The organism is Paraburkholderia aspalathi, assembly GCF_900116445.1.
GTDB lineage: Bacteria > Pseudomonadota > Gammaproteobacteria > Burkholderiales > Burkholderiaceae > Paraburkholderia > Paraburkholderia aspalathi.
Genome location: NZ_FPBH01000030.1, coordinates 1 through 115343 on the forward strand (window position 1 = coordinate 1; position 115343 = coordinate 115343).

The following is a 115343-nucleotide window of genomic DNA, read 5'->3' on the forward strand; positions in this document are numbered from 1 at the left end:
GAATCGTCTTCTGCAAGCAGCGACAAACCCGTGTTCCACAGCGAGACCTGCGCGCCACCGAACAAACCATCGAGGCGATCGCCCTGGCCGTAACCCGCGGTCAACGTCACCGGTCCAAATGCTTGCGACACCACGCCGTATTTCGACCGGAAGAAATGCGTCTGGCCGCCAATGTCGCTAATGCCGAACGCAATGCTCGGCTGATACTTAAAGAACTTCGGTACTTCGAGCTTGACGTCACCCATCAGGTGACGAAACAGGAAGTGATCGGCGTTGCTGAATGGCGCCGGGACATTCGCCGGGTAATTGGCGAGTCCACCGGACAACTCCACATAAGGCAGCAACCCCACCGCGCCCCAATGCATTTGCGAGCCCGTCGCCTGCTTCCCATAGCGCGGATCGATGTAGTTGTTGTACTGCGCCTCCACCGTCCCCTCGGGCAGTGCAAACGCGTACGGAATCACCAAACCACCCGCCTGACCGAGCGTGTTCAACACTGGCTCTACCGCATGCGCGGGAATCGAAAACGCCAGAACAGCGGCTAACGCCAACGTCTTGCGGCCTCCTATCGGTTCCTGTCCAATCAAGTTTCCGCTCATGTCTATAGTTGTTGGTATTAAACGCCCGGCGGCAAATTGGACCGTTATCAATCGTCACCGCAACTCATCTTCGTAATGCGCCGCTCGATCCAATTAATCAATACATATGTAGTCCAAATTAATATTGATTGACAATCGCTATATATTTTTGTGGTTGTACGACCTACCGCGCTACCTACTAAGAGCAACCCGACGAGAGTCGTGCAGCGAAGTGTCCTCTGGTTTTGGTGCATCATACATAGTCAACATCATCGGAAATGGCGACTGACGGAAAACTCCAACATGTTGGCGGATTACTACATTCATTCAATGCAGATCGCATTGACTGGCGGGCCGTTGTCATTGCGAAAATCGAGTGGGGGCAACGTTGAACACTCGTGCAACGAATCGCCGACGAATTGCAAAAAAACCGATTGAGCCGTTTCCGCACGAGTAGTCGCAGCTGCGAAATCGCGACCGTGAAGGCGCCTCTCGTCGACACATCATTCGATCTTGCCGTAGATGCGCTCGCTGGATCGCCGGAACGTGCATCGGCTTCTCGACGTCAAGATGGTCGTGGTCGGCAATTTTCGATCGGGGGCCCCGAACTGCGCGGAATCTATGACAAGACACAAATCCGGCTGACGTTTTTCAATCAATGCATTGGTTCTAAATGCGGAACTTCAAAACAGTGAGGTCTGGGAGATAAGTTCCGATGCGGCTGCGCTGTCAGCCAGCCAGTTGTGAACGCACCGACGCCGCATCCGTCTGTGTACGGCGGAGCCTGTCGAGCGGACCGTCACAGCTTACGGCACCACCTACAGCGGTGCATCGCCGGTGACACCGCCATGCATCCACGGCGAGTTAGCCGACAAGAACCACGTTTGTCTTCCGCCGACCAGCGCGGCCTATATATCGAATTTCCTCTCACCCGCAAAAGCTTTCCACCACTTCTGCCTTCTCGATCGCGCGTCTCGCCAAGCTCCGAGCGCTTTGTCGAAAAGTGAAATTATCTGGTCGTCTTTCGCCATGTTTCCCTAAAGCTGCTTTCGTTCGGTAAAGATACATTCCAACGAGCAAGCAAGCCTCGATTTAATTAATTGTACTGCTTTCGCGAGTTGCCGGACTTTTACCTTGTCAAGTCGATGAAATTCTCTATTACTCGAGAAGGATGCGACATGTCCATTTCAAAATGGACTGTGCCTCAATCAGGATTGACGCTTCTAATCTCAGGAGAGGAATTCCAGTAGTCGTTTATTTTGTATGACTCACTGCATTTTTTTAATCAATCGAATCATACAAAAATCGCAGGCCACATCGGAAGACACAGACCGTCGCCGAAGCTCGCGAGGCGACCGGCTTTCCGCCCGCATTTATTGAGTGGATAGCGCGCAATTTCTTCACTAGCGAATCTTTTCAATTCGTACACTTTTGACATGGGAGGCGAGGTCGTGGATTCGATAAATGGCGCCGCGAAGGTTGCCTGTATTGTCCCAACATACAACGGGCGCGAAGATCTGATTCGATTGATGCAGTCTCTAAGGTCCCAGAGTCAGAAATTCGACTTCATCGTGGTCGACTCATCCTCACGGGATGGGACGGCTGAGGTTGCGGCGGCGCACGGCGCCACCGTATTTTCGATCCCAACGGACGAGTTCAATCACGGCGCCACCCGGCAACGGATGATAGACAATAATCCGGGCTACGACTTCTATGTTTTCCTGACTCAGGACGCCTATCTGGAGGATCAGTACGCGCTCGAGAATATCATCCGCCCCTTCGCGAATAAGGAAGTCGGCGCTGTGTGCGGGCGGCAGTTGCCTCATCTGGATGCGTCGGTGCTGTCGATGCACGCGCGCACGTTCAATTACCCCGACGCGTCGGAAGTAAAGTCCCTCAAGACAGCAGATAAATCGGGCATGAAAGCCGCGTTCATGTCGAATTCGTTCTCGGCCTATCGCGGTGAAGCTATCAAGGCAGTGGGCGGATTCCCGGCACATGTGATTTTGTCGGAAGACATGTATGTGGCGGCTAAGATGTTATTGAATGGCTGGAAGATCGCCTACGAGGGAAGCGCTCGTTGCCGACATTCACACAATTACACGCTGTTCCAAGAATTCAAGCGTTATTTCGACATTGGTGTGTTTCACGCCCGCGAGGAATGGATCAGCAAAGAGGTCGGCGGCGCGGGGAAGGAAGGTCTTCGCTACGTGATAAACGAACTCAAATTTCTCGGAATGAAGAAAATTCATCTGTGGCCGATTTCCATCGTGCGGAATGGACTGAAGCTTATTGCGTTCCGTATTAGTCGGTTTGAGAAATACATGTCACCCGCGATAAAGCGCCGATTGAGTATGCACCACCGCTATTGGGACGACCCGTTCGTCAGGTGAAACCAACTTACGATGAACGGCGGAATAGGCCAGTTGTTAGTTCTGCCGGACGTTTCCGCATGATTATTTTTGAGCCTTACCGTTACCGAGACGCACGGAATGAATAACCCTTTTTCGTCAGCGCACAAGATCACCCTGCTCGCCGTCGATTGCCGCATTGCGTCCAGCTAGGGCCAGTTGCATTTTGCACCGCGTCCTGGCGGACGCTCATCGCTGGAAGTGTCATCCGCTGCGGCCCGCGACCATCATAAAGGCGCGCGATATTGTGGCAGTGACATTTTGCTGGTCGCTATTGGTTTCCTGGCTGCCTCCGTCACTTATCGAAGTCTGCGACTCGAATTTCCTGTCTCCCGACCCACTAATCCGAAGCTCCCTTTCTCATGCAAGAACATTCCAGCAATCGAATTGGATACGGACCTATGCGTTCGAAGGAAACCTCATGATCCTGGTAACGGGCGGTGCCGGCTTTATCGGCGCCAATTTCGTGCTCGACTGGCTCGATGCGTCGGACGAAGCGGTGCTGAATGTGGACAAGCTGACCTACGCGGGCAATCTGGGTACGCTCAAGTCGCAACAGGCCAATCCGCGGCATGTGTTCGTGCGAGCCGATATCTGCGATCGCGCCGCGCTCGACGCGCTTTTCGCCGAGCACAAGCCGCGTGCCGTGCTGCACTTTGCCGCTGAAAGCCATGTAGACCGTTCGATCCATGGCCCGGCAGATTTTGTGCAGACCAACGTGGTCGGCACTTTCACGTTGCTCGAAGCCACTCGTCAGTACTGGAATGCGCTCGGCGAGGCCGACAAGGCCGCGTTCCGTTTTCTGCATGTCTCGACCGACGAAGTGTTTGGCTCGCTGTCCGCTACCGATCCGCAATTTTCCGAAACCACGCCGTACGCGCCGAATAGCCCTTATTCGGCCACCAAGGCGGGTTCCGACCATCTGGTGCGCGCCTACCATCACACGTATGGCCTGCCGGTGCTCACAACGAACTGCTCGAATAACTACGGTCCGTACCAGTTCCCCGAAAAGCTGATTCCGCTGATGATCGCCAACGCGCTCAGCGGCAAGGCGCTGCCGGTGTACGGCGACGGTCAGAATGTGCGCGACTGGTTGTATGTCGGCGACCATTGCAGCGCGATCCGCGAAGTACTCGCGCGCGGCACGCCGGGCGAGACGTACAACATTGGCGGCTGGAACGAAAAGAAGAACCTCGACGTCGTGCATACGCTGTGCGACCTGCTCGACCAGTTGCGTCCGAAGGCAGGCGCCTCGTACCGCGACCAGATCACTTATGTGAAGGACCGCCCCGGCCACGACCGCCGTTATGCGATCGACGCCCGCAAGCTCGAGCGCGAACTCGGCTGGAAGCCGGCCGAGACGTTCGAAACAGGCCTTGCCAAAACGGTCCAGTGGTATCTGGACAATCAGGTGTGGTCTGACGAAGTCGCTTCGGGTGAGTATCGGAAGTGGGTTGAGACCAACTACGCGCAGCGCGCGTAAGGGCACGGCAATGGCGCGTAAAGGCATTATTCTCGCGGGCGGATCGGGCACGCGCCTGTATCCGATCACGCATGTCGTCTCCAAGCAGTTGCTGCCGGTCTACGACAAACCGATGATCTACTACCCGCTGTCCACGCTGATGGTGGCGGGTATTCGCGACGTACTGATCATCTCCACGCCGGAGGACACGCCGCGTTTCGAGGCGATGCTCGGCGACGGCAGCCAGTGGGGTATGAACATTCAGTACGCGGTTCAGCCTTCGCCGGACGGTCTCGCGCAGGCGTTCATCATCGGCCGCGATTTTGTGGGCAACGATCCGTCGGCGCTGATTCTCGGCGACAACATTTTCTACGGCCACGATCTCGCAAAGCAGCTGGAACGCGCAAATGAGAAAGACGAAGGCGCTACCGTCTTCGCTTATCACGTGCACGATCCGGAACGGTACGGCGTCGTCGAATTCGACAAGCAGTTCCGCGCGCTGTCGATCGAAGAGAAGCCGGTTAAGCCGCGCTCGAACTACGCCGTTACCGGTTTGTACTTCTACGACAAGCAGGTCTGCGATATCGCAGCGGATATCAAGCCGTCGCCGCGTGGCGAGCTCGAAATCACCGACGTCAATTCGCGTTATCTGGCCAACGCCGCGCTCAATGTCGAGATCATGGGGCGTGGTTATGCGTGGCTCGATACAGGCACGCACGATTCGCTGATCGAAGCGGCGACGTTCATCGCGACGCTGCAAAAACGGCAGGGTCTGGTGGTCGCATGTCCGGAAGAGATTGCCTACCGCCAGGCGTGGATCGACGGTGAGCAACTGCTTGCGCTGGCCAAGCCGCTCGCGAAGAACGCGTACGGCAAGTATCTGCAAAACCTTCTTACGGACCAAGTTGCATGGCCATCCAAGTAACCGCTACAGCGCTGCCTGAAGTCAAGCTCATCGAGCCGAAAGTGTTCGGCGACGCACGGGGATTTTTCTTCGAAAGCTTCAATGCACTTGAGTTTGCTGAGCAGGTCGCGCCGGGCATCGAATTCGTGCAGGACAACCATTCGCGTTCCGCGAAAGGCGTGTTGCGCGGCTTGCATTACCAGATCCAGAACGCGCAGGGCAAGCTCGTGCGCGTGGTTGAGGGTGAGGTGTTCGACGTTGCTGTCGACATCCGCAAGAGTTCGCCGAATTTCGGCAAGTGGGTGGGTGCGACGCTGTCGGTCGAGAATCATCGGCAGATGTGGGTTCCGCCTGGTTTTGCACATGGCTTCGTGGTGCTGTCCGAATCGGCGCAATTCCTCTACAAAACCACCGACTACTGGTTTCCCGAACACGAGCGCAGTATTGTTTGGAACGATCCGTCGATCGGCATCGAGTGGCCGATCGACTTCGAGCCGTTGCTGGCTGCGAAGGATGCAGCAGGCAAGCGCCTTGCCGATGCTGAAGTCTACGCCTAAGGGGTTGCCGCATGAGCGCACATGATGCCAAGCGGACGATTCTCGTCACCGGTGTAAATGGCCAGGTTGGCTTCGAGCTTGCGCGTACGCTGCAAGGGCTCGGCAACGTGGTCGCGGTCGACCGCGCCACGCTGGATCTGTCCAATCTGGATCAGGTCCGTGCGGTTGTTCGCGACGTGCGGCCTGCGCTGATCGTCAACCCGGCGGCCTACACCGCGGTCGACAAGGCAGAAGAGGAATTCGATCTGGCCATGCGCATCAATGGCGAAGCGCCGGGCGTGCTGGCTGAAGAAGCGAAAAAGCTCGGTGCAGCGTTGATTCACTACTCGACCGACTACGTGTTCAACGGCGAGAAAGACGGCGCTTACGTCGAAGACGATCCTTCGGATCCTCAGAACGCGTATGGCCGCACGAAGCTCACGGGCGAGCAAGCCATCGCCGCAACCGGCGTGAATCACCTGGTGCTGCGCACGAGCTGGGTGTACGGCACCCGCGGCAAGAATTTTCTGCTCACCATGCTGCGCCTCGGCGCCGATCGGCCCGAGTTGAAGGTGGTTGCCGACCAGTTCGGCGCGCCGACCTGGAGCAATACGATCGCGACGCTCAGCGCGCATCTGAGCGCACAGGCTTTTGCCGCGGAAGACAGCGCGGCATGGTGGAGCGAGCGCTCGGGCATCTATCACCTGTGCGCCGGCGATGCGACTTCGTGGCACGGCTTCGCGTCGGCCATTTTCGAACTCGCGGACCTGCCGAACCGGCCGAAGGCGCTGTCGATTCCCACTTCCGACTATCCGACGCCGGCAAAGCGTCCGTCCAATTCACGCATGTCGAACGAGAAGCTCGCGCAGGTGTTCGGGCTTGCCGCGCCGCATTGGCGCGAAGCGTTGGCGCTCTGTTTAACCGACGCGTTCCGGTAACAAGCATAAGTTTCGCTACCGGCCTAGGTCTCGCGCGTAACCAGACCGCCCGCGCATCCACCCTTTAAATAGACGCGTGGCCGGTTCGAGCAATCGCTAATTCGAAGCAAACGGCACGACAGCCGCAATCCGTCTGTCTCCCGCGAACTCTGTCCATAACCGCAATGACGAAGCGGATCCACGAGACACCAAGTGTACCGGAAAGCTTCTCATGGATTTCGCCGCGAGCGTTACACTTTGCGGCAGCCCCTGTATAGCAACGTCGTTCGGCCCCGAATCAGCTGTAATTGCTCCCGTTTGCGGCTGATCTGCGAAGTTGTAGACGTCCAACATCGCCGAACCGTCACTGCCCACGACCCGAACTCGATCCTTCACCTGAAATCCGTTATCAACTTTGAGATTGACCACGATATTGGATGGCTTGGCCTTGTCGTAGACCGCCGCGAATGCGGTGGACTCGGCCACCAGACCGTTTAAACCCCGAAGGTAAATCGCTGCACCGTCCACCGTCTGGAGATCCGTGACCGGCGTCCCCATCAGGTCATAAGCTTTTACCCTGTCACCGAGAGCAAACTTAGCGGAAAGCACGTTTCTATCCGCGACAGGAATGATCAAAACTTGATCGCTCCCTCCACCAAAAAGATATCCCGTGACTGAATTGCCCAAGTCCACAGTACCGCTATACGATTTACCTTGTAGCTGATAGTTCAGATTTGCTAGCGCGACGTAAGCCGGCTTGACGCTATAGTCCCACCTCAAGAATCCCCACACTTTATTCTTCTCATTGAGCGGCGGAAAAATAAACGAAAAACTGCGCTGACTCCCCAAAGCCATCAGCATCAACTGTGATCGCACCAGCGCGTTGGCCTGCTCGATCTCCTGCGCCGCGTCATGCTCAGCGTGGACCTGACCATTCACTTCGGTCTTTGCCCGGCCGTCGCCTTCAAAGCCCAATCCCACTTCCGTCACCCAGAATGGCTTTCGAATTGAGTGCGCATTCAGAATAGCTTGGTTGGAGTCGACCATCTTATCGAGTAGAACACTCGGCTTCCGCGACGGCAAGTAGATGTGAAAGTTGAAGACATCGAAATAGTCCGACGCTCCGTTTGAGAAGATTACATCCAACAAACTACCTCTCTTCATAGGCTGGGCCACCGAACCAAGCAGGACGGTAGCGCCCGGATTTCCCTGTTTGAAGCCGAGATAACATGCCTTCTGACCCGCCGCGAAATTCCATGCAGGGTCCGTGTTGAACCCGATATCTTCTTCGTTCCAGAACTCCCAGGCGCTAACGCGGCCCTTGAAGTGGGCGCTGGCTGCACTGCAAAAACTATTCAGGGCAAGCAGGTTATCCGGCAATTTGTTAAATTTTCCGCGAGTCCACTTGGGGGCATCGTGAAATACCCCCAGCGTCTCTATTCCATTCGACTGCATGACAGAAGCGCTCTTGTCATAGTTACCCCAGGCGAACGGGCCTGGCGTCGGCTGGATCTGCGACCAGCTAAAGCGATCGCGCACGGTTTTCAGTCCGGCTAATCTCTCCAAATCCCCAACCAGCTTGAGGTGATCCGGCGGCACGATCCAGCTATGCGCGCTATCGGACGCCACCCGGTTATCCGGCGATGAGACAATTCTTGGCAGGACACCAAAATATACGGGATCCGGATCTCCGGCGATGGTCAGCTTGTAATACCCGGTTCGCATGCCCTTGAAACTGAGCTTCCCGGAACCATTCAGAACACCCGACGCAATGATCGACTGCTTCCAGTTTGTCAGAGTCCAGCCGGTCTGATTGCCTCCAACGGTATCGAATTCCGGATCTGTCGCGACGAACACATTGGACGGCGCGCCGCTCTTCACGGTTATCTGCGGCTGCGAAGCCAGGAGGTGGAGCGGGAGCGCCAAAACCGACAAAAAATATAGGGCTCTTAATACGTTGCGTTTCATGGTTCACCGTATTGAGTAAGACTCGGCGCGGATCGCCCATGAGGCAGCGAACGCGCCAACTTCGGAGCCTGTGGACAGTTATCGTCGCGTCCGCCACGCATTTGACACAGCTAGATCACGATACGCGTGACTTTGGATTTATCGAACGCCGAAATAAGTTCCTGCTGCGACGGGCGCAAATCCGGCACCGGAGGAAACGGCGTTTTTAATGCATCGTCAAGGCTATAACGTGGGTTAGGAATACGTCCCGTCCCCGCGTAGTAGTCCATGTATTTGATGAAGCCCTCGCCGCTCAGGGTTCTCAGCCATATTGCCGGCACTCCATATGCCTCCGCCACCACAATCCCATGTAGCGACGAAGAGATAATGCATTCACACTGAATGATCTGATCGACCACATTCTCCCACTTGTCATGGACGTTAATGACATGAATATCGTTACCGTCCAGTACATCTTTATCCCTGAAATGAGGAATCAAACCCCACTTCTTATTCGGATCTCTGCTCTTTGGATAGACAAGCGCAGTCAGAACGCCCGGATCGCCGAAGCGCTCTGGGCACTCCACACCGCGATAAAGCAGGGCGTCTCTCGAAAGCGGCCCGCGTATCGCCCACACCTCGATGTCCGTCTGTCTTTCCTGCGTTTTTCGATACCACTTACGGACCGGCTTCTGCCAAAACAGATCGTGCTGCGTCGGGTGGACACCGCTACCCCATATGATATCGCCGTTACGTGCCCGCTCAAGGATTGAGCCAACTGCAACCAGCTTGTTTGCGCAATCTGTCTCCACCAGCTTGGTGGGGTATCCCGAAACCCATTCGACAACGGCGCTGGAGAGCTCATCGCCGAAGTTTTGCTCGGCTGACCAGTAAAACATGGGAATCGTGCTTTTTTTGGCGATATCGTTCATGCTGGACTGTGCCTTCTCAATTTAAATACATTCAAAACTTCAAGATAATTTTTCTTAATAAATAAGATCAACAAAGCCAGATATACCCCCGCACCAACTCCCAGCAAAGCCGGGAATTTCACATAAATTGAAAGCTCATGGTGGCTCAGGAACGACCGGCACATGATCACTGCACCGGCCATTACCCCACAAGCGAGAAAGACGGGACAGACATTCTTGAACAATCGCCCAAGATCGATGCCCAGCTTTCTCCTCGCCAGATAAAAATTGAGTGGAGTTACGAGTGCCTGGGCGATAACAAACGCAACCACCATATGGTCAAGATCGCTTCCCAGCGTCATCCACAACGAAAAGGCCGTGAAGGCAATTTTCACAAGGTTTATCGCGAGGGTTACAACCGGCATACCCAGCGCATTAAAACTCGCCCCGTTATAAAACTGGATAACCTGAACCGCGCCTAGCAGCGCCATCGGCGTCAATACCTGCGCGCTATTTGCCCACTTTTGTCCAAAAAGGCTAATGCACAATTCTGGAGCGACCGTAGCCAGAAGCACAAAGCAAGGTACCGCCAACGTCGCGCTAATTGTTGTTGCCTTGTAGTACGCCAGGTTAAATTTTTCGCGATCTTTCGCCAGCCGGGAAAAGCCGCTATGGGCAACATCCAGGATCGCGGAACTCAGTAACTGCATGGATATCTGATAAATACGTACCCCGACGGCATAGATACCGAGCACGGTCGGGCCGAGCGTGGCAGCGATGAAAATCTCAATAAACCGGGTGTTGCCAAAATCGAGTATTCGCATACCCAATATGTTCGAACTGAAGCGCAGCAGCGACGCTCCCCCTCTGAAATCAAATCTCGCGGACAATTTCCACTGCGGCTTAGCCCACAGCAGTCCGACATTGATCAGCGAGGCGCAGATGACCTGAGCAACGAGGCTCCACGCGCCTCCCCCGGCGTAAGCGACAGCAACGCCGACGATTCCCGAAATGGCCGTGGCGATCAGAAACCTTAGCGCCAACCATCTATAAGCGAAATTCCTTCGGTACATCGCCTGCTGACAAAAACCGAATGCGTTGATCAGCGTGCTGATGCACGCCACCCGCAGGATGTTGGTCAGTTGCGGAACCTTCATCAGCGCCGCCACGAGCGGCGCGAACGCGACTAGCAACGAAACTAGCGCGATCGACAGCGTGAGATTGAGAAGGAACGTTGTATTCAGCAACTCCAGCGACACATGTTCCTTCTGAATCAGGGCGTCTCCCAATCCCTGCTCGACGAATATCTCAAGAATCGAGATGACCGCGACGGCGGCCGCGAACACGCCGAAATCTCGCGGCCCCAATAGACGTGCGAGAAGCGTAAATAGAATAAACGTTACGAGCCGGCCGCCCCAGTTTTGCAACAGGGACCAGAACAAACCGCTTAAGACGCTTTGCCGTAGTGATCCACTCATCAAAATACCATCATATAAAAGACGTTAGGTTGGATTAGCAGGCCTTTGCAAATATCAAATCTGAATCACAAGACGATGCTTGCTGCCCGAAAAGATCTTCGTCAGCCCACGTTCCACAAACCAATACAAGGTGGAACCAAAAAGCGTCGCGAACAGGCAGAGGGTGACCAACACCGCAGCGGCCGGTAGCTCATGAGCGACAGGAAGCCGCGCCAGCACTTTCCAAAAGATTGAGAACGCGACGACGTGCGATAGATAAATCGAGTACGACGCATCGCCCAGGAATGTCATGATTCGTGGGGCCCTGCTCGACCACCAAGATTCGCTTCGCAGCAGTCCGGCAACGAGAATGAACGAGAACACGCCCCAAACGGCGATCCGATGCCATTCGGATGAAAAGTACGCCTTGAATCCCTGATCACGTGTCAGGAGAAATGCTCCCAGTACGATCCCGCAGTTCAATAACCATTGGGGGGGCAATTGATGCCTCAGGTACAGCTTTGCTAGAACCACCCCAGCAACGAACTCGAGCATCATTGGGCTAGCGTAGAAACCCAACACGACAGATTTCCCAGAAGCACACCAGGCAGAAAACTGAAAGATGGCGAAGACGGCGGCGACCCTTACCAGCATATGGCGTGGCGATACCAGCAGAACACATCCAAGCGCCGCATAGAAGAAAATTTCGTAATTCAGAGTCCACCCTTGCCCGACCACTGGCTGCATTAGTCCACCGGTACTGACGTAAGGAATGAACAGAATCGATTTAACAAACCCGGTGAGCGTTACCGCTGCTGACGAAGCTGATGCCGGCTGCGCGAATGAAGCAATCACAATGAAAGCAGTGATCAGCCAATACAGCGGGACAATTCGAACTATTCTTTTCTTCCAAAAAGCAAGGGTTTCTTTAAGGGTGCCCCTGTGCCCCAACGTACTGCAGTACATGATGAAGCCGCTAATGATAAAAAATATGTCGACCCCAATCGCACCGATTTTGAAATCATACCCCCCCCCGAAAGAGTGCTCGACCAGGAAATTGCACGCGTGATGTACCACGACTAGCAGCGCGGCGGCGCCCCGCAACACCTGTATCGAGTAAATTTGCCGTTGCTGTTTCATTTTTCCATCAACTTAACGTACAGATATTTCAACAACGAATAGGGCACACCCCGCCAGTGATATCGCAAATGCATCTTCAGCTCGTTACGAGACGAGATTGAACGGGTCCACTTGGGCATCGCCCCCCGATTGGGGTCCCAGCCCCTGCAGTGGTAAGCGGCGAGGCTCGGATGCAAAAGTGTCCGCCAACCTTTCCGGCGAATCCTTAGTGAAACTTCGATATCCTCCTTGTACATAAAGTAGGATTCGTCGAAGAAAAAACCGTACTCAGAGACAAGCTCTTCGATTACCTTCTTCCGTACAACCATCAGTGCCCCGCATACGGCCGGCACCTCCTGAGGTTCAGTGACCACAGAATCGGGCGCTGTGGTCGGCTGGCCCTGCTGTTTATCGAACCATTTGCCATAACTGGTTCGCCAAATCCCGAGGCTGTCTATCAGGCCTGTAGGTTCGTCGCGAGCGAACGAATAGCCGAGTAGCGGGCCCGTGAAGACCCCAACATCCCGATACTCGGGCAAATCGCAAATCTTTGAAAACGAGTCCAACCACCCCTGCGGCATAGCCACGTCGGGATTGATGAAAATAATGAAGTCGTGCGCGCCGCCAGATAGCCCGACGACGCCAAGGTTATTTGCCGCGGCAAATCCGACGTTCCTTCGTGCCTCCAGACACTTGACGCCTGAAAGATCCCCCGCGTATTTCCCGGGCGTTGAATTAACGATCAGCACCGTTTCCCCTAACTCCTGCCGGTGCCTGCACAGAAAACAATCAATGTACTTTTCGCTATGGTAGGACACGTAGATCGAAGCGCAGCGATTGAAGATGGTCATGCGCCGTGTCCTTTCAGAATCGGTTGGGGAGCAAATCTCGGTGCAAAATTGATGACGGGCTTCGTCCGGCGCCGCGCAGCTGCGGCAAGCGCCATTCCGACAACGATGGTTGCCGGCAAACTTTCAATGAAATCCATACTGAGGCCGCTAATTAGCAGCGCGAGCAGACAAAGTCCGAGACCGCGATCAAAGGGGTCTGCGCGTTTGATCAACTTGACTGCGCAACCCGCCATGTAGACGAAGAGCGCAATACCGATTAAGCCGAAATGCCCGTACATATACAAGGCAAAGTTATCCATCACGGAGGCGGAGGCGAGCGGACCGCCAGAGTCCCCAAGATATCTCGCCGCAGTGCCTACCCCGCCCAAGCCCCTTCCCATAAATGGGATTCCATAACGCCACACAATATCGATACCGTTGGGCCACGTATTGGTAAGCCGTTCGTCAAAGCTGAGGGTCAGAAAGGCGATGAACGGGTTATCGAACCCCAATGTATATCTGACGAACACCGTACTGAGTGGAATCACCATGATCAGCACGACAAAGGAGCCGGTGGCGAGGCCATAAAGCTTTCTCGGCAGCGAAAATATGAGTAAGGCCAAGACGATTGCGGCCACCACGCCCTTGGTGGTACTGACAACAGCACATCCGACCCCGACAATCACTAGCACAATGGCAACGATCTTGCTCCTGTTCCATGCCACGGGATACAGCAGACACGTACTGATCATCAGAATGGTCGCCACTGCGACCGAGCTACGCGTGAATCCGGGTGGCCGGTTGAATCCTTCATACGACCAACTTCTTACCCCCTCAACAGCGACGTCGCCAACGTTATAGGCCAATTCCGACCATGGCACGGAGACGAAGTTGGTGAGCAAAACGCCGACGCAACTGAGTGCGTAGACAAGGAGTAGCCACTTGACAACTACGGAACGAGATCTGTCGAAGTTATCGAAACATTCCGCGCCGAAAATAAGCGGCATGAATAGCGTGAAGGCAGATGCGATCTGCTCGAATCGCAATCCGTTTGCGATGCCGATCACTGCGGCAAATGCCAGGATCGCAAACGAACCGAGTTGCACAAAGGATCTCGTCTTTCTGAAAATGGAAAAAATGCCAAAAGCCACTACCAGCCCCTTCGGTAAATAGCTGACCCACACGAGCCCAACACTAGCGAGCGCGAACCGCAATATGCCTGCAGTAGCGTCGGAAAAGACCGCAACGATCCAGACACCTAGCAGCAACCTCGTCAGAAACCGGCGCTCAGCCAACGGTGGCCTCCAGAAGGTTCATATAGATGTTCTCGTAGGTGTCGAGCCACGATTTGATGTCGACCATCGCCCTGCTTGACTCTTTCGCTGCTGCGCCCATCTTTTTTATCTGCTCCGTGGCGTCCACGAAATGCTTCATAGCCTTGAGCAACGCACCGTCTTCCGTAGGTTCAAAAATCAACCCTGTCACCTTCTCGGTGATGATTTCCGGAATCCCCCCCCTTGCCGAGCCGATCACCGGTACCCCGTAGATATGCGACTCAACGACCACACCGGGATAGGTGTCATTCCAAAGCGAAGGCACGACGAGAACGTCGATCGAGGCAAAAAAGTCGCTCGGCTTCACGTAGCCCAGAAAGCGGATCGATTCGCTCTCGTATTTTTTCTTGAGCGGATCAACATAAGCTGGATCGCCACGACCTGCGATGGACAGCGTTGCTCCTGGCAACTTCCCTGAAAACTCATTCAATAGGAACTCGAGCCCCTTCGCTTGCGAGAGCGTACCAATGAAGCCGAATCGCACGTCGGAAGACGTACAGGCCTCGGACGTGCTAATGACGTCTTCGCCCGTTAGGCTTCGGGCATTGAACACGACCTTTCTGATCGACGCGTTGGAGAAAAATCCCGCCGACAGATGCTTGTCCAGTACAAAGCGGCTAACGCCTACGACAGCAGAGACCACGCTGGAAGCACTGCGGCTGCGCACTCTGAGCAGACGGCAGCTAACGCACCGCTGTTCACATACCTCTCCGCCTTTGAACATCTGCGTGGTGGGGCAAAGGTGGTAAAGATCATGCAGGACCTGAACGATTGGGATGTTCTTGTTTGCAATCGCTTGCCACGCGGCCGCGGACCAGCCCGGAAGCGTATGAACCGCAACCAGATCCGGCGCCTCCGTGTCCAGCACGGTCTCGACAATGGCGGCCATCGAAGCGTTATAGCTATCCTTGATATGCCATGTCTTTCCCTGGACGAATGAACGCTGCTCTTTCTTGTAGTGCCAGTAGACGTTATTTGTACCGGCTCGAATGACCTTCACGCCGTTGACATGGTCGATCGCAATGCCGGGTGTCGGGCCTGTCGCGAGCACCGTAACCTCATGCCCGCGCGCCAGCATCCCTTGCGCTTCTTCCTGAAGACAAATCTCCGAGCCGCCCGCGACATGAGGCGAATACAATTGATTCAAATAGAATATCTTCATGGAAAGCTCAATTAGATCGTCAGGCAAACACCGGACAATTTCACTCTATTGAGAAAAACTCTTGTGTGTCTTTCTGGAGCACGGACCAGTCGTAGATCTTTTCCGCATGGTCTCGACCCGCAAAGCACAGAGACGAATACTCATCGACGGAAAGCGCCCTCAAACTATCAATCTCGCGCCAGAACTCGTCGACCGACGTGAAGAACCGCGTGCTGGAAGTCGCATAGTCACTCACGCCGTCAATGTCACTGCAAATGGCGGGTAGCGCGAATTTGTGCGCCTCGAGCAACGCGTTGTTGGCCGTCGCAAACGTGAGGGGCAACACCATCGCGAATGACTCAAGCAGCAGCTTCTCGTACTCGCTGGCGGTCAATCTGCCGTGAACGACCACGTTCTCAGACGATCCGTTGAAATCCGCACCGGATAGGCCGGTGCCAACCAGATGCAACTCCATATTGTGTTTCTTCAGGTCGGTCGCGATCTTCTTCAACGTGTCGAAATCTCGATAGTTTTTTCCGACCGCTAGCAATTTCGACGCGTTTCGACGCGATGCTACAACTTCGCTTGAGAGCGTTTCGTTCTTAAATTCGAGCCCGTGCTTCAGGAACTTCACCGTCTTTCCGGGAAAAATATCGTGCAAACGGTGCTCCTGATCCTGACTCAAGGTGATGACGAAGTCGGCACACCGAAGATTCAGTTGTTTCAACTTGTAAAACAGACTGCGAGGCTTACCGACCCAGAAGTCCTCGCCTAGGTGGATAGTAAAAACGATCCTCTTGCCGAGCGCCTTCAGTATGAAGGACGACACGTAAGCGGTATTCTCGGGATAGATGTAGTGAATCACAGGGAACCGAAGCCCCCTGAGGAACGTCAGGATATCCACAATCAGGAAGTTGAGGCTTCGCCCTTTCGTTCCTATCCGCCGCGTTCCAAATGGCAGGACATTACCGCAGACATACGCCGCTCCATCAGGAACGACCCGGTCATAACCGGCCCCGTCATTATGATGGTCGTGTCGAAAGCCGGAATAAAGAACGTTGCTCATTGATCAGAATACCTTGCGAATTAGGCTGGTAAGGCGTTGACTGGCCCAGCGGCGTTTGCGCCCCAAGTCTGGTTCACGAACGTCCCTTCACTGGTTCAACTTTTATCCGCCGGTGCGTAGTTGTACGCGGCGTAGCGATAGCTTCCGTACTTGGAACCGTATGAATAGCGGCCAATGCCAGAACGAATGCCGTTGAACAGCACACCATTGACCTGAACTCCCACTTGCGCCAACCGCTTGGCGGACTCCGCGATCTCACCGATCTTCGTTACACCCGATCGCGCAACAAGGAACGTCGCGCCTACGCTCAGGGCAATCGTCGGCGCATCCGCCGCGACGAGAACCGGAGGGGAATCGATGATCACAATGTCATACAGAGCAGAAGCTTCCTGGAAAAGCTTAGGTACGCGTTCGTTCAACAGCAACTCGGCAGGATTGGGCGGCAATACACCTGTGGACAAAAAGTCGAGGTTTTCGACGACGTTTCGGTGCGTTGCTTGCGCCAGCGTTATCGAGCCTGAAATGACTTCGGAAAATCCACCCGCGCGCTCCAAACCGAAATATTGCTGCAAGTAACCCTTACGCATATCACCGTCAATCAGCAGCACCCGCCTTCCGGCCGCCGCGAGAACGGTGGCGAAGTTGGTCGATACGAAAGACTTCCCAACGCCAGGAGCCGGACCGGTGAGCAATACGACATTATTCCGAGCCTCGAGCATTGCAAACTGTAACGCCGTACGGAAACTCCTCAAGCTTTCTACCGCTGCTTCCTTAGGATGGGTTGTACTGAGGATCGATGGCGAGTTGCCCTTTTCCCCGAGCTTTCTCGCCAGCATCAACTGATTTTGACTGAACGGAATCGTGGCATAGACGTTGAGCCCCGTGAAACGTTCGATCTGACTCGGATCTTCAATGCCGCGAAACAGCATGTCACGCAGAAATGCAACCCCTACTCCAACAAAAATTCCCAATACAGCGGCAATCGCAAGAACGACCAGTTTCTTCGGCTTGACCGGAATTTCAGGGATTGCCGCGTGATCAACCCACCGGACGTTCCCGACCTTACCGGCCTTGACCAACTCGAGCTGCTGCGCACTATTGAGGAGCGCGGTGTAAAGGTTCGTGTTGATCTGCACGTCGAGCATCAGTCGCACCACGTCCTGCTGAATGTCTGGGAGGCGTTTGACTTGCTGGTCATACGTGGAAGCTTGCGCGGCCAACGCTGCAATCTGCTCGTTCAATGCGATGATCGAAGGATGGGAAGGGTTGAATCGTGTCTCCAGTTCGTCGCGCTTCTGACGCAGTTCGAGCATTCTGGTTTGCGCATCCGCGGCCTGACCGAGCGACAGCTTAGCCTCTTCAGTTAGATCGACCGTGCCCTTGGCATTCCGCAGTGTCGTATAACGCTGCTCGGATTCCTCAAGTTCATGCTTAAGTGCCGGCAGACGGGAATTGAGGAAATCAAGCGATTGCGCCGCATCCGCCGACTTCCGTTCGATGTTTTGCTTAATATACTGACGGGCAATCTCATTCAACTCGCGCGAGACCAGATCGGGATCCGGGTTCCGCAGAGTAGCAATCACCACGCCAGACTGCTTCACCTTCTCCTGAATGTCGAGCGCATCCTGCAAGTCCGATATGGTTTGGAGTTTGGAACTCCTGCTCAGTACGAACCTGGTTCCAGGGCGGGCGTGAATCGATTCCACCAGTAGTGTGGCGGGCCCAGCCGATGTATTGAACAGCAACGGTTGCCCGATAGTCCCAGTTAGGTCCTCATCGAGGACGGAACTTGAGATTCTGTAGTGTCCGTTCTTAACAGAAATCAGATTGAATTCTTTGTCGTAAATTTCTGCGGGAACATCGAATTGCTTGATGGCAATCTTCTCGTTGCCCCAGGCAAAGCCGCCGAACCCGAACAGCCCCGGCTCCGAGAATTGCTTGTTTTTCTTGGCAATACGTTCGCCAATCAACGGGAAATAGCGCGGCTTGGCGTTGATGTACAGCAGAAGGTTCTCGACCGCATTCGTCACGACCATGCGCGAGCCCAGTATCTGAGCTTCCGCCGCAGCCGTCGACTTGACCTCAAATAGCGAAGACACGTCACCGATCAAGCTCTTCGCGGCGGACGTGTCCGGGCTGTCCTCAACCTGGACGCTGATGTCGGCGGAGTAGATGGGCTTGGTGAGCAACGCGTAGATTCCGCCGATCACCAGGAAGACCACGGCGGATCCAACGATCAGCCAGCGATTTTGAAGCAGGATGTCCAATAGGGTGATGAAATCAAACTCATCATCACGCTCGTTCTCGTTGAACTGCGGGTTTATTTCTTTCATCTTGCTCTATTCGATGTTTGAGGTGACGTTCGACGTCATGGCCGACGCGGGATCAGTTACGCTACTGCGTGAATCCGCTTGACCCAGGCGTCCACTCCTTGATCTATCAAGTTCAGGCACTTCACAAACTCTTCTCGTCCGAGGCGAAACGGATCAAAGATCTCAAACTTGCCGAACTCTCCCAACCGAAAAACCTTTCCTCTTGCTATCGGGTGCTCTCGCTCGATCGTCGACTTCTGCTCGAGGTCCATGACGAGGATGAGATCACTCCCCGCAATGCTCGGCGGAATGACGCGCGTGGCGCGATGCGAACTGATATTCATGCCGCGTTCCAGCATGAGCTCCTGCGCCATCGGGTCCGCGAACGCGCCTGAGGGAGCCGCCAGTCCCGCCGAGGCGATCTCCAGCTCCGGCAATTTCGCGCGTAACAGTGCTTCCGCCATCGGACTGCGGCAGATGTTGCCGACGCAAACGGTAAGAACAGATCGAATCATCAGTTAGGCGTTATAGTGTGCTGCAGGTAGTAAGCACCGGTCGTCCCGCCCACTAGTTGCGACACCAGGCGGTTCCACCTGACAACGCCAGCGGCTTCAACATAGACCAGATCGCCCGCTTGCAACTGGAAGTTCTGCGCGAGACCCAGTGCCGTTGGGGAACGGCTCTCGAGGCGATACACGAGAGGGACTGCGCCGGCAGCAATCGGACGAATGACGTAGATCCCGTTCGGATCGGCGCTGACCGGATTGACTCCGCCTGCATCGCCAAGCGCCTCGCTGAGACTCAGACGGCCGTCGGAACGGAACGGAACTGCCGATTGCCGCGTGACCTCACCCATTACATAGACGCGACTATCCAGCAGTTGGGGAATATGAAGGACGTCGTTATCAAGTAAGCCGATGTCGTTGGGATTGACGCCATTTGCAACGAGTTGCGGAATACTGATCGTGTACGTCTTGCCACTGCGGCTCAACGCTATCCGGGTGGGATCTCCCGTGCTCGCAATGCCCCCAGCTTCATTGAGTGCTAGCGGCAACGTCATCGGCATATCAGTGATCGATTGAAGGCCGGCGCCCCGAACCTCGCCGTCGATAAACACCTTCTGGCTACGATAACCAATCACACGAAGGGTGATCTGCGGGCTCTTCAGGTATTTGTCGAGTTGCGCAGTCAGAACGCGATTGGCTTCAACTTCCGTCAAACCCGCAACCTTCAAGGTCCCGATATAAGGGAACTGAATGTAACCGTCCTGGCTGACAATGTAGCCCGGCAAGCTTTGTGTACTCAGGCCTGCGGCAGTCGGCAGATTGCCGCTAGTCGAACCAATTGTGTAAGTGATATTCGGCATCACCAATTCGGGGTGATCCCACACAATGATGGACAGGACATCGGCCGGGCCGATTTTATAGATCGGCGGTTTGCGCAGAAGGTCGCTATAACCCGCGTCCTGCATCTCCGTCTTTCGACGTGCGACGCTGTTTTGCGCCACAAGGGTCGGCGTTATATCGATGACGCTTGGAACCGAAGCGGGTGTTGATGCATCGAGCGGTGTACCGGCATCGAATTTCATACCGGGCGCGAACACGCAACCGCTTAATGCGGTCATTGCGCATGCGGCAATGAACATTTTTAGGTTCTCAAGCTTAAAATACATAAATTTTGTCAAAGCGATGCTCAGCGTGTTTCGGGCGTCCATATTCATGACGAAGTATTCTGAAAAACAGACTATTTGTAGCGCGATCTATGAACAGCATGGACCCATGGTGAGCGCATTGAACAATGATTGCCGGGACGCAACGAGCCCGCGGGCCGCCTTCAGAGGAAGGTGAATCCAGCCCGCTCCACTCGCCACGTTTATTCCCAGGTTCTTCAATACGCGTTGCTATGAATGAAACCCTTCGCTATGGTGGCAGCAACAATTCGCATGTCGAGTCCAAATGACCAATTGCACAGGTAATACAGATCGTGTTCGACTCTGCCCTGCATCTTCTCGATCTGGTCGGTCTCCCCCCTGTATCCGTTAATCTGCGCCCAGCCGGTAATGCCAGGTTTTATCCGATAGCGATGGATATAACCGTCCACTACCTTCTGATACACCTCGTCATGCTCAATCGCGTGCGGACGCGGCCCAACTACCGACATTTCACCGCGAAGCACGTTAATAAACTGCGGCAATTCATCGAGACTCGTCCGGCGCAGGATCGCACCCACACGAGTAATGCGCGGATCGCCCTTAGTCGCCTGAGTCACGATGCCTTTCTTCTCAGCATGAGCGCGCATGGTCCGGAACTTATAGATCTTGAACACGTGACCATCGGCGCCTTTGCGATACTGCGTAAAAAATACTGGCCCGCGCGACGAGCACTTCACCGCAATCGCGACGACCGCCAACAGTGGTGTCAATGCGACCAACGCCAGCGCGGCAAACAGGCGGTCGAAGATCTCTTTCTGCACCATCGCTCGCGCCGGCAATGGCGACGCAACGAGGCTGATCGCCGGCGCGCCAATCAAATCGACCACCCCTGGGTCGAATAGCGCCATGCTGCGTACATCTGGAATGAAGCGAATGTTCACGAGATCGCCGCGGAATTCACTAACAAAACGCAGCATGATCTGGGCTTCGGACAGCGGCAACGCCAGCCAGATTTCCTGGATTCCATCCTTGCGCACGTATTCCGAGAACTTCTCGAAGTCGTCGAATACGGGCAGCCCCTTCGGCGCGAAAATTTCTTCCGCGCCGACTTCGAACAAGGCGGACGCGCGGAAGCCGCTCGCCGGAGACGCCTGCATCTTGCCAACGACTTGCCTGCAATGATCGCCACCGCCCACCACAGCGACATTGCGCAGATTCATACCGGCATAGCGCATGCTGCGTAGCACCCCATGCAGCATCAGTCGCGCGCCAATCAACGCGGCGGCGCTGGTTGCCGTCCAATAGGTGAACCATAGGCGCGAGATAACGTCCGTGCTATGCACCGAGAGCATCAATACCAGACCGCACCCTTGGACCATTAGCCACGCCATCGACACCTGCCCGGTCAGACGCAGCATTGAGCGGCCACGCCACGAGTCGTACAAGCCGAACACGGGAAACGAGACCAAAGCAAGCGCGACCGAAAACGTAACGAACGCACCATCCACCCGAGTCTGAGCGAGATCCTCAAAGCGAATGTGAGACGCCAGCAGCGCACCGGCCACGATGAGAATCACGTCGACAAGCCGCGCCAATAACCCTTGTATTCCGAGCATGTTGCGATTTCCCCGCCAGAAGGTGAACAGCGTGCTTCGCCGAAGCGTCACGCCCGTCCGTATGTATCGTCAAACCGAACTATGTCGTCTTCACCGAGATACGACCCGGATTGCACTTCGATCAATTCGAGCGGAAACCTTCCCGGGTTCTCGAGTCGATGCATCACGCCCAACGGAATGAACGTCGACTGGTTCTCGCTCAACAGGAATTCCTCATTGCCGCGTGTGACCAAGGCAGTGCCGCTCACCACGATCCAATGTTCGGCACGGTGGTGATGCAGTTGCAGCGACAGGCGACCGCCCGGGTTGACAACGATCCGCTTGACCTGGAAGCGTTCACCGTGGTCGACCGAATCGTAGTAACCCCACGGACGACGCACCTTGCGATGGACCTCCGCTTCAGGCGCCTGCAATGCCCGCATCCGGCTAACCAAACTCTTCACTTCCTGGACGCGGGAACGGTCGGCTACCAGCACGGCGTCGTCTGTTTCAACCACCACCACGTTGGTCACGCCAACGCATGCGATCAGACGCTTCTCGGAATGCCCAAAGCTGGACGTGGCGCCCTCGAAAACAACCCGTCCGCGGGAAGCGTTGCCGTCATCGTCTTTCTCGAGTGCATCCCAGACCGCGTCCCACGAACCGAGATCGGACCAGCCCGCGCTAAGCGGCACCACGACACCTTCCGCGATGCCATGTTGCGACCCGAGGTGTTCCATCACCGCATAGTCGATCGAGTCGGCCGGGGACGACTTGAACGCTTCCGTGCCCGGTCGGAAATACGAAGCGTCGTTGTGACCCTGTGCCTGCGCCTGCAAACATGCGTCATACATTGCCGGCTGGAGCCGCTTGAGCGTCGCGAGCCACACGCTCGCGCGCAAAACAAAGATGCCGCTGTTCCACCAGTACTGACCCGACGCCACGTATTGAGCAGCAATTTCTGCCGCAGGCTTCTCGACAAAGCGCTCAATGCGATGCGCTTCATCACTAATCTCATCACCAAGCTTTATATAGCCGAAGCCCGTATCAGCCCGCGTGGGCGGCACACCCAGTGCCACGATCGCGCCACGCTCAGCGTGCTGTGCGGCCAAAGCGATTGCTGCCTGGAAGGCGGCGACGTCGACGATCGCGTGGTCCGCCGGCATTACCAGCACGATCGGATCATCCCCATCCGCGCACGCTATCGCGGCCGCCAATGTGAGTGCCGGCGCAGTGTCTCGGCGAGCCGGCTCTACCACGATGCGAGCATCGACACCCTGTTCACGCAACTGTTCCGACGTCACAAACCGGTGCTCGTCTCCACAGACGACAATCGGAGTACCCACCAATCTCCCATGCACGTTGAAGCCTTTCATCCGCTGCACGGTAGCTTGCAGGAGCGATTCCGAACCGAGTACGTCAATGAACTGCTTCGGATATTGTTCACGCGACATGGGCCACAGCCGAGAGCCAGCCCCGCCTGCGAGCACCACCGGAACGAGTCGGACAGACCTGACGGAGAACCCCTGTTCCGTCGAAACCGCGTTGCTATCGTCAGCGTGCGTGACAGCTTCACCCGTGGAGGTGTTCGCCATATGCAGTCCTATTCGTAGTTCCAACTTGAGCAGCCTTCGCAAAGCAGTTGTTGCTCTACGCTATTTATTTCGTATAACGCAACCGTTGATTCCAACCTACTTCGATGGACCTGAGCGCACCGAAAGTTGCACAGCCGAAAAAAAAGCTATACCGCAACCCTTCCGTTGCGGGTCATCGTTATCCATCAACCGGGGTAGTTCGTGGTCCCCAAAAGGACTTGTCCATCTACACAACAGCATCTGGGGCGGACCGAACCGATGTGATATTCGTGGCGTCTCCAGCCACTTCCGACTTTCGCCCGTCTATCGCGCGAGCGAGTTCAAGGTGAAAGTCGCGTACTGCTTTAGAATCCCTGCGCGCTCTTTTGACTACAAACGTATTCCGATCCAAATCGGTCAATGCTCATTTCTCTCCTACTGGCAACGCCATTGGTACTCGTGTTGCCAGAAAAAATCGTGCTTTCCCTTTCGTATCTCGGACGTTGCGCTAACCGCTTACTCGCAAAAAGTGCACTCGACCTCAGTTGCAGTGCATCATACATAGCCCGCCTTCCGACGTTGTGTGACTGACGGAAAACGCCAACATGTTGGCGCTTTAGCCCATTCGCTTATTACGCGCCGGAACAGGGATTTTCCAGCACTGATGGGCGCATTCACGTAGCCGCGGAAAGCTGCGATAAGTCGCCGGAGTAATCGCGCCGGGAAGTCGCGAGCGCCTCCTCTTTTGCGAGTGGTCGAGGCGTCTATCGGTCCCCGATCTCGCTGATTTTTTTAGTTTTATCGTCGCTTTTCCCACGTACGTCGAGGCGAAATCCGCGGACATCAAGGCTATAGGGAGCCCGGCAAACTCGCCTCACTTGACTTGCATCGGAGATTCGTCAAGTAAGCCGAATTCCGCCTTCCGCGCGCTAGTTCGAATGCCGACAAGGCACCAATGAACGAAAGACAAGCATCGACTTTTCCGTCGCTCGAAAATACGCTCAGCTCCGTCCTCTGAATCACAAAAAATTCTTGGGCGTGGCGCGTTTTGGCAAATGCCCCTGGCAGGTTACGCCACCATTCTGGCCGCCTGAGCCCAATTTCATTGCTGATTGCAGACGAGATTGCGCGAGCGGTTCGCGCTCGGGGACGATTGCTCACCATGATGACCAAACAGACTGCTCAAATCCAACGTCAGTGCCGTTTCAGGTTGGGAGGGCCGGCAGAAGCCGCGTCGGGCAGCCTCTCGACGCGGTTGTTTTCCCCGAATGACAAGGACAGATCTGGCGGCCTTTACGAAAAAAACACATACCCAGTAAGAGACGCAATTCCAATCAACACACTTAGAATTGCCAATAGCCGCAGGCGCATCATCAGTTTCGCCCGTGATAGTTCCCAGGGCCCACGCGCCCGATGCGGCTGGAACTCGAGAAATATCAAAGGCTGGTAGTGCCGCCTCCCAACCTTCAACGCGGAGAACACGCTGCAAACCAGATAGACGATCGCCCATCCGAAGCAGAGATTTGCGACGATAGAAAAAAGAATTACCATATATTTCACCGACTTAGGAGCAACGATAGAGGTTTTCAAGACTACCGGGCGATGCTTCGTGTTTCATGACAAACGTTTGGCTGTATCCGTCTTATTCGTTCATAGTCCGAACAAGAATCGCGCTCTCCTGCGCAACACGATCTACCCTTCTTGCATGAACGCGATGCCGGCGTTTTTTTTCGCTAAAGGTATCCACCAAAGATGTGGGTCCATCCGCCACACGGAACTTGGCTGTTCACAGTGATGGGTGCAGTACGGTCAGCCGACGGGACCCTATGGGAGGAGAACGTGAGGGATGTTGAAAGCTATTTTTGATACTTTCGGTGCAACGTAACCGCCCGACCACGACCACTCTCGACAGCGTGTTGATACCGTACGGTTAATGGCGGCGTTGGGTTCAGGCGGCATCGGCGTGAAGGAGATTAGCAACGATCCATCGCAACAGTTTGTCGACGCGATTGACAGTATGCTCGGCGATAGGAGCGATGATGTGGCGCAGGTAAGCCCCGGGATCAAGGCCATTAAGTTTGGCGGTGCCGGCCAGTGTGCAGATAGCGGCGCCGCGTTCGCCGCCGCTATCTGACTCGAAGTGTGGGAGTTCTTTCGACCGAACCGACAGGGCTTCAGTTTATCTCATAAAAAAAAGACCGACACATCGTGTCGGTCTAAAGAAGCTTCCGGCTATTCCGAGGGCCACCACCGGAGGCTTGAGAGAATAGTATTGTTGTCGGTAATCGCTATATGATTCAGACATACGTTTGCACTAGAGCGCCAAAAAAACTGTTGCTACTTATCTCTTCCAGATTCGCGCGCACTTCATCGGAAGCAAAGTGCTTTACACCGACACCTTGTCCCGCAAAACGTCTCCGAACGGCGAACCTCAAGCCTCGGCACCAACGGACTCTTTCTCAGCGTGAACCGACAACAATGACGCGCCGCGCCCTATTGCATGTCACGCTTTTCTCGGTTTCCTGAAGAATTCACCCCGAACATTACGTGGACTGCGCAAGCGTGGTGGGATTCTGCTACCACTGGAGACTGGTAGTCGAGGTGAATGAAGTCGACAAATGCGCCTGTTAAAGTTTCGGCGTCGAATTGCACCTTCGACACTCGCAGCACATGTGCCGCGATATCCTGCGCCCGACTGGCTAGCGTTACACGCTGCAGCAAGTCGATTCTGCCGTTAACACACATCCAAAGATGCGTGGATTCGACCACTTGCCGCTCCGTAAGCCACCTGTCGGTCAGGCTATACCTCATTAGCTGTGACACGACGAGATAAGTCAGCAGACCGATGCACACGTCGGCATCGCGATAATTTAACCAGAGCATTTTCATTCAAGAGAGCAGGTGGCATTACGCATACGGCTCGAACATGTTGTCACTCTTTTCCAGAGGAGACACACAAGAATGTTCGGCCGCGCAGCAATGTGCGATCAGAAGTGGGTACAGTCCTGCATGGCACGAACGTAGAGAAACCATCGAGGCTCCGCTTGCGCTTGCGCCTCCAACACTGCAAGAAATCGGGACCCCGCGACGGATAATCCTATGTCCGATCTGCTCCGGTCCGCCAAAACATTGAAGGATTCCGCCGACTATCGACAACTACTCTATCGACACTGTTGCGAGCCAAATTAGGCTGGAATCACCCACCCGAACCGGTCAATAGGCTATTACCGGCCGGAGTTTAAAATGGCGTATTGCACCAATCTTTTGGCGCTAGTGACCAATACCGGTCTTGTACCATCCATGGACTTAGAAGCGCCAACACAATGAAGGTTGAAGTTGTCGCCACCAGATGGCATACCGAGGCGGCCAAGATTTTGGCGATGGCGCAACGACTGGATCGCTGTGCGCCATATTCACAACACCTCCACTCGTACTGACGAGACGCTGGCCAACGCGCTGTGCTCACCGTCATTCGTCGAGCGGCAAGCATTGCAAAGTTCAATTCAATCTCTCATCCTATCTTCCACAGATGCCAATTCGGGTTAAGCACACGGCAATTCGCGACGTAAAGCTGATCGAGCCATCTATTCTCTCCGATAAGCGAGGCGTCTCCTTTGTCAGCTTCGATCAGGAAGAATTCGAGGAGCACGTGGCGCGTGGTTACCAGTTCGTGCAGGAGCGCCACTCCGTATCTACCCATAATGTGCTATCTGGCCTGCACTATCAGATCCAGCGCCCGCAGGGGAAACTGGTGCGCGTGCTTAACGGTGAGGTGGTCGGTGTGGCAGTTGATTTGCGACGCTGGTCGCCCACATTCGGCCGCTGGATCAGTGCGCGGCTATCGGCATCAAACTGCTGTCAACTATGGATCCCGCCGGGATTCGCGCATGGCTCTCTGGTATTGTCGGATGTCGCGGAGATACTTTACAAGACAACTGAGCGTGGCTTTGTCGAGCATGAACGCACGTTGCAGTGGAACGATCCCGATATCGCGATCGCCTGGGAGCTTGACAAAGCGCCGATCACGTCTGCACGCGACGCGGCGGGTACAAGCTTCAGCATGGCTGAGGTGTATTGATAGTTATCCGTTCCACCGGTGCACCCCGAATGACTTTCAAATCGGCTCTCGTCGCGCCTCGCTAAAAGACCGTTTGCTAGCCCGGTACTCAGTCGGCGTCACACCAAGATATCTGCGGAAATTTTTGGAAAGTTGTCCGCCACTGCCCATTCCGCAACGCCGCGCGACCTTGTCGACCGGAAGGTCGGTTTCTGAAAGAAGATGGCAGCACTTATCAATTCTAACGTATAGAAGATAGTCGGATGGCGTCACGCCCATTTCCACCTTAAAGCGGCGCAGAAAATTCCGCTCACTCATCGCGACGAATTGCGCGGCTTCTTCGATCGTGATCGTTCTACCGCAGTTCATTTCCAACCACTGCGCGGATGCCCGAATTTTTTCACTCGGCGCTCCAAACACGTTTTGATTCGGAGCGGCGGCAAACTGCGCCTCGAAGCGCAACCTCACCACGCCAGTAATTTCGAGCGCCACTTCCGCACCGAAGTCTTTTTCAATCAATGCTAGTGCAGCTCGCAGTGGCGTGCTGAATCGTTGGGATGTAGACACGTTCAATCCATTCCACGCAATCGCATGCGCGCCCTCCCCGCGCCGCAGTTTGCGGGATGTATCCGGGGATTCAGCGGCATCGAGCAGCAAGCGCCCCTCCGCAATGGGAAAAATCTGCTCGTGGCGCAAGTCGAGCCGGCGCAGCCAGTCGACCATGCGCTCTTCGGTGAGCATACTGTGAACAGCGGCGCCGCCGGCAATGAAGAGCGCGTGGAGATCGCCCGCGTGACCGCGCGATTCGATGCTGTCAGTCCAAACGAACATCGATGACGAGCTCGCTATCCTGCCACCGCCGACAGACAGCAAGTGGACATCGTAACGTGGTCCATTGATACGCATTGACGTACCGAGCGCATTGGCTGACTGAAAAATCTCCACAACCGTGGCTGCCTCTGGTAGCGCGAAGCCGTTAAACAGTGCGATTCCGATGCGTTTTACTGCGCGCACATCGTGCACTACCTGACGCTGAGCCGCATCGCGACTAGCGCGGGCAAAAAAAACTGCCATCCAGCCATCCCCCGAAAATAAGTGGCCTCCTACAGCTACGTTTCGAGCCGTTTTAACTGCCTCGAGAATCGTACATAAGCAGCGCGCATAGCGTCGCTAGATGGCTGATTAGGATAATACGTTGGCGATCGAGGACAAATCGCAGCAGACGACTCGAATTGCGGCGTTACGGGCTACGTCCATTTCAACAACCAGTCTTACTTCGACAGACTTTTCGGTTTCCTATGCAATCTGCAATTGTTTGATCGAAGCAAAAAAAATTGGGGCACGACGTAGCGCAGCCCGAGACACGTAGCGACGAAGATTGGGTGGACCCACGACTCGAGCGACACACCCTGACAAGTCAACCATGCGATGGCAAAGAACCTCTCTTTAGTCGATCTCGATACGCTTGCTGTGGAGCGCGCTCGGCGCCGTCAGTCAAGCATCAGGGACAGGTGTTCCTCCAGATACGCTCTGAAGTCGACGCTTACCTCGGGGTGCCGCAATGCGAACTCCACTGTTGCTTTCAGATAACCCAGCTTGCTGCCGCAGTCGAAACGCGTGCCGTGATATTTGTGCGCCAGCACCTGTTCATCGGCGAGCAGCGATTGAATGGCGTCAGTCAGTTGCAGTTCGCCGCCTGCGCCCGCCTTGATCGAGCGAAGGTGTTTGAAGATGCGCGGCTTCAGCACATAGCGGCCCACCACGCCGAGATTCGACGGCGCCACGCTTGGCTCCGGCTTTTCGACAATGCCTGACATCTTGATGATCGAGTCTTCCCACGCCTTACCATCGATAATCCCGTACGACTTGGTGTCTTGCGGTTCGATCTCTTCGACCCCGATCACCGAACTGTGATAGTGATCGAACACCTCGATCATCTGCGTCATGACAGGGGGCGTACCGTATAGAAGGTCGTCTGCGAGAATGACTGCGAACGGGTGGTCACCCACCAACTTCTCAGCGCACAGCACGGCGTGCCCGAGGCCGAGCGCCTCCGCTTGACGCACGTAAAAGCAGTCGACATGGCTAGGCTTGATGCTGCGTACGAGCTCGAGTAGCTTGTCCTTACCGCGCGCCTCCAGTTCCGCTTCGACTTCATACGACTTATCGAAATGGTCCTCGATCGCACGCTTGCTGCGGCCCGTGACGAAGATCATTTCGGTGATGCCGGCCGCCATCGCCTCTTCCACCGCGTATTGAATTAGCGGCTTGTCAACGATCGGCAGCATCTCTTTCGGGCTAGCCTTCGTGGCAGGGAGAAACCGGGTGCCAAGACCTGCCACTGGAAATACTGCTTTAGTCACTTTTAGCATGTGAACTCCGAATGTCTTTTATATGGTCGATCTGCGAGTGCCCGCATCGACGCCTCGCCGGCAGCCGACGGCGCTTCGCTTGATCGACGACGGGCCGCCCGTCAAATTGTGCTTAGGTTGGTCCTCGGGATATCTATCGGCTGCAGCCCCCGCACGGACGAACTGCTTTTCGCGCTCTTCCGCCGAGCACGCCGCAGCATAGAGCCTCATTCAAATAGGTAATCACGCATGGCGGAGGCGATTCGGCTTTTGGCCGAACTAGACGTGATTGGCGCACGGTCAATCGATGGATCAGGCAGACCGAATGCATTCGAATTACTTCTGTCCTCCACGACGGCTGCTGACGAAAGCGGCTACGTTTCACGCTCGAAACAACATTAGGTGCTCAAAGTCGCATGCCGGCGCGGTATTCTCCCGGCGTTGTCGCGAGATGTTTGCGGAAGAGTTTCGCGAGCCGGCCACCACACCCAATGCCGCAACGACGCGCGACTTTGTCGACCGGCAGATCGCTTTCAAGAAGGAGGCGGCAGCTCATATCAAGCCGCACATAGAGCAAATAGTCAGAGGGCGTCATGCCCATTTCAACCTTGAAACGTCTCAGGAAATTGCGCCCGCTCATGACGGCGACCTGCGCTGCTTCGTTGATCGAGACAGGTCGATGACCGTTCGCTTCCAGCCATTTCGCCGACTTCTTGATTTCTTCGCTAATGCCGGCCGAAGTGTTCTTGCGCACAATAGCGGTGAAACGATTGTCCCCGGACGGTGCAACCCTATCAGCGATCTGACGCGCGACTTCGGCGCCGAGATCCTCCTCGACCACTGCAAGGGCGTGTCGCAATGAGTTGACCGAGGCGCTCGAAGGGTTGCTATCTGCAGCGGGCCATAGAGTGCCACCAGTGCGTTCACCGTAGCGTTTAACGCTGCTGGCCTGCCCAAAACCCGCAACGTCGAGCAGTAACTTTCCTTCCTCGATAGGGAATACTAGTGCGCTTCTCGGATGGGTCCGGCGCAACCAGGCGATCAGGCCATTATCCTGTAGTGCATTGTTCACGCCTGCCCCGCCAGTAATAAACAAAGCGTGAAAGCCCTCTGACTGGCGGTGTGCTTCGATGTCTTCAGTCCACACAAATACCGAGGAAGAACTGTCAATCCTGCCGCCCGCAGCCGACAACAAACTGACTCGGTAACGTATGCCGTGGCGCCGGTCGCTCTCGGTGAGCGCATTCGCTGAGTGAAATACCTCCGCGATTGCCGCGGCTTGGGAAAGGGCAAAGCCACTAAACAGCACGATGCCGACGCGCCTTACGCTGACCATATCTGGCAAAACGTGGAGCGACATTTCGCTGGCAGTGTGAACGGCTGAAGAACACCCCATCAGAATTTCCCCGGCGATTAGTTGGCCCCATGCGGCTTGCCTTGAGCCGGACGATCTTGTTGGATCGATCGTACATAGGGAGGGTCCGGGCCATAAATCATTGGCTGATTCGACCAACATGTTGGCTGCTACGATCAATTCGTGGCGTCAGTTCAAAACTGATAGCCATAAGCGAACTTCGACACGCGCTTACAATTATTTTTTATCTTTGAAATTCGAAAATATTCAATCTGTTGACACATCATGTCCGTCTTTGTAAATCGTTAATTTACGGCTCGTCGCCGTGAATGCGGTACATAGGCGTGCTGCTCGCGAGTCGTGCAGCCAGACATTTTTACAGGTCATTCCCTCTTGAGCCTTTGTATATAAGGCTTTTCATTCCTTCCACAGCTTCATCGAATCGCTCTGATGCGATCGCCATTAACCGGCGAAAGTCCCCGTTGATGAAAAACAGGTGCACCAGTAATTGTGCAAGAATTTCATTCAAAGAAACTTCCAATGGCAGACACGTGAACGAAGAACTCACCGTTGCGTACGAGTACACGGGTGGTTTTGACACATACCGCACGAGCCAGACTCGCGCGCCAAATCAGCTTCCTCTTGTCTACGACAACATAACAATGGTGGTTGATGAGATGGCATTCTGAAAGTGAAGTCACGCCTCTTCGACTACAACAAAGCAGGCTTATTCACAGTCACGTTGAAGCTGTCACACACGGTCCATTGAGGACATGCTGGGAATCCCAAACAGTGCGCTCATCTGGCGCAGACTGCACCTTGACGAACGGGATACTCGTGGGAGACATCCTTCAGATGCGGATGCGAACGAAGGCTAGTGCATTTGAAGGGGGGGCGCATTATCGGTTCATCCAATACGTGCGTATCGTCTGCCAATCCCATACCGTAGTCGCCGACCTGCATCCAGGATGCAGGCGCAGGTACGGTTCGTCCGAAACAGCCTGGCCAACCTATGGCCCTACGCGCTACGTCCCAAGATTGACAGCACGTCGGCGGCAGTGATGTCGGGCAATTGCTTGCCAATCATGTCCCAGAAGATCAAGTCGTGCATCGCGATGGCATCTTCGATCGTATCCCATTCGCGCGCACCGACGATGGAATCGGCGGTTTCGCAGGCAGCATTAACGATTGTCTGAATGTCTTGTCTGTGCATGAACGCGTTAACGGCGGCACTGCAGACTTATTTAGCCCTGTCGGGAAAAGCCCTACTTCGACAGCCCCAAAGGTCCGTAGCGAAAAACACCAGTCGCACAACGCACCGACGTCAATGTTTCAATGATTTATTTATATCATTCAGAATATAAAGCATTTCAAAATGCGCTCTATACACTCCGTCTCATTTTCTAAAAATATTACCGCGCCAGTATTTCCGAATTTTTCCGCATGATGCCGCAACTCATCCGGCATAAATGTGCATCGCGACCGTGCGCTTCCTAATGATCCCGTGTCTCAAACTGCCAATGTATTGCCTAATTCAGCCATGTAATAATAGCGCCGGGATCATTTGTATAGCATGCGTTAACAAGAATAAAGACAGAGTCGTGAGAAGAGGCTTTGCAGGCCAAACATTCCGGGGAATAAAATGCAACTGGTGCATACTCTGCCGCGCTGCTCGCAGCAAAGTGCGGTGGCAACGCAAGCGAACGACATCACTCGCGTCGACATAGCGTTGTTCGATGGTTTTGCGCTGCCAAAAGTCGCAGCGATTATCGAAATCTTCCAGAGGGCAAACGCACTGGTCGCGGCGCAGCGATCGGGCCGCACACGCTACGACGTTTCGTTGCTTTCGGCTTCCGGTGGTCGCATCGCGAGCTCGTCTTCAGTGTTCGTTTGGACGGACAGCGTCGACTCGCACCGCGGCACGAATGACACGCACCTGCTCTTCGTCGCAGGCGGTGCGGGCGTCCAGCACGCGTGCCGCGACGAACGCCTTGGCAATTGGCTGCGCCGCAGGCACCCGTTCAGCGAGATCGTTCATCCGATCGCGGAAGGACGGCTGCTTCTGGAAGCGGCCGGGCTTCCCAGCCGCTATTGCGCGCTCCTGTATGGCGGCAATGAAGCGCACGATCTTTATCAAACACGCCCGCTGACTGATGCGCCGGCCGCCGTGCACACAGTACTCCGCGTCGTCGAAGAGGATTTAGGATCGGAGTTGGCGCGGCTAGTTGCACAATCCGTCGCGCCGGAGCACAGGACGCCCTTCGACGCGTCAATGATCCACAACGCGACGTCGCAAGTCAGCGAAAAGATCATAGCCTCGGCGCGTTGGCTGGATGCCAATGTTGATCGCCCTATCTCTATCGAAGACGCAGCCCAGGTTGTAGCAATGAGCGAGCGCAACTTCCTGCGGCGCTTCAAGAGCGAGATCGGCATGACGCCTTCCGACTATCTGCTTCGAGCGCGCTTGAACATGAGTTGCCGGATGCTCCTCGAATCGCGTTTGCCGGTCGACAAGATCGCCCGGCGCTGCGGTATCGGCAGCGGCGGCCAATTGGCCAAGCTGTTCAGAAAGTATCTGGCGACGACACCGACCGACTACCGGACGCGCAAAACGGCACCTCCAGGTGGCTCATCCTGAGCCTGCGCTGTAAGCCGAACCTAGCGTGGCATGCGCGCGCATCGCGCGGAAGTCGTCAGTGTTAAATCTCAGGCAGGACAGTCGCAATTGCCCATTGCGGCGCTCACTGGCACTGCGCTCGAGAAGGAGTACGTCACGCATGCGCACGAAGTTCCCGCCGGAAAGTCGGTGCGTATTCGCCTCAGCCAAAACCGATACTGCTTCCGCCATCTCGCATCAAGCGCCGGCCTGGGCCTTTATGCGTGTGCCCGGTTATCCAAACGATGATCTGATTGGCCCGCGAAGCGCGGTCTGGTCAATCTCGGACTTCAGCCTGCCCCAATCAGCGCGAGCGTTAGTCGGGGTAATCGTTCGAATCGTGCAAATTCTGGCGGTTCGCACGAAAAACATCCAAAAATCAATGACTTGCATGGGGCGTGGCAGCGAGACATCCAAGAGTCGGCAAATCCTTATGGGACAAGCCTCTGTGCCCTGCAACCGCCAGATTCGGCATGGAAAGTACGAGATCACCCCAATTTGGCGGATGTATTCCACCCTCTCGGCAAGCGTGGCGCTTCGTGCGAGCGTGCCTCCGCTCACCTCCTCACCGTCCGGTCCGCACTGACCGGCGAGGGCTTTGTCAACTTGTCGAGGCTAAGAAGGAAAGACGGCAGGAAAGAGCATTCTCAGAAAGCATAGGACGGATTTCGGGTGACTTCGGTGACTTTGCCCCACGCAACGAATCGCGCGGCGAGGTGTTTGCGATAGAGTGAAGCGCGCAGCAGATGCCGCTTGAGCGCGAAATGTTCCCGGATCGGCCCGAAGCACGATAGAAATTTCTGTGTGCGTTTCGGGTCGCGGAAGCCGCGCATGCGACGCTCGCGTTCGCGCGTCGGTTGGTGGGCGTTCTCAGCCCGGTTGTTCAGCCGGGCTGCGGCTTTGACGAACACGTGCTTCACGTTCGCAAGTTCTTGGATTTCGGCTTTTGCCGCGGGATAGCTGCGTAACTGATCCGTGACGATCCTGCGCGGCACCGGGCTCGAACGCAGCACACGTTTGAAGAAACGTTTGGCAGCGGTTTTGTCGCGCCGCTTTTGCAGCAGGATGTCGAGTTCGGCGCCATACTCGTCGACCGCACGCCACAGCAGGTACGGTTCGCCACGCAGCGTGACGAACATCTCGTCGAGGTGCCACGTGCTACCTGGCTTGCGCCGTACCGCTTTCACTCGATGAGCAAAGCCCTCACCAAACTTGTCACACCAGCATCGGATCGTCTCGTATGTCACGATCACGCCGCGCTCGAAAAGCAGTTCCTCGATGTCGCGCAGGCTCAACTGGAAGCGGAAATACCATCGAACCGCGCAGCTGATAACTCCAGGCGGGAAACGGTGACCGTGATAGAGCGATTTCGATTTCTTCATCGCGCCATCTTATCCGACGGGTCACGCAACCTGACAACGCCCTGACGACGCCTAGCACCACCTGCGCACGCATGACCAAACTCTGATGCAGCGGACTGTAGTTGACGTAATTAAAGTGATCGACGTTTAATTCGCAATCCTATGTTTACCGGGGCCGAAGAGGCTTCAATTTGTGCAGGAGGCTGCTGCACAAATTCTGGATTCGCCCGTGCCTTCAGGTTGCTCGGTGACAATTTGTGCAGGGGGGAGGGCTGGCTTGCGCTGGATCACTGCGGCGACACGCTCTTCAAGTTTCTGATAATCGAAACGTCGAGGGGGAACGATTGCCTGTCTCACGAGGCCACGATGAAGCGTCTCGAATTGACGATTGGTGACCTGCCAAGGTGTTGGATGCCGTGGACATGGAGGCTGACTGGTCGCTGGAGGAGCCTGAGCAGGCGTCAACTCCGTTACCATCGCCTGGTATGTGAATCCGAAATCAGTAGCCCCGCCAGTTCTCTTTGGAGCCTGGCGGGTTTTTCTTTGCCTGCGGGCGCGAGCTACATACGGCGGTGGAGTCGCTCAACCGTTCAGTTGCGATTCGACGTTCAGGACGATCCGTGCGACCGGGTTGTTGTCTGCGGATTGCGGCGCGAACTTGATCTGGGCGACGGTGACGATACCGAGAGCGACGACCAGGAGTGCTCCAGACGCGGCGATGCGGGTAAGGTATTTCACAGGGACCTCATTTTGATGATGTAGACAGAAACTGGACCTAGCTGACAGAGGCGTCGACTCAACTTCAGCGCATCCTCGGTCCGCAACCCGGCAACGCCGGACGCGGTCGTCGGATCGCGCTTGCCGATCGGACGAAGTTTGTGCAGTGCACTATAACACAACCATCAGTCGTATCTACCGGTCACACGGGCTTGTGCAGTGCACTATAAATGGTTTATCCGTATGCGCAGTGCGACATCCCGTCGCGAGCGGATGCTTAATTGCTTGAGTATTTCGTGTATGAAAGATTTCTGTAGCCCGTACCGGGCCGTCATGCTATGTGGGTGATTCCCGCAGGCATGGACGATGTCGAGGAAGCCGTCTCGGCAGTCTCCCCGATGGAGCCTGCTAGTTGAAGATGGGTTTGCGGAAAGTATCAATTGCGCTATGATTGGGTATCAACTGATACCTCAGTCGGGGAGTCGCATGTCACTGATCACGCCTGAGGCAGTGGCCGCAGTCATGGAACTGCGGCAGGTCCCGCATACGCTCGCGGAACTCGAGGCACTTGTCCGCGACGGCCTGCCCAAGTCTGCGCTGCGCGCGGGCGTCGAACATGCGACGCAGGGCGCTGACGCCCGGCGTGCGCTACTTGCCCGCATCATCCCCGAAGCGACCTATAAGCGGCGTCGCGATCGGCTGACGCCAGACGAATCGGAAAAGACTGAGCGGCTGGCCAGGATCGTCGCGACGACGGCCTACGTCTGGAACGACGAAGAGGACGCGCGGGAATTCCTGTCGACGCCGCACCCGGAGCTCGAAGCGCGAGCTCCACTCGATGTTGCGCTGACCGAGCTCGGCGCGCGCCGGGTCGAAGAGCTGCTCTGGAAACTGTTTTATGGGTTGCCGGCGTGAAGTTGTTTCGAATCGCCGACACTCGACATACGGTCTGGAGCGGCACCGGTGCGATGCTGGTGGGCGGCCGCTTCAATAGTCCGGGGCGACCGGTCATCTACGCCGCGTCGACCTTCGCCGGTGCGATGCTCGAGGTCCTTGTTCATGCGCGCATCGGCAAGGTACCGAAGACGCACGGATGGGTTGAAGCAGCGGTTCCCGACGATATTCGCGTCGAACTCCATTCGGCCGGATCGTTGCCAGGGGGATGGGATGCGCCAGCACTGCAGGCGGCACGGGAGTTCGGCGACGCCTGGCTGACCGAGTCGCGTACCGCGCTCCTGATGGTACCTTCCGTCGTCGTCCGTGCAGAGTTCAACGTGCTGGTCAATCCCGTACACCCAGACGCGACGCGGATTGTTGTGACCGAGCCGCAACCCGTCGTGTGGGATGAACGCCTCTTTGTGATGCCGACGGTCGGACACTCATAGATTACGGTGGCCGGCTAGCCTCGCCTCGACCCTTTGCTCTTCAACGAAAATGACTGGGACGTTGCTTCTAGTTTGGTTCGCAACTGGTTGCCAAAGCCGACACGGCCGTTGGTTTGCATAGACTTGTTCCCGTCTTTTGCAGAAATTTGTTCTTGGCGTGTCTGCCAACGGCCTGCCCTGCCCGCGCATCGGCCTTGGTCACGGCTTCGTCGGCTGCGGGAACAATATTATGCAGCTGCGATTTGCATAGTATTGTTCCCAGCCGGCTCATGGCGCCGGACTGCCCGCTGGTGGACGCGAACAACTTTACGCAAACCAACGCCTGGCGAGCCGCGCTGGATGCGGCGAAGCGCCCGTATAAGTACATTGAGGGCATTAATGGCGAGGCTGCACCGGTGAATGAACCGCAGTGGTAGGTTCGTCCCGCGCCCAAAGCTAGGAAAACGACAATGACTCAAGAGCCAGAGACTCTCGTACCTGACTACGATGACCCCAAGGAGGTGTGGGCCTATTTCGGCCTCGCGTTCTATCGCGCAAACGTTCTGGAGCGTGGGCTCGTGAATCTTGCCGTTGGGCTATTGTCGAAAAATGTCGAAGGTGTGACCGGCGACGACGTGCATTCATTGTATGAGACTCACGACTCAAAAACGTTTGGGCAGGTGATAGCTATTGCCAAACGGATGTTCGTCTTTGACGATCAGACCGCGAATGAATTGCAGCGCGCGCTCGACGACAGGAACCATCTCGCCCACAGATTTTTCGAGAGCCATGATCTGGATCTACTCACTAAGTCCGGCAAAAAAAAGATGCTCGATGAGTTGGTTGAAATTGTGGTTCGACTGAAGGCTATCGACCGGAAGATGGACCCGATCTGGATGGCTGCCTGGAGTCACTTGGGCGTGACACCAGAGTGGATCGAGAAGCAAGCGAAGCTGTATGTTCGATCTGCGACTGACACGAGTTCTTGAAAAGAACGCTTTAGGAACGGGAAAGCCCTATGACAGTGCACCGAGATCAAATGCCTGAAGTGGTGGTGATTGCCCCGATAGCCGCGCTCGCACACCATCGCATAAAGACGGCTGGCCGTGAGTGACGGAAACTTCTTCAGCGTCATCGTGGATGAACGGCAGGTATGCGTCGATCTGTGAAGGTCGTTGCAGGCCACCGATCCTGGGAAGTCCAGCTTGCGCCAGCACCCGATGAACCGTTCCGTGGTGAACATGCAATTGGCGCGCGATGGTGCCGGCACGCCACTTCTCGACGTGGTAGTAGCGCAGGATTTGCGCCTCGAGTTCTGCTCCGATGGTCATGGGTCGTGTCCTGTGATGTCTATAGCAGTACGAACATGTTGGAAGACCCGAGTACGCAGTGGCCCGAGGCGCACCAACGCCGAGCAGGCGCGTTGACAGAATTGACAGTGGGCGGGCAAACGCCTGGCGATACCGGGAGTCGTTGCTTTAGCCGATGTTGTCGGGGGCGCTTGCAGTAAAGCATCGGCGGCAGCCGCTGCATAACCCTGATGTGTCACTTTATTTAAGCGAGTGCGATAGGCGCATTCGTTCGGCGTGCGCGAGGCGTCCATTGCGGCTGCGTTGGTATCGGCGCCCGGCCTCCCGAACGCTGCTCTGCCGAGCGGCCAACGAGCAGTCGCCGTCGCAGTAGATCTGGCCTATGCGCAAGTCAGGAACGATTTCCTGATACTCGCAGGCTGTGTTAAAGCGGACACCCGCACAAACACAGCAGAGGATCTGCACGATGACGGCAAGACGAACGACCATCCGGCAACTGCCGCTGACCGAGGTCGTTGAACGCGACACACCCGGCGCGACGCCGGTCAGCATCACCACGCCTGAGGGCGGCGCCATCTATCACACGGTCCCGCTCGCAGACCCCGACACCGGCAGGCGACGCGACGCCCGCGCGCGGTGGATCGCAGGCACCTTCCCTCTCTTTCCTGTTGTCCGGCTCGCTGACGGCGCGCCGTGGGCTGAGGCGAATCTCTGGCTCATCGACATGATGGAGTCGAAGTCGTCGCCCAACATGCTGACGTTCGCCAGCATCGCTGACGACCTGGTGGCGTTCCGGCGTTATCTGGATGACGAGGGTGCCGACTGGCTGACGTTCCCCGCGAACAGGCGGCAACGTCCGACCTACCGCTACAGCGCCTCGATCAGGCTGGCTGTGCAGACAGGTGAACTGTCTGCCAGCGTTGCCAGGCGTCGTATGGGAGCGGTGGTGCGTTTCTATCGCTGGCTCATGGCCGAAGCAGGCTTCAGCCCCACGAACGCGCCGTGGGTCGAATCTGGCCGCTTCATCGAGTTCAAGGACCTGAAGGGATTCAGCAGCGTGATCGAGGTCAAGACCACCGACCTGTCGATCAGTGGCCAGCGCGCAGAAGACCCGTGGGACGATCACATTCAGGACGGCGGCCGCCTGCGCCCACTGCCCTCCACCGAGCAGTCGGTGCTGCTCGAATCGTTAGTCGCACTCGGCAACACCGAGATGACGCTCATTCATCTGTTCGCGCTGTTGACGGGCGCCCGCATCCAGACGGTATTGACCGTGCGCGCGAAACACGCAATGCGCAAGCCGGAGGAGTTTCACGGCGACGACATCCGTCTCGCCTGCGGGCCGGGCACGGGCATCGACACGAAGGGCGGAGTCAAGGGCGTGTTGCACCTGCCGCGCCGTTTCTATGAGCGGCTGTACATCTACGTGCACAGCGATCGTGCGCGCAAGCGTCGCCAACTGGCAGACGGCGGCGATCACCCCGGCCAGCCGCTTTTTCTCAGCCATCGCGGTGCGCCGCTCTACGAGGATCGCGCATCGCGCGGCCCGCTCAGCACTGGCCCGCAGGGGCGACGCCACGTCAAGACCGGACAGGCCGTGCGCCAGTTCATCAGGGACGAACTGTTGCCCATGATGCGCGTGCGGCTTGACAACCCCAGGTACGAGTTCAGCTTCCACGACCTGCGCGCCACCTTCGGGCTGAACATGGTCGACGCGATGACAGCAAACGAGACGAAGTACACGCGGGCACTCGATCAGTTGCGGCAGTTGATGTGGCACGTACGACTGTCCACGACCGAGCGCTATTACCTTAGTTACCGCGAGAATCGCAAACTGTTCGACGCGGTGCAGGATGGCTGGGGCGCGCACCTGTCGACGCTGGTCACGCGCACCCTCGACACTGCGGTGGCAGTATGAGCCGGCAGTACGAGGAAGTGCGCATGCCGCTCGCGGAGGGCACGCTGCTTCTGCACCCCGAGCGTGCGCTGCTCAGGTGGGAAGGCATGAGCAGATGTTCCGATATCGGGCAGATCTGCTACCTGACGCGTGACACGTCAAGCTCGCAGCGCACGCGACACACTTTCGACCACACGAGCTTCAGCAGCGAACGCGCCAGGGTCGTACGTCTGCTGGTGACTCAGCTTTCCGGGCGTATGACCCTTGGCGCGATGCGTCCGAAGACGGTCCACGGTGCTTTGCGCGTCGTGCTTGATTTCGTGAACTGGGCCGACAGGCAGGGCTTGCATCAGGTGCTCTGTGATGAGAAGGCTACGGCGGAGGCGGTTCATCGCTACTTCCGTGAGAAGCGCGAACAGGTCTCGCTGGGCAACGTGAACCGCAATTCCGTCGCCAGCGATCAGCGTAATCTGTTGTCGATGCTACGTGAGTTCTTCCGAAACGACGACTTCTGCGCCGATGCGAGGGTGCTGCGCTACCAACAGGATGCTTGGGTGCCGACTGCTGTGCCTGACGCCGAGGCACAAGCCGCCCTGCTCGCGTGGGCTGACGCGCTCTTCAGCAGCATCAGCACGCTGGTGCTCGCCTTCAGGCCGTACCCGGTGCGCGTCACGACGGCGCGAGGCGAGAGTCTTTGCCTTGTCCCGCACAGACACAACCGCCGTGAAGGCGACGACTCGCCTGGCCTGGCTGGCTGGAATCTGGAAACGGGCGAGCTGCGCACCCGGGAAGAACTCATAACGCGCATGGCTGAGGCTGGTGCTAAAGATCCTCTTAACCGTTCACGGGCCGTCGCCTGGTTTTCTGCTAAACATCTTGCGGCGGCGAACACGGACGCACAGTCGCCTATCCGTCACACGCACGCTTCGATGGCGGTCTATTGCTTCGCCGCGCTGTTTCTGGCCGAGACGGGCGCCAACCTTGCGCAACTTCTGTCCATGAAGTGGAGCCCGGAGCTTGCTGCGAGCCTGCAGGATGCGTCGGTTGCACGTCAGAAGTTTCGCGAGGTCAAGTACCGTGCAGGCGGGAGCGAAGTTACGTTCACCGTCTCGCTGGACTTCATGCCAAAGCTCAAGGGGTATCTGAGGTTGCGCGAGTATCTGGTGCAGGGCGCAGACTGCGACGCGTTGTTCGTCGTAGTCGGGCATTCTGCATGGCGCCGACGGCTAGTGAGTCTCCCAATCCATTTCCTCGCCCGACTTTACGATCGACTCGACACGCTCGGGATCGTGCTGCCGCGCATTACCGCACGCCAGTGGCGTGCGGCCAAACAGGATTGGGCAGTAAGCAACCACGGCCCCGTCGTCGCGGCCAGGCTGATGGGGCACTCGCTGGCCACGGCGCTGCGCTCGTACTCAAATGGCACGGATGCCGCGCACAAGGCCGAGATGGGCGCATTCCTCGCTTCGGTCGAGAAGACCGTGCTGAACCCGGCCACGACCCGGCGGGCAGCATCAGGAGCGCGGTGGGCGTCTGCATCGGGTTCCACAAACCGACGCCGATCGCGGCGTCGGTCACCGTCCAGCCTGACTGCCGCTCGACCGAAGGGTGTCTCTTCTGTGACCAGTACCGTGTGCACGCTGACGCCACCGACATCCGCAAGCTGCTGGGCTGCCGTCATTGCATCAGGCTCGTGAGCAGACGTGCGGACTCGATCGAGCAATACGACAGATCGTTCGGTGCGGTGCTGCGACGCGTTAACTTCCTGCTCGACGAATTGCGCAGACGCGATGCCGCGCTGGTCGATCAGATCGAGCAGGACGTTGATATCGACGGGAATCTTGACGCTTTCTGGTCGGCCAGGCTCGACCAGCTTTACGAACTGGGAGTGGCATGAACAACACGCTGATCGCACCGCTCGCTGGGCGCCCCGACTGGTATCGGGTCGAGGACGATACGGTGGTTACGCACGACAAGGCCGGGAATGCCGTTTCGCTGTTTGGTGACGACGCCTGGGACATCCGGGCATATACGATTGGACCGCGAACCCATATCTATTTTAGAGGCCACCTGCCTGACGGCGTGAGCCGTGCCCTTTCAGGGGCGACGACGCGTCAGTGGAAGCAGGTCATGTACTTTCTGATGCACGAAGCAACTGATACGGTACCGGGGTTCGGTACGCTTCAATCTAGTTCAACTTGCCTGAAGGAATTCACGTTCTTTGCTGCCGAACGTCAGCTTACGCTCTACGAGGGGCTGTCCAGCGGCGCCGTTGTTCTGGACTATGTGGCGGATGCCGGGAGGGAGAGGAAGGCCCATCGTCTTCATTCGATTCTGGTGAAGCTTCACCGTCTGGGCGTCGGGACCACGGGGCTGCGCGTGCCGTTGGCCCAACTGCATAAGCCGCTGCTCGAACGCTTCGCGCAACGCGCCGGAAGCTCACAATACCCTGTTATCCCGACGCGAATCTACCAGCACTTCCTGTCAACCTGTGAACATGACCTCGGCGTTGCTGAGGGCACCGCTGACATTCTGTCGGACTACCTCGCACCCAAGTACGCTGGCGAGAGCCCGGGGGTCTCTGCGGAACTGGTAAGGGTTGCTGCGCACTTCGGGTGCAAGGACTCCCCTTACGTCGTGTCGTCGCTTGTGACGTCGATCAACGCGCTATGCCAGCTTGTCATCCTGTCATTCACCGGCATGCGTGCGATGGAGGCGGAGAACCTGCCGTACGACTGCCTGAGCGAGACCCGTCTGGATGGCGTGACCCACTACACCATCGAGGGCATCACGACCAAACTGTCGGGCGGTCGTCCCAGGCGCGCATGCTGGGTGACCAGCCCGCTCGCTGCCCGTGCCGTCAGGCTCGCGCAACGGCTATCGGGCGAGGCGCACCGTGCGCACGGCGCGCAAGGGTACGCCGAATCGACGGACGGTTCGCACCTGCTGTTCTGCCGGATGGGTCTGCATTACGAGTACGTGGCAAACCGGGCCGCGAGTAGGGTATATAACGAAGTCGAAGCCTTTCGTGAGCGCGTCTTCCCGACGATCACGGTCGAGGACATCGCCGAACTGAAGCGTGTCGACATGCACCGCGCGTGGGAAGACGAACCGAAGTACGCGCTCGGGCAGCAGTGGCCGTTCACTCGCCATCAGCTTCGCCGCTCGCTTGCGCTCTACGCGCACCGCAGCGGTCTCGTGACACTGCCGACGCTCAAGCGTCAGTTGCAGCACATCACGCAGGAGATGAGCATGTATTACACGCGTGGCTCGGCGTTCGCGAAGGGATTCATCGACACCGACAGGACCCACTTCGCGAAGGAATGGGCCGAGGCACAAGGCCTGTCCGAATACCTTGCGTACGCCGAGCAGGTGCTGTTCTCTGACGAGCGGCTGTTCGGCGGGCACGCAGCGTGGACGCAGAGCCGTGCCGTGCAGGCCTCGCCTGTGTCGGTCTACTCGCGCGAGCAGACGGTCAGGATGTTCGAGAAGGGTGAACTCGCGTATCGCGAGACGGTGCTGGGCGGCTGCGCCAGCGTCGAGCCGTGCAGGTCGACACCGCTCGACTGGATGCGTCTGGATTGCCTTGAATCGAACTGCCGTAATCTCATCGTCGTGCCGTCGAAGCTTCAGCGCGTGATCAAGGCGCAACAGGTTACGGTCGCGAAGCTGCGTGCCGTCGATGAGGCGAGCGTCGAATACCGTATCGAGGCACAGACGCTGCAACGACTGCTTGACGCGCAGGAGAAACTGATCAAACCGGAGGCAGCGTGAGCGACGCCATGACTGACTACTACGCCGCCCTTGAGCGGCTGAAGAAGCGCAAGGGTGCGCGTATCAACAACGACACCGTGGCGATCGAGGCGGGCCGCAAGAAGGGGAGCATCAAGAAGTCGCGCCCACAGTTCACCGAACTGATCGAAGCGATTGACGCGGCCAACGCGGTGGCCGGGCGCCCGAAGCTCGAACTGACCGAGCGTCTTAACCGCGCGAAGGGCGACGCAAAGGATCTGCAGGCACAGTTCGACGAATCGCTGGCTCGTGAACTCGCACTGCTGCGTCAGGTGTTCAGCCTGCGCAAGGAACTGGCCGCGCTGCGTGGCGGTAGCGTCCTGCCCTTGCAGCCGCGCTAGATCGGGACGGGTACCTTCGCTCGAAATCAGCATGCGAAACTTGCGAAGATGGACATTCCGACGGTCGTCGTGTCCATTTTTTTCTTCCAATTGATGGACACCCGGCAGACTGCCGATTCCTGCCTTTTCAAGGCTCCAGCTGATGTCCATTTTTTCTCTCTTGCGCGTACTGTCCGCGATCGCAACGGCGGCAAACGATGACCTGCACCCGGCAACGCGCGCACACGTAAAAGCGACCTGTGGCCGGCATTGAAGAATCCCGTCAATGCCGAGGCGATATCGACGGAGCCGGCGAGGCGTGCAATACTCATTGCACACCCATGCTCCGTGCACGCGGTGGGGTCTGACATCGGTGTAAACTTGGCGGTTTGGACCGGTGTCAGGCCGTTTCTTCGGCGGTGAACTGTTCTTCTACCCTATCTCGTATCCCTGCGTCACCCCCTGAGCAAACGCGAGTCGGGGCCCGGTGCGTCTTCACTCGCCCTTCGGGCTCCTTACGACGCACCGCAGCGCAGTCCGACTACGCCTCAACAAGCGATTCCTGAGCGAACGGCAAATACGTCTCGTTCAAGATTGCACGTACCCGCCGCCCCGCCGTCTAATGCGCTTTCTGACCGCCGGTCACAACAGGTGCAGGGCGTGGCGTTGCATGACCGGGCCGCGGAGTTCAAACGGTAAAATGGTGGTGGCGAAACGGCTCCAACAGCATCGTGACCGAGAACAGATCGTGCCCTTATTCGAGAAAATCCACCTTCGCGCTTCAAACGACGGTTCCAGGATTCCATGGGGTGATGCGTGCGGTGGGTTGTCGATACTACGGCTCGGTAATAAGTCGAGCGTGCCGAACAATCTCGATCGACGGCCGCTCAACCAGCGCGACGCATCGCAGCCCGTTCCTGCAGTTGACACTTCTTGACAATTTTGTCGAATGCTTTCGAGTAGACTCGGCCGTCGAAGCGCATTCGCCCATACAGGCATTGCCTATCAATTCGCCGACCTGCTCGCCACCGACCACTCTCGTCGCTGCTCTCCGCAAGCGCACCTGTTCACATGAGAATCGCCATCCTAGAATCCGATGCCGCAGCACTTGACTGTGCGCTCGAAATTCTGTCATCCGCTGGGCATCTCTGTTTTGGCGCGCTATGCGACAAAACATTGCACGGGCTGCTCAGCCAGGTGCCCGTCGATCTGGTGATACTCGATTGGGTGGCGCCGGATGCACTCCGATACGATACGTTGCGCTGTCTGTGCAGACATGGATCCGTGATCCCCGTTGTCTTGTGCGTGAAGTCGTGCACGTCGCAGAAAGTGATCGCCGCGGGGCTGAAGAGCGGCGCGAACATCTGCCTCGAGAAGCCGCTCGGCAGCGCGCAGTCGCTTGCGCGCATTCATGCATATGGGGCGTCGTAGCAATCCTTCTTCCACAGTTTTTTAACGAGGCCCATGTATCAGGATTGCGCAAGCAACCTGCAGTCGATCGTATCGGGGGCATGGCTGATTTTCAATTGGGTCAGCGCGGTAGCAGTGCTCGTCGACTTGACCGATCTTCGAGGCCTGGCGCGAGGTCTGCCGCACAGGGCGGTGAACTTCATTCGTGCTACGACGGCCGCTTGTGGAATGGCCAAATCCATATCAATGCCAGCCTGACCCATCGTATCGGTTGGGCATCCGCGCTCGCCTCGGCTAAAGCGCGCAGAGATTTTGAGCGCTACCCCGAGTCTCCTTTCTATTGTCACATCCAGCCAACGTTTTGGCATCATCAGTCATTCTTGCCGGCAAGGTTTGATATTGGCCTACCCTTTCCTTTGGCACTTCGAGGGGGAAAGAATGGCTCTGTCACGTTGCCGAGGTGGTCGCGTAAGATTGCGTGATGAAGACAACAAAATCGCTTTATCACGGTCATCGCTTTCCCGCCACAATCATCAGCTGCGCCGTGCGATGGTATTTCCGGTTTCAGTTGAGCCTTCGCGACATCGAAGAGTTGCTGTTCGAGCGCGGGGTGATCGTCAGCTACGAAACGATACGACGATGGTGCGACAAATTCGGCGCGGGCTTCGCGCATCGCGTCAAGGCAGCGCGTCGCAAACCCGGCACCACGTGGCATCTCGACGAGGTGTTTGTGACGCTGCGCGGTGAGCCTTATCTGTTGTGGCGTGCAGTCGATCAACACGGTGCCGAACTCGACATCCTGCTGCAGAAACATCGCGACACGGCGGCCGCCAAGCGATTTTTCAAGCGCGTGCTTGCCTCTTGTCCCGAAGGACCGCGCAAGATCGTGACCGACCAGCTGCGTAGCTACCCGGCGGCAAAGGCCCAGATTCCCGAACTGGCCAACGTCAAACACGTCTTCGTCAGAGCCAGTGCCAGGGTGAACAACCGGGCCGAAAACAGTCATCAACCTACGCGTGAACGCGAGCGCCACATGCGAGGCTTTCGCGATCCCGAACGCACGCAGGCGTTCTTATCGACCTTCGGTCCGATCCGGCAGCACTTTGCGCTAAAGCGACATTTGCTGCGCGCTTCGCTCCACCGCAAACAACTCGGCGAACGCTTTGCCGCGTGGCATCGTTTCACCGAGCTTACCCAAAATCCCTCCGACTTTTAAGGAAAGGACAGTCCATCGCATTACCGCGACGCGAACACTTTAATGTGACAACGCCGCTCCCACGGCACGATACTGCTGGCCGGCGAGACGGCGATAAGCGCCCTCGCCCGCTCGGTCAGCGCCGGGTGCGCGGCAAAGAACGCCTCAACGCGACGCGCACCGGCAGGGCCGACCCGGGAATAGCCTTCCACCACTGCCGCCGACTCGGAATCCGTACGGTGAGGTCCGCCAGCGTCGAGATAGCGTGCGCACGCAGGGTGGCGACCGCTCGCGCCGGCAGCCAGATGCCGATGTCGTCACTGATCTGCGGAGTCGGCATGCGCGCGTGCCGCAGGACCTCGATCGCGTCTGCGACCGCCTTCGCTTCCCGAAAACGCACACCGTCAGGGTGCTCAAAAACGGTGGCGAGATCCGGCCGGCCGACCTGCCGCGCGACCCTCGCCGGCCGCCGACGAACTCCGCCGTGGACACCGCGCGCCGACTGCCCTGCTCCGATGCGATCCGGCAGGTAGCGTTCCACGGCTTTGCGAACCGACATGCCGGTGTACCAGGCGCGCAGCATGGCCGCATCATCAGCTTCCGCGCTCGCAATGCACATGCAGGCTCAACCGGTAGCACGTTCACCGGAGCTCGAGTCGGTTTTTTGCTAAGACGTCCAGCCGATTGCATCAAGACGTTTCGCGTCTCCTTGAAAAGGCCCAAATGAAAAGAGGCGCAAGCAATGTGGGCTGCGCCTCTTTTAGTGAATCCGGACATCATTTGTCGCAATGCTCCGTCATTCTTTGACTGCGCACACTGCATTGACGGTCCACGGCGCCAAGCGCACATGTCCGCACTCGCATGCGTGTGACCTCATTAACCCGCGCCCGACTTTTTAAGGAACCGATATCGTGTCGAACAACTCCCCGCTTGAAAGCCTCGCCGCATTTGCGATCGTCTTCGTCGCAGGTGTATTGGCTACCACCGCATTTGGTAAATATATCGACAAGGTGAAGTGCGACGCACGTGCTTCAGCAGCCTGACCCGCACGGCCGAGGACACGAAGCTACCCGCAGTCACACTGCCCGCGTCGGGCTGACGGCCTGAATGAGCGTGTCGCGACATCCTTTACGTTGAAAGTTCGTGAGCGCCTGCATTTTCGTCCGTACCGCCTGCCACGCTTCGAGTAGATCGGTGCGCGCTCTATCCCAAGCGCCGGGGTGGTGATAGAGCGTCACGAAACGATACTTGTCACCTTTGCAGGTGAATGCCGCAGCGCCCTCGGCGACTTCTCCTTCCCATGCATCCGGCCAAACGTGCGGAAGCTCGTCATATTTAGAGAGCGGCAACTCCGGTTTCGGTCCCCTGACGATCGGACTGGCGGCGAGCTCCCAGACCATCTTCGGTCCGGATATGACGTTCTTATTGCCCATCGCATCGTTCAAATCCAGATACGCCTGAATGCGAAAGTGCTCCTTCCCCTCAGCACACAGGTGCAAAATCCCCCCTTCGAGAAACCCAACCGGTGTCACCGTTAAACGTCGCTGCGGATTCTCGTCTGCTGTCTCGCATAGAGTATCCAGTACCGCCTTGAATGCGTCGTTAAACCATTCCTGGACGCCCGCAAGCACGCTACCGCATGCCAAAAAATCGTCGTGCTTCATGCTGGAGATATTTCCTTCTCTAAAGATTTTCAGGAGCCGGGATACGCGCAGATCCGCATCGCCACCGTACGATTGGCTCAGCGCAGCAAGTGCTGGAAACACGGCGCGTGCACGATATTCCTTCTCGACATATTGCTCGGGATTCTTCACCGTGGATCGATAGTAGAGCGCCATCCTCCCCATCTCCGCCGAAAGTCGCGTAAGCAGGTTCTGTTCATCGCCGTCGGCATCGCTCACCACGACAGCGAACCATACGATGCCGGCCTCCACCATCAGATAACCCCAACGCCGGTCACGGTTCTTCGTCGCAAGCCAGCGCTGCAAGTTGCGTCCGTCCGCCGTCGAGACCACCGCCGCCGCCGCGCAGACAGCAGTACGCAACAACCAGAACTCGCCGCCAACCGACTCCAGAATCACCTTGCCGCTCCCCTGCCCTCGGCACGCAAACGCGTACGACATATCCATTGCGCGGGTCGCCGTTTTCACCAACGGATCGAGTGCGAAACCGTCCGCGTTGGCATGCTTGACCGACGACGGTTCTCCTTCAGCAAGCGCCTCGCTCAAGGAGCGTGCTTCGGCATGCGCGCCCGGTATCAGCATTTCCTCCGTACAAACGATGTCCGCATCCTTCGGACCGGTTCGTGAAAGGCGCAGCACGCCTGTTCCCGTGTCAATCGTCCGCTGTACCAACCGGCCGTCTCCCGACTTGCCAGAAACGCATCGCCGCACACGCACGCAGTTGAACGCCGGCAAGTATTCCGCCGACGTGAGCGCGCTTTCGTCAGTGGCTTGCACTGATCGCACGGCGTCGTCACCACTCTTGCATCGAATACCGTCAAGTAAGGCAATCTCTGACGGCGCGGCGTCTTTTGCGACGAGCGCCCTCGCGGAATCCGGAAAAAACACTGCGCCGGATTGCGGCAAATCATTGGTCCCCGCAACCTGAATCGACTCGTCGTCGTCAAACGTTGCGAGACTCAACTCACCGATTTCGTCCTTGCGCTTACCGAGGTCCATTCGAAGATCACTGACGATCTTGGCCTGAATCACGCGCTCGACCTGAAAGCGGTCGAGTGTGCCGTCCAGATAAGGGAAAGCGACACCAAGACGCGGCAGACCTTGCGTCCTGTCGCCCTGAGCGCTCGCGAAGCGCTCGATCCGTCGTCCGATCAGACTGCCCAACCGGTCGATACGCCCGATGCGCTGCTCGAGGTCACCCGAAGTCCAAGCTACCCCGTAGTGCACGATGTTGTCGCAGAACAGGTGCATATCGACGCCTTCTTTCAGCACGTCTGTGCAGATCAGCACGTTTGGGTAGGTCGGAAACTTGAACTGCGTGACCGCGTTCTGGTTTCGCAGGCGGCTCGAACGACCGATCACCGGCGACATCTGACGAAACGCCAGATGCACGCGTTCACGGTAAATCTCCTCCCAGTCGACTGCCGCGCCACTGCGCATACATTTGTCGACGATCAGATCAAAATGCTCGATCCAGCGGCGGAATCTTTCCTTCCAGTTGCCGATGTAATTGGCCAATGCATGGCTTGCAGCGTCGTGCGGTCCGGCCTCCAGCAGCCATAGCAACTTGTCGGGCAGTTCGGCTTTGTCCGTCGGCGTGCGTGCTACGTGCGTATGCAAAATGTACAGATCGACCAGAAAATCAGTTTGCCTTATCGATTGAAGCACGCATAGCTGCAACGCGGCGAGCTTCCACGCATCAACCGCGTTGGCGGCCGCGTTGCCGAACAGCCATTGCCGAGCCGGGTCGACCCTGAGTTCTTCAGCTCGCCTGTCACCCAGAACGATCTTCAGAAAGCGGGTCCAGCGCGCCGCATTGTTATGCCAGTGGGATTCATTCGCATTGCTCACCACCTCATCGCACGCTTGCGGACGCTTCAGGAGAAAGCCTCGCAGCGGGTTGCGCGACGCATCCTTCGCACTGAGCAGGCGCGATCCGAACGAAACCAGCATCCCGTGATCGCCGCCTTTTTTTGCGCGCTTCAGCGCTTCGAAATAAGGAAGCTTGAGCGCGTCCTTATAGGCGGTGCCGCGTGGCTCGTCAGCTGACGAACCTTCATCGCCGAGTTGCTCGATACTTTCGCGTTCGACGTCCTCGTCGGCCTTTCTCTCCGCCGCGACGACCTCCTCGTCAGCGCTCTCGGTTGGTCTCGCGTGTTCTGTCTCCCAAAACTCGCCTTTGATCCACGGCGATTTACCTTGCATGCCAAAGGCCGACCCCATCAACTGGGTTCGCCATGTCTCGATCCGCTGATCCATTTGTTGCTGGAACTTCATATTCAGTAGGTCGCGGATTTCCTCCACCGTATCGATACGCCGCACGAAGACGAGCGTCTTCTGACAGCTGGCGTCTTTGAGGCTGTGTTCGAACAGCGCGTCGGCGGCACGATTCAGTTTGGCGTGAGGAAGCGCGAAACCCTGCCGCGCGGCCGGTGTCGCGCCATCGAGCGCCTTCATCGCGTTCTCGAAGTCGCGATTCAAATCGTCGATAACGGTACGGTCAAACGCTATACCGGGTTCATCGTCCTGCGTGTGTTGTCTTGCATCACGCAGGGATTCATATTCGCGCTCGGCGATCGGCTCCGATGTGCCCTGTTTCCAGGACCCGAGCGTACGTCTCACGGACGCCGACAATGATTCAAACGACGCGCATTCGCCGAGGCGAAACTTGTTTCCTTTGCCGGCAAGCGCACCAACCAGCCGTTTCTGCACCAGCGACATCGTCAGCGACAGAAATGGGTCGTCCGCACCGGTATAACGAATCCGCTCGTATTTGCGGTACTGGATCTTTCCGTATCGCGTGTCCTGGCTATCCGCATACGTGCGGGTTCGACGCACCATGAACTTCGGCAGCAGGGGCACGACGTCGCGCGTACCTTCCGGTTGCGCGTGAAGCTGCCAGGTGATACGGCTGCACGATTCCTGATAGTTGCAGTTGCCGCAATCGCGCGGAATTTCCAACTCGCGCTTGTCGTCGGCGCTACCTGCGAACAAAGGCTTGCGGCAAAGATAGGTATCGAGACTGCGAATGTCGTTCACGCTCGAATGCAGCGGCGTCGCGCTCATGAACAACCAGCGTTCAACATTGCGCCGGAAAATCGCAGCGATATGGCTATTCTGGAAATTCCCCGTATGACGAAGATACTGTGCCTCATCGAAGATCACCAGATCGAGCGGTTGGTTGGGAACCGACTCACCATTTTCAAGCCGGGAGCCGTTCGTCATCAATGCGCCAATGCGCCGGCAATACGCCGCGCCAAGTGCATGCGTGAGGTCTTCCTTCTCGGCTTTGGACAGCTTCCGGCGTGCAGCCGGAATCGCGCATTCACCCTTGTCCATATCGTCGATCGAGGCCGCGCCAATCTTGTCCCGATATTCTTCCAATATCGAAGCCGAATCTTCGCCCTTGAACGAGAGCGGCCGGCTAAAAGACGAATACCGCATCAGATGAATCCGGGCATCGCCGAGGCTTAGCGTCTTGACGAAGTCGCGCAGGCCATGGTGAAAATGCAGATGCTCCAGCGGGCTCGCCTGTGCCGTGCTGAGCAAACGGTTGTCGAGCAACCTGTAGCAGGTTCGCAGAAACTCCGACCATTCGCTTTGCCACTGGCGCTGCAGCGTTGCGCTTGAGCAGACGATCACCACGCGCGAATCCGGCTTGCGCAGGAATTGCGTCGCGATGATGCCCATTGCCTGCCGCGTCTTTCCCATACCGACCTCGTCGGCGAGATAGGCGAACGATTTGCTCTGCAGCAAATGCCAAAGAGCAGCCACCCCTTCGCTCTGAAGAACGGCCTGCGCACTCGGGGTTGCCCGCACGGCGTCGTGACCATCGAAGTCGATGTATGAGCGAACGGCTTGCGCAGTCAGATCGGTTGGAATGAGGTCTGTTTTATTGTCCATGAACCGCCCGCGTTTGATTGCTTACTTCCCGGCCAATCTCCTTGCGAAACCAGGCAAGAAAACCCTCGACGCGTTTCGGCGTGGCCTCGCCGAACATTGAGCGGAACGACTCCGATTTGCCGAGCAGGGCCACCATCTCCGCATGAAGCGCGGCGATCTCCGCGTTGATGTTGATTCGCAACGTCTCGCGCAACTTGGAATTCGTCGTCCTGTCCAGACGCGCGACGATGTCGCCCATCTCCGAGAGTTGGATATAGCGGCCAATCTTTTCCTCGTGCGTAACCGCGGCCTGCGCGGTGATCGCCCGATAAAGCGTCACGGCGCCGTACGGCGCCAGTTTGTCGTATGGATCGCGCGTCGCCCCCGGACTTTCGGGCGTCTGGTAATACTCGAGCAGCTTCCACGCGCCCTGAAACAGGCCAAAGAAATCGAAGGTCGGGTCGGCAGGGATTTCTTCGCCGTCGCCCGCGCCGTCGGCGAGGTCGGACAGTGCGCGCTCCTTCGCCTTGCGATCGGATGGCTGCGGATTGAGGCCTCGCAGCAATTCGAGGACCTTGTTGAGCCGTGGACGGGGCTGGTAGCCGAGTTGATCGTCGTCTGCATTGACCTGGGTGATCAGCCCGCGGAAGGTCATGGGCTCGCTCTGGCCAAGGCGGTATGCGACCGAGAACGAACGCACGGGTTGCGCGCCCTTATACCGCAGCGTCATGACTTGCGGCTGACCGGTGACGGCGGCATCGAAGCAATGGCAGTGGCTGCCAATCGACAGCACGATCTCGTTGACCGGCACGTCGCTGGTGAGGGTCAGGCGTGCGCGAAATTCGCTCGCCTCCCAGTCGTACACGACGGTTGCGTCGAACGGAGGAAGGGGGGGTGCAGCCTCCTCCTCGTCCTCGCCGGTTTGCGCGAAAGCCGGCTCTTTTAGCGGCTGTAACAGCGTTCTCCACGGGTCCGGCGCGTCGCGGAGTTCATAGCGAAGCATCGCCTCGATATTCGTCAATATCTGGTCCCGCGCAGTGAGCATCGCCGCCTGGGTGAAATTCGCCGAACCGATGCAGAGTACCTGCTGCTTCTCGTTATGGAGGAGCAAGGCCTTGGCGTGTGTATAGCGTTCGCCATCATCCCTGAAGCCGGCAAAGGTATGACGCGTCAGGTCTAACGTATCGCACGGGAAGCGGTACAGGCCGTCGGCAGTGAGCGATGGCACAAAGCGGCACTCCTTGACACCGAGCGCTTGAACCAGCGTGTGCACATCGCTCCAGTAGGGCGACACGACCGTAGCAGTGTGCCAGTCGCTCTCGCCTTTCAAAGCGTGAAGCATCGAGCTTTTTCCGTACCCCTGCGGCAGCGAAAGATGCAGCGTCGGTGTAGCCGGCGTATGCGGCGGGAACTGCTTGGGCTCGTCCAGTGCAGCATGTAATGTCGCCAGAATATTCCGAACCTCGCCCTCCTCCTGATACCCTGTGTTGCCCGCGAATTCGAGTTGGCGCGCGGCCTCGGCTTGCAGCCATTTGATTAGTGGACGCAGCTCCTCAGCATGGCGGGAGGTCACGGCCGTCATTCCGACAACCTCGCGATTGATCGCCCAACCGGACAGCGTCAGATTGCCACTCCCGACTGACAGCCAGATGCCCTGCTCCTGCGTGTCTTTCAACGTGCCTGCCATCAACATCAGCTTTGGATGAAAGCGCCCGCGTGCGAGACCGACCGGCAGCAACCCGTAGCGCATGTCGCCCTTGGGCTCGGGGCAGGTCGAGCGGTCGCATACCACGAGGCATTTGACCGTGTTCAGGTCCTCATTGATCGCATAACGCGTCTCCGAAGCGCCTTTCAGATCACTGACGGTGTCGCCGACGAGCAGCGGCAAGACGTTGGCCTCGAAAAACCGCGACGCAAAGTTAAAGGTCGTAAAGAGAACGTGGCGCGGATGATCGGTTGAGAAGCGGTCACGGATATACTCGAGCGTGCCGCGCATGACGTGCTCGACGCCGGATCTCGGTGAAGTCATAGCGGCGCTCAAAATACCTGCTCGTAGAGATTCGATGCGGTGTTGAGGTAGTAGTCGTTCATCCACGGCTGTCCGCTTTCGAGACGCTTCCTGGCGTCTTCCGGGCTTCGGTCGCCGATCACAGGCAGCAACACCGCACCGCCTTCAATCAACACCATCGGGTCGCGTCCGCGCTCTTTCATGCATCGTGTGTGATAGGCGACCAACTCGTGCAGGAACGCAATCAGAACAGCCTCCGGCGAGGCAGCCTCCGCGGTTGAAGCAATAGCAAGAATTTCGGCTAACACCTGCATATGCTTCATGCGCGCAGAATCCTGTTCACCCGCAAGCATCACAAACCGCTCGGCGCGATCGCGCATAGTCGGCAACATTGCGTCCAGTTCGCGCGCGACGAGATCGAGTTTCTTGCCAGGTGCGCCACGCAGATAGTCGAACGCGTCCTGCATCACGAGAAGGAACGGCTCGCATCGCTGGACACAGTCGATCGCATGAGCCAGCTGCGGTAGTACGAGCTTGCCAACGCGGTCTTTGAAATTCAACTCCTGCGTCGCGGCCAGCTTGCGCAGCACGAGGAACTCGCGAGCCAGAGTTTGCTGATACGTATCGCCGAACAGGCACTCCTGGAGCGTTTGGCGAAGCGTGTGCTGATCGAAGACGCTAGCCAGCGCTGTTGCCAACGCACCGCCGAGGTATTGGTCCGGAAACAACGACTTGCCGGCGCCCTTGAGCGGATCAGCCAAGGCGGCTTTGAGTACTTTTGTGGCATCCGTCGTCCAGCGCTCAGCTAGCTGACTGGCGACGCCGGGCGCAACTATCCAGCTGTCATCCACAAGGCCGGCGCGTCGGCAAGTGCCGCGATAATACTGGTAAAGCCCGTTCGCAACGGTCTTGCCCATCTTCGTCGTTACACTGAAGTTCTCTCCGCCAGCGGCGAGCGCGTTATAGCCGAAACAGGCTGCATGGCCGTTGTGATACAGCCAGTATTCGATGAGCCCTTCCATCAGCCTGAAAAAGCGTCGGCGGGCGCCGTCGCGCTCGAGCAGCGATTGAAGGTCATCCAGATTGATCAGCCACTGGATCAGAACCACCGCTTTGATGCCATTCACCTGCCCAACCGGCGACGCCAGGTTTGGAACGAGTCTGCGCCCAAACGCGCTCCATACCGGCAGCAAGCCCAAGGGGTCGCGGCCGCCGGACGACCGGCTCAAGGCGGGGTCCGCATCTGTGAAATACGGAAGACCGGCCGCCGACATGGCGGCGGCACTGCTGTCGAATTCAGTCATGAAGAGCCGTCAAATGTGTGGCAGGAAATGGGTAAACGTCTAAAGACGTCTTCTTGTTGGTGGAGAACCAGATGCGTCCAGATGTCCTGAAAACCCGGGAGAAACGTTGCTTGCCTTGTCCGCATGGACGCGGGTAGGGGTCAACCTACCCGCACACCACCGGCACACAACGTTAGAAGTCTTCGGCCCACCGTTCCCAGAAACCCGGTTCGTCGTGATGCGCGTTCGTCATGGCAACATCCAGCGAAAGCGCCCAGAAACGCATGTTCGGCAAACGCGCGGTGCCGTCGGGCAGCTCGAGAAACGCAGCCAACTGCTGATAGACCAGATCGCCGGCGTCGTAGCAAACGTCCACATATATGCTCCCGCGATAGCCGCGCATCACATTCGGATTAGCTATTTCGCCGCATTCGCGCCACCCGATATCGTGTGCGTCGAGCCACTGGATAACCTGTGCGCGCGTTTCATTCTCAGACCATACGCTTCGCTTGCCCTGGGGGTCGTCGAAGAACGTCAGGTACAGCACGTCTCGCTGTTTCTGGCGAGCGATAGCATCTATATGTTCGAGTACAGTTGGCATATCAGCAGCGACCGGCCATAAAAGAAGGGGCACTCATGCTAATCCTGCAAAGAGACAAATCGTGTCCCGGCAGAATGTGCCCATACCTCTCGCTGGCCGGACACGTTTTTCACCAGAACTATTCGCCGAAAATCTTCTGCGACAGAAACGCTTCCAGGCCTTCATCCAGCACGCGGACGACACCACCATTCGGCGTGGCCCACAGTACGATCCGCTGCGCCTTGTCGTCGTATAGATAGTACTGACCGTCGCCAATCTCCAGCAGCGGCACCGCATTCGCCGGATAGCTGGCATCGCGGCTCAGGTCGTTGTACGCATTAAGCACATTGAGGTAGTGGTCTGCCGGGACGCCGAGGCCGTAGGTCTCGTAGGCGCCGAATACAATCACGCCGAAGTCCGAGAGGAAGGACTTGTATTCGCTCGATAAAGAAAATGGCAGCTTCTGCTCTAGCGCCTGGATGCTTGCCGGGTCTGCCGGACAGGTATTGGCCTGATGGCGTTCAACCAGTTGTTTGACATTTTGCATAATGAACTCGAAGTTAGCTTTGTGACTCGATCTGTGCGGCCCGGGCCTTCCAGTACTCTTCCCGCTCCTTGCCGAAATCCTCCCGATTGATTTCCGACTCCTTCAGCTTGTTGTGCAGAACGTTATCGTTGCCTTTCCCGCGGTGTTCCGCGCAGGTAAGTTCGGCAAGAGGCGAGTCCTGCTTCTGGCCGATATGGTGCAATTCAATCGGCCGGCCATTGGCATCGAGCGGCGCGCGGCCAGCCTTCATCCGTTCAAGGTTGGTCTTGCCGAAGAGGTCCACCTTATCGTAGTCGATGTCCGTACGAATCAATGCATCCTTGTCATTGACTTTCGTTGCCTCGAGATTGGCATTGTCGTAGATCTGGCCTTCGGCCTCACTGCCAATCGCGTCCAGGACGCTCTCCGGAAAGCCATCCCCCTTCAGTTTCTCACGAGTTTCGCCGCTCAGCGACGGGAGATCAAGACGGTTTTCCTGGGTCAGGAAAAGAGGTTTGTCGAGCTCGACGACATCCAGGCACAAGTCGGGCATCTCGCGAGCCAGCTCCACCAACTTGTTGGAGGCGTCGGCCTGCTCAAGCGCGAAGGTTTCAAAATTCACAGGACACTCCCTTTTTCAACACTAGCTCGCCAACCGGCATAGATCTCAAGATGGCTTCCTTTCTGCATGCTGTAGTCCTTCATCAGACACTGCTGGGCGGCAAAGGCCAGCTCACCTGTCAGACCGTCGGCGAGCGGGGACAGCAACGCGCCCAGCAGGTCACGTAGTACGTTGAAGCCACCTAGTACGTTGACGTGAGGCGCTGCCTGAATGGCCTGTTGGACGCCAGATCGGCAACCCAGGACATCCACGATCAGCGCCGCGGTGAATCCAAAGCGCTCCGGTTTCCACAGCGTAAGCGGCTGCTCACGCTTCGACTCATTGAGGGCCTGATAGAGGGGTATCTTGCTTCGCGTAAGCAAAGGCAAGCTGCGCATGCCCGCTTCGATCAGGTTCAGATCGGCAGCGTCGGCGCTACGAATACGCGTCGCCAGTAGCAGCTTGAGCACCTGTTCGTTGAACGCGCTTCGGCTTGAAGTCGCTTTGTCCGCCGGGTGGTAGACGTAAGGCGTCTCACGGCCCGCGAATTTTTTGACCTGACAAAGCACCGGCTCCAGCCAGTCGTTCTGGTAGACGATGGCGACGCCTTTCGGCAGTCTCGCGATCTCTTCAAGCTGGTCATCGCGCAGCGCAACTGATTTGCCGATCAGGCGCCGGTCCATTTCATCCGGCAGGCGCATGATGATTTTCGTATTGGTGTTGCGGATCGCGGCAATATCCACTGCGCGCGGCGATTGATCCGCAATGATGAAACCTTCACCATACGTCCGCATCTCGGCAATCGCGTTGGTCAGCATCTCAACGGATTTGCCGATCACGCTCGACCCTTCGGTACTCCCCTCGCCTGCGCTACGCTTGAGTATGTTGTGCGCTTCCTCGAGAACGGTGACATGGCGGAGCTGCTGGTTCATGCCGCCGTTAGCCATCCGGTATTCGCTCAGGCGCATCACCAGAATGCCCATGATCAGGGCCTTGGTTTCCGATGAACCAACGCGGCTCAGGTCCACGATCACGTTGCTGTCGAACAAGGTGGCACTGTCGATCTCGTCGGCGACGAAGATCTGGCCGTTCAAGCCGTTGGTCAACGATTTGATCCGCGTCGACAGTGAGCCGATATAGTTACCCTTGAGTTCTTGCGAATAGGCAGATGCCGTGATCACGCTTTCAAGCGCAATGAGCAGATCGGCGAACGTCGGAAAGAGGCTATCGCTGTAGCGGTTTGCCGACGATTCGAGATCCCATCCGCACTCTTCGTATGCCAGCAGAATGGCGTCCTTGAGCACCGCCGGCATCGCTGCGTACATCGGCCAGCAGACATTGAAAATCTCCACCAACCGATCCACGTGCTCAAGCACATGAACGGCCACGGGGAACTTGAAAGGATTGATCCGCAGCAGTTCGCAGTGCGCCGGATGCGTGCCGAACACGCTGACGTCAGGGCGTTGGCCGAAAATGTGTTTGTACTCGCCCTTCGCCGGCTCGATTACCAGAAACGGCACGCCCGCGGCTTCGATCTGGCTGAGCATTTCATAGAGCGTGTTGCTTTTGCCGGCGCCAGTCGAGCCACTCACGAACACATGGCTCGAGAGCTGGTTCAGATTCAGCGAAATAGTTTGTGGCAGGTTTTCCCAGAGATGGCGAATGTTGCCGAGCGTGAGCGTTTTTCCCGCACCCGCTTCGGCGAACGTTCCGTCGAGTCGCTGCACCTTGCGTCCGAACGCCTGCGTTTCCAGCACTGCGACCGTGGAAGTCGACCGGCGAGGCAGGCTCAATTGAATCGCCAGTTCCTTACCCGACACAAGCGTGGCCGGCGTCAGGTAACTGATCGGCACCGTCTTTGAGAAATTGGGCCGTAGTTGTGGATGGCTCAACGCGGTCAGCCAATCGATGATTGATTTCTTGCGGCCTGATTGCCAGGTCGTGAGCGCAAAATCCTCGTGACTGGATTTGCTGCCGCGGATCAATCCAAGAAAAATACTGGCAAGAGATTCGGAAGACGCGGTGCTGTCGCCGATAAAGTACGCTGCGGAATTCCAGCCACCATATGTCTTGGCCTCGTCGATACGTTCGAGGTGATGGTCGATCTTCGACAACAGGCGCTCGACGGTCTTGTCGGTCGCCTCGATCGACATTTGCCGGCTCGAACCGCTGGTCTTATTGAGCGAGCGAGTGTCTGTCGTACTCGTCGTCCTCGTGTCGGAAGTCGTTCTGGAGGCTGCTTCGCTCCATGATGTGCCGTGGCTTTCGCTACGGCCATTCGACGTGGATTGACTCGTTCCGGTGGTCTGCTGCTCATTGAATGCGGTAGTCACCGCCGTCGCAACTAGGCCACCCGCAACCATCATCAACGGTGCGAACGGCCCGGAAGCGATCGCAGCCACGCCAATCGCCAGGCTCGCAGCGGAGCCGCCGATCGACGCGGCCTTGGCCGCCGCGGTTTGCGAGCTTAGCGAACTCGACGTACCGATGGTCTCCGTTGTACTCGTTCCGACCGTTTCGGAGGTACCTTTGGTTTCCGTCAGGCCAAGGCTTTGCCCCAAGGATTGACTCAACCCCTCGCTGATACTCTGACCGACACTGTCGCTTTCCTGCTCACCAAACGACACCTGCTGCTTCAACAGTGGCGAAAGCTGGGTCGCTACCTGCTCGTACCCGGTGCGGATCAGGTCGAGATTCTGCGAGGAAACCGGCTCGGCCAGAATGATCGCTTGATAGACGCGACTTTCGGCGGCATCGATAAAGCGTTCGAGCCCTTGCATGAAGTGTTCGCGATTTTCCGTCGACAGTGCCGGCACGCCCGTGACAGCGGTGATGCTCGCAGCCGTATTGTCCTTTTCGGCCGCTACGCTCTCGAGTAACGCGTTGACCTCCTGGACATTGAGCGGGAGTAGCGAACTGCCCGAAAAATGACCTTTGAAGGTCTCACGCAAGAGTTCGCCGGCGTTTTGCCCAAGCATTCTTCCTGGCTCACCTCGCGCGCCGATGAACACCTCTGTTTCGACACCATCCGAGCGCAGAAACAGAAACACCGAATAGCCCGCAGCGCCCAATGCCGTGTAGGCCGCGGTGGTACTTTCGAGCACCGACTGCTTGTTGCCCTGGACGATCCGCTCGATGCGGAAGATCCGCACGTCGCTGGCGCGGTTGAGTGCGACGCCCTTTTCGGCGAAGGCATGGACGGAATAATGCTCGAGCTCCGCCAGATAGCTGCGGTTGATCAGGGACCGCCCGGCTTCGAGCGTGGCCGCGGTGTTCTGATTGATTGAGGGAATCTCGATCTCAGGTTGGCGTACGGATGTCAGAGTCATTGAGCTTATTTCACCAGCGAGAGATAGATCACCACCGCCGCGAGCGCGCCGCCGAATAGAAGGGCAATTTTGAAGATTGGATTGAGTTCCGGGCGCGCCGTAACTGCTTCGGAGGGCGCAGAGGGTGCCTGATCCGCCATGGGCGAGGCCGCGCGTGGGCGTGGGGCCGATTGGGAGCTCGGAGTGCTCGGTTTAGCGATGGGAGCGAAGCCTTCCACACCGAGTTGACGCAGGTGCTCCCGTACCTCCACCAGATGGAGGAAACGCTCTTCCGAGAAATTGGTCTTCAGGTATACGATCTGATTGTTGTAGTACTCCGGTAGCCATTGACTGCGGTCCGGGTCGATCGCGCGCGCAAAGTTTTTATCCGCGTACGGCTCGAGGAGGTCCGGCTGCCGCCCCTTTGCCCACGCCAACGCATTCCGAAGATCCTGTCCGGTCACCCGGTTATCGTTGAGTTCGAGTCGCAACGCCGTTCGAATGGTCAGCGGGTCGCCTTCGTCGACGAACTTCTTCAGGTTACTGGAGGGCCGATAGGCGGAAGGCGCGCCTTCGCGCTTGGCTTGAGAAACCTTATCCGCACCGGCGCCCCCGTTGCTCACTGCCTGCGGGACGAACCCTTTGTAGCCTTCCTGCCGAAAATATTCGCGAACGGCAATCAAGTGTTCGAGACGCTCTTTCGAGAAGTTGTATCCTGCACAACGCTTCTGCCGGCGGTAGTAATCGACATCCCAGTCGGACCGCGCCGCATCGATATCGGCGAGCATCTCGTCCGCAGCATACGAATCCAGCAGATCGGGCGTAGCGGTCTCCGCCTGAGCCAGAAACTGCCTCAAAAATTCACCCGTAACTTGCGTGTCGTCGAGCGCCAGCAGAAATTCACGGCGTGCATTTGCGATCGTTGTGTCTGTTGTGTTCATGCGTCCCCCGAGCTCAAACGGCCAAAGTTTGATCAAGTTTGTGCTTGAAACCCCTGATCCAATCGTGCAGGACCCTAGCCTCCTCGAGAGCAATCTCGCGCTCCTTGCGCTCAGCAATCTTTACTCTCAGCGAGTCCAACAGTTCGTTAAACTTTGGTTCGAACTCATTGTTCATGTATTCGACGAAGCGGTCGGTCAGTTTGTTCTTTCCGTTCTCGATTTCATTGCGCGCATTCTGTATGAGCCGCGTGAAGGCCGTCTCAATCTGGGTCAAGCGCTCCTTCCAGAACTCACTGAGATCAACGTATTCCTCGTCACCGTACACGTTCACGGTCTTCTTTCTTGTCCAGGAAAACGGGTTGTACCAGCGACTATCGCTCTCTTCACGCTGGCCCACGACCACGTATCGTTTTTTGATATCGTCACGCTGTAGCGTGAGATTCAACGAGATCGCACCCATTTTTCTCTTGATGCCTTCGAGAACCGGCAAATTCAAGTCCTGACTCCCCGCAAATAGTGCCTGGATGTATCGCTCGTAGTTCTTCTGAAGCTCTTCGCTAATGAGATGCTGACTGGAAGCAAAGAGTGCCTCATAAGCGTTGATGATTTTCTTGTACTCGAATCTCAGCTTCTCTTCCGCTTGTTCGACCTTCGCTTCCGCTTTCGCTTTCGTGACCGTCCCTTGGAAATCCCGTTCCATCCCGCGGATCAGAGGGACAATCGAGGCTTCAAGTTCAATGAGGTTATCCTCCACAGCGCGAGGCAACGCCATGCCCTCCGCCTGAACCGTCTCTCGGAAGGCATCTGTTTCAAACCCCTTTTCCTGGCGCGCCTTCAACACGGCGATCTCCCCCTCAACCCTGCGAAGCGTCGCTTCATCCTGATCCAGTTGCTCGATCAACCCGGTTTCGTTAAGCCCAACTTCAATCGCTTTGGAGAGTGCATCGTAAGCACGCTTAACACGATGCGGGAAGTTGTACTTGTCGATGTACTCATCGATCATCGCTTCCACAGCCGGCAAACCACTGCCCAGCAGGAGACTGGAGAGATTTTTCTCTTCCAGATTGCGTCTCACCCGCGACGTAATCGGCATGTACTGCAACATGTCCATGCGCGGCTCTTCGCTGAACAGATCCGCCATGCTCTTGTAGTCGTTACGTTCTTTACGCGTATGGCCATCGCTGGGCTTGCGAATCAGTCTCGCCAGGTTTGCCGAAATCGGGTAGATCGTCGGGTTCTGAATCCCGTTGCTACTGAGATACTGCCTGACACGCGTCAGGACCGATGCCGGGTCTTCACCGTTCTCAGGATCGAACACATCCATCTTGTTGATCACGAAGATAAAGCGATCCTTGCTCTGCTTGCCGCCTTTGCGCATCGTCTCAGCCACCAGACCGAGCAGATGCTTGTCGTCATTGGTGCCGAGCTGGCTGGCATTGAGCACGTACAGAATCAACGGATTGCGCCGCGAATCCTGCACAAAGCCCATCGTGGTGCGTTGGTGTTCTTCGTCCTGGCTGTTGTTCGGACCGGGTGTATCGGTCAACACAAGCCGCACGTATGTGCGCTCTTCGATGCCTTCGATATTGCCTTCAATATCGATGAGCTTGGTATCCGCGGAGGTATTCCAGTCTTTGATCGTTTCCGCCGTGACGTTCTCGGAGCTCGCCAGCACCTGCCCTTGTGCGCCCAGGCGTTGGGCCGTGAAGCGCTGCTTCATCGAATCGCTGTCGGTGATTCGTGCGATCGTCGCCGTGGTCGCCTCATTGGCAGCGGGGAGCAGATCGCGGCCGAGCATCGCGTTGATCAGCGTCGATTTCCCCGACGACATGGTGGCGACGACGTAGACGTCGAAATCCTTATTGAATGCTTCATCAAACGATCGCTTCGCCTCTTCGTTCTCGGAGATGAAAAGGTTGAACTCCGGGTGTTCGGTGGCTTCGTCCATCAGACGGCGGATTCTTTCAAGACGAACCTCGCTGGAGTCGATTTCTTTCCAGCTCACAGTCACCTGCATGCCACCCGCATTGGCCACGTCAGCCGCTGCAACCACATCCAGAAAGTCCGATTCCACACCTGTGAAGGTGACGTCGAAATGCTTGTCGCCGTTGAACAGAACACTCAATTCGTCGAACAGTTTCTCTACCCACACCTGAAGACGCAATTCCTTGTAGCTCGACAGCTTGCAACCTTCCGCAGGAGGTTGGCCATTGGCAAGAAACTGGGTATCGACGATGAACGGATTGTGGATGATTTCGATCTTATTCATTTTTATTCGGCCAAACGGCGTTGAAGTTGAATGAGCAGCTCTACCGTCCTGAGCCCGCTGTAGGTGATCAGTTGCTTCAGTTCGTTCTCTTCTGCGAGTGCCTCGTTGGATGCAATCGCGTCACTGCGTTGCTCCAGTTCGTCCAGTTCTTTTAACAGCCGTTTTTTTACGGCAGCGGGCGCGGTCGTGACATGGATCAGCGCGCGCTTCCGGTCGCTGAATTCATCCAGTGTTTGGTGCAGCTTCGAGCGCTGAGGACGCGTCATGCTCAATCGATTCAACGCTTTCCTCGCGTAGAGTGCCGCGTCGGCGATAGTGGGAATGACAATGGGATCGTGGAAACCGGCGTCGCTCAGATACTGGTGGACGCGCTCGACGTGTTCGCCGATATCTTCGCCCTTCTCCGGATCGAGCAAATCGATCTTATTCAAAACGAAGTAGATCTCGTGCGCGGGATCGTCTGCCAATCCGTTACGCAACATCTCGAGGCACGCGCGATCATCGACGGTGCCCAATTGACCGGCGTTCAGCACATAACACAGCGCCTTGAACGGGATGTTCTGCACGGCCTCCCGCATCAATTGGCCATGCCGTTCGTTCTGACTGTTATTCGGTCCCGGCGTGTCATAAACGACGAGCCCGGAAGCCGGACGCGGCGCAACATTAAAGCTGCCCTTGAGCTCGATACGCTTGACACGGCCATCCGAATTCCAGTCGCGAAGCAGTTCGGCGGAAGCATCGCGTTGCGTGGCCAATACGGCACCCGAGTCGAGATAGCAGGCCCCTCTGAAAGACTTGACCCCTTTCCTGTGCTCAACCCGCGTCAGACACGCGGTCGTAGCTTCATTGGCGACGTGCAATAGCTCATCGCCAATCAAAGCGTTGATGAACGAGGACTTGCCAGCACTCATTGGCGCCGCGACTAACACCTCGAACAGATCCTTCGTAGAGGACGTGGTCTTTCTTTTCCCTGGCGTACGCGCTCTCTCCTGCGCGGATCTTTTCATATTCTCACCATCAACATCACTAGCACCAGCCCGGCAATGCGCTAAAGCACAGTCGGCTGGACTAGGGACGGCTCCCAGTCGGAAAGGGCCATGCTGATGAGGGTTTCAGCGCTGTCTTAATCGTCACTGGATTTTGCGCGCTTTCTTGCGAGACCGCAGCCTCTTCCTCCACGTCGGAAGAGGCCTCTTCGCCAAACACCTGCTCAACGGTAAGCCCATATTCAATCACGCGCGCACGGACCTCATCGAGCACAGCCTGCAATTCCGCGAGTCGCGCTTCTTCAGCTTGCGCAGCGAGAGCTTCGGCTTGCGCTTTGAGTTCAAGGTAGTTTGCCATTTTGTGCCGCCTTTATAGGAGATTAAAAATGCCACTCACGCCGCAATATCGACTGCTTTTGAAAATTCTTTAATCTGTCGCGGAGAATAACGGCGGGACGGGACATTTCGAGTCCCACTCGAATTTAAATCGGATCGGCCGACGCGTCGGGATCGACTTACTGCGGGTAGAGCTCCGCCAGCGCGCGCGCTTCCTGCGCAAACTCCGCGCGCAGGTTCTGCGGCCCGATCACTTCGACGTACGGCCCAAACGAACGCAACCACCAGCGCAGGCGCTGGCTCAGCACTGCGGTGCCTTGCACTTCGAGTCCATCGCCGGTCTGCCGGGCCTCCTGATCCGCAGCGAAAGGCGTCTCCAGAAGGTGATTGCCGGCGCCATTCAGGAACAGCAACGTGAGCGTGACTTCGCCTTCGACCATGAAGTCGAACTGCCGCTGCTGCTTCACATAGTCGTCCAGCCTAAAGGCGCGGGGGTACGAAAATGACTCCAGCATCATCTTCGCGCTGCCCAGACGGTCCAGCCGGTACATCGTTGGATTCGGACGGCCTTCAGTGCCGCCGATCAGGTAGACAAGTCCGCCTACCTCGACAAGGCCGAGCGGCAAGATGACCTTGCCCTTGTCATTCGTCACATTGGAGCGCGGGCGGTAGACGATTTCCAGCTTGCGTTCGTGAAAGAGTGCCTGGGAAACGATGGCGAAGATCTCGGCATCGATCTGCGGGTAGCGTAGCGCGAACCCGCTGTTCTCCACCGCGACTTTGTCCGCCCATCGTCTGTAACGGCGCTCGTCCTCCGTCACCGCCGCTTCGAGACGCTTGTCCGCGACCTCGAACAGGTCGGCCAGCGCTTCGGCGACGAGGGTCGGGATCTGCCGCGACGTGAAGCTACGCAGCATATGCAGGGCCAGCGCCTCCTCTCGCGTCATGATCGCGCCGGATTTTCCCGCCATGCCGCCCGCGCCGGCGCCTTTGCGCCAGTACCAGGCCGCGCCGCGTTTCTCCATGTCGACGATGCCCTCGAACTGCAGCCTCTCCAGACGCCGTTGCACCGTTTTGATAACGGGCGCGTCAGACTCGATGATCTCCAGCCTTTTGTGGACCGCCGGCGTGCTGAGATACTGATTGCTCGACCCGGCATTGGGCAATACGCTAATGATCTTGCTATCAAGAATATCCATGCGGGAGAACGTTCGATGAGTTGTAGGCTGCATGACATCCTAGTTAACGGCGAAGCGCGGCGAATCTTAAGCGAATGCACCAAAGATTGGATTTCTTATTTGGTGTCAATGGTTTGCGTGCCGTTCAGATTGCCGGCGAGGCATCGCACGTCATAGCCGATCATGAATAGCGACGCTTCAAATGCATGGAGGCGCGAGTGTGGTTGTGCGCTCAACAATTGCGGAGCCTGTCTGAGCAGGTCTTCCGCGATCCAGCCAAGCCGTAGCTTGGCCGATGCCCAACGGGCGGGCATGTCGGGCTGGGTGTAGTGCATCAAGGCGCCTTTGGAAATCAGCGCCCCGGTATGCAGGCCGATCAATTTACGGCGCGCGGAGGCGTCCATGGTCGGGAACAGAAGCCGAGCCGGAACCTGCCGCCATGCACGCCGAGTTTTGATGCGGAATAGTTCGACGAGAGAGGCCATTGCGGCCGCCACGCGCGAGTCGTAAATCGGCAGCCCATCATCCGATGCCAATGCATACACCTTGGTCAGCATCGAGTTGACGTCTTCGATCGCGCCAAGTTGGTCGAGACGCCCGCTGCTCAGGCGAAACGCCTCACGCGCTGCCTTGAGATAGGTGACGAGTTGTCCGCTCGCGCGTTTTGCCTCAAGGAATGGCCGCGCACCGACGCTGATATTCCGCTCGCCGCCCCACTCAAAGATCGCGTGGCACGCTCGCATCGCGGCCTCGTCCGACTCGCTTGCCAGCGCCGCCCTCAATGTCTCTGCGAGACGCTTGAGGCTGCGCGCCGTGCTATCCCAGCACAGCGATTTCACTGACGATCCCCTATCATCGGTCCAGTCAGCGCGCCAGACATAGGTGTCGATGACGCCGTCAAAGCCGTGCACGGTCTTGACAACGCCCTGGGGCACGCGCGCCGAACTGCCGATGTCCAACTCGATCGGCACGCGGCCTGCAAAGCCGGCGAGCCACGTGACGAATTCAGCGACCTCGGGGTCGTCTAGAAATTGTTTCTGGTTCATCTGGTTGGCGCCTCTCTGATCAAATACGTCGCATGGCGAGCGGATCTTGCGGTCCTTACATTGCGCCGCGACAGCCTTATATCGGCGTCAGAGGTGACTTCTTTAGGCAGAGCCTCGAAACACAGCATGTCCCGATGCGTTGTGCGATCGGCTAGCGGCTGATCCTTATCGCTATGCGCCTAGTGCCGCGTCTATCAGCGTCAATACGTCTAGCGCGCGCCCTTCCAAACCGATCCCGATTGCAGGATCGATCAGCGGCTCGCGGGCATTGATGCGAATGACGCGAGGGCCGTGCCGCTCGCTGAAGCGCCGAACCGTAGGCAGTGCCGTGCCCGCGCCCACCTCCAGAACAACGAGGCGCTTGACCGACGCAAGCCACTGGGCACGGCGCGCCGCCTGCGCGTCAGCACGGGACGACAGCCACGCCGAGTCCCAAAACATCAGGATATTCGGCCTCGACACCGCGCCGCAGTGTTTGCACCGCGGCAACGGACCGGTGTGGCGGCATGCGCGCTCGTCTACCTGCGGCACGAAGTCCGCCGCCGAATCAATACGCGACGAACAAGGTTCGGTGCACTGCAAGTAATGAATCGAGCCGTGATGCTCCTCGGTCCGGTCCTCTGCGAAACCCGCCCGTTGGAAGTGTCCGTCCACGTTGCTCGTGAAGACAAACGCACCGCGCTCCGCGCGCTCGCCCCAACGTTTAAGAATCGCAAAGCCTGGATGCGGTTCGGTCCCGCGATAAAGTTGCAGGCGGTGTCCGTAGAAGCCCCACGCGAGCTCCGGCTCGTCTTCGAAGGCGCGTGGGTTCGCAATGGACTGAAAATCCCGCTTTGCCTCGGCAAGCGCCGGGTAAGCACGCCACAATCCCGCATTGCCGCGAAAATCCGGCAAGCCCGAGTCGACGCCCATCCCCGCACCCGCCGTGACGAGCAGACCATCTGCGTCGCGTAGCCACGCGACGGCTTGCTGCACGCGCACGTCCTGCATTGAGGTTCCCTCCAAGTCTTTGAATGACGAATACCGTCCCATCCGGTATTCGCGCCCAGGTTCCGCTCAACGCGACACCAGTGCCATTGGCCGTCATGCTAGCGCGCCATTGGGACAATCAATGTCTCGATACGACGGCGTGCCGCCAAAAAATGCATGGGACAGCCGTTGTCCGAAAGCGCCGCTATCTTCTCGCCGTGCCGACGTCGAACCACGCCGGTGTTCAAGATAACTCCGCTTTGAAAGGACACGAAACTGCTCGATTCAAACACAGTGAAGCACATTGGCATTGCCTTGTTCAACGGCTTTGCGCTCCCCGAGGCGGCGTCTATCGTCGAAGCATTTCATTCGGCGAATACCCTTGCTGACAGCGCGCCACACAGTGTCACACGCTATGACGTACGGCTGTTATCAACGACCGGCGGCCGCATCGCCAGTTCGTCGCTCGTGTTTGTCTGGACTGACAGTGTGGAGGCGCTCCGCCATGCAGACAACTTCGATGCGCTGTTCATTGCAGGCGGCGAAGGAGTACATAACGCGACTGGCGATGAGCGGTTGCTGACGTGGCTGCGCCGCGCGTATTGCCGCAGCGAATTGGTGCTCCCTATCGCGGAGGGGCGGTTCCTGCTCGAAGCAGCCGGGTTTGCCCATCCATCCAATAGCGGACGCGACGACGGGTCCATGCCATACGGCAGCCGTCGCCCAGGCCTCGAGCCGAAAGCGTCACTTGACGTATCGAACCCACTGCAGACCGCGTTGAGTGTCATCCAGGATGATCTCGGCGCGGAGATCGCGCGTAAAACCGCCGAGTGCGTCGCGCCGCCCGCAACGACGCACTTCACATCGACCCTGCGTAGAACGGCCTCGCCATCCGTCAGCGAACGACTCCGGGACTCCGCGCACTGGCTCGAGGCAAACAGCGGCCGGGCGGTTGCCATTGACGAAGCAGCGCAACTCGCGGCCATGAGCGAGCGTAATTTCCTGCGACGCTTCAAGGCGGAAATGGGCGTGACGCCGTCGGATTATCTGGCGTATGTCCGGCTTGATAGGAGTTGCCGACTCCTTGTCGAGACGACGCTTCCGGTCGACAAGATTGCCCGTCGTTGCGGCGTAGGCAGCGGTGGGCAACTAGCGAAGCTTTTTCGCAAGCACCTGGCGGTAACCCCCACCGAATACCGTGCGAGCAAACGTCCATCAGGCGCTTGGTGACAGCGCGTCCCTCAGAAGCGATCGATCAGGTTCAAAACACGACGGCGATCGACCGCTTTTTGCAGGCATGCAAGACATTGCGGATCTATCGGACACGATTTGACTCCATGGGCCGCCACACTATCAATCTACTGAACAGCAAGGAGAGCGACAGTATGCGAAATCTCAATTCAAACGCACTTGAAATCGCGGCACGTCGCGGCAGTCAGCCGGTGCGCGCCGACAGCGCCGCGTTGCGCATCGGCCTGCGGTTGTGGGGTTTTGTCGAATCCGAGGTCAATACGTGGATTCCGAATCTGCCGACACTCGACGGATTGCTCTCCTGGGAGATCGCCCGGCAGCGGGACGGCGACGGTGCCGGCATGATGATCCACCTGGTCAAGTCCTCGTCGAACGCGTTGGGATCATTCTGCTGGAACTGCGTGGGCGCCAACGAAGCTATTCGAGCGTCGGCAAATGCAGCACGCGTCGAAGCCGCGTTGTTTTCTGGCGATGAGCGCCGCTTGCCCGCCGTCCGATCCGGACTCTGGGCGATGGCAGGCACTCGTCCGGTAGAAACCGCACTCCATACCCTGGCCCATGCAGTCATCGTTCCGCGACTCATGCATGAACGCGCGCGCCAGAAAGTCGGTGCGGTTCGCGTGGCGCCGCGGTGACGTGACTGTCATGCTTGCATAGCCCGGTCTTTATAGACTTGGTTTTGGGTTTGATAAGCATCGAGCAGACACAGACAGTTAGTTGCATTATTCAGACTTTGCTTTGAACCATAAGAGTGAGCCGTTAGCCCGAAACCTGACGCACTAGCTGTTACCTTCGCGAGCGAGTCGAGCGATAACTCGTTCGTCGACACGTTCACTTCGCCTTCCAGATGGAAACATGCCTCAACCACCGCGTTCGCCGGAGACGACCGAATGCGGTCCTCCTCGGACTTTGGATGGGCATTGAATCAGTAGCGTACTGCAGGACGGCCGTGCACCGGCTGTCTCGAGGTCGGGAATGCGTTCCACCACTGGTGCCCGCGCCGAATCTGGACGGGCCAGTCTCTCGGTGTTGAAATGCCATGCGCAGACAAGCCGGTGACCGCGCGCGGCGACAGCCAGGTGCCGAGGTCTTTACTGATCTGCCGAGTCGGCATGCGCATATCGGAAGAGTTCGATCGCCTCTACGGTCGTCTTCGCCTCCCGCAAACGCTCACGGTCAGGGAGCCCAAGAATGGCGGCGAGATCCGTCCAGGCTTTCACCAACTTGCGCCGGATACCGCCGAGCACGCCGCGCGCCGACTGCCCTGCCCCAACGCGTTCCGGTAGGTAGCGTTCCACGGCTTTACGGACGGGCATGCCGGCATACCACGCGCGCAGCATGGCCAGTTCATCGGCGTCGGGGAAATCCACGGGGCGGGGTTCGGGCGAAGGTGTCGGCGTCAGGCGCGTTTTCATAGGCGCCAGTTTGGCACAAACATAAAGCTATTGTAATAAGAATACTTATCTTAATGGGGTGGTCAGCAAGCGAATCTGTAACCGCGGTCCGGCCTCCTACGAGCACTTCGCCGGGTTCGTGAACAGCTGCTGTCGGGCAGGCACGACAGCCTCTTGTCGACCCTCTACGGCCCTTCGGCTACCTGGCCACGAGTGTCCGCGCAGAGACCAATATGGGTCATTGCAGCAAATCCTGACGAAACGAATGGCGCCAGCCTAACTGACGCAGCGTCAGCGTGAGTCCACGCCGGAGGCGCCACTAATCTTGACCGACATCGGCATCCGCGGGTGTCTGTCGGCGTAAGGCGATTCGCTCGACGTCGCGCATATGTTCGGTACCCCAAACGCAAAGGGGACCAAGCGCCTTCGCCAGCGAACGCCCAAAAGGCGTGAGAGAGTACTCAACCTTTGGCGGAATCTCTTTGTAGTCGACGCGCTCTATTACCTCATCCATCTGCAACTCTTTCAGTTGCTGAATCAGCACTTTATCGCTGACGCTACCCACCGCGCGCCTCAGCTCACCATATCGATGCACACCATGCGCCAGATGAAACAACACCAGCGGTTTCCATTTCCCGCCAAGGACTGCCAGCGCGGCGTCAAGCCCACAGTTAAAGGTAATCGTAGCCATTCTGCTGCCTCTCTCAGGGTACTTACCAAAAGGTAAATACTATCCAAATGAATGGTGCAGGTCTACTGTGTGACTTCTGATTCCAACCGGAGGTGCACATGAGCAGGCTAGAAGGAAAAGTCGCAGTGGTGACAGGTGGTAGCAGTGGTATTGGACTGGCGGCTGCCACGCGATTCGCAGCGGAAGGGGCGGAGGTTGTTATCGTTGGTCGTCGCCAGGAAGAATTGGACAACGCGCTCAAAGCCATCGGGTCTCGCGCGACCGCTGTCCAAGGCGATGTCTCCCACCTGGACGACCTCGATCGAATCTTCGCCAAAGTAGAGGCCACAAAAGGACGAATCGACATATTGTTCGCTAATGCGGGACTGGGCGGCACGCAGCCGATCGGCTCCATCACCGAAGCATCGTTCGATACGATTTTCGGTGTGAACGTCAAGGGGACGCTGTTCACCGTACAGAAAGCGCTGCCGTTAATGAAGCAAGGCGGATCGATCATCCTCACCGGATCGACGACTGGCTCGATGGGCGCACCAGCGTTCAGTGTCTACAGCGCCTCGAAGGCAGCAGTCCGCAATCTTGCAAGGAGCTGGGCGTGGGATTTAAAGGGCACGGGGATTCGCGTGAACGTCCTTTCGCCGGGTCCAACCGAAACGCCTAGTCTGCTCAACGGTTTGGCGCGCTCAGGCCAGCAAGAAGCCGCTGCAGCAGCCCTGATTGCACGGGTTCCTATCGGACGCATGGGGAAACCGGACGAACTCGCTGCCGCCGCCCTGTTTCTTGCCTCCGATGAGAGCAGCTTCATGACCGGAAGTGAACTGTTCGCTGATGGCGGGTACGCGCAGGTCTAAGGAACGCGCAAGTCCGGCGGGAGGATTTGTTGTCTCAGGCGGTCGATATTTATCGAAGCGATGAAATCCCCGAATTCGCGGCTCTCGCCGGCTCACGTGCCTTGCGCGAAGATGACGCCGACAGCTTGCAGGGTAACTCTCGCGAGGCACAATGCGGGCCACGCGAGTTGGACATCGCTGTCTTGCGCGCGACCCAAAGGCTGCGGCAGCGCGGCGTGTATCCGGTAGAAAGCGGACGCTCAATGGCCTTCGATGACCGGCTGTTTGTGGCCGATCTCTGGCTGACGCGACCAGCGGACGACGACCTGCTTCTGCCGTTCGGGCCGGGTTCACCCCCGAGAACCGCTTCCAACGCTCTACGGTCATTTTTGCCGTCGTCTCAGCTGGAATGTGGTCAGCCGAACCCGACGCTCAGAATTTTCCCGGCTGTGCATATCACCGCGTTTGCGTTCATGAGAATCTAGTTTGTTGCGTTCGGAGCGGCTCTGCCGCTCCGAACGCAACAAACTTTTTCTCATTCACCTACGGGGGTTGCAATGGATCGCATCGATTCAGTTGTTTTGACGCAAAATACGGGTTATACGTCGCTCAGAGAACGGTTTAATCAGAGCACTGTAAAGAAAACGGAAAGGTTGCCGTTTACGATAAAGGTGGTAAGTACCCCGGCGGACCTCGACAAGGCCGTCGAGATGCGTCGCGCCGCCTATCGCCGCCACTTGCCGGAATTCGCCGAGACCATGGGCGTCGAGGCGTTGGATGGCGCGCCCGGCACGATCGTGCTGCTCGCGCAATCGCGGCTGGACGGCGGACCCATCGGCACTATGCGGGTCCAGACGAATGCATTCGCTCCGCTTGCGGTCGAACAATCGGTCCGGCTGCCGGACTGGCTGAGGCAGGCGAGGCTCGCCGAGGCGACGAGACTCGGCGTCGCGCGCGGTGCGATCGGTCGGATGGTGAAGGTGGCGCTGTGCAAGGCGTTTTTCATGTATTGCGCGCAGAACGGGGTCGACTGGATGTTAATTACGGCGCGCTCACCGCTCGATCGGGAATACGAAGCGATGTTGTTCGACGACGTATACGGCCAGAACGAATTCCTGCCGATGGCGCACGTTGGTGGGTTGCCACATCGGGTGATGGCGAAACCGGTTGCTTTGGTCCGTCAGCGCTGGGCGAAGGTCAACCATCCGTTCTTCGGTTTCTTTTTTGAGACGGATCACCTCGACATCGACGTCAGCGTCGCATCAAAGCAGGGCGAAGCCGGCCACGGTACTGATTGCGGCGGCCTGCCGAGCAGCGCCTCAGGTCGTCTGCGGCCACCGAGCGAAACATAAACCAGGATGTCCGCCCGAAGGCATTCGGGCGGACAAGAGGTCGGTGGCGTCAGCGCACAGTCGTGCTTTCGCTGCTCACTATCGCAACATCGCAATGAAATCGAGAAAGAAGTCACTGGGGAAGGGCAGCAAATGACACGCATTGAGCGGGCGTTTCGGGACCGACTGACCGGCTGGGCTTTCCAGCGGTTTTCGGTGTACGTCGCGCCATTTGTGATTGTGCTTGGCAGCGTTGCCGTCATGCTTTGGGCGCCGCGCCAATTCGATACTACGGGAACGGTCCCGCTCAGCTTTCCCGTGATTGCGGATCCGTCTGCGACACTGCCACCCTCCATCGCCATCGCGCGTCTACGCAATACCGTACCCACTGCACGTTTCAGTACCCATCTCGCGGAAACGCCGTTCTGGTTCATGCTCACCGCGCCGGCCCTGGCCGGTGAAGGCGCCACGTTCATCGACCTGCCGTCGCGGCACGCGCAGACACTTTCCTGCTGGCGGACGGGTCCGGCCTTAACGCTGCTCGGCGCGGGCGACCGCCACGGCACGAGCGGCGCGATCCGCGTCAACAACGCCGGCTTTGCGCTCAGGCTCGACGAGCACGCCCTCCCTGCGCAGATCCTGTGCCGAGGCACGTTCTCCGGACCCGCGTATATCACCGCTTCCGCATCGAGCCGCGACAAGCTCGAAGTATCCGCCTTCGAATTCCAACAGAGCGCCGCGCTGATCACCGGCGGCCTGCTGACGCTCGCGATCTTCGTGTTTGTTACGGCAATCATCAATCGCGAATGGACTTACGTGATTTTTGCCGCCTGGCTTGTCGGCAACCTCCGGTTGAGCGCCAACGCAATGGGCTTCGATACCGAATGGATGGGCTGGGTCATTCCGCCCGATCATATCGCGCTGTTGCGGCAATTCACGTTCGCTGCCTATTACGTGCTGACCACGACGCTCTTTGTGGAGCTGTTTCGCCGCGAGCTGAAAGCCATCGGCCTGCGCTGGAGCCTGCACGCCGTGCGGTATGGCGGCTGCCTGCTGATGGTCGCCGCATTCACGCTGAATTACGCGCACTTTATTCCGGTGCTATGGGCATGCGCCAGCTTCTGCATACTGGTGCTGACCTACTTTCTCGTACAGTTGTTCATCAAGGCGCGCTCGCGCACCGTGCTCTGGTATGTCGCGTCAATGGCCATCGTGCTGTTCGCGACGCTGTCGCAAGTACTCGCCGCCGCGCTCGGCGTGAAGGCGCTGGCGGGCGCGCTGAGCCCCGTCGTGACGGCGCTGTCGTCGAGCATGCTTTGTGCGTTTGCTATTGCGGAACGTATGCGCGAAGAGCGCGAGCGCCGCCGGCAAATGCAGGTCGAGCTGCGCAACACGTATGACGTCACGCCGATCGGCCTCTTCACACTGAACGGGGACAGCGCCTTCGTCCGCGCCAATCCGGCGCTGCACTCGATGCTGGGACTGCCTCAACAGCACCAGGGTACGCGTCGCTGGGTCGACTATTTCGCCCCGGGCGCCGAGCGCGCGCTTGGTGAGCTCCTGGAGCGCGACGACTCGGCGTCGATCGAAATTGAGGGCACAGCCGGCACGAAGACAGAGGCGCGGCGCTACTCGCTGCGGGCGATTCGCGCGAACGGCTTCATCGAAGGTTCGCTCGAGGACGTGACTGATCGCTCGAAAGCGGTGGAGCGGCTGCACTTCCTCGCCGAGCACGACCCACTCACCGGTCTGCTGAACCGTCGCGGCATCGAGCATGCAATCGGGCGGCAAAGCGGCGAAAGCGGCCCGTGGGCGCTCGCGTATCTCGATCTCGACCGCTTCAAGCTGCTGAACGACTTGTTCGGCCATGGGACCGGCGACGAAATACTACGGCATGTCGCTGCGCGCCTCGTCGAGCGTCTCGGTTCCGACGTGCCGATCGGGCGCATTGGCGGTGACGAATTCGTGTGCGTACTCGCGAACATGGCGATCGACGATGCGATCGCACGCTGCCGTGAACTCGTCACGGCATTGAACTCCGCACCGGTTCATGTCGACACGCGAGCGTTCCAGATCAGGGGATCGATCGGCGTAGTCGAGTGCTCGCAAGGTGAACGGATCCTGGACGCCCTCGCCTATGCAGACCGCGCGTGTCGCGCCGCGAAACGCGGCGGCAATGCGCGGCTCGTCGCACTGCGCAAGGGCGCGCCAGCGTTCGAGGAGCGCGCCGCCGAGATCAGTCTGATCGAGGCGCTGGGACAGAGCCGGCTGCCCGAGGGGCTGTTCCTCGTGATGCAACCGATCATGTCGATGCGCGCACCGGCAGAAGCGCTCGACTTCGAGGTGCTGCTGCGTCTGCGCATGCCGGACGGCTCGGTGGCGACCGCCGCGAAGCTGATCGCCGCCGCGGAGGACTCCGGCACCATCACCGCGATCGACCGCTGGGTGCTCTCGACGACGCTCGCATGGCTCAGGGACAACCGCGCGTCGCTCTCCACCACGCGCTTCGTGTGCGTGAACCTGAGCGGTGGTTCACTCAACGACGAACACTTCCTCGACGAGCTGTTCGCGCTGTTCTCGCGTCACGAGGACGTCATCCATTACCTGTGCATCGAAATCACCGAAAGCGTCGCGCTGCACGATCTGGAGCATACGGAGCGCTTCATCGCGCGGGTGCACGACATGGGCGCAAAGATCGCGATCGACGATTTCGGCGCGGGGCAGACATCATTACGCTACCTGAAGACGCTGTCGGCCGATGCACTAAAAATCGACGGCGAATTTGTGCGCACGATGTGTAACCATCCGGCCGACATCGCGATCGTCGAGGCGATCATTACCCTCGCACGCAATCTCGGCATGCGCAGCATCGCTGAATGGGTCGAAGACCTCGAGACCTTGCGCGCGCTGAATGAACTAGGCGTCGACTACGTGCAGGGTTTCGCGATCGCCAAACCGCAAGAGGCCAGAGACATTCTCGCGGCCTCCTCCGCCGCGAGCTTCGTGACTGACGTCGAGCTCACACGCTATCTGAAAGCACAGCAGACGCTGCACCGCGGCGCTGATGACCAGCGCATGGAACGCGAAAGCGCGGTCTGACGCGGCTCACCGCGCGGCGACCACTGGCGCGCTCGCATTCTTCGCTGCGCCGCGTATCGGTTCGCGGCCTCGAGCGTTGCTTTAATCGGGAAGCGTTCTCGCGTATTCAATCCGCTCCCATCCGCGCCGCATCCCTCCTCGATGGGATGGGTCGAGTCGAACGTACCGCAGTTCCCAGTCCACTCAACTTTCGCGTCGAACCTGGATCTGTTCTCGGCATGTTCCGCTAATGGTCATCACCTGTATCCGAAACTGGCGCACTGAGCCAGACGAGCGGCCCAGTTTGAGCGAGACGAGCCGCTGCTCGTCTCGAGGGTTGTTCGATCTCTGCCCTCGTCAACGTAATCGTAAGGTCGTGGTGATGCGTGCGGGTCGGCGTCGAACAACCATCACGAAAAGGCGTCATCCGGGGATCCGCAATCATGGCCAGAGCCTGCGTCTTTCTCGATCCCGTCATTTTTTTGGATTTTGCATAAAAAAATTTCAACACTTTTGGAACGTTTTACAGTGTTGCGTTTTTCGGGCATCCTGCAACGGCATCTGAAGGCTTCCAGCCGGATTCCACGCAACAGAAACGGCCACGCACGCGACGCAACGGTTCCTGTTGGTTTTTCCTTGCAAAACATTACTCAGGCGTCGATAGCGGCTGACACTGGCCATTCTCTCTGTCGCGCAACGCGGTGCCGTAGGTGCCAAGAACGTGCTATTGAGCGGTCGTGCTTTTCTGCTTGGATTGCAGACGCATGACCGCGTTCGCGGCCCGATCCGTAAGTCTGGAATTTCGCTGGGCGTCAGCCGCGGTGCGTTGCTGTCAATCGCTTCTAATTTAACAGAGCACGCTCGGCGGCAGACCGCCCGGCGGCAGTAGAGACGACGGATGTGGGGTGCACGGTTGGGCTCGCCCTTTGTAGACTCGGGTTTGGTGTTGTGGGTTGCGAGCTTATCCCAGACCGTTAGTTGCGTTTATAAATCATGGAAACCGTTGCATTCTCTACGAGAAAGACAGCCAGCGACTTTTCAACGGCATCAGTCCCTGGCATTCGCGAGTGACGTACCGATACCTTGATTGTTCGCGCCGGTTGCAGCACTCGAGGCGTAGATCTGGGATGCGACCGCATCATCCGACAGATCTCACGAAATCAACCGGGCAAGTTCGTCGTGCAATTCTTTTCAGGGCAGCACGCCCTTCTGAAGGCTGCGCTGTCGCGCATCAAATCATCTTTGAGCGGCCCGACGCGCGACCTGGCGCACATGCGACAATGATGCAACGTCCTTGCGGGACGATACTGTGATGGTGCATTGATGACCGAGCAAACCTGCGTCCGTTGCGGCGCGAGAACGCCACCGTACGATGCCGTGAATGCCGCGTCATCAGACGGCACCTACCGCCTGCTCTGTAGCCGGTGTTTCAACGAGGACATGGCGCAATGGGCTGACATTGTCGGCTTCGAACATCCGCAGTTCACGCCGGTTCGTCTGCTCGACATGGATGGCGGCTCGCACGAATTCCACTTCCGCAGCCTTCTGCTCGGGGACCAGCTCTCGCTTGAAGCGTTCGAACTTGCCGGCAACGACGAATCAGAAGGATACCGGTTCCAGATTCTCGACGAGCCGCGATCAGATCCCTTCGTGCTGCTCGGAAAGCTTGTGCAGAAGATGATGCGCGCATTGGCAACGAAACACCTACGCGAGGACGCTGATGGCCTGCAGGTCGCTGACACAATGGTCAGAGGCCGTATCGAGTGGAATGGGGTCGAAGACGTCCGCCAACCGTGTGTCGTCATAGATGGCCGGCGTGTGGAATGGAACGATTTCGGTGCGATCCTGATGGCCTTCGAAGGATGGCAATTCAGACTCGAACTACTCGATCCGAGTGACGAGGCATGATTCCGGAGATATCGTCCAGCCCTACTCTGCAGGAGCACCGCAGCGAGGATGTCCGTCGTTCACCGTGCCGACGATTACCCCTGACTGGTCGTTCAATGACGCAACGGGGGAGCAGACGGTTGCCCGGTGACAGTCATCCCCATGCTGGTGCCGAACAGCGAGGATGCTCGTCGTACTCGCCTCCTCAACCTCGAACAGAACAGGTGAAGGGAATTGCCTAAGGACGTTGGCAGATTTTCACAACCCGTCCGGCGCGCTCCGCGGAACAGCATATACCCGAAGTTGATCACTTTAATTATGTCAAATTAATTTCGCTGGCGGTTCTTTTGGAACACCGTTACCGTCGGTTCAAGTAATTTTGTTCCCGTTTTGCAAGCAAATTTGTTCCTAGCCCGCGCGACGAGGGTCCAGGCGCTGGAGAGCCGCAGATCCTCATCGCCTTACAGAGACGCGATGCGCGTGACAATGACAGAAAGACGTCAAATATAAAAAGGAACAAAGCAGATCTTGTCGAGCGGTGCATCTTCACGCACCTTCGCCACCGCGAATTCCGGCACGACGATGTAGTTCGAGAACGTGGACGTGCCCATGTAGTGAAACAGCGGCTTGCCGTCCAGCGAGAAGCGCGACGTGGCGTCAGGCATCAGGCCGCGGCCTTGCGTCGAACGGATTGCCTGGCAAAGATTGGTCTTGCGCGACAGACAGAATTTGCACTGACGGCATTCCGGCGTGTAGAGCGGAATGACGTGGTCGCCTTTTTTAAGCGTGCCGACGCCCGGACCCACATCGACGATCACGCCCGCGCCTTCGTGGCCGAGAATCGCCGGGAAGATGCCTTCCGGATCGGCGCCCGAGAGCGTGTAATAGTCGGTGTGACAGATGCCCGTTGCCTTCATTTCGATCAGGACTTCACCGGCGCGCGGGCCTTGCAGATCCACTTCCTCGATCGTCAAGGGAGCGCCGGCTTTCCAGGCGATTGCGGCTTTGGTCTTCATAGATATCCTGGTTGAATGTTTAAAGCTTTAGTGGCGATCATGTGGTTCACATCCTCAAAATCGGGCTCCGCCTCATCATTTACTGCTCCCTTGATGTCAGGCAGTGCCGGCTCACACATCGAGAACCAGTCGCACGCCCTTTGCCCGCGAGCAACATGTGGTCAACTGATCGCCGGCCTGCTTCTCGTCGTCGCTCAGATAGACATCACGATGATCCGGTTCACCGGACAAAACGCGGGTGATACACGTACCGCAAACACCCTGCTCGCAGGAAACGTCGATGACCACCCCGTGCTCGTACAGTATTTGCACAATGGTCTTATCGGCGGGGACCATGCAGGTCACGCCGCTCTTCGCTGCCACCAGTTCGAATGCGTGACCGCCTGAAGTCAAATCAGCTGCTGCCTGGAAGTATTCGAAGTGAACGTTTTGCGACGCGATCCTGCGTTGCGCCAAAGCACCGACCGTCTCCATGAACGGTGTCGGGCCGCAGCTATACACGTGGGCGTCGGCCGGCAATGCCGCGAGGGCCGACTCGACCGCGGCCGCTGTGCCTGGCGGGGTAAGTCCATAGTGGTAATGGACCAGGCCGCCGGCTTCCACCTCTTGCAACCGGTACTGGTGCAAATAGGCTCGGGGAGTCAGTTAGAGTATCGGGACTGACAAACTGGTGGCGGGTGATGAGCAAGGGAAAGGGTCTGGAGGGGATGTTCGATGGGCGACATTTTGACCGGGAGATCATCGTTCTATGCGTGCGCTGGTACCTACGCTACAAGCTCAGTCTGCGCGATCTGGTCGAAATGATGGCCGAGCGGGGATTGTCGCTGGCTCACACGACGATCATGCGTTGGGTGAAGCGATTTACTCCGGAGTTCGTCAGGCGCTGGAATCCTTTTGCCATACCGGCGGGGCGGTCATGGCGCGTCGACGAGACTTATCTCAGGGTTCGTGGCAAATGGGTCTATCTTTACCGGGCGGTGGATCGGGCCGGCCAGACGGTCGACTTCATGCTCAGGGCAAAGCGCGACGTGGCCGCGGCGAAAGCCTTTTTCAGCAAGGCTACCAAATATCAGGGGCAACCGCCGGAGACGATCACGCTCGATGGATATGCCGCCTCGCACCGGGCAGTGCGTGAGATGAAGGCCGATGGCATGCTGGCCGAGGGCACGAAGGTCCGCTCTTCGAAGTACCTGAATAATCTGGTTGAGCAGGATCACCGAAACATCAAGTCCAGAACAAACGTGATGCTCGGTTTCAAACGATTCTGGAGTGCTGCAACCACGATTTCAGGCATTGAATTGATGCATCGCATCCGCAAGGGGCAGTTCGACTTCTCGACTCTCGAGTTCAATGACGCCACTTCGCCCGGCGTCTGGAATGCAGTGCTTTTCAATACTTAAGGAAACCTTAATTATTGGAGAACCTTTGGCCACAGCGGCTATTTGCACCAGAGCCCGGCATCAATGTCGATGCCCTCCAGGAGCCAGTGCAACTGCTCGCTCGTCAGCTTGACGACGCTCTGCTGCCGGCGCGGCCATACGAAGTGGTCTTCCTCGAGGCGCCTCAACATCATCCAGAAACCGTTACGATCGTAGAACAGCAGTTTGACCCGGTTGCGTTTGCGGTTGTGGAAGGCGAAGACGGCGCGACCAAACGGGTCGAGCTGCATGGACTGCTCGACGAGCGTCACGAGGCTATTGATGCCGGCCCGGAAGTCGATCGGCTCGCGATGCAGGAAGAGCATCAGGTCCGCCTCGAAGCGGAACATCAGCGCGCTCCCGATGCGGTAACCATCGCATTAACGATTGCCACGTCATCTGCTGAACATTCGAGCTCAAGCTTCACGCCGTTGGGCAGGCGAGCCGACAGCCGTGCCAGTCGCGTTGAGCGTGGCGAAACGCAGGGTGATTCTGCACCGGTGGCGCGGAGCGACGCGGGCGCGGACGCCATGACCGCTGTCGGCTCGTCAATCGCGACGACTGGAACAAACACTGATGATGCGACCGGCACGTCATGCCTGATTGGAGGCTGGCCCCGTTCTCGCGCCTGGACCCATTTATGCAACTGGTTGGCGTTCACGCCCGCCTTCAGGGCGAGGCCCGATAGTGAGGTGCCTGGCCGCAGACAGGCTTCGACCAGTCGTCGCTTGTCCGCCGGGTCGAAGCTTCGCTTGCCGCCGACACCGACACGCGTCACACGCAAGGGCAAAAAGCTCAGGTCATCTTCTGTCATGAATTGCGTCCGCAAAGTTGGGTTGCGGACGCAATCGTGAGCCGTATCAATAACGGAAGCTAGGTGTGCGAAATCGCGCGCTTACGTCCAAGCAGGCCGTGTGACAGTAAACGAATCGCACATTCCAAGGGAGCTCACTTATCCACATCGAGCATAGCCCGCCGCCCCCCAAGGTTGCCGATGTCGGGCTGCGCATGGCGGAATCTACAACGCTCGGGGCCGCCGACCCATCAACGATATCGCTCACGCCCTTGTTGTCAACTTGCGGACTGGCAAATCAAGGAGCCACCCATTTCCCACGCCACCTCTCCCCGTCATGTTCCAGACTCGCGCGGACATGGCAGGTTGAATACAAGTTGAGGTAGTCGATCTTCGAAATCCTTACGTCAATCAGGCAGAAATTCTCGAACCCTACCGATTCACCGTCCACTCCGGCATCTGTCTTTGCGTACGCGTCTTCCGGAGAAGCTACCGGCGTGCCGGGAATGTGCGGCGTACTGTAGACGATCAAAGTTCGAGGTCTGCTCAAGTTCCATGCCGGCTTGGTTTTTTCGGGATCTTCTATGATTCTTGCGATACCTTGAAGACGAATCTGTATCCCTGATTCGAAGTCAGAACCGACAATTGAGATCCGGGCATCTTTCCGTAACTCCGTAACCTTCTGCGAACGGACGTCCGTGTGGAATGTCACCGAGCGGTCCTCGCGACTGGCCCGACGCAGCACTACATTTCGTACTGCGGGCGCCCCGTCGACGCCCACTGTCGCAGCCTGCAGCACCATAAATGGCGAATGTTCTCTTCCAACGTTCGCACCTGCGTGAAGAAGATTCCAAATTTCATCAACGATTTCGTCCAAGGCTAAGCCCTCACTTCATTTCGTACATCGACACGAGGTTACGTTTCTCTCATAGCAAACATAGGTGATCAAACTCAGCAGTCGCACAGCACCCGCGCTTCATCCAGAAGTTTCATTCGAGTTTGGCTGCTTCGTGGCGTAATGATGTGCCGGGCCCTTCGGTGGACCCATGCTAAAACTCCCGCCCATCCGCCTAGCAAGCCGCTACAAGATAATCCGACGCCGTGCTCCTTTAGCGCGACCGCCGTGCCTGTGGCTAATTGGCCCCTTTAGTCAGCATTCTTCGCCGTCAACGGGATATACGAAGCGCTCTTGAGTTGGTACATCGTCGAACCTCCCCTTCCAAAATGCTGTCACGACGTCCACACGGTACAACAACCGCACACTGTTTCCTCGTAATGGCAGATCCGATCTCACTACTTCGCCTGCCGTCCGTTTGCGTCTTCGCCCGGAACGGCTATCGCCCTTCCCCCCAGGTATCGCTAAGCGTAAAACCCGCAGCCAACGGATCGTCTGGATCCACGCCGAGCTGCTCGATCCCATAGGTCCAAGCACGGCCTCGAATACGTGGCAGCACGGCGGGCCGTCCACCAACTTCGGTTCGGCCCAGCAATTCGACGCGAAACTCGCTGCCGATGGTCGAGCGCGATATCAGGCTTCCGCCGACGTCGACGAGTCCACGCGCAGCAAGCGTCGCCAGGTTCGCCGAGCTTCCAGTCCCACACGGAGATCTATCGATACGACCTGGTGGCAGGGTCGTACAAGTCTGATATTCCACATCGCTCAACCTTCTGCGGAACATTACGTACGCGATATTATTGATTTGTGGAAATAGCGGATGTTCTACGCGAACACGTTCATCAATAAGGCTGCGTAACGCGACACCGACATCCGCAAGTCGACGCGCGTTCTCGGGCACCAAATCAAGGCCAACCTGCTCTACATCGATCAATGCGTAGAACACACCGCCAAATGCTATATCCACCTTGATAGTGCCGAACTCCTTCGTCTCGATCGGCACGTCGAGGCGATCAACGAACGAAGGCACCATGTCCAGCGACACGCCAGTGCATCGCCCGTCAATACACGTCGCGCGAGCAGTGACGAGGCCTGCGGGAGTATCAAGCACCACAGTGGTTTCAGGCTCCTGCATCGGCACCATGCCCATCTCGAGGAGTGCCGTAACGACGCAAATCGCGTTGCTACCTGACATCGGGTGCGCCTTGTCCGCCTGCATCACGATAAAACCAGCATGCGCTTCTGGCCGCGTCGGCGGCAGGAGTATATTGACAGACATCTGCAGGCATCCACGGGGTTCGAAGATGACGAGCTTCCGTAGACTGTCATCTACCTCGTTAATGTGATTCATCTTGTCGAGCATGGTCTTACCGGGAATATCGACGACGCCGCCAGTTATGATCTTGCCGATTTCACCTTCGCAGTGAACGCCCACGATCTGCAAAGTTTTCTTCCAGCGCATAATTCTCTCCCTCGTTGATGCGTTTCATTTTGTCTGAATCGATCCACCCGGACCGTAAGACCCTTCTCAAACAGGCGTGGCTGTGGCAATGGCCCGAGCCCAGTTCAGGCACCTGTCAACTCGACGCAATTCCCGAAACCGTCCAGCAAATCTGACCTCTCACCCGGGCCGGCTTCGCCAGGAGAAACCACTCACGTCGAGAGTCAAAGGGGCGTTCGACATACAACAAGACTGTCCGCCCCGCCTGAATATCACACATAGCGTGTTTCATCTGGCCCATTGATAGCTCGCACGGCGTCAACATGGCACATTGCTTAGTCCGCGGTCGAAATCGCAAGCCACCAGCGAATTCGCCAGCCCTCTCTCAGTCCATCAATCCTGGTTGAACGCGCATCTGCAATCGAACATTACTGTCGAAAGATCATGAGCTATGTTGCTTGCCGGATCGTTAGACAGTCTTCATCCATGTGTCGGAGACGGTGAATCCCTGTTGATAAGGATCAGTCGGATCCATGCCCATCTGGTAGAAGCCAGTAAGCCATGCCTGCCCGGCTATTACCGGAACGACGGCCGGATATTTCCCAACTTCAGAAAGCCTCTCGATACTGCACGTAAAGCGACTGCCAGTGATTGACTCATGGACAAGTATCTGCCCCACCTCGATTTGCTTCTTCGCATGCAGCAATGCAAGTCTTGCAGAAGATCCTGTCCCGCACGGAGAACGATCGCAGCGACCGGGCGATACGACGACTGTGTTCCTCGAGATCAACTGCCCGTTCTCCTGCCGCACGGGTCCCATAAACTCTGTTGCCGTAATTCCCGGGATCTGGGGATTCTCGGGATGTTCAACCGCCAGTTGCTCGGCAGCGGCGAGCTTGACCTTCTCGCCAATTTCACACAGCTCCCGCGCTTCCGAGGGGTTGATTGAAAAGCCTAAGTCCGCTGCGTCAACCATCGCGAACGTCATTCCTCCATACACGACATCGACTCGAATTGTCCCCATGCCGGGAACTTCGATGTTCTTATCAGTGTGATAGCAAAATGCGGGTTGATTCACGAGGCGCACGCTTGTTACTTTGCCGTCTGAGCATTCGCAGCGAACTTTGATCAGACCAGCTGGAGCTTCCAGGACGAGCTCGGTGACGGGCTCCTGCATAGGGAGAATCCCAGTTTCGAGGAGCACGGTCGCAACGCACATGGCGTTGGATCCGGACATGGCTGGATACTCTGTCGTTTCGAGGATAACGAATCCCATATCCGCGTCAGGATGTTCCGAAGGCAACACAATGTTGGCGTTGTGCCAGACAGCGCCGCGCGGCTCAAACAACACCATCTTTCGGATGTCGTCAAGCTTCGTCTCAAGATAAACGCGCTTGTCAAACATCGTCTTGCCAGGTATCTGGCCTACGCCACCAACGATGACTTTGCCAACCTCTCCTTCTGCATGGACGTCGACCACATTCAAAACTCTCTTGAATCGCATTCCCATCCTCCTTATTTACCAAACCCGCAGGGTTCCTACCCGAATGTATTTCTTGTTGCAGCGCGAAGCTTCTTCTTCGTCGAAGTTCATCCAACATTGCCGCGTTTATGCAGTGTGCGGGTTGCTATATTGCGCCGGACAATAGCTGCCCGCCCTTCGCCCAGTTTTCCGGTCGAATTTCAGAAAGGACAACATCGACGGTACCCGGTTCGACGCACAACGACTCACAAGTCGCCTTAGTGACTGCATCTATGAATTTGCGCTTCTGCTCCGCAGACCGACCTTCGAGAAGCTGAACGTGAAGTGTGGGCATTCTTTCTAAGGCTCCATGCTGTTAGTTAATCAATTTCCGGGACAGTCCCGTTGGGGAACCGGCTCGTTCATATGAAGGGACCGCTGCGTCGTCAAGCAATCGTGACTTGATTGTGTGGACCCGAGCCGACGAAAAGGCCAGCGCCGATGCTCCCACCAATGGAGAGCATGACTACATGCCGTTGCTTCAAGCCGTCCCCCAGAGCTCCCGGTTTCGCCGGCTTATCGAGACTATCTTGGTACGGTGCGCCGTCCGTCATGTAAGACGTGAAGCCGGCAGTGTGAACGCCGACCGCCACGTCGCGACGGGGGATACTTTGGGGGGCTCGTGCATACGTTCTCCTGTTATTTCCTTAAACACCTGCAGCGGACTGTTGTGTCCGCCTTATTTGCCTGCGTGGTTACGCATGGCTCGTTTGTCGGCTCGCGATTTCACCGCCCGCATAACCATGAGCAATGCAAAAATGACCGGGATAACAAGCGCCCCTTCCACTAATTCGGGATTGACTGGCAACGAGATAGCATGCAGGGAACGGAGAACAGCGGTAATCAGACTCAGGACATAGTACGAAATAGCTGCGACCGAGAGACCCTCCACTGCATGCTGTAACCGTAATTGCGTCTGCGACGTTGCGTCCATCCGTGCCAGGAGTCCAGTCGTCTGTCTCTCCTGTTCAAGCGTCACCCGCGTGCGTAACAGGTCGACCGCTCGCGCAATGCGTAGGGCGACCTGAGCTTGTCGTTCCCACACTGCCTGACAACTCTTCATCGCCGGCTGCAGCCGTCTATCCATAAACTCACCGAACGTCGGAGCCCCGGGAATACGTTGCTCCCGCAACTCTCGAATACGTGCTGAAACGAGGCTGTCGTAGGCTTTGCACGCACTGAAGCGTGCGGCGCCTTCCCCGAGTGACTCGCTTCGTGCGGCGAGATGCGTGAGGCTAAGAAGCAGCTCGGCGTCCTGCCCCGATTCAATGTGGTCCATCCTGGCAACAACAGCAGCGACCTGCCTTGTAAGTTCCTCGACGATCTTCGTGACATTGCGTGCGACCGGAAGCGTAAGCAATGCCATCATTCTGTATGTTTCGATTTCAAAGATGCGTTGAAGCAGTCGACCGGTCTGAGCCTCCCGAAAGTCGATGTCACACACGAGCACCCTTGTGTATCCATCGTCGCCCGCGCGCCAGTCACAATAGACTTCACCGCCGCCCATTACCTGGCTTGCCGCAACCACGGACCCGGAAAGATATCTCCGAACCGCCTTTCGAGCTGGCTCAACATCCGTACCGCTGACCAATTCCGCGTGCATCGCTACCAGACGTGTGCCTCGTAGTGCCATCAGCCACTCTTTCGGGATAAAAGTGTCTGCGTCACGAGAAAACGGCGCATCCTCAATCTCGGACTCGACGAAGGTGAAAGTCGAGAACTCGCTATGTAACTCCCATCTGATCTGGAACGAAGCATGACGGCCATAGTAGTGATTCGCATCATCAGACGGCGCCGGAAACCCGAGCTGCGCGCATAGCAGCCGAAGCAGACTGACATGTATGGCGAAGTCTTCGGTTGAATACACGGCGAAATGCACCGCCGTTCCGCGACCACAGATCTTCAGAAAAGGACGCGAATGAATTTCATCATCCAGAGACTTTCTAAGCGGATGGTCAAGCGTCGCGGGTATCCTCCCATGCGTACAGTCGTGTATCAACGCTGCGGCCTCAGTTGTAGCCGCGAACAACACGCGGAATCTCGCCGCCATCCTGATTCTCTGCAGCAAGACGCACGAAGACCTTCACCACATAGCCGGGTTCGGCTGAAATCTGCGTTGAGAGATGTCGCACCGGGTAGCTAGTGAGTTCACTGTCCATATCGTCGGGCAACGCGACCATGTGCGTACTCGTATTCATTTCGAAAGTCCTTTCGGGAATGGCGAACGGCCGCTGACGGCTTGCAGACGTGGCAACCGTTTTCAAAACTACGCGTTGAGCCTACTAACGAGCTCAGGTACGACCTGAAAGAGATCAGCCACGAGGCCAAAATCTGCCACACCGAAAATCGGTGCTTCAGCGTCCTTGTTGATGGCAATAATCGTCTTCGAGTCCTTCATGCCGGCCAAATGCTGGATGGCCCCGGAGATGCCCACAGCGATGTAGACATCAGGAGCGACGACTTTTCCAGTCTGCCCCACCTGGAAGTCATTCGGAACGTAGCCAGCATCGACGGCCGCTCGCGACGCGCCCATGGCTGCTCCAAGAGTGTCAGCCAGCGGCTCCAGGACTGACTTGTAGCGCTCACTCGAACCGAGGCCACGACCGCCCGAGACGATCACCTTCGCGGCGCTTAATTCAGGGCGTTCCAATTTCGTCAACGTTCGGCTGATAACCGTCGATGAATCGCTATCGGGCGCGGCGATAGCCGCTTCTACGGGGACGCTTGCACCTCCATTCGCGTTGCTCGCTTCAAAGACGGAGAGACGCACTGTTAAAACCTTGATGGGATCGAGGGACTGCACGGTCGCAATTGCATTGCCCGCATAGATAGGTCGCTCAAACGTGTCAGCGGTTACCACGCGAGTGATATCGGAGATCTGACCGACAGCAAGCTTCGCAGCGACTCGAGGTGCTATGTTTTTCCCGTAGGCTGTTGCCGGAAAGACAATATGCGAGTAACGCTCGCCAATGCTTACCACCGTCGGCTCAATGTTCTCGGCGAGACCGTCCTTCAGGTGTTCCGCGTCAGCAAGCAATACTTTTTCAATGCCTTCGAATTTGGCGGCCTTCGCTGCGAGGACGCTTACATTGAAACCTGCGACCAGAACGTGTACGGGTTCACCCAGTTGGCGAGCCGCCGTCAACGCGTGCAACGTCGAAGTTTTCAGTTCAAAGTTGTCGTGTTCTGCAATCAGCAATGTCGTCATGGCAATGTCTCAGTTCGCCTTCACTTCGTTTTTCAGCTTCTGGGCTAACGATTCAACGTCCGGAACAATGACACCGCCAGGACGTTTTGGCGGTTCGCTAACCTTTAGCGTCTTCAGACGTGGTTTGATGTCGACGCCCAACTCGGCAAAGTCGATCGTTTCAATCGGCTTCTTCTTGGCTTTCATGATGCTCGGCAGCGTTACATAGCGTGGCTCATTGAGACGCAAGTCCGTCGTCACAACCGCGGGCAGCGTGACGCTGACAGTCTCGGCGCCTCCATCGATTTCGCGTGCAACCGTTGCGACATCACCTTCAACCTGAAGACGTGAAGCGAAAGTCGCCTGCGGAATGCCTGCCAGCGCGGCGAGCATCTGTCCGGTCTGGTTCGCATCGTCATCGATTGCCTGTTTGCCGAGAATCACAAGGCCTGGCTTCTCACGCTCGAAGATTGCGCGGAGGATTCGGGCGACGCCTAGTTGCTGCAGCTCCGTGTCAACGCACACGTGTACGCCTCGGTCAGCACCGATCGCCAGTGCCGTCCGAAGCGTCTCCTGGCACTGGGCGGGCCCGGCAGAGACTGCAATGACTTCCGTGACATGCCCCGCCTCTTTCAGGCGCACCGCTTCTTCAACGGCAATCTCGTCAAAGGGATTCATCGACATCTTCACGTTGGCAAGCTCAACGCCTGACTGATCGGCTTTCACACGAACCTTTACGTTGAAGTCCACCACCCGTTTGACCGCTACCAATACTTTCATTTCCTATTCCCTTTCCAACGCGTACGATTAAACCCGCGACGTATTTGCTGACAGCGCTTCTTCATACGCGTCACTCAACCGCCTTGCACCTTCCTGAATCTCATCGACACCAGGCGCAGCAAATGACAGACGAAGTGATGCAACGTCCAGCTTGTCTGCGAAGAAGGCCTTACCCGGGACAAAGAGAACCTTGTTGTCGATTGCGGCCTGCAGAAGTACCGAGGAATCCATACCTTCGATTCGAGCCCACACGAACATACCGCCTTCAGGTTGATGGAACCGGATGGCGTCGCCTAGTTGGGAACGCAGTGCGTCGCACAGGGCGTCGCACTTCCGTCGATACATCCCGGTGATGCGCGGCAAATGATGCTCCAGCGCACCATCTGCCAGGTACTCGGCGGCCGTAGCCTGAGTCCACGGCGCGCTGCAAAGGTCCACCGTCTGTTTGGCGATGACGCACCGGCGGGCAATTTCTGGTGGCGCGACCGTCCAGCCCACTCGCAATCCGGGCGCAACAATCTTGGAGAGGCTTGCAAAATGCACGATCCAGTCGCGCGAACCCGGCACTTCCGTCGACAAGGAAAAAATTGACGGAACCGCCGCACCTGAGAAGCGCAAGTCGCCGTAAGGGTCGTCTTCGACGATGAGGAATTTGTACTCGACCGCAAGTTTGAGCAGGGCAAGGCGACGCTCCCGTGAAAGGGTCGCACCTGTCGGGTTCGCGAACGTCGGCACCGTGTACAGGAGCCGTGGGGGGTTGAAGGCCCCGCTGGAAAGAAGCGCGGACAAAGCGTCGACATCGAGACCATGTCCATCCACCGGCACTGTGACGACTTCCGCCTGCTGCAGCTTCAATGCCTGCAAGGTCGCGGGATATGCAGGCTGCTCGGTGAGAACGACATCTCCCGGCGCCACCAGGATGCGCAGCAACAAATCCAATCCTTGCTGCGAACCTGTTGTCACAAGCAGCTCTTCTGACGCACACGTCACACCCCTGCGAGCCATCAGCTTCACCAACTCGGCCTTCAGTTCAGGCAATCCATCCGTCGGGCCATACTGCAGACAACGATTTGACGCCTGGTAAGCTCGCGCCTGAGCTGACTGCAAACCCTCGACGTCAAAAAGGTCGCTGGCTGGATAGCCGCCCGCGAATGAAATCATCCCAGGTTCGCTGAGATACTTGAACAGCTCCCGTATCGGTGAACCGGACGGGTTTTGAAAAGGAGCGGTGAACTCGTACATGTCGTTTTTGGCTGGTGACCGGGAAATAGCAGCGGTTGCTTGCCGCAAGCGCTAAACCAAATGGTCTGTCCGCCAGCGTCTTCTGCCACCGCCCGTCGATACACAAAGCATCGAATGAAATTTGAGCTTTGATTGTGGTCAGCCAAAGTGCAGCCAGCAAACGATATCTATGCACTACGTAATGCGCTTTTATCATCATGCCAGGTGCATTCGTTCATAGATGCTCACATTGATGCGTTTCTCCGGGCGCCGGTATTTACCCGAGTCACAAGTTCTTGAGGAAATTTGCACGGCTTCGCGCTCTTCCGCCTGCTAGCGAGCAAATAAAAAAGGCCCGACGATGTCGGGCCAAAATGTCGAAGCTTTCCAGGAGACGCCATCCGCCACAAACGGACGGACACGTTGACGTTACACGACGTTCTTTTCGACGATGGGACGGTTTTCGAGAATGCGGTTCCAGCTCAAATCCGACAGGTCCAGCGAACTGTATTTGCCATTGAGAATCAACTCGCTCACACCGCGGCCGGTGGCAGGTCCTTGCTGAAGGCCGTGTCCGCTGAAGCCGTTGGCGAAGATACAGTTCTCTATCTCAGGGTGATAGCCGATGATGGAGTTATGGTCGAATACGTTGTACTCGTAGTAGCCGGACCAGCAGTTCTCCACACGCAGTGCCTCGAATTCCGGCACTCGATGCGCGAGAGTCGGCCAGATGACTTCGTCAAAGATGTTGTGGTCAACTTCGTCCAGCGGCAAGTCATCCGGGTCGTTGTCTTCACTCGGCGAAGTTCCGGTGATGTAGGTTTTGCCCTCCGGGCGAAAGTACACGCCAGAGGGATCAATCAACAGCGGGCAGTTCGTCAGGCGTGCTGGTGAAGAAACATTAAAGATGCTGCGCCGACGCGCAAAGACGGGAATGTCGATGCCCATCATTTCGGAGATGCGTCTCGCCCATGCACCGGCAGCGTTGACAACCGTGTCGCACGGGTACTGTTCACCGTTGCTCGCAACAACATGGGTCACCTTTCGGCCGTCGCGAACAAGGCCTGTGACGTCTGCTGCAACGTACCGCGCACCAAGCGATTGCGCTTTCTTCCGGAGCGCCTGCACGAGACCGTAGCCGTCAAACCAACCCTCGCCACTTTCACCATAAGCACCCGACACGAGGTCTTCGACATTAAGCCAGGGGAACTTTGCCCTCAGGCCGTCCTGCCCCATCAGGTTAATATCTGCGCCCAGGCTTTTCTGCAGGGCATGATTCTCCCGCAGGGTTACCGCACCTGCCGGCGTCGCGAGGAAAAGATATCCGCCTTCATGCAGATCAATCGAAGGCTGGTTGCCGTCGACTTCCAGCCGGTTGCCAATGTCGCGGAGAAACTCGATACCGTAAAGCGACATCTGAATCGACAACGGCGTCGAAAACTGTTGCCGGATTGATGCGGCCGATAACGCCGAGGACGACTTCGCATAGGTCGGGTCACGCTCGATGACCGTGACCGACACCGTCGGGTCCGAGGCACGTAAAAAGTAAGCGATAGAACTACCGATTACCCCGCCGCCAACGATAACGACTTGAGAACTCACGACTTGCTCCAAATTGCATGAATGGGCTGCTCCGGATAGAGCGGCTCTGAATCTCACAGGCAAGCCGGACATCCATGGCCTACCCGTGCATCGCCACTACCTTTAGTCGATGTTGAAATCGATGCCCTGCGCCAGTGGCAGCGCGGAGGAGTAGTTGACGGTATTCGTCGCCCGGCGCATGTAGGCTTTCCACGCGTCCGAACCCGATTCGCGGCCGCCGCCGGTTTCCTTCTCACCACCGAATGCGCCGCCGATTTCCGCGCCGCTGGGGCCGATGTTCACATTGGCGATACCGCAATCGCTACCCGAAGCGGACAGGAATCGCTCGCTCTCACGCAAGTCCGTCGTGAAGACGCAGGAGGACAGGCCGTGGACCGCGGCGTTGTTTGCCTCGATTGCCTCGTTGAAGTCGCTGTACTTCAGAACGTACAGAATCGGTGCGAACGTCTCTTTCAGTACGATTTCGGTCTGTGACGGCATTTCAACGATAGCCGGGCGAACGTAGAAACCATGCTCGTTGCCGGCTACTACGTGGCGCTCGCCGCCAAAAACCTTGCCGCCTTCGCTCTTCGCCTGATCCAGTGCGGCCTGCATGCGTGAAAACGATGCTTCGTCGATGAGCGGCCCCATCAGAACACCCTGCTCAAGCGGGTTGCCTATAGCGACCTTGCTGTACAGAGTCTTCAGACGCTCCACTGCCTTGTCATACACACTTTCGTGAACGAACAGGCGACGCAAGGACGTGCAACGCTGACCAGCAGTACCCACCGCCGAGAATACGATGCCACGCAGAGCGAGTTCCAGATCGGCCGTACTGGACACGATGCCGGCGTTGTTGCCACCCAGTTCAAGAATGGAGCGGCCGAAGCGGCGAGCGACTTCAACACCAACCGTACGCCCCATCTCGGTACTGCCGGTAGCACTAACGATATTCGAACGCGGATCGGAGACCAGCTTCGCTCCAACGTCACGACCGCCGTTGATGAGCTTTGTCAGGCCTTCCGGCGCATCGCCGAATTCCTTCAACGCATCCTGCAGAATTCTGTCGACAGCCAAAGCGGTAAGAGGCGTCTTTTCCGAAGGCTTCCAGATGACCGCATTGCCGCAGACGAGCGCAAGCGCAGCATTCCATGACCAGACAGCCGCCGGAAAGTTGAAGGCGGAAATAACAGTGCAGACGCCCATCGGATGCCACGTTTCGGCCATGCGATGGCCCGGACGCTCTGACGCGATGGTCAGGCCGTACAGTTGGCGCGAAAGACCAACCGCGAAATCGCAGATATCAATCATTTCCTGTACTTCACCTAGACCTTCCTGGAGAATCTTGCCGGTTTCGAGCGTGATGATGCTGCCCAGCGCGTGCTTCTGTTCACGCAGCTTGTTGCCTAGCAGGCGAACCAGTTCTCCACGACGCGGTGCAGGCACGTTGCGCCAGACGGCGTATGCAGCTTGGGCCTTGGCCAGTGCTGCGTCAACGTCGGCGACGGACTCGCTCGCAACGCGACCAATGAGTTCACCATTGACGGGCGAATGGACGGCGATATCGCCTGCTTCTGCGAAGTGAGATATGCCGAGTTCCGAGAGAATGGTTGATGCTTTCACGATATGACCTCTTAAATTTTCCAATGCCTAGCTTTGGTAGCACCTGCTTGATTGACGCGGTGTCGGGCGGCTCGCCGCCTCCGCGTCATATCGCTTACCCACAGCATGTTCAGTCGGCTGATCGGGTTGTAATCGGCACCCAGGCGACATCCTTGACCTGATACATCGTCGAGCGCGGGTTCTTCAGGTCACCGGTTTGGGTGAAGGCAATCTTGCCGGTGACACCATCGTAGTTCGTCGATTTCAATGCAGCGTTGAAATCGGCCGGCTTGACAGAGTTCGCTGCCTCCATCGCCTTTATAGCAACCCATGTCGCGTCATACGCGAAGGGAGCGTAGGAAAGCATGTCTGTACCGAACTTCTGTTTGAACCTGGACTCGAAGGTCTTCCCCTTGGCCAGCGTGCTCAGAGGCTGGCCATATTCCCATACCGACGAGCCGTCCGCCGCACTACCCGCGAGCCGGATAAAGTTGGCATCCATGACACCGCCGCCGGCCAGAAATTGCGCCTTCATGCCAAGCTGACGCATACGTTTGACGAGCATGGCCGCCTGAGCATCGAGACCTCCGAAGAAAACCAGGTCTGGGTTCGTGCTCTTGATAGCCGTGAGCTGCGCGCTGAAGTCGACGGCCTTGTCGTTCGTAAACTCGCGAGCCACGATGCTGCCACCAGCCGACTTCACCGCTTTTTCGAATTCGTCCGCCTCGCCCTGACCGAAAGCCGTGCGGTCGTCAATGATGGCGATGCGCTTCGCCTTGGTCACGGTCGCGGCGTACTGACCGGCATTACCCGCGTTCTGGGAATCTGTAGCTATAACGCGGTAGATCGTGTTCAACCCACTCTGAGTGATAGTCGGATTGGTAGCGGCCGGCGTAATCATCGGGATGCCAGCCTTCGCGTAAATCTTCGAAGCCGGCAACGTCGTACCCGAGTTGAAATGACCGACTACCACCGAAACATTGTCGTCAACGAGTTGCTGTGCAGCCTGTACGCCGACGCGCGGGTCGCCCTGATCGTCCTGCGACTCCATGACGAACTTTACCGGCTTGCCACCGATGGTGTGGTGTTCAGCGTTCGCTTCGTCGATTGCCATACGCACACCGTTCTCGATGTCCTTACCATACGCAGCACCGCTACCCGTAAGCGGGCCTGCAACACCAACTTTGACGACAACTTCCTGGGCGCTGACCGCGCCAGCGGCAAGCGTCAGCGACATTGCAATGACAGCGGTACGGCGGGAAGTGCGGAGAAGGGAAACCATGGGGTAGTCCTTTGATATCTGTTGTCGGTACAAAACGCACTTCGGTAACAAGCAATGGCCCCAGCGCGTGTGAGTCATCCTCTGTCGCTCCGCCAGCGGTACATCAGCAAATCAGCTTTCTGATCTCGCTGAACGGCCTGAAGAACCTGTCAGCCCCGTCGGAACGTGACGCTCGCCGCGTCGGTGAAGAAGATGCAGGCCGATTGTGTGTATCCAATATAGGGGTATCAAACGATATCTATTCACCACCTGATGCCTATTTCTCATCAAGCCAGATGTGACAAGCATTCTCGGGAAATGGACTTCGATCTATCAGGCCACCAGGAGATTCCCGAGGTTCAAAGGAGACAGCCCCAAACCCGCCCTAGCCGTCCTGGAACTCCGGTCAGACCGCATATGTGGACGAAAAATCCGGGGCTGTTCACCCTTGCAGTTTCATCGAGGTGTGGGATCAAACAATATTAGTTTGTTATACTACATATGTTATAAATTTATCTTCAAGCTAGTCTGGTGTTTGTGTTTCTCCAGGCTTTCGTAGTCGGCTTCAGCCTAGTGTTTACCTTTCCTGATTTTCCTGATAGCGATCACGTCATGCATCTTCATTTCAGTTTTTCCAGAACCGTACAGGCCCACAGTCTCCGAGTCCCTTTTCCGGTTCTCTGGAATCCCCACCTTGGGGCTCACGCCGTTGCTGCCGAAGTCACCCTCAAACGTACAGCGCCGGGTCTTGGCTGGGTGGTACCGGCAGAGACACTTTTCTCGGTGGATTTGGCGCCCGGAATTGAGGGATGTGCGGCAGGGACATTAACTCTGGAATTGTTTGATAGTGGCGTGCATTCCGCGCCGGACTGGACTTCTCTGCACGCGGCCTACTGGACGCGGAGTTCGCTGTTCGGGCGCGCTCTCGCTCAGCAAATGTTCATCGCGCCCGCATATCCGTGGAACATCGCCGAAGTATCACGGACGCTGGGCGAAGACATTCGCACAGTGCAGATGCGCTTGTTTCGGGAGGCATATAGCTTCACATCTACGCTGAGGCGCTGTCGCATGCTTCGTGTGCTTCTGTCGACGCTTTCGAAAGATGCTCCGTCACCGAAACTGCCGGCCACAGCCCTCGCAGGCAGTGCGCAGCAAATGGACTCCCTCTTTGAAGCCGTTCATCAAACAAGGCTATCAACAATCGAAAGAAGCCGGCTTCCCACGGCTCACGATATTGGCATCAAGTCGCCGGTGGTGCCCGGCACTGGCTTCGCCTGAGGAATGTGTTCGCGCTTCAGCGCCTTCAGCGCGAGTTGTGCAATGTGAATCGACTGCCTGCCCGCGCCCTGTTCGATCTGCTCCCGGCAACTAAATCCGTTAGTCACCACTATTGCGCTTGCAGGAGCACTGCGCACAAGCGGTAGCAACTTGTCTTCGGCGATTTTCATCGAGAGGTCGTAATGGTCCGCATTGAATCCGAACGACCCGGCCATTCCGCAACACCCCGTGTCAAGCAGAGTCCATCGCACGTGGAGTTTGTCGAGTAGTGCAGTCTCACCTTTCATGCCGAAGATCGACTTCTGATGGCAGTGCCCGTGTACAACAACATCCGCGTCGAGCTCTGGCCAGTCGTAGTCTGCACGGCCAACGAAGTCGGAAAACAGGAAGGTCTGCTCTGCAAGTCGTTTCGCCATCGTGTCGTCAGGGAGTTGCTTGAGCAACTCGTCCTTGAAGACGGACAAACATCCGGGCTCGAGCCCGATAACGGGTACTCCCGACTGAATGTCATCAGCCAGCTCGTCGACCGCGCTTCGGAGCAGCGCGCGCGCCTCATCAAGCAGACCGTAGTCGTACAAAGGTCGGCCACAGCAAAGTCGCTTGCGCGGCAAAACGACTTCGTAGCCAATCGCAGTCAGCACATCAAATGCGGCCGTTGCGACCTCGGGCGAAAAGTGGTCGTTGAAAGTATCAACCCAGAGAATCACCTTCTGCGTGGATGCAGTTTTCGCAAGGCTGCCCACCGTCTGCCGCTGCCTGGCCATCGCCCTGAACGTCCGGGGAGCGAATACCGGCAGATGCCGTTGCGGCGCGACGCCCGCGACCCACTTGCTGATACGAGCCAACGGTCGGGCTGAAGTCATGAAATTCGTCAACCACGGAAAACGACTCGCTAGCGGTGCCCATTGACCAATCCTCCCCATGAACATCGCCTGCCGCGGTCGACGATGGTTCTCGTAGTAGTGAGACAGAAACTCAGCCTTGTACGACGCCATGTCGGTATGCGTCGGACAGTCTGATTTGCAACCCTTGCATGCAAGGCATGTGTCCAAAGCTTCTTTCACCTCAGGGCTGTTCCAGCCGTCGGTGATAATTTCGCCCTGGAGCATTTCCCAGAAGAGGTGGGCTCGGCCTCGTGTGGAGAACTTCTCCTCGCGTGTTGCACGAAAGCTCGGACACATCGTCCCGCCATCGAGGGAACGACACTTGCCCATGCCAATACAGCGTTCAACCGCTCGCTGCATGCCGTCGCCTTCCGGGCTCGAGAACGCGAGCCTGGTCGTAAGCGTCACGGGCTTATATGAAGGTCCCATCCGCAAATTTTCATCCGCGCGATACGCATGGACGACCTTGCCCGGATTCAGGCGATTGGCCGGATCCCAAATAGCCTTGAAATCTTCCATCGCCTGCATGATTTCCGGGCCATACATAATGGGAAGAAACTCAGCTTTGGCTTGACCATCGCCGTGCTCCCCAGACAGGGAGCCACCGAAGTCAACTACCAGTTGCGCGGCCTCGCGCAAAAAGCCGCGCCACTTCAGCACACCCTCGTCGGTTCGGATATCGAAGGTGATACGCGCATGGACACAACCATCGCCGAAGTGACCATAAAGGCAGGTTTCATATCCAAACCGGTCCACGAGCGCCTGAAACTTGCGCAGGTAGTCCCCGAGTCGCAACGGGTCAACGGCCGCGTCCTCCCAGCCCACAATCGGGTCAGGCTTTGACGGGTCCACCGCCAGTGCAACGGCAGATGCACCTGTCTCTCGAATCGACCAGATCTTCTGCTGCTTCTGTTTGTCTTCGACGACAAAACCGCTGACCCCGGCACCGCCGTGGCCGGCCATGAAGTAAGCGTGAGCATCGTTTGCCTGTTCTATGGCATCAGCAACCGTGTCCGCTCCGAACTCCAGAACGACCCAGGCGTCGCCCTCCGGCAACAGCGCAATCTCCTCTTTCTTCAGTCCGCGCGCTTGCAGACCACGAATGATGGCGCGGTCGAGGCCTTCGATTGCGATTGGCGAAAAGCGATTGAAGTGAGGAACGCCATCTGCCGCGGTGTAGATGTCCTTGAAGCCAAGCACGAGCAAAACGCGGCACGATGGGCTGTGAACGAGGCGCACCATTGCCTGCAAAGTAACGGCGCAGGTCCCTTCGGTTCCGACGAGTGCTCGCGCAACGTTGAAGCCATTTTCCGGCAACAGCTGGTCGAGGTTGAATCCGGACACGCGCCGCTTGATTTGCGGAAACTCCGCACGAATTCTTTGCGCATAACGGTCGCGCAGCGCTCGCAACCCTGCGTATATCTCTCCCTGCCGGCCGCCGCGCGCAATGATTTCTTCAAGCTCGGGCTCCGTGGTCGGACCCGCCCAGAATCGCGCGCCGTCATACGTCACGATTTCCAGCGCTTCGATGTTCTCGACGGTCTTGCCACCCATCACCGAGTGCGCACCGCAAGAATTGTTGGCAATCATTCCGCCAAGCGTGCATCGGCTGTGTGTCGCAGGGTCCGGCGCGAAGGTCAGGCCATGCTCTTCAGCCGCGTCGCGCAGGTTATCGCACACGACGCCCGGTTCAACCAGCGCCGTCCGGCTTTCCGCGTCAACAGAGACGATCCGGTTGACATACTTGCTCGTGTCAGCCACAACCGCCACGTTCACGCACTGGCCATTCTGCGAAGTGCCTCCGCCTCGTGTAAGAAACGGAACATCGTTGCGCCGGCACACACCGAGCGCGGCAACGAGGTCGTCCACATCGACGGGGACCACAGCGCCTAGTGGTATCTGCCGGTAGTTCGATGCATCAGAGGCGTACAACGCTTTCGACCCGGCATCGAAACGAACTTCACCACGAAGGGTTTTCCGAAGCTCCGCCTCAATGTCTTGCAACAGGGCTTTGCTCGCCTGGAACGCGGTAGCGGGTTTCACTTTACTGCGCCGCGTTCGCTGTCATCTTGAAGATGCCTTGAGCGTTTCCGGCGTCGAAGCGCAGGTCAGTTGCCCAACTGCGCGATGCCTGGTCGAAGTTGCGCTTGCGCGTGATGAACTCATAGAACGAACCAGGGACGTCACGCGTCACGATTTTTCCGTCATGCGATTTGAACTCGCGCCTGACCGTGTCGGCGCGGTAGGCAGTCTGGAATACACGACCTGAGCGCGACCGCTCGACTTCGGGCTTCATCGGCCGCCCCTTCGCCTTCTCATCGTCGGACAACTTGAACACGTCTTCGACGCGGTCCGTGGCGTGGTTGAACGCATTGCCTTCCGTCGCAATCCAGGCCATTTCGGCCGACTCAAGCAGGAGTGCCTCGTAGTCTGCTTCTTGCGGTACTTCATGATGGCGCGCAAAGGCGCCGACGATCACAGGCAGTAGCTCGCATGCTGCCTCGACAGGCAGCGAGCCGTCGCGTTCCAGCTCCCAGAGTTGCGAGACTGCTGCTGGCGTCAACGGGTCCTTCGACGTGCTCACGACGTTCGTCACGGCTTGCTGAAACTCGCTGGAGAAACGTTCCGGGTGAAGCTCGCTGACGAAAAACTGGGCAATCCCATCAGGCGCGTCTTCGTGTAAGTAAGCGCGTCCGGTCATGCCCAGCTTGTCCAACGGGTAGCGGCCGTTCAGCTTGAAACCAAGCGGACGTAGAATTCGGGTAAATGCGGCTTCGCCCGGCGGCAGTGCGCCATTCTTCGACCAACGAACAGTGCGAAGCGCGCCGTGGTCGAAGTAGACTGACCCGCCTTTGGCGATTGCCTCGTCCGTGTAGATCCGGCCATTCGTCGAGCGGTCCAGCAGATCCTCGAACAGGGCCATGTTCATCGTATGCGCCAGTTCGGCGCGCGTAACAATCCCGGCCTCCCAGTCCTGAAGCACGGTCGGGAAATTCAGGGTGGCAAAGAGGGAGTCTGTCTTTGCGGGGCCAAGCAGCTTCAGTAACAGATGTTCAACGTTCGAATTACGCATCGCTTATCTCACAGGGACACAGCGCCGGAAGGCGGAGATTGTTCTTCTGCTGACTTCCCGGAGGAAGGTCAGCCGTACGTGATTGCATTATTCAAACGGTTGCATATCGCGTAAAGCGAGATTAAATTGTTACTTGATGACATTTAGGAATTAACATGCGCAAGTTCAAGATTCCCAACATGGGCGCGTTGCTGGCATTTGAAGCTTCTGCGCGACACGAGAGCTTCACGCATGCGGCGAAGGAACTGTTCCTGACGGAAAGCGCCATCTCGCGTCAAATCGCAACACTCGAATCCAATCTTGGTGTCCGCCTGTTTGTTCGCGCAAAGCAGCGCGTGGTGCTCACTCGTGCCGGGCGGCTGTACAGCACGCAAGTCCGCAGGGCGCTCGAAAATCTCGACCGCGATACCCTGTCAATCATCGCTCATGGTAGCGGCGGTGGCTATCTCGAACTCGCAGTACTTCCCACGTTTGCGTCTCAGTGGTTAATTCCGCGCCTGAAAGATTTCAACGACCGAACGCCTGACGTACGGATAAATATGGGCGTGCGTACTGACACGTTTTCGTTCGAGGAATCACATTTCGAAGCGGCCATTCACTATGGAAAGCCGACGTGGCCGGGCACCTCTTCCGACTATCTGTTCGGGGAAGAGGTGGTACCCATCTGCTCGCCGTCGCTCTTATCCAAACCCATCAAAAAACCCCACGAACTGCTTGCCTACCCGCTGTTGCACTCGACCACTCGTCCCGACGCGTGGACAAGATGGTTATCGGATCTCGGCGTCGAGGACAATTCCACGATGCAAGGCGTGCGCTACGAACTCCATACGATGCTGATCAGTGCCGCCGCCGCAGGGCTAGGCGTGGCACTTGTACCAAAGTTTTTCGTCGAGGGGCAGTTGAAGCAGCTTGGCCTCATCATTCCCTTTGAAGCCGCAACTGTTGCAGACTCCGCCTACTACCTCGTTTATCCGACGGAACTGAGCCACGGCAAACCGCTGGAGCTCTTCAGAACATGGCTTCTCGAACAAGCCAGCGCATACAAGGCACCGAAACCGTGATTGCTACTTCTCTGCGCTGCATCTCAGATACTTACGCAGAACCCCTGAAGGCCGACGCATACTGCGCAGGAACCCATCGGGGGCAACGGCCTGGCTAGCGCAAGTTGGCAGTTGCGGGGCACTGGTTGATCAACCTAGCGCACTGCGCGCAACGCGGCACGCGGCCAGATCCCATGCGGCGCAGCCAACGCTCTTGAAGAAAACCGGTGCATCCGGCTTGAGCTGACCTTGAATCGCTTGTGCCAACGAACCAGCGCGACTCCAGTCAAACTCAGCCTGAATCAGGTCGCCTGCCTCGTGCTTCGCGCCCACTGGGTCGTCAACAACCACGAAACTGCCATCAACAACCTGTTTGCTGATTTCGGCAGCGTCCGGCGTGAACGCCCCGACGCCGATGACCAACCGACCGGAACGAACCGCTTCGTTGTAGACGGGCTTCCTGCTCGTAGTCACGGTAACCACAACGTCGACGGAGTCGGGGATCTCACCTTGCAGTGCTTCGAGCTTCGGGGCGACCACCATGTGTCGTTCAACAAAGCTTCGTGTGTCGTCGTCCGAAATGCCCTTGGCCAGGATTCGCGCCTCAGGGAAAAGTGTTGCAAAAGCCTCGACGTGATTCGACGCCTGCTTTCCCGTGCCGATGACCAGGATTTCCTTGGGCAAACCATTCAGAAGCGTCATTGCCCCCAAGGCCGACACGGCAGCCGTGCGACGCCCCGTCACAGTCGGACCATCAAGCACGAACAACATCTCGCCAGTGTCTGCGTCGCATGCTATGACCTGTCCGTTAATGGTCGGCAGGTTGCGAGCGATGTTGCCCGGGCAGACGTTCACCAGCTTATGAATCGCGATATCTTCCGCGCTCGACGGCATGGACAGCATCACCCCGCCTTTTAAAGGAATGGACAGTCGCTCGGGACTCGCGATGTCGCCGGCGCCGTACTCGACGATTGTTCGCCTAAGCGTCTCTACGAGTGCGGTGTAGTCAAGAAGCGAAGCTGTCTCCTGTGCATCAAAGGTCGTCTTTTCGGTATTCATGCGGTTTCCACTGAGGTAGGAAGGGGCGACTCGGCGTACGCAGACAGGGAGTCAAGCCGGATAACCACTGGACTTGATTTAGACCAGTTATGGTTCACAACCACACCAATAGTACATGTAAAGAAGCAATTTGGATCAATTTAAAGCCAAATTGAGGGAATTCCCTAGGAACAATCAGCCCGCAGCGTGGTGCCAGTCTTCCTCAAGTGGTATATTTTGAACCACCCATCTCTTCACATTCGTCCATATATGGCTTCCGCACCAGCCGAATTCCCTCGCAATTTCCGCCCGCTTCAGATTTATGAGCAGGTCTCGGAAAAAATCAGAGCTGAAATCCGCGCAGGACGATTTATGCCTGATGCGCGGCTACCCTCAGAGCGTGAACTTGCTTCACTTTTCGGCGTGGGGCGGCCTGCTGTACGTGAAGCCATTGGTGCCCTTCAGAACGAAGGGCTCGTCATCACGCGCAGAAACTCAGGCACATACGTCGCGGGCAACGCGCCCGACGTTCTGAGCAGAAGTGTGGACGTAGCGCAAGCACCGGATGGCCAACTGCAGCCCGATTACAGCCCCTCAGCGACACTGGACGTTCGCCTGATATTGGAGCCCGCAATTGCACGGCGCGCTGCCGCGCTCAAAAAGCGCGACAAGCTTGCGGAGCACTATCTGTCACAGATGGAAACGCTCACCGATGTGTCCGACCCTGAACAACGCACGCTCTGGAACAACAGCGACCGTCTCTTTCATCGGCAGCTCGCCCAGATGACGGGTGACGCGTTGCTGGCAAGACGTAGAGCGAAGGAAAGTTGTCACCAAAAACGAAGTAAAGTCGTCAACACCCGGTTTTGCGTATCGCACACGACATTTTTTGGGCATCGATCATTGGAAGCTTTTCAAGGACCGCCCCTGCCGCCTGAGCCCGCGAGCTACAGGACGCGATCGTCAACGCCAAGGCAAAAGCTGCCTGCCATGCGATTGTAGAAATGTCGCGCGATGGCAATACGATGCTCCTTGCGCATCGCTGGTTTCGCTGCAAAGGCTGGAGGAGATTGAGTCGCGTAAAGCTCGCCGCATTGCGCACAGCGATACGGCGATCCCACAAGACTCGCGTTGAGGATGTAGGGTGTTTCCCGCCCGCAACGATGGCATTGCGTCTCGAGCTTTCGTTGGTGAGCGGGACAACGGTTTTCGCTGAACATCTGGTACGTCACGCTGTGATGACCGAGTAATACGCATTGCCTGCAATACCGGAAAACCGGGTGATGCCTTCCCCTCTGGCCGGCATCAAGGAGTGAAGCGTGCAATACCTTGCCAGGCAATAGCAGCGTGCGCCTCAGATGCTTCACATCGACGGCATCGCGCATTGGCTCAACGCCTTCGTACGGGTCGATGTCAGCACCCATTAGCCGCACCAGCGCGTGCCCAGGAAGTCCGTTCGCACGCGCGAACTTCCACAGGATCGATACAATCGACTCGCCCGGCAACAGCCACCGCGCATCGAATATGAAGCCCAGTGCCGGGGTCAGCCGTCGCTCATCGAGGCTGAGTATCGGGAAGCGCGGGGCAATGAGCGCGGGCGCCTCTTTACGCGTGGACAAGCACGCGACCGGTTGCATGGCGCGACTGAACATAGCCGGAGTGCCGCACAGCGTGGGCCCATAACGAGGCGTCCGGACAATACCCCGGAGCATCCCTGAGTTCGCTATCCTTGAGCACGATCTCGACGGCCCGCGCAAACGATTCCAACGGAACAGAAACGTACTAACAGTTAGTTAAGCGTAAGTGCGTGAATTTACGGGATAAGTTTCGGCTAACAATTTTTGCGCACCTTTCAACCCCGCTCACGACAATATTTACTCGTTCTTTCGCCCGAACGGAGCGGTCAACACCTTGCCCTCGACAATCCCTTTGAGTATCTGGATTTCCGCTCTGAGCGCTTCATTGACGGATGCCAGGTCAACAATCTCCTTATTTTGATTGGCGATCAACTGGTAGAGCCGGGTGGTCGCCGCCCGTTGTAACTGCAATTCCTGGTGCTTGTCGTCGCGCTGTGCTCGTGTGGATTTATTAACCAGAGCGCGGACCTGTTCGGCGAAGTCGGGATAGGTGTTATGGATCAGGGCTGGGGTCACTTTGGCTTCTTTGGCGACGGCCGCAATCGACACTTTCTTGCAGGCGCGCTGTAGACGACTCAGGGCCAGTTGCAACTCGGTCAGCGTTCGAACGCGATCACGCTGGCGGGGCGGTTTGATCGCTTCGGGCGCCGCCGCGATGCTAGGCGTTCGCTTCGCTATCACGTGGCTCTTCTCCCGGTAGTTCAACGCCCAAGTCCTTGAGCACGCGTGCCGCTTCTTCTAGATCGCGCCTCGCCCGTTTAACGTCGCCAGGACCGAATTTTCTGGCCTCTTCGAGAAGTTCCCTTTGGTGCCGATAGGTCTCCTGCCAGAAGGGCTTGAAATGGTCATCAATAACACCGTGGTGGCAGCTTCCGCAGCGCCCCTTCTCGTAGATGCCGGAGCCGCCGCAGCCCGCATCCTGGGCTAGGCACCACGCATGACTCGTGCTGCGAATGGTGATACGGTCGGATGTTTCCTCGATCATCGCCTTCCGATCTGGAAAGTCTTGCGCACGCAAGGCCATAATTTTCTTGCCAGCCCCCCCGGCCAACAATTCTTCGCCCTCCAACCATCCGGTGATGGTCTGGATTTTGTGCTGCCGCGTTTCCTCCAGAATTTCGTCATATAGGGCGGCGTCCTGGTGCGGGTTGGCCGCGTATAGCTGAGTCATGTTGATCGACGAGTGCTTGAACTGCTCCTTGAGGAACAGCAGCCCGCCCAGCCGATGCCGCGCGAAGGTATAGGCATATAGCCGCCGCATCTGGTGCGGCGCCAGAGCCCAGTCCACCCCGGCGTCCTCGGCAAACTTCCGAAGCACATCACCCCAACCCGTGCCGGACACAGGCACGATGCCGCAACGGCTCTTCCCAAGAAACAGCTTGCTGAGATTGGCGCGGGCGACGGCGATCTGTTGCAGATGCTTGTGCGCCCTTTCCCCTCGATTCGCTTCCCACTCCCGTAACCGCTCGGCAAGCCTCATTCGATGCGGTTCGGACCAGCGTTCGAGTACACGCAGAATATCGTGGCCCATGCTCGGCATCAGAAATTCGACGTCACCTTTCTTGGTCTTGTATTCGAACGACTTGATCCAATGAAAGGTGTAGCCGTTCTTGATCTCGGTACGCCCGGCACCAACTTCGATCCCAGACAATTCAGAACTTCGCATACCGGTCAGCACGCCGAGAAGGTAGAAGCACGCGTTGCGGATAGCGGTAACCTCCGCATCCTGCCACGCAGAGCGCCTGCCGGCATCCCGCTCGTCTAAAATTCCGCGGGAGTTCTTCAGAATGTTTTCTGCATGAATGAAGAGGGCTTGTGCCACCGCAGCCGGAATCAAGGGCGTCTTGCTGTCCTTTTCGCCATCCTTCCTTGCCTGCCCGACGCGTCCTGCCATCTCGCCAGCGGACGAATTGGGCCATGGATGGAAACCCAACACCTCGGGATGTTGGTCGCGGAATGCGTAGAGCCTTTCCAGGGCGCCGAATTTATTGGCTAAAGCACCCCTTACATTGTCACTGTTCTTCTGGGCGTGAACGTAGTTGGTAATGTGGATCGGACGGACGTCAGCCAACGAGGCGACACCCACTGTTTCCAGATATCGGAAGAAGATGGCGAGATGACCCACGAAATGTTTCAGGCTCGCCACGCCGGGCGGAGTGCTGCCCTCGGTTCCCACCCGCCAGTATCGAAACACGATCGCTTTGCTCGCCTCGCGGAACGGTTCAGGGATGCGCGACCAGTTCAGGCGCTTGTTGCTTTCGTGAGCATTCGGTGTAGTCACGAAGGGCCACATTTCCCACACCAAATCGCCGTAGCGGGAAAGCACTCGCTCTTGGCCACCGTCGCTGACGGCCGAGATGACGACATCGCTGCGGGTCAACTCGTCAAGCCCGGCGACACTTAGGGGCTGCTCAACCAACAGCCCGTAGGCTTTGGTCAGTGCCTGCACGGCAGCGTCCTCGAGGTGCGGTTTGGCAACCGCGCACTTGCGGGCTTTAGCCACGCTCAAGCTCCGTCAAGGTTGGCTCGATCACATACGATTTCCAAAAGACATGCGGATCGACGCGGGCGCGCTCTTTGGCGGCTTGAACCAACGCCAAATCAAACTTGTCCACGGTGAAGGCGTCGATCAGGTGCATCGTGTGATGAAATTGCGTGCGCCAGTCGTCGCTACGGGCGTGACTTTTCTCTCTTTCAAGAAACCAATAGAAACTGAATAGTCGATGCAGGTCGTCTGGCGCACCGACGATGGCATAGCTGCGACAGGAAAAACAGGCAAAGAAGTCGTCGCAGGGTGTGCCGTCCCGCGGGGCTTTGTCGCCGTAATATGGGTCTTTGCACCCACCCACGCGTGTCGTTGTGATCGGTGCGATGGGGATTACCTTGCCGTTGCCACCGCTCTGCTCGGCGTTGCGGTAGATGTCCGGCAGCGCCTCCCCGACGAAGGTAGCATCCTCGCGCATCGAGTTCGTGCAGGCGAGGTAATGATTGTCCGCAACCTGTGGTGTGTGGCCCATCAACGCTGCGGTGGCGATGATGTCGCCGCCACTGAGTTGCCATAGGCGGTTTTCCATCGTCTTGCGTAGACGCGATGTATTGATCTGTAGGCGCGCGCCATCGTCCGCCTTGAGTTGATGTCGATCGATCAAGGATTGAATGCCGCGCCCAAGCGTACAACTGCTCATCCGGGTAAGCTGGCGCGATTTGTCGCTATTCCCTTCACGGACAAACAGCCAAGCGAAATCTTTGAGGTCATCTGGTGCAGAATCGGTGAGAGGTTGGGTCATCGCCAATACTTTCCGCACGAGGGCGACGCCGTCCATCGCAACCGGTAGCGGGCGGTCTTCCTCCTTGGAGAAACGCAGGCTCTTGAGCTGCGTTGCATTCCCGCGCCGCTTGAAGGTCTCCAGCAGCATCATGTTAGGCATAAACGGGTGCGGCTTTAGGCAATCCCGCTTCATTCCCAGGAGCGGCGTGGTGTTGGCGCCGGTACGGACAGCCAATGCTAGCAGGTACACAACCAACGCCGCCGAGGCCAGTCCGTCGAACTGCTGCTTGTGAATGGCGATGATGTCGTCGCGCAGTGCCATGACCAGTCGGGTGCGTTCTCCGGTCGATAGTGGTGTCGCTCCCTTGTATCGCGCATTGCTGTGCGGAAATGGATTGGCTGGAAACAGATCCCTGCCGTCTCGCACTACGCGGCGATGCTGAAGACCGATGAGTATGGGTTTGGTCCTGGCATAAAAACTTCTTTGCGAGGTGTAGGCCCAGTCCGCGTGGCCCTTAAGCCATGCGATAAATGCAGAGATATGCTTTCGCTCCAACGTCCCCGGCTGACATGGCACCCCGACGGCGATCAGGAAGTCACAGAAATGGACAAATCCATTGCTCCAGTAGCCGCGCACCGTTGCCGGGGTGGCGCCGCCGCCTGCGAGGAATGCCCGCAACTGTGTGGTACACGCCCACACCCAGGCGTCGATGCCGCGGCCAAGGTAGGCAGATAGGTCGAGTGTGCGATGTGACGTGGCATTCCCTCTGGCCGGCAGCGTGACGGTGGCACCGCCGTTCTCCACGCCGATGGAGGTGATTGATACCCGGAGAGGAGCCGCAGCGTGGCTTTTGCGGCTTGTTTTCACGGTCCCGCTCCCGCGAACAGTTGATCAATCTCGTCCTCGTGGGCCAGCACAAGGTGGCCCTCCAGCGAGTTGATGAGATGCAAGTAGATAGCCGTGGTAGTGACATCGGCATGACCCATCCGGTCGCGCACGTACAAGAGCGGTTCTCCTTCGAAGGTCTCGCTCTTGCGCAGGCTCCAAAGCAAAAACGTGGCATAGGTGTGTCGCAACATGTGTGCGGTCACATGGAATCCCACTCGCCTGGAAAGCGCCGCGAAAATGGCGATCAAGGCGCCTTTGGTGTAGGGCGCGCCGTGCTCGGTGAGAAACAGGATGGGAAATTTCCCGCCATTGCGATGATTCCTCTCGCGCATCTGGCGGTGGCGAACACTGTAGGTGTCCAATTCCTCCATCAGTTCATAGGGCATATCGATGCTGCGAGGTTTGCCGTTCTTAATTTCCATGTCGCGCGGATCAAGACTCAGCCGAATTTTTTGGTTCGAGCGGAGATCTCTCCGGCGGCTGGGATCGAATACGTACGCCGGATTCTCCGGCCAGGTCCGACATTCAATCTGGCGCAAGCCCGTACGAAGCATCAGCGAGAACATGAGCCGGTGAGTAAGGTTCGGCAGGGCCTCATAGCAAACCTTGACCTGTTCCTTGGTGAGGATTTTGATGGACTGCACTTGCTGTTTAAGCAGGATGCTTGGCGACTCCACCTTGCCGCTCGTGGCATCCACGTGTGCCAGGAAACCCGGCTGCCGACTGGTCTGGATTGAGACCAGATTAAAGGGCGGACGGTCGATGAGTCCTTTCTTCACGGCCCATTGATAAAAGCGGACAATGACACGCAGCCGATTGTTGATGGTCGTATTCGCCAGCCCCACCGTACCCTTCGACCAGTCCCGATACGCTTCAAGTGCACTCGGCATGCCGGGCGAGTCGTGCTGCCGCCAGTCCAGACCGTTGGCAAGAACAAAGGCAAAGAAGTCATACAGCGCCCAGCCATACGCCTCCCACGACTTCGGACTGCTCACTCTGCCATTTGATGCGATCAAGTCCCAGAGAAATGACTGCGCGGGTTCCATCGGGTGGCCGCCCGTATTGAGCAGCAGCGGAAAGCCCTTCCAGACCCGCCCTGCGACGACTAACTTCTCGTTTGCTAGGAGATATCTCATAGCACTTGCCTAAGCTTTGTGACGGCCTGCCTGAAGTCCAGTGCCAATAAGTGCATGGCAAGATCGATACCGCCGCCACCACCCAGCTTGAGTCGTGTGTCGAACCATTTTGGTCCGCTGGTTAGGAGTTCAAATTCTCTATCGCCAACACGTAGGTGCCAACGGTGCGTGTGACTGTCACGCATTGGAATGAAGCTCGCGTCCGCTTTTGACGTAATCGACCAGAAGGGGAAGCAACACCTCGCAGTCAACAGACCGGTATTTATCCAGTTCAACAGCATCGACTTGCCCACGCGCCGGAACCATTCTTTCCCTCCCGCTCCCCGAAAACCCAACCCCGCTACTCGTCTGTAAAACAGACTTTGCTACTCAACAGCAACAGCCGTGCCCTTCGAAATAAGCATAGATCAAACAAGGCTTTTGTCACTAACATAATTAACTATCCTGATCATCGGAATCTCCAGGCGCCCAGGCAGACTTGCCTTGTGGTGCGCCGCTTCGAACGTCCGCCAAAGCGTGTCGGCATCACTGACAAGACGATACCCGGCGTCGAACGCCTGTGGAATATAGAACCTTGTGAAGCTCCACTCGCTTGCTTCAGGGTACGCGGTCTGGTCGTAGCCGTTCAGGCACGTCGCGACATCCCCGGCGTTGCGGATACCGTGGAATGACAGCTCCTCGACCATCAGGCGCGCAACGATCTGGGTTTCGGCTGCGATCTGCAGCCCGGTTTTCTGCGCGAGGAGTTCCTGCTGGCCGACGAGGAACGTGAACAGTTTGATCTGCTGCCGGTCGAGCGCGTCGTGAACATCCCGCAACCACTCGTACTCGTTTTCGTTGTAGCGCTGGGCCTCGTCGCAGAACAGGAGCACCGTTCCGCTGCCAGCGCGCGCCGCTGCCTCCCGTATCCTCAGCGACAAGCGCATGCGTTTTGATGGATTTGTACCTGCGTTGGGATCCGGGTCGCCGACGGCCTCAAGCAGGTTTGCAAAGAACGGCCCTTCTGCGTGCCGCGGTTTATGCTCGCATTGCGCGTGGTAGCTCGTCATCTTTGGATGGTTCTGCGCTAACAGCAGGCGAACGTATTCAATCGCGCGCGTTTTGCCGATGCGGGACGGGCCGTAGATCAGAGCGCCCATGATCCGGTAGCGCAGACAGCGGATGACCAGCTCATAGAAGGCCTCAATGGCGGGCGTGGCGATACGGTAATTGCCAGTCACGAGCGGGTGCAGCGACGGGTCGATCGGGCGCGGTATCTGAAGCGACATGACTCACCTCCCAAAAGCAAAGTCCAGAACTAAAATACCTGACCGGTGCCGATTGACAGTTTGCGGGGTCGGGCCGCGGTGCCTTGTGCACGATCAACGACACCGTCGGTCGGGGCGGCAGATGTCGCCGTGGCTTCCAGCGCAGGGGCGACTACTGTTTCAGGCTGGCGCGCCGGGCCCGGTGGAGTTTTCGCAGTCGACGCCGACCCAATCAATCGGTTGACGTTGGCAAGTTCTGTCGCCGCCTTCCGCGCTGTCTTTGCACCTGCCAGCTTCTCCTTAACGTAGGCTTCGATCGGATCTGGCGCGCCCGCTCCACGTTGACGCCGTTCGCCTGCCTGCTTCAGGATTTGCTGGCGTAGCTTGAGGTTGTGCGGAATCAGACGCCATGACCCTTGCACGTCAAGCACGCCCAGTTCAGCGCCATCGGACAGAAATGCCCGGACGCAGCGCAGATCGTCCGTGTTCATATAGACGAGCAACTGCTGGCCGATGAGGTGCGTGCTTGTCGCGAGCACGCGGTTGGTGTAGCGGGCACCATGCAGATTGATGTGAGGACGCACGCCCTGGTCGAGATACGCCCGAACGCGACACCGCCGCGCCGACTGCATCAGGCAAAGGGTGCGACGGTGATGCTCGGCCAGTCACGTTACCAGCGTCTGCTTGCCGCGCACGAAATACCCGATCGCTTCGAGAGGCGTGACGTTGTTCAGGCCGCCGTGTGGCGTACCGTTGTAACTCGCGATGGCATATTCGACCAACTCTTCAAGCTCGTCGAACGAGACATACAACCGCAGGTTACCCTTGGAGTCACTCAGCGCTCTGCGCAGATCGCGTGGGTGGGACCCTGTGTAGCCTGGCAGGCGGGAAGACAGCCGACTTGCGATCGTGCCGAAGAACCGTTCGATGTAAGGCCGTTCGTCCGGGCTGTATTTTGGTCCGGCGTCAACAAGACACCCGATAAACTCACACAACGCGGTCAACGTCTCGTTCGCGAGGTTAGCCCTCCCGTTGTCGAGCTTCATCCATTCCCAGGTGGCATACGCCAGCTCCGGTAGCCGTTGCGACGGAAAGCCGTTCTGCGGCCCGTATGTCAGGCCCGCGATGGTGAAACTTCGCTCACGATGTGGCTCCAGAGCCTTCTCGATCGTCTTGATGACGTCGTAACGGCTGTATTCTTTCCCAAGTGCAATGTGATATCCGAGCACTGCCCGTGTGCAGACATCGATGATGACAAGGAGCCACGCCCTGTCTATCTCGAACTCATGCTCAAAGCCAAGCGGGTCACGCGTGACCACCTTAAGTCGGATATCGAGCCGGTGGCCGTCAAATTCGACCACCTGATACGGGCGGCTCGCTGCGGGGACACCCGCGTCGGTCGGGCGTGGCAAGCCCTTGAGATGCGAAGCGCCTGCCGACCGCGCTGCTGTGTCAAAGCGACGCAACAACTCCACCTTCACGCGTCGCGACAGGGAACGGATCGCGTTGTCTGAGGTGTTGAATGGGTAATCGCCGACAGTCAGTCCGACCGTGCGACATTGGCGGAGAAATTCATCGTGCAACGCTTGCAAACCGCTTAGACGGGTTCGCAGCCCCGAGTCCGTATGTATCTTTACTAGCAGTACCTTGCGTTGCCTGAGCTTCAGCAGCAGCCAGCCTGTCAGGGCCGGGTATTGCTCGAACAGGAGCGATAGCGCTCCTGCTGCCCCAGAGCCACCGCAATTGCGACCGGTCTCCACGGCTCTTACCCGCGTATATTCCGCGATGCGCGTGTAACGCACGAGAGCGCGGAAACCATACGGTCTTCCATCCGGGTGCGGCAACGTAGCGCGTTCAAGCAAGCGGTACAGCTGACGACGGTTCACCCCTGTTGATAGCTCGATCGATTTGACCAACTCTCCGGCGGCATAGCGCACCACGGCCTGCCTGCGTTTTTCGAAAACTCGCCGCGCGACCTCGTCGAGTTCTGTATGCGCAACGGTCGGCCAGACGCTCACGTCGATCGCCTGCAACTCGGTCTTCCAGTGGTTCATGATCCTGCCTCCGCCTCTACAAATGACGACAACAGAGACAATGGCTGGGTGTGAAGCTCCGGTGCCTTGACTCGCCCGCTGTACAACAAGCCAAACAACGCCGCACGGCACAGAACCGGATCGCCGGTCGCAAACTCACGCTCGATGGCAAGTAGTCTCTGAGGCACAGCAACGAACCGCACGATCGCCTCCGACAGCGTCGGTGAGATAAGGCCATGGTTGGCGACAACATAGGGCAACATGCGCTGCCAGTTCTCAATCCAGACCCGTCCGGCGGCAAGCTCAGCCGGGCCGACTCGACGGATGGCTAGCGCGTTGCCATCGATTGAACGTTGGGAACTCATCGCCTCGCGCACGCTACTGTCAGCATCACAGACTGTTAGGACTGCAAATTCATCATGGTCAACGTAACGAACCAGAAAATCCGCGAGCCGTAGGCGCCCTTCCATCTGTATGTAACCGGGACGCTCGCAGAAAGCGACCACCGCCGGATCCGTCTCTAACAGCACCCACAACTCAAGCAGGGAATGTCGACAGAACGTAACCCGGCGCTGCAGCTTGGCGCTGAATGCTTCGAACCGATGCGCGCCTCGTGGTCGCACGAGCGCGATGGGCTTGACCAGCGGCAAGGACAATTCCATGAGATCCACGCCTTCAAGACGGGATTCGAAGTGTAGGAGGCGAATTGACGAATTTAATACGTACATATGCGAATTGACACTTTTGCTCCGCTTGGTACGTACGTAAAAATGTCAACCTGAACACGGATTGCCCCGCCGGTGCTATGCACAGGGTTGACAGATTTCCTTCGGTCTACGGCTGGTGTCGGGTGTCACCATTAATGAAAAATGCGTCGTTGAATTTAAGGCGATTTTTCAGGAAGAGTGGCACCGAGCGACCAGCACGTGCCAAGGAAAGTGAAATATCCGCGGCGCACTGCCGCAGTAAGTGAAAAAAACCGTTGTGTTCTCATCGGCGCGCTTGCAGTCGATAGCCGGTAACAAGCCAGTGGCCTGCTTGTCGGCGGTCAGCGACGGGCAAGGACCGGCCATGAGCCGTCCGTCGCGTATGGCCGCTTTGGGCGGACGTAGCTTCTATGTGCCGATTGCAACACCGAAGCTCATATGCTCTCCCCGCCAACCACTTCGTCGAAGAAAGTCTTCCCAGGTCAGTGCGGTCGGATCATTTCGTCGGCTCCATGCCAGGTCCCGGTCGGGTGCGTAGTACCCGTATTCGACCGCGTAGGTAACCATTCCCACGAGCTCGCGTACCAGCCACTCGTCGGCACCGAATGCGGGGAAGTTCTTTAGCAAATCCTCGCGTGTGTATGCAGACGTGTAGTGCGCACGCACCCCCGAAACGCGCACGAAAGTTTCCACAAGTTCGCGCGCAGTCAGTACCTCACCGATGACAGGTAATGTTCGGCCGGAATACGACTCCGGATTGTCGAAGTGCGCCATCACCGCCGGACCGGTCGCGGTCAGCGGATCAACGAACGG

The 115343-nt window shown here is 57.5% G+C and carries 94 protein-coding genes and 4 pseudogenes (1 of these 98 running past the window's edge); 30 read left to right on the forward strand and 68 right to left on the reverse strand.

The features are described 5' to 3' along the window. The coding region (locus BM438_RS34300; RefSeq protein WP_143131801.1) for a YjbH domain-containing protein at nucleotides 1-599 on the reverse strand (599 nt) is incomplete at its 3' end. Between the two features lie 377 nt (nucleotides 600-976). Here BM438_RS34300 and BM438_RS45040 point away from each other — a divergent pair. The 6 genes from BM438_RS45040 (at nucleotide 977) to rfbD (ending at nucleotide 6829) form a co-directional block, all read left to right on the forward strand. Then, on the forward strand, nucleotides 977-1273 hold the full coding sequence (locus BM438_RS45040) for a hypothetical protein (protein WP_143131802.1): 297 nt from the start codon (nucleotides 977-979) through the stop codon (nucleotides 1271-1273). Between the two features lie 756 nt (nucleotides 1274-2029). After that, a complete protein-coding gene (locus tag BM438_RS34305) occupies nucleotides 2030-2971 on the forward strand; it encodes a glycosyltransferase family 2 protein (protein WP_208620736.1) in 942 nt (313 codons plus the stop codon). 439 nt (nucleotides 2972-3410) lie between these two features. Next, a complete protein-coding gene (gene rfbB / locus BM438_RS34310; RefSeq protein WP_093643994.1) occupies nucleotides 3411-4472 on the forward strand; it encodes a dTDP-glucose 4,6-dehydratase in 1062 nt (353 codons plus the stop codon). Between the two features lie 10 nt (nucleotides 4473-4482). Next, nucleotides 4483-5376 carry a glucose-1-phosphate thymidylyltransferase RfbA gene (gene rfbA, locus BM438_RS34315; RefSeq protein ID WP_093643996.1) on the forward strand — a complete coding sequence of 298 codons (894 nt, stop codon included), beginning with the start codon at nucleotides 4483-4485 and terminating at the stop codon, nucleotides 5374-5376. Then, the gene (gene rfbC, locus BM438_RS34320) at nucleotides 5361-5912 is read left to right on the forward strand and encodes a dTDP-4-dehydrorhamnose 3,5-epimerase (protein WP_093643998.1); all 552 of its coding nucleotides are present in this window, start codon (nucleotides 5361-5363) and stop codon (nucleotides 5910-5912) included. Before rfbA ends, rfbC (BM438_RS34320) begins: the two co-directional genes overlap by 16 nt. Before the next feature lie 11 nt (nucleotides 5913-5923). After that, nucleotides 5924-6829, forward strand: a complete 906-nt coding sequence (gene rfbD, locus BM438_RS34325; protein WP_093644000.1) for a dTDP-4-dehydrorhamnose reductase — start codon at nucleotides 5924-5926, stop codon at nucleotides 6827-6829. Nucleotides 6830-6925: 96 nt separating this feature from the next. Here rfbD and BM438_RS34330 read toward each other — a convergent pair whose 3' ends face one another. The 14 genes and pseudogenes from BM438_RS34330 to BM438_RS34400 all read right to left on the reverse strand — a co-directional run. Next, on the reverse strand, nucleotides 6926-8776 hold the full coding sequence (locus BM438_RS34330) for a glycoside hydrolase family protein (RefSeq protein ID WP_093644002.1): 1851 nt from the start codon (nucleotides 8774-8776) through the stop codon (nucleotides 6926-6928). A 110-nt stretch (nucleotides 8777-8886) separates the two neighbouring features. Continuing rightward, nucleotides 8887-9687: a polysaccharide pyruvyl transferase family protein gene (locus BM438_RS34335; RefSeq protein WP_093644004.1), complete on the reverse strand. Its 801-nt coding sequence runs from the start codon at nucleotides 9685-9687 to the stop codon at nucleotides 8887-8889. Continuing rightward, complete coding sequence (locus tag BM438_RS34340) at nucleotides 9684-11144, reverse strand: lipopolysaccharide biosynthesis protein (RefSeq protein ID WP_093644006.1); 1461 nt, start codon at nucleotides 11142-11144, stop codon at nucleotides 9684-9686. The genes BM438_RS34335 and BM438_RS34340 overlap by 4 nt, the downstream gene beginning before the upstream one ends. 54 nt (nucleotides 11145-11198) lie before the next feature. After that, nucleotides 11199-12263 (reverse strand): acyltransferase family protein, encoded by a 1065-nt coding sequence (locus BM438_RS34345; RefSeq protein ID WP_093644009.1) that lies wholly within the window; start codon nucleotides 12261-12263, stop codon nucleotides 11199-11201. Then, a complete protein-coding gene (locus BM438_RS34350) occupies nucleotides 12260-13093 on the reverse strand; it encodes a glycosyltransferase family protein (protein ID WP_093644011.1) in 834 nt (277 codons plus the stop codon). Before BM438_RS34350 ends, BM438_RS34345 begins: the two co-directional genes overlap by 4 nt. Continuing rightward, nucleotides 13090-14367 carry a hypothetical protein gene (locus BM438_RS34355; protein WP_093644013.1) on the reverse strand — a complete coding sequence of 426 codons (1278 nt, stop codon included), beginning with the start codon at nucleotides 14365-14367 and terminating at the stop codon, nucleotides 13090-13092. The genes BM438_RS34350 and BM438_RS34355 overlap by 4 nt, the downstream gene beginning before the upstream one ends. Next, complete coding sequence (locus BM438_RS34360) at nucleotides 14360-15568, reverse strand: glycosyltransferase family 4 protein (protein ID WP_093644015.1); 1209 nt, start codon at nucleotides 15566-15568, stop codon at nucleotides 14360-14362. Before BM438_RS34360 ends, BM438_RS34355 begins: the two co-directional genes overlap by 8 nt. 40 nt (nucleotides 15569-15608) lie before the next feature. Next, nucleotides 15609-16613, reverse strand: coding sequence for a glycosyltransferase (locus tag BM438_RS34365; protein WP_093644017.1), 1005 nt, complete (start codon nucleotides 16611-16613; stop codon nucleotides 15609-15611). A 95-nt stretch (nucleotides 16614-16708) separates the two neighbouring features. After that, entirely contained in the window at nucleotides 16709-18946 is a 2238-nt protein-coding gene (locus BM438_RS34370; protein ID WP_093644019.1) for a polysaccharide biosynthesis tyrosine autokinase, read from the reverse strand. 56 nt (nucleotides 18947-19002) lie between these two features. Then, nucleotides 19003-19440 carry a low molecular weight protein-tyrosine-phosphatase gene (locus BM438_RS34375; RefSeq protein ID WP_093644021.1) on the reverse strand — a complete coding sequence of 146 codons (438 nt, stop codon included), beginning with the start codon at nucleotides 19438-19440 and terminating at the stop codon, nucleotides 19003-19005. Next, on the reverse strand, nucleotides 19440-20645 hold the full coding sequence (locus tag BM438_RS34380; protein ID WP_244179519.1) for a polysaccharide biosynthesis/export family protein: 1206 nt from the start codon (nucleotides 20643-20645) through the stop codon (nucleotides 19440-19442). Before BM438_RS34380 ends, BM438_RS34375 begins: the two co-directional genes overlap by 1 nt. A 167-nt stretch (nucleotides 20646-20812) precedes the next feature. Beyond that, nucleotides 20813-22192, reverse strand: a complete 1380-nt coding sequence (locus BM438_RS34385; protein WP_093644171.1) for an undecaprenyl-phosphate glucose phosphotransferase — start codon at nucleotides 22190-22192, stop codon at nucleotides 20813-20815. Nucleotides 22193-22239: 47 nt separating this feature from the next. Then, complete coding sequence (locus tag BM438_RS34390; RefSeq protein WP_093644025.1) at nucleotides 22240-23766, reverse strand: mannose-1-phosphate guanylyltransferase/mannose-6-phosphate isomerase; 1527 nt, start codon at nucleotides 23764-23766, stop codon at nucleotides 22240-22242. A 1927-nt stretch (nucleotides 23767-25693) separates the two neighbouring features. Further along, a pseudogene (locus BM438_RS34400) lies at nucleotides 25694-25879 on the reverse strand (transposase domain-containing protein); the annotation flags it as partial. Nucleotides 25880-27274: 1395 nt separating this feature from the next. Here BM438_RS34400 and rfbC (BM438_RS34410) point away from each other — a divergent pair. Continuing rightward, entirely contained in the window at nucleotides 27275-27823 is a 549-nt protein-coding gene (gene rfbC, locus BM438_RS34410) for a dTDP-4-dehydrorhamnose 3,5-epimerase (protein ID WP_093644029.1), read from the forward strand. A 36-nt stretch (nucleotides 27824-27859) separates the two neighbouring features. On the opposite strand, the gene BM438_RS34415 is transcribed toward rfbC (BM438_RS34410), so the two are convergent. The 4 genes from BM438_RS34415 to BM438_RS34435 all read right to left on the reverse strand — a co-directional run bounded on the left by BM438_RS34415 (nucleotide 27860) and on the right by BM438_RS34435 (nucleotide 32720). Further along, nucleotides 27860-28876, reverse strand: coding sequence for a GlxA family transcriptional regulator (locus BM438_RS34415; protein WP_093644031.1), 1017 nt, complete (start codon nucleotides 28874-28876; stop codon nucleotides 27860-27862). A 416-nt stretch (nucleotides 28877-29292) separates the two neighbouring features. Next, on the reverse strand, nucleotides 29293-30174 hold the full coding sequence (gene galU, locus BM438_RS34420) for a UTP--glucose-1-phosphate uridylyltransferase GalU (RefSeq protein WP_093644033.1): 882 nt from the start codon (nucleotides 30172-30174) through the stop codon (nucleotides 29293-29295). Nucleotides 30175-30559: 385 nt separating this feature from the next. Continuing rightward, on the reverse strand, nucleotides 30560-31669 hold the full coding sequence (locus BM438_RS34425) for a GlxA family transcriptional regulator (RefSeq protein ID WP_244179520.1): 1110 nt from the start codon (nucleotides 31667-31669) through the stop codon (nucleotides 30560-30562). Between the two features lie 856 nt (nucleotides 31670-32525). Continuing rightward, nucleotides 32526-32720 carry a hypothetical protein gene (locus BM438_RS34435; protein WP_093644037.1) on the reverse strand — a complete coding sequence of 65 codons (195 nt, stop codon included), beginning with the start codon at nucleotides 32718-32720 and terminating at the stop codon, nucleotides 32526-32528. 429 nt (nucleotides 32721-33149) lie between these two features. Between BM438_RS34435 and BM438_RS34440 the strand changes: the two genes are divergently transcribed. Beyond that, a complete protein-coding gene (locus tag BM438_RS34440) occupies nucleotides 33150-34145 on the forward strand; it encodes a GlxA family transcriptional regulator (RefSeq protein ID WP_093644039.1) in 996 nt (331 codons plus the stop codon). 665 nt (nucleotides 34146-34810) lie between these two features. Here the strand turns inward: BM438_RS34440 and BM438_RS34445 are convergent. Both BM438_RS34445 and BM438_RS45715 read right to left on the reverse strand, forming a co-directional pair. Continuing rightward, nucleotides 34811-35545, reverse strand: a complete 735-nt coding sequence (locus tag BM438_RS34445) for an IS6 family transposase (protein WP_093644041.1) — start codon at nucleotides 35543-35545, stop codon at nucleotides 34811-34813. Between the two features lie 561 nt (nucleotides 35546-36106). Further along, on the reverse strand, nucleotides 36107-36262 hold the full coding sequence (locus BM438_RS45715) for a hypothetical protein (protein ID WP_158380673.1): 156 nt from the start codon (nucleotides 36260-36262) through the stop codon (nucleotides 36107-36109). Between the two features lie 465 nt (nucleotides 36263-36727). On the opposite strand from BM438_RS45715, the gene BM438_RS34450 reads away from it, so the two are divergent. The 3 genes from BM438_RS34450 (at nucleotide 36728) to BM438_RS34460 (ending at nucleotide 38594) form a co-directional block, all read left to right on the forward strand. Then, nucleotides 36728-37156 carry an antitoxin Xre/MbcA/ParS toxin-binding domain-containing protein gene (locus BM438_RS34450; protein WP_093644043.1) on the forward strand — a complete coding sequence of 143 codons (429 nt, stop codon included), beginning with the start codon at nucleotides 36728-36730 and terminating at the stop codon, nucleotides 37154-37156. Then, complete coding sequence (locus BM438_RS34455; RefSeq protein ID WP_093644045.1) at nucleotides 37153-37626, forward strand: RES family NAD+ phosphorylase; 474 nt, start codon at nucleotides 37153-37155, stop codon at nucleotides 37624-37626. Before BM438_RS34450 ends, BM438_RS34455 begins: the two co-directional genes overlap by 4 nt. 449 nt (nucleotides 37627-38075) lie before the next feature. After that, on the forward strand, nucleotides 38076-38594 hold the full coding sequence (locus BM438_RS34460) for a hypothetical protein (protein ID WP_093644047.1): 519 nt from the start codon (nucleotides 38076-38078) through the stop codon (nucleotides 38592-38594). 27 nt (nucleotides 38595-38621) lie between these two features. Here the strand turns inward: BM438_RS34460 and BM438_RS34465 are convergent, their stop codons facing one another. Beyond that, nucleotides 38622-38936: a hypothetical protein gene (locus tag BM438_RS34465; RefSeq protein ID WP_244179521.1), complete on the reverse strand. Its 315-nt coding sequence runs from the start codon at nucleotides 38934-38936 to the stop codon at nucleotides 38622-38624. Between the two features lie 445 nt (nucleotides 38937-39381). Between BM438_RS34465 and BM438_RS34470 the strand changes: the two genes are divergently transcribed. The 5 genes from BM438_RS34470 to BM438_RS34485 are packed head-to-tail and all read left to right on the forward strand — an operon-like array spanning nucleotide 39382 to nucleotide 44945. Beyond that, a complete protein-coding gene (locus BM438_RS34470; protein ID WP_093644049.1) occupies nucleotides 39382-40833 on the forward strand; it encodes a site-specific integrase in 1452 nt (483 codons plus the stop codon). Further along, nucleotides 40830-42509 (forward strand): integrase, encoded by a 1680-nt coding sequence (locus BM438_RS34475; RefSeq protein ID WP_244179522.1) that lies wholly within the window; start codon nucleotides 40830-40832, stop codon nucleotides 42507-42509. Before BM438_RS34470 ends, BM438_RS34475 begins: the two co-directional genes overlap by 4 nt. Beyond that, nucleotides 42506-42709, forward strand: a complete 204-nt coding sequence (locus tag BM438_RS46415; RefSeq protein WP_244179523.1) for a hypothetical protein — start codon at nucleotides 42506-42508, stop codon at nucleotides 42707-42709. The genes BM438_RS34475 and BM438_RS46415 overlap by 4 nt, the downstream gene beginning before the upstream one ends. Continuing rightward, a complete protein-coding gene (locus BM438_RS34480; protein ID WP_093644051.1) occupies nucleotides 42706-44586 on the forward strand; it encodes an integrase in 1881 nt (626 codons plus the stop codon). Before BM438_RS46415 ends, BM438_RS34480 begins: the two co-directional genes overlap by 4 nt. Continuing rightward, on the forward strand, nucleotides 44583-44945 hold the full coding sequence (locus BM438_RS34485) for a hypothetical protein (RefSeq protein WP_093644053.1): 363 nt from the start codon (nucleotides 44583-44585) through the stop codon (nucleotides 44943-44945). Before BM438_RS34480 ends, BM438_RS34485 begins: the two co-directional genes overlap by 4 nt. 26 nt (nucleotides 44946-44971) lie before the next feature. Here the strand turns inward: BM438_RS34485 and BM438_RS45045 are convergent, their stop codons facing one another. Beyond that, on the reverse strand, nucleotides 44972-45256 hold the full coding sequence (locus BM438_RS45045; RefSeq protein ID WP_143131803.1) for a hypothetical protein: 285 nt from the start codon (nucleotides 45254-45256) through the stop codon (nucleotides 44972-44974). A 739-nt stretch (nucleotides 45257-45995) separates the two neighbouring features. Between BM438_RS45045 and BM438_RS34490 the strand changes: the two genes are divergently transcribed. Both BM438_RS34490 and BM438_RS34500 read left to right on the forward strand, forming a co-directional pair. After that, nucleotides 45996-46355 (forward strand): response regulator transcription factor, encoded by a 360-nt coding sequence (locus BM438_RS34490; RefSeq protein ID WP_093644056.1) that lies wholly within the window; start codon nucleotides 45996-45998, stop codon nucleotides 46353-46355. A 460-nt stretch (nucleotides 46356-46815) separates the two neighbouring features. Next, nucleotides 46816-47550, forward strand: a complete 735-nt coding sequence (locus BM438_RS34500) for an IS6 family transposase (protein WP_093644060.1) — start codon at nucleotides 46816-46818, stop codon at nucleotides 47548-47550. Nucleotides 47551-47603: 53 nt separating this feature from the next. On the opposite strand, the pseudogene BM438_RS34505 reads toward BM438_RS34500, so the two are convergent. After that, nucleotides 47604-48148 (reverse strand): annotated as a pseudogene (locus tag BM438_RS34505) (phage integrase family protein); the annotation flags it as partial. Nucleotides 48149-48440: 292 nt separating this feature from the next. On the opposite strand from BM438_RS34505, the gene BM438_RS46755 reads away from it, so the two are divergent. Further along, entirely contained in the window at nucleotides 48441-48572 is a 132-nt protein-coding gene (locus tag BM438_RS46755) for a hypothetical protein (RefSeq protein WP_279630573.1), read from the forward strand. Nucleotides 48573-48605: 33 nt separating this feature from the next. Here BM438_RS46755 and BM438_RS34510 read toward each other — a convergent pair whose 3' ends face one another. The 14 genes from BM438_RS34510 to BM438_RS34575 all read right to left on the reverse strand — a co-directional run bounded on the left by BM438_RS34510 (nucleotide 48606) and on the right by BM438_RS34575 (nucleotide 69145). After that, nucleotides 48606-53114, reverse strand: a complete 4509-nt coding sequence (locus tag BM438_RS34510) for a DEAD/DEAH box helicase (protein WP_167378504.1) — start codon at nucleotides 53112-53114, stop codon at nucleotides 48606-48608. Next, on the reverse strand, nucleotides 53104-55122 hold the full coding sequence (locus BM438_RS34515; protein WP_093644062.1) for a phospholipase D-like domain-containing protein: 2019 nt from the start codon (nucleotides 55120-55122) through the stop codon (nucleotides 53104-53106). The genes BM438_RS34510 and BM438_RS34515 overlap by 11 nt, the downstream gene beginning before the upstream one ends. Nucleotides 55123-55130: 8 nt before the next feature. Next, entirely contained in the window at nucleotides 55131-56405 is a 1275-nt protein-coding gene (locus BM438_RS34520) for a hypothetical protein (RefSeq protein ID WP_093644064.1), read from the reverse strand. Between the two features lie 172 nt (nucleotides 56406-56577). Then, nucleotides 56578-57018 carry a hypothetical protein gene (locus BM438_RS34525; RefSeq protein WP_244179524.1) on the reverse strand — a complete coding sequence of 147 codons (441 nt, stop codon included), beginning with the start codon at nucleotides 57016-57018 and terminating at the stop codon, nucleotides 56578-56580. Nucleotides 57019-57103: 85 nt separating this feature from the next. Then, entirely contained in the window at nucleotides 57104-57511 is a 408-nt protein-coding gene (locus BM438_RS34530; RefSeq protein ID WP_093644068.1) for an SMI1/KNR4 family protein, read from the reverse strand. Nucleotides 57512-57524: 13 nt separating this feature from the next. Continuing rightward, entirely contained in the window at nucleotides 57525-58112 is a 588-nt protein-coding gene (locus tag BM438_RS34535; RefSeq protein ID WP_236078301.1) for an HNH/ENDO VII family nuclease, read from the reverse strand. Then, nucleotides 58109-61420, reverse strand: a complete 3312-nt coding sequence (locus BM438_RS34540; RefSeq protein WP_093644070.1) for an ATP-binding protein — start codon at nucleotides 61418-61420, stop codon at nucleotides 58109-58111. Before BM438_RS34540 ends, BM438_RS34535 begins: the two co-directional genes overlap by 4 nt. A 5-nt stretch (nucleotides 61421-61425) precedes the next feature. Next, nucleotides 61426-62376 carry a hypothetical protein gene (locus BM438_RS34545; protein WP_143131804.1) on the reverse strand — a complete coding sequence of 317 codons (951 nt, stop codon included), beginning with the start codon at nucleotides 62374-62376 and terminating at the stop codon, nucleotides 61426-61428. Next, complete coding sequence (locus tag BM438_RS34550) at nucleotides 62354-64609, reverse strand: dynamin family protein (RefSeq protein WP_093644074.1); 2256 nt, start codon at nucleotides 64607-64609, stop codon at nucleotides 62354-62356. Before BM438_RS34550 ends, BM438_RS34545 begins: the two co-directional genes overlap by 23 nt. A gap of 2 nt (nucleotides 64610-64611) precedes the next feature. Then, entirely contained in the window at nucleotides 64612-65616 is a 1005-nt protein-coding gene (locus tag BM438_RS34555) for a dynamin family protein (protein ID WP_208620737.1), read from the reverse strand. Nucleotides 65617-65677: 61 nt separating this feature from the next. After that, a complete protein-coding gene (locus tag BM438_RS46760; RefSeq protein ID WP_093644078.1) occupies nucleotides 65678-65953 on the reverse strand; it encodes an H-NS family nucleoid-associated regulatory protein in 276 nt (91 codons plus the stop codon). A 157-nt stretch (nucleotides 65954-66110) separates the two neighbouring features. After that, complete coding sequence (locus BM438_RS34565) at nucleotides 66111-67130, reverse strand: helix-turn-helix transcriptional regulator (protein ID WP_093644080.1); 1020 nt, start codon at nucleotides 67128-67130, stop codon at nucleotides 66111-66113. A 95-nt stretch (nucleotides 67131-67225) separates the two neighbouring features. Continuing rightward, complete coding sequence (locus BM438_RS34570) at nucleotides 67226-68155, reverse strand: hypothetical protein (RefSeq protein ID WP_093644082.1); 930 nt, start codon at nucleotides 68153-68155, stop codon at nucleotides 67226-67228. 171 nt (nucleotides 68156-68326) lie between these two features. Continuing rightward, complete coding sequence (locus BM438_RS34575; protein WP_093644084.1) at nucleotides 68327-69145, reverse strand: SIR2 family NAD-dependent protein deacylase; 819 nt, start codon at nucleotides 69143-69145, stop codon at nucleotides 68327-68329. A 273-nt stretch (nucleotides 69146-69418) separates the two neighbouring features. Between BM438_RS34575 and BM438_RS34580 the strand changes: the two genes are divergently transcribed. Together BM438_RS34580 and BM438_RS34585 are read left to right on the forward strand one after the other, a co-directional pair. Beyond that, the gene (locus BM438_RS34580; RefSeq protein WP_244179525.1) at nucleotides 69419-70354 is read left to right on the forward strand and encodes a GlxA family transcriptional regulator; all 936 of its coding nucleotides are present in this window, start codon (nucleotides 69419-69421) and stop codon (nucleotides 70352-70354) included. Continuing rightward, nucleotides 70348-71010 (forward strand): hypothetical protein, encoded by a 663-nt coding sequence (locus BM438_RS34585; RefSeq protein ID WP_143131805.1) that lies wholly within the window; start codon nucleotides 70348-70350, stop codon nucleotides 71008-71010. The genes BM438_RS34580 and BM438_RS34585 overlap by 7 nt, the downstream gene beginning before the upstream one ends. 456 nt (nucleotides 71011-71466) lie before the next feature. Here BM438_RS34585 and BM438_RS34590 read toward each other — a convergent pair whose 3' ends face one another. Continuing rightward, a complete protein-coding gene (locus BM438_RS34590) occupies nucleotides 71467-71790 on the reverse strand; it encodes a hypothetical protein (protein WP_093644091.1) in 324 nt (107 codons plus the stop codon). Nucleotides 71791-72088: 298 nt separating this feature from the next. Continuing rightward, nucleotides 72089-72460, reverse strand: coding sequence for a winged helix-turn-helix transcriptional regulator (locus BM438_RS34595; protein ID WP_093644093.1), 372 nt, complete (start codon nucleotides 72458-72460; stop codon nucleotides 72089-72091). A gap of 98 nt (nucleotides 72461-72558) precedes the next feature. Between BM438_RS34595 and BM438_RS34600 the strand changes: the two genes are divergently transcribed. From BM438_RS34600 to BM438_RS34620, 5 genes are all read left to right on the forward strand, one after another. Beyond that, nucleotides 72559-73308, forward strand: coding sequence for an SDR family NAD(P)-dependent oxidoreductase (locus BM438_RS34600; protein ID WP_093644095.1), 750 nt, complete (start codon nucleotides 72559-72561; stop codon nucleotides 73306-73308). Between the two features lie 29 nt (nucleotides 73309-73337). Beyond that, the gene (locus BM438_RS34605; RefSeq protein ID WP_143131806.1) at nucleotides 73338-73772 is read left to right on the forward strand and encodes a hypothetical protein; all 435 of its coding nucleotides are present in this window, start codon (nucleotides 73338-73340) and stop codon (nucleotides 73770-73772) included. A gap of 186 nt (nucleotides 73773-73958) precedes the next feature. Then, nucleotides 73959-74639, forward strand: a complete 681-nt coding sequence (locus tag BM438_RS34610; RefSeq protein ID WP_244179526.1) for an N-acyl amino acid synthase FeeM domain-containing protein — start codon at nucleotides 73959-73961, stop codon at nucleotides 74637-74639. Nucleotides 74640-74771: 132 nt separating this feature from the next. Next, entirely contained in the window at nucleotides 74772-77717 is a 2946-nt protein-coding gene (locus BM438_RS34615) for a putative bifunctional diguanylate cyclase/phosphodiesterase (protein ID WP_093644101.1), read from the forward strand. A gap of 1302 nt (nucleotides 77718-79019) precedes the next feature. Further along, nucleotides 79020-79604 carry a DUF7713 domain-containing protein gene (locus tag BM438_RS34620; RefSeq protein ID WP_093644103.1) on the forward strand — a complete coding sequence of 195 codons (585 nt, stop codon included), beginning with the start codon at nucleotides 79020-79022 and terminating at the stop codon, nucleotides 79602-79604. A gap of 494 nt (nucleotides 79605-80098) precedes the next feature. Here BM438_RS34620 and BM438_RS34625 read toward each other — a convergent pair. Beyond that, nucleotides 80099-80599, reverse strand: a pseudogene (locus tag BM438_RS34625) (alcohol dehydrogenase catalytic domain-containing protein); the annotation flags it as partial. 111 nt (nucleotides 80600-80710) lie between these two features. After that, nucleotides 80711-81202, reverse strand: coding sequence for a 2Fe-2S iron-sulfur cluster-binding protein (locus BM438_RS34630; RefSeq protein ID WP_244179531.1), 492 nt, complete (start codon nucleotides 81200-81202; stop codon nucleotides 80711-80713). A gap of 77 nt (nucleotides 81203-81279) precedes the next feature. Here BM438_RS34630 and BM438_RS34635 point away from each other — a divergent pair, with 77 nt between their 5' ends. Next, nucleotides 81280-81999 carry an IS6 family transposase gene (locus BM438_RS34635; RefSeq protein ID WP_093644107.1) on the forward strand — a complete coding sequence of 240 codons (720 nt, stop codon included), beginning with the start codon at nucleotides 81280-81282 and terminating at the stop codon, nucleotides 81997-81999. 38 nt (nucleotides 82000-82037) lie between these two features. Here the strand turns inward: BM438_RS34635 and tnpB are convergent, their stop codons facing one another. From tnpB to BM438_RS34710, 14 genes are all read right to left on the reverse strand, one after another. Beyond that, entirely contained in the window at nucleotides 82038-82367 is a 330-nt protein-coding gene (tnpB, locus tag BM438_RS34640) for an IS66 family insertion sequence element accessory protein TnpB (protein WP_093644109.1), read from the reverse strand. After that, nucleotides 82367-82831: an IS66-like element accessory protein TnpA gene (tnpA, locus tag BM438_RS34645; protein ID WP_093644111.1), complete on the reverse strand. Its 465-nt coding sequence runs from the start codon at nucleotides 82829-82831 to the stop codon at nucleotides 82367-82369. Before tnpA ends, tnpB begins: the two co-directional genes overlap by 1 nt. 277 nt (nucleotides 82832-83108) lie before the next feature. Beyond that, on the reverse strand, nucleotides 83109-83687 hold the full coding sequence (locus BM438_RS34650) for a pyridoxamine 5'-phosphate oxidase family protein (RefSeq protein WP_143131808.1): 579 nt from the start codon (nucleotides 83685-83687) through the stop codon (nucleotides 83109-83111). 457 nt (nucleotides 83688-84144) lie between these two features. Continuing rightward, nucleotides 84145-85167: a proline racemase family protein gene (locus tag BM438_RS34655; RefSeq protein WP_093644116.1), complete on the reverse strand. Its 1023-nt coding sequence runs from the start codon at nucleotides 85165-85167 to the stop codon at nucleotides 84145-84147. 448 nt (nucleotides 85168-85615) lie between these two features. Then, nucleotides 85616-86650: a proline racemase family protein gene (locus BM438_RS34660; protein ID WP_093644118.1), complete on the reverse strand. Its 1035-nt coding sequence runs from the start codon at nucleotides 86648-86650 to the stop codon at nucleotides 85616-85618. A 124-nt stretch (nucleotides 86651-86774) separates the two neighbouring features. Then, nucleotides 86775-86963 carry a 4-oxalocrotonate tautomerase gene (locus tag BM438_RS34665; RefSeq protein WP_093644120.1) on the reverse strand — a complete coding sequence of 63 codons (189 nt, stop codon included), beginning with the start codon at nucleotides 86961-86963 and terminating at the stop codon, nucleotides 86775-86777. Between the two features lie 384 nt (nucleotides 86964-87347). Beyond that, nucleotides 87348-88718: a DUF3422 family protein gene (locus BM438_RS34675; RefSeq protein ID WP_093644124.1), complete on the reverse strand. Its 1371-nt coding sequence runs from the start codon at nucleotides 88716-88718 to the stop codon at nucleotides 87348-87350. Beyond that, entirely contained in the window at nucleotides 88678-88866 is a 189-nt protein-coding gene (locus BM438_RS34680; protein WP_143131809.1) for a hypothetical protein, read from the reverse strand. Before BM438_RS34680 ends, BM438_RS34675 begins: the two co-directional genes overlap by 41 nt. Nucleotides 88867-88934: 68 nt before the next feature. Beyond that, nucleotides 88935-89876, reverse strand: coding sequence for an electron transfer flavoprotein subunit alpha/FixB family protein (locus BM438_RS34685; RefSeq protein ID WP_093644128.1), 942 nt, complete (start codon nucleotides 89874-89876; stop codon nucleotides 88935-88937). A 9-nt stretch (nucleotides 89877-89885) separates the two neighbouring features. Next, nucleotides 89886-90635 carry an electron transfer flavoprotein subunit beta/FixA family protein gene (locus BM438_RS34690; protein ID WP_093644130.1) on the reverse strand — a complete coding sequence of 250 codons (750 nt, stop codon included), beginning with the start codon at nucleotides 90633-90635 and terminating at the stop codon, nucleotides 89886-89888. A gap of 27 nt (nucleotides 90636-90662) precedes the next feature. Next, nucleotides 90663-91877 (reverse strand): aminotransferase-like domain-containing protein, encoded by a 1215-nt coding sequence (locus BM438_RS34695; RefSeq protein WP_093644132.1) that lies wholly within the window; start codon nucleotides 91875-91877, stop codon nucleotides 90663-90665. A 408-nt stretch (nucleotides 91878-92285) separates the two neighbouring features. Continuing rightward, nucleotides 92286-93458, reverse strand: coding sequence for an NAD(P)/FAD-dependent oxidoreductase (locus tag BM438_RS34700; RefSeq protein ID WP_093644134.1), 1173 nt, complete (start codon nucleotides 93456-93458; stop codon nucleotides 92286-92288). A 102-nt stretch (nucleotides 93459-93560) separates the two neighbouring features. Beyond that, complete coding sequence (gene amaB / locus BM438_RS34705; protein WP_093644136.1) at nucleotides 93561-95060, reverse strand: L-piperidine-6-carboxylate dehydrogenase; 1500 nt, start codon at nucleotides 95058-95060, stop codon at nucleotides 93561-93563. Between the two features lie 109 nt (nucleotides 95061-95169). Further along, complete coding sequence (locus BM438_RS34710) at nucleotides 95170-96276, reverse strand: branched-chain amino acid ABC transporter substrate-binding protein (RefSeq protein WP_244179527.1); 1107 nt, start codon at nucleotides 96274-96276, stop codon at nucleotides 95170-95172. Between the two features lie 555 nt (nucleotides 96277-96831). Between BM438_RS34710 and BM438_RS45050 the strand changes: the two genes are divergently transcribed. After that, nucleotides 96832-97578, forward strand: coding sequence for a hypothetical protein (locus BM438_RS45050; protein WP_143131810.1), 747 nt, complete (start codon nucleotides 96832-96834; stop codon nucleotides 97576-97578). On the opposite strand, the gene BM438_RS34720 is transcribed toward BM438_RS45050, so the two are convergent. Together BM438_RS34720 and BM438_RS34725 are read right to left on the reverse strand one after the other, a co-directional pair. Beyond that, nucleotides 97527-100505: an FAD-binding and (Fe-S)-binding domain-containing protein gene (locus BM438_RS34720; RefSeq protein WP_093644142.1), complete on the reverse strand. Its 2979-nt coding sequence runs from the start codon at nucleotides 100503-100505 to the stop codon at nucleotides 97527-97529. The two genes, BM438_RS45050 and BM438_RS34720, sit on opposite strands and share 52 nt — an antisense overlap. 1 nt (nucleotide 100506) lies before the next feature. Next, the gene (locus BM438_RS34725; RefSeq protein ID WP_093644144.1) at nucleotides 100507-101535 is read right to left on the reverse strand and encodes a DUF1338 domain-containing protein; all 1029 of its coding nucleotides are present in this window, start codon (nucleotides 101533-101535) and stop codon (nucleotides 100507-100509) included. Nucleotides 101536-101690: 155 nt separating this feature from the next. Between BM438_RS34725 and BM438_RS34730 the strand changes: the two genes are divergently transcribed. Beyond that, complete coding sequence (locus tag BM438_RS34730; RefSeq protein ID WP_093644146.1) at nucleotides 101691-102596, forward strand: LysR substrate-binding domain-containing protein; 906 nt, start codon at nucleotides 101691-101693, stop codon at nucleotides 102594-102596. A 129-nt stretch (nucleotides 102597-102725) separates the two neighbouring features. On the opposite strand, the gene lhpI is transcribed toward BM438_RS34730, so the two are convergent. After that, entirely contained in the window at nucleotides 102726-103634 is a 909-nt protein-coding gene (gene lhpI, locus BM438_RS34735; protein ID WP_093644148.1) for a bifunctional Delta(1)-pyrroline-2-carboxylate/Delta(1)-piperideine-2-carboxylate reductase, read from the reverse strand. 249 nt (nucleotides 103635-103883) lie between these two features. Here lhpI and BM438_RS34740 point away from each other — a divergent pair, with 249 nt between their 5' ends. Then, nucleotides 103884-104615, forward strand: a complete 732-nt coding sequence (locus BM438_RS34740) for a FadR/GntR family transcriptional regulator (RefSeq protein ID WP_244179532.1) — start codon at nucleotides 103884-103886, stop codon at nucleotides 104613-104615. Here BM438_RS34740 and BM438_RS34745 read toward each other — a convergent pair. The 9 genes and pseudogenes from BM438_RS34745 to BM438_RS34795 all read right to left on the reverse strand — a co-directional run. Next, nucleotides 104561-105265 (reverse strand): hypothetical protein, encoded by a 705-nt coding sequence (locus tag BM438_RS34745; RefSeq protein ID WP_244179528.1) that lies wholly within the window; start codon nucleotides 105263-105265, stop codon nucleotides 104561-104563. The two genes, BM438_RS34740 and BM438_RS34745, sit on opposite strands and share 55 nt — an antisense overlap. 222 nt (nucleotides 105266-105487) lie before the next feature. Continuing rightward, nucleotides 105488-105955 carry a TetR family transcriptional regulator gene (locus BM438_RS34755; protein ID WP_208620738.1) on the reverse strand — a complete coding sequence of 156 codons (468 nt, stop codon included), beginning with the start codon at nucleotides 105953-105955 and terminating at the stop codon, nucleotides 105488-105490. After that, nucleotides 105909-107753, reverse strand: a complete 1845-nt coding sequence (locus tag BM438_RS34760; RefSeq protein ID WP_093644154.1) for a tyrosine-type recombinase/integrase — start codon at nucleotides 107751-107753, stop codon at nucleotides 105909-105911. Before BM438_RS34760 ends, BM438_RS34755 begins: the two co-directional genes overlap by 47 nt. Further along, a complete protein-coding gene (locus tag BM438_RS34765) occupies nucleotides 107746-109386 on the reverse strand; it encodes a hypothetical protein (RefSeq protein WP_143131811.1) in 1641 nt (546 codons plus the stop codon). The genes BM438_RS34760 and BM438_RS34765 overlap by 8 nt, the downstream gene beginning before the upstream one ends. Continuing rightward, on the reverse strand, nucleotides 109383-110543 hold the full coding sequence (locus tag BM438_RS34770; RefSeq protein ID WP_093644158.1) for a tyrosine-type recombinase/integrase: 1161 nt from the start codon (nucleotides 110541-110543) through the stop codon (nucleotides 109383-109385). Before BM438_RS34770 ends, BM438_RS34765 begins: the two co-directional genes overlap by 4 nt. 407 nt (nucleotides 110544-110950) lie before the next feature. Next, a complete protein-coding gene (locus BM438_RS34780) occupies nucleotides 110951-111811 on the reverse strand; it encodes an AAA family ATPase (RefSeq protein WP_244179529.1) in 861 nt (286 codons plus the stop codon). A gap of 29 nt (nucleotides 111812-111840) precedes the next feature. After that, a pseudogene (locus tag BM438_RS34785) lies at nucleotides 111841-113844 on the reverse strand (integrase). Then, nucleotides 113841-114485 carry a hypothetical protein gene (locus BM438_RS34790; RefSeq protein ID WP_093644160.1) on the reverse strand — a complete coding sequence of 215 codons (645 nt, stop codon included), beginning with the start codon at nucleotides 114483-114485 and terminating at the stop codon, nucleotides 113841-113843. The pseudogene BM438_RS34785 and the gene BM438_RS34790 overlap by 4 nt, the downstream one beginning before the upstream one ends. Nucleotides 114486-114938: 453 nt before the next feature. After that, nucleotides 114939-115343 carry the 3' end of an NmrA/HSCARG family protein gene (locus BM438_RS34795; protein ID WP_061939274.1) on the reverse strand. The gene runs 576 nt beyond the window's last position, so 405 of the gene's 981 nt are visible here — the last part of the coding sequence; its start codon lies beyond the right edge, outside the window; it ends in the stop codon at nucleotides 114939-114941.

Bases quoted from the DNA above. Each gene is read 5' to 3' on its own strand.
- rfbB (WP_093643994.1), top strand. From the start codon at position 3,411: ATGATCCTGGTAACGGGCGGTGCCGGCTTTATCGGCGCCAATTTCGTG.
- rfbA (WP_093643996.1), top strand. From the start codon at position 4,483: ATGGCGCGTAAAGGCATTATTCTCGCGGGCGGATCGGGCACGCGCCTG.
- rfbC (WP_093643998.1), top strand. From the start codon at position 5,361: ATGGCCATCCAAGTAACCGCTACAGCGCTGCCTGAAGTCAAGCTCATC.
- rfbD (WP_093644000.1), top strand. From the start codon at position 5,924: ATGAGCGCACATGATGCCAAGCGGACGATTCTCGTCACCGGTGTAAAT.
- BM438_RS34330 (WP_093644002.1), bottom strand. From the start codon at position 8,776: ATGAAACGCAACGTATTAAGAGCCCTATATTTTTTGTCGGTTTTGGCG.
- BM438_RS34335 (WP_093644004.1), bottom strand. From the start codon at position 9,687: ATGAACGATATCGCCAAAAAAAGCACGATTCCCATGTTTTACTGGTCA.
- BM438_RS34340 (WP_093644006.1), bottom strand. From the start codon at position 11,144: ATGAGTGGATCACTACGGCAAAGCGTCTTAAGCGGTTTGTTCTGGTCC.
- BM438_RS34345 (WP_093644009.1), bottom strand. From the start codon at position 12,263: ATGAAACAGCAACGGCAAATTTACTCGATACAGGTGTTGCGGGGCGCC.
- BM438_RS34350 (WP_093644011.1), bottom strand. From the start codon at position 13,093: ATGACCATCTTCAATCGCTGCGCTTCGATCTACGTGTCCTACCATAGC.
- BM438_RS34360 (WP_093644015.1), bottom strand. From the start codon at position 15,568: ATGAAGATATTCTATTTGAATCAATTGTATTCGCCTCATGTCGCGGGC.
- BM438_RS34365 (WP_093644017.1), bottom strand. From the start codon at position 16,613: ATGAGCAACGTTCTTTATTCCGGCTTTCGACACGACCATCATAATGAC.
- BM438_RS34370 (WP_093644019.1), bottom strand. From the start codon at position 18,946: ATGAAAGAAATAAACCCGCAGTTCAACGAGAACGAGCGTGATGATGAG.
- BM438_RS34375 (WP_093644021.1), bottom strand. From the start codon at position 19,440: ATGATTCGATCTGTTCTTACCGTTTGCGTCGGCAACATCTGCCGCAGT.
- BM438_RS34380 (WP_244179519.1), bottom strand. From the start codon at position 20,645: ATGAATATGGACGCCCGAAACACGCTGAGCATCGCTTTGACAAAATTT.
- BM438_RS34385 (WP_093644171.1), bottom strand. From the start codon at position 22,192: ATGCTCGGAATACAAGGGTTATTGGCGCGGCTTGTCGACGTGATTCTC.
- BM438_RS34390 (WP_093644025.1), bottom strand. From the start codon at position 23,766: ATGGCGAACACCTCCACGGGTGAAGCTGTCACGCACGCTGACGATAGC.
- rfbC (WP_093644029.1), top strand. From the start codon at position 27,275: ATGCCAATTCGGGTTAAGCACACGGCAATTCGCGACGTAAAGCTGATC.
- BM438_RS34415 (WP_093644031.1), bottom strand. From the start codon at position 28,876: ATGGCAGTTTTTTTTGCCCGCGCTAGTCGCGATGCGGCTCAGCGTCAG.
- galU (WP_093644033.1), bottom strand. From the start codon at position 30,174: ATGCTAAAAGTGACTAAAGCAGTATTTCCAGTGGCAGGTCTTGGCACC.
- BM438_RS34425 (WP_244179520.1), bottom strand. From the start codon at position 31,669: ATGTTGGTCGAATCAGCCAATGATTTATGGCCCGGACCCTCCCTATGT.
- BM438_RS34435 (WP_093644037.1), bottom strand. From the start codon at position 32,720: ATGCACAGACAAGACATTCAGACAATCGTTAATGCTGCCTGCGAAACC.
- BM438_RS34440 (WP_093644039.1), top strand. From the start codon at position 33,150: ATGCAACTGGTGCATACTCTGCCGCGCTGCTCGCAGCAAAGTGCGGTG.
- BM438_RS34445 (WP_093644041.1), bottom strand. From the start codon at position 35,545: ATGAAGAAATCGAAATCGCTCTATCACGGTCACCGTTTCCCGCCTGGA.
- BM438_RS34450 (WP_093644043.1), top strand. From the start codon at position 36,728: ATGTCACTGATCACGCCTGAGGCAGTGGCCGCAGTCATGGAACTGCGG.
- BM438_RS34460 (WP_093644047.1), top strand. From the start codon at position 38,076: ATGACTCAAGAGCCAGAGACTCTCGTACCTGACTACGATGACCCCAAG.
- BM438_RS34465 (WP_244179521.1), bottom strand. From the start codon at position 38,936: ATGACCATCGGAGCAGAACTCGAGGCGCAAATCCTGCGCTACTACCAC.
- BM438_RS34470 (WP_093644049.1), top strand. From the start codon at position 39,382: ATGACGGCAAGACGAACGACCATCCGGCAACTGCCGCTGACCGAGGTC.
- BM438_RS34475 (WP_244179522.1), top strand. From the start codon at position 40,830: ATGAGCCGGCAGTACGAGGAAGTGCGCATGCCGCTCGCGGAGGGCACG.
- BM438_RS34480 (WP_093644051.1), top strand. From the start codon at position 42,706: ATGAACAACACGCTGATCGCACCGCTCGCTGGGCGCCCCGACTGGTAT.
- BM438_RS45045 (WP_143131803.1), bottom strand. From the start codon at position 45,256: ATGAGTATTGCACGCCTCGCCGGCTCCGTCGATATCGCCTCGGCATTG.
- BM438_RS34490 (WP_093644056.1), top strand. From the start codon at position 45,996: ATGAGAATCGCCATCCTAGAATCCGATGCCGCAGCACTTGACTGTGCG.
- BM438_RS34500 (WP_093644060.1), top strand. From the start codon at position 46,816: ATGAAGACAACAAAATCGCTTTATCACGGTCATCGCTTTCCCGCCACA.
- BM438_RS34510 (WP_167378504.1), bottom strand. From the start codon at position 53,114: ATGGACAATAAAACAGACCTCATTCCAACCGATCTGACTGCGCAAGCC.
- BM438_RS34515 (WP_093644062.1), bottom strand. From the start codon at position 55,122: ATGACTTCACCGAGATCCGGCGTCGAGCACGTCATGCGCGGCACGCTC.
- BM438_RS34520 (WP_093644064.1), bottom strand. From the start codon at position 56,405: ATGACTGAATTCGACAGCAGTGCCGCCGCCATGTCGGCGGCCGGTCTT.
- BM438_RS34530 (WP_093644068.1), bottom strand. From the start codon at position 57,511: ATGCAAAATGTCAAACAACTGGTTGAACGCCATCAGGCCAATACCTGT.
- BM438_RS34540 (WP_093644070.1), bottom strand. From the start codon at position 61,420: ATGACTCTGACATCCGTACGCCAACCTGAGATCGAGATTCCCTCAATC.
- BM438_RS34550 (WP_093644074.1), bottom strand. From the start codon at position 64,609: ATGAATAAGATCGAAATCATCCACAATCCGTTCATCGTCGATACCCAG.
- BM438_RS34555 (WP_208620737.1), bottom strand. From the start codon at position 65,616: ATGAAAAGATCCGCGCAGGAGAGAGCGCGTACGCCAGGGAAAAGAAAG.
- BM438_RS46760 (WP_093644078.1), bottom strand. From the start codon at position 65,953: ATGGCAAACTACCTTGAACTCAAAGCGCAAGCCGAAGCTCTCGCTGCG.
- BM438_RS34565 (WP_093644080.1), bottom strand. From the start codon at position 67,130: ATGGATATTCTTGATAGCAAGATCATTAGCGTATTGCCCAATGCCGGG.
- BM438_RS34570 (WP_093644082.1), bottom strand. From the start codon at position 68,155: ATGAACCAGAAACAATTTCTAGACGACCCCGAGGTCGCTGAATTCGTC.
- BM438_RS34575 (WP_093644084.1), bottom strand. From the start codon at position 69,145: ATGCAGGACGTGCGCGTGCAGCAAGCCGTCGCGTGGCTACGCGACGCA.
- BM438_RS34590 (WP_093644091.1), bottom strand. From the start codon at position 71,790: ATGAAAACGCGCCTGACGCCGACACCTTCGCCCGAACCCCGCCCCGTG.
- BM438_RS34595 (WP_093644093.1), bottom strand. From the start codon at position 72,460: ATGGCTACGATTACCTTTAACTGTGGGCTTGACGCCGCGCTGGCAGTC.
- BM438_RS34600 (WP_093644095.1), top strand. From the start codon at position 72,559: ATGAGCAGGCTAGAAGGAAAAGTCGCAGTGGTGACAGGTGGTAGCAGT.
- BM438_RS34615 (WP_093644101.1), top strand. From the start codon at position 74,772: ATGACACGCATTGAGCGGGCGTTTCGGGACCGACTGACCGGCTGGGCT.
- BM438_RS34620 (WP_093644103.1), top strand. From the start codon at position 79,020: ATGACCGAGCAAACCTGCGTCCGTTGCGGCGCGAGAACGCCACCGTAC.
- BM438_RS34635 (WP_093644107.1), top strand. From the start codon at position 81,280: ATGAGCAAGGGAAAGGGTCTGGAGGGGATGTTCGATGGGCGACATTTT.
- tnpB (WP_093644109.1), bottom strand. From the start codon at position 82,367: ATGTTCCGCTTCGAGGCGGACCTGATGCTCTTCCTGCATCGCGAGCCG.
- tnpA (WP_093644111.1), bottom strand. From the start codon at position 82,831: ATGACAGAAGATGACCTGAGCTTTTTGCCCTTGCGTGTGACGCGTGTC.
- BM438_RS34655 (WP_093644116.1), bottom strand. From the start codon at position 85,167: ATGCGCTGGAAGAAAACTTTGCAGATCGTGGGCGTTCACTGCGAAGGT.
- BM438_RS34660 (WP_093644118.1), bottom strand. From the start codon at position 86,650: ATGCGATTCAAGAGAGTTTTGAATGTGGTCGACGTCCATGCAGAAGGA.
- BM438_RS34665 (WP_093644120.1), bottom strand. From the start codon at position 86,963: ATGCCCACACTTCACGTTCAGCTTCTCGAAGGTCGGTCTGCGGAGCAG.
- BM438_RS34675 (WP_093644124.1), bottom strand. From the start codon at position 88,718: ATGGCGGCGAGATTCCGCGTGTTGTTCGCGGCTACAACTGAGGCCGCA.
- BM438_RS34680 (WP_143131809.1), bottom strand. From the start codon at position 88,866: ATGAATACGAGTACGCACATGGTCGCGTTGCCCGACGATATGGACAGT.
- BM438_RS34685 (WP_093644128.1), bottom strand. From the start codon at position 89,876: ATGACGACATTGCTGATTGCAGAACACGACAACTTTGAACTGAAAACT.
- BM438_RS34690 (WP_093644130.1), bottom strand. From the start codon at position 90,635: ATGAAAGTATTGGTAGCGGTCAAACGGGTGGTGGACTTCAACGTAAAG.
- BM438_RS34695 (WP_093644132.1), bottom strand. From the start codon at position 91,877: ATGTACGAGTTCACCGCTCCTTTTCAAAACCCGTCCGGTTCACCGATA.
- BM438_RS34710 (WP_244179527.1), bottom strand. From the start codon at position 96,276: ATGTCGCTGACGCTTGCCGCTGGCGCGGTCAGCGCCCAGGAAGTTGTC.
- BM438_RS34725 (WP_093644144.1), bottom strand. From the start codon at position 101,535: ATGCGTAATTCGAACGTTGAACATCTGTTACTGAAGCTGCTTGGCCCC.
- BM438_RS34730 (WP_093644146.1), top strand. From the start codon at position 101,691: ATGCGCAAGTTCAAGATTCCCAACATGGGCGCGTTGCTGGCATTTGAA.
- lhpI (WP_093644148.1), bottom strand. From the start codon at position 103,634: ATGAATACCGAAAAGACGACCTTTGATGCACAGGAGACAGCTTCGCTT.
- BM438_RS34740 (WP_244179532.1), top strand. From the start codon at position 103,884: ATGGCTTCCGCACCAGCCGAATTCCCTCGCAATTTCCGCCCGCTTCAG.
- BM438_RS34745 (WP_244179528.1), bottom strand. From the start codon at position 105,265: ATGTTCAGTCGCGCCATGCAACCGGTCGCGTGCTTGTCCACGCGTAAA.
- BM438_RS34770 (WP_093644158.1), bottom strand. From the start codon at position 110,543: ATGAGATATCTCCTAGCAAACGAGAAGTTAGTCGTCGCAGGGCGGGTC.
- BM438_RS34780 (WP_244179529.1), bottom strand. From the start codon at position 111,811: ATGTCGCTTCAGATACCGCGCCCGATCGACCCGTCGCTGCACCCGCTC.
- BM438_RS34790 (WP_093644160.1), bottom strand. From the start codon at position 114,485: ATGGAATTGTCCTTGCCGCTGGTCAAGCCCATCGCGCTCGTGCGACCA.